This window comes from Vitreoscilla massiliensis, from assembly GCF_001457815.1.
GTDB classification, from domain to species: domain Bacteria; phylum Pseudomonadota; class Gammaproteobacteria; order Burkholderiales; family Neisseriaceae; genus Vitreoscilla; species Vitreoscilla massiliensis.
Genome location: NZ_LN898219.1, coordinates 115,344 through 228,406, shown reverse-complemented (window position 1 = coordinate 228,406; position 113,063 = coordinate 115,344). Strand labels below are relative to the sequence as shown.

Genomic DNA, 113,063 nt, shown 5'->3' with positions numbered 1-113,063 from the left:
ATCAGGTGATTGTGAGGCCTTGAGCAGAGGCATAATGTTCTGCACGAAAAGAAAGGTTCCAGTAATTGCAGCATTAACTACGTTCAGGACATCAGTTTCCGCGTAGGAGACATCGCTGCTTTCAAGCCACATTGCCCCATTGTTGATTAGAACATCCACATACTCCGTCATGTTAGCGATACTGTCTGCAGCAGCTCGTACACTTGCAACATCAGATAGATCAAGCTGAATAATCTTGGGTATCTTTCCGCCGTGATTGACTACACATTCAGATATCTGAGCTAGGTCTTCTTCACGACGTGCGCACAGGATCAGTTCACACCCCAAAGGCGCTAATGAAAGGGCAAATGCTGCACCGAGTCCACGACCAGCACCTGTCACAACAACAATTTTCTGATTCAGCATCATTCGTATTTCTCCACACTTGGCCTTAGTGTTACTTTAATTTTAAAAAATCATGATGATTCAATGCTCTCATTGGCTCGGAAGCAGTCGACCAATTTGACTGGTAGCGTGCCCATCTAATGTTAGTGGCCTGCCCATGAGCACTATAACAAGTAAACAGACAAGACTGGAATTCGCAGTTCAACTCAAACAGTAAAAAAATATGCAGATGACACATCCTGTGTCTAAACCCGCAGGAATTTCATCATGTCTCGTCGCTTTAATACCATCCTAGAAAATCGTTACAACCTTCATCCTAAACATCGCCAATCTCTCAAAGATCTAATTTACGAAGCAGCTGAAAACTATTCCAAAATACTCCCTATCAGAATTGATTTTCATCTTTCATCTTCTGTTGGCCTTGAAGTAGATAGACAAGACTTTGTAGACTATTGGCACGCCATGCAGAACAATATGCGTCGTAATCAAAGATTTGAACACTTAATAACCTATATCGCTAAATTGGAATACGGGTACAACCGTGGATGGCATATGCACATGCTTCTTTTATTTGATGGTCAAAAAATAAAAGATGACTATTCTTTATCATCAGATATAGGAGAGTATTGGAATCAGGTAGTGGAATCTAAAAAACTACATGAAGGAAGTTATTACGCATGTAATATGGCAAAAAAACGATATGATCAATGTGCACTGAAGATGATCAGCTCCAGTTATGCATTAAACCAAATAAAAAATAATACTAATGCCTATACCGACTTACATGCTCTAATTGATACCACTGAATACCTAACCAAGATAGATCAAAATACTGAAAACTATTTAGCTGAACAAGGCCTTAAGAGAAAACCACGCACTATTTTCTTTGGGCAGATAAAGCTTAAATCTAATGCTGGCAGACCGCGGTTGTTCTGACATTATTATTGAGTCAGCGCATCGTTATAAATCTTCTGCACATTCCATGAGTAGTTGATTTTCTCGCACATCACCCTCCGATATCAATTCTTAATTGATAAGCAGTCATTGTTGCCATTTAACCTCTTACATTTCGCTTAATTTCAAGACAAGTATTTGGATTTTGAGTTTGAAATGTCCTCAGCATATTGACAAAAACCACTTAAAAGGTTGTAATTAGATTTAATAAGTTGTTTATTTAACTGACTGACAAGGAGGAAATAATGGGATTTTGGGATACAGCAGGGAAAGTGGCACAAGGGGCATTGAATGCGATTGAAGAAAAGGGAGCTGAAATTCAGTCCATCAAAATGCGATATGAAGATAAAAGCAGTGGGGAACTACGGGATATTGTCAAAGGAAACGGCTTTTTTTCAGCATCCAATTTGGAAAAGCAAGTTGCATTAAAAATCCTTCGAGAACGGGGCGATGAATAATCCATCCCTAGCCTATTACTTTAACTAATAAATCAACCAGCTACATCCCAATGTAGTTGGTTGATTCTTTAGATACTTATCTATTGAATGTACAAATATGAATCTCAAAAAAACTATTCTATGTTGCCTTGCAATGCCACTTTTTTTAGCTTCTTGCTCTAAAGAAACCTTAGACATCAGAAATGTACAAATTTCTTATAATAAAATTTATTCTCAAGGTAGCAATACCCCGTTCACTGGTGTAGTAACCAATTTCCCATTTACTAAGTTACCTATTGATCCAATTTTTAATTTAGTCAATAAACACCATAAATTTCTCAAAGACAATGGGCTTCGCGGGCGTCCAGAGTTAGCATCAACAGGCCAAATACTTTTATGTGATGTTGAGGTTGTTGATGGTCTATTAGATGGTAATACCCATTGCCGATTGATGAGTGAACAAACTACCTATTTAGATTTTAAATATAAAGAAGGGGCTTTAGATGGTAAGTTAACTGTTAACTACACAAAACCGCAAGATTCAGCATCTTCTGTTCAAGTAATCTCTGCTAATTTTAAAGGTGGCCAATTGAATGGTCGAACTGAAATGTTTACTCGAGCAGGCCAAACTATTTATGATACTGAATTTGAAAACAATCGTCCTGTTGACTCTGAGAAATTTTTAAACGGTGATGGTAAAGTCATCATCGAAAATTTCTACGGTGCCAAAAATATTGAACAGGTTAAATACTACCATCCTAAAACTGGTGATTTGATAGGTGAATCCACAGGAAGACATCGATCTAGTACTGCTGACCCTATGAATTTTACTGGCGTAGAAGCACTCTATCGTTTTGATCGGGATGAAGAAGGTAAAGTACATTTTTGGCTATTTAAAACACACACTTTTGAAGGAGGCTGGGAAACAGGCCCAGCAGTTGAATACGATGCAGATGGTAATATTATTGCTGAAGCTATCCTCGAAAAAGGTAACCCACGAAACGGAAAGTGGAGAACACCTAGCGCTGCAGGAGATGGCGAAATTTTAGAGTTTCACAACGGTCTAAGTTCATGGCAAATTCAACAGAATAAAGAATCCAAACAACGGGATTGCATCTATAACAAGGAAAAAACGTATCTAACCAGTACAAGAGAAAAGTTAGAAACTGAACTTGCTTCTACTTCAGATGAGGAATCACAACAAGCACTTAAGGCTGCATTATCTGATTTAAAGGCTTCGCCAGAACTAATGACTCAATTTGAGCAGGAATGTACTACCAATTAAGATTGAAGCACATTTCAAGATGATAAAAAGCTATTTATCCCCTTTTTAACTAATACCTATGGGATAAGTAGCTATTGATTAAAAATGTGAATGTGAACCGCCCCGGGTTTCTCGGAGACCTAACTTTCTGAGAGAATATCCGAATGAAAAATACTTACTCACATGAAATCCGTCAACGAGCGGTTCGTCTTTATCAAGAGCAGCGCAGGGAATATCCGACTCAGTGGGCCGCAATTGTGTCCATTGCCAGCAAGTTTGACTGCACACCAGAAACACTGCGCACTTGGATCAGGATATATTAAACAGGTACTTACACAAAATTCGGGACAGGCTCTATCCATTTAATTCTATTCATTAATTAACCCTAAAACTTATAGCTACTTACCCTCCTTTTTATACCGATGATAAGTAGCTACTATTTATTAAAAATGTTTAAACTGCAACCGAAGCTTGTGATAATTCACTTAATTGCTTGATTACGTCATTCAAATTTCGCTCAGGATCTAACCACCAGTCAACTGTCCATACCGAAATAATTTCCCAACCTAATCCAGTCAAAACTGATTGCCGTAACTGATCACGATCACTTGCAGTAGCGGTATTAGCATAATTCTCACCATCAATTAATATACCCACAACAAAGGTATCTGGATTCAATTTATCATACACGGCAATATCCACACAATTTTCACCATGGCCTATTTCGACATCAGTTTTCCAGCCATATCCTTGTAATTTATTCCGTAAATACTGAACCAGCTCTTTTTTAGTTGGCGCTTTATTTAAGGATGAGGGTGCTAAATGCAGTTGCCTATTTCTGGCAAATAACAAAAAATCTTTTAAATCTTTAACACCTTCACTGTTCGTTCTGGAAAGATTGATATCCTCAGGAGAGAGTGAAGAAAAAACATGTAATCCCTGTCGCGCACGAGTGATTGCTACGTTCAATCTACGTTGTCCTCCAACGCGATTTAGAGCACCAAAATTCATCGACAACTTACCAAACTGATCTTTTGCATACGTAATAGAAAAGACAATGATATCCCTTTCATCCCCTTGTACATTTTCAAGATTTTTTATAAATAAAGGTTCTATTCCTGACTTACTTATAGACTCCAACTCCGGATGATTTACCATTTCATTATCAAGTAAATCCTCAATGAGTTTTTGTTGAGTAACATTAAAAGTAACCACACCTAGAGTTAATGGCACTTCTACAGTTAACTGGCTCTGCAAATGTTGAAGTATAAAGGCTACTATTGCTTTTGCTTCAGCCAAATTAGTTCGCGTATCACCCTTATCATAAACCCCATCAATTTTATGTAATGTAATCGCAGTATCATCAGCGACAGGGGCAGGAAACGTCATCAACTCACCCTTGTAATACTTCTGATTACTAAACTGTATTAGGCTTTCATACCTACTTCGATAATGCCAACTCAATGCTAGCTCAGGTAACTGTGCGGCAAGGCATTCATCTAAAATACTCTCGAGATCCTCAGTTACTTCTTCATCGACTTCCTCATCAGAATCACCTTTACCAAAAAAACTAGTTGGAGGCATCTGTTTATTATCACCCACAACGATGGATTGCTTTCCTCTAGCTAAAGCTCCAATAGCATCCCAAACAGGTATTTGAGATGCCTCATCAAAAATAACCACATCAAATTTTGCTTCAGTATCTAAATATTGTGCCACTGACAATGGGCTCATTAACAGACAAGGTTTTAAGCCCACTAGCACATCAGGAATTTGACGCATTAATTCTCGCACCGGAATATGCCTACGTTTTTTACCAAGTTCTTTATTTAACAATGTCCATTGAGATTTGTATTCATCTGGATTTTTATAAATTTTATTCCAACGATAAATGATTTCTTGGCTTGCCTCTTGTTGATGTTCTTTATCTTGCTGTTTAAATTGTTCAATTTTCTTCTCATGCAACTGTGAATTAAATTGATTTAATTCAGGATACTGATTAAATTGATTAGTAATCCATTGCCTAGCCAAATTGATTTCTAATTGCTGAACAGCCTCATCTAATTCTAATGGCTTTTCTGAAAGACCATCAGCCAAAGGTTTTAGTCCTTCTACAATCAACTTTTCTTTGGCATTCTGCCAGTTAATCCAATTCCTCCACGCACCACTATGCTGCTGTAACAGCTTTTGTCGATGAATCAAACTCTCAAACCTAACATCAAGGTAAGTTTGTGCTTCTGACCCATCTAGTAACGTCGTATCTCTTATTAGATGCTGTAATGTCGCTTCACTTAAATTAAGCGAAGTCTTTAAATCTTCGATATTATTCTTTTGACAATATGCCAAAGAAGTAAACACTGCTTTTATATCTGAATGATTTAAGTCCTTAACTTGAAGAATCTGCTGCCATTTATGGTACGCATTTTCAAACTCTTTCCAGGGGCTCACTTCACCAAGCCAATATGTATTTAATTTATCAGCCAACTGCCCTTCATTCTTACTAAATGCAAGCTGCTGGTTTTGAATATGTTGCAATCTTTGCAGTTCACTAAACATATCCTGAGAAGTGAGTTTAGTATCATTAGTTTGATAAGTTTTAATCAATTTCTTGATTTTGTTTTTTGCAAACCATGAGAGTGGAAAGATTGATGATTCAGCCTCTCTCCAGTCCTTAACTACCTGACTTAATTCAGCTTGATAAATACTATCTTGATACTGACCAATTAGCTGTGACCGTTGTTGTTTCAAATCAGTAGCCAGCATTTGTGATTCAGTAATTAAATTTAGACTTACGTCTTTAATGTTAAACAAAAGTTTTAAATCTACATCTTGTATTAATTCGTACACAGAATGAAACAAACCAAAATCTTGCTTCATTTGATTAAATTTATCTTTAGCACTTTGCCCAAAAACCTGCTGCCAAGGTGACATTGCTTTATTGAGATTCTTTATCTGTATTTCTAAATCATCTTGTAGTTTTTGATATTGATCTTGCCAACTTAAACTCCAAATATTGTCTGAAATACCTTCTGCAAATCCTTCTAAATCTTTCTTTGTTTCAACACTCACAAGCTGGCGCAAGGTAACTGCTTGAGTCACCAACTCTTTTAAATATTTACGCTTCTCGCTAGTAAGCGCCGAAATATCAATACTGGAGAATCTCAGATTAGGCGTAGCTCGATAGCAAAGCTCATCTGACATTGCACCGTATAAACTCCAGCCAATTGGGTGAGAAGTATGTAGACTTTTAACGTAATGATTTAACTCATCTCTTGTCTGAACCAATTGATTTGATAAACTTTGCCACTTACTTTTTTTATTGATTGTTTCTGATAAATAAGGATCATTGGTTTTTAGAGCCCGTTCACGCAGTTGGTCTAAAACTGCCATCTTTTGAGCTTTTGAAGAATGCAGCTGTAAGCAAAGCTCACTTAAGCCTATTTGAGTCAATCTACGATAAACAACTTCCAATGCCGCCATTTTTTCAGAAACAAAGAGAACTGATTTCCCATCTGCCAAACACTGGGCAATCATGTTAGTAATTGTTTGGGACTTACCTGTGCCTGGTGGGCCTGATAATACAAATGTACGCCCTAATGCAGCGGACATTACTGCCGCAAGCTGTGAAGAATCTGATGATAGCGGAGTGAATAACTGTTGTGGTTTATAATCCTGATCCAACCGCACCGGTTTTGGAAAATCATCCTGCTTTAAATATGGATCACGTGGTGATTCTATTAAATGGTTTACCACTGATTGGTTTTTTAATTGATCCATTCTCGTAGAAAGATCAAGCCACATTAAATACTTAGAAAATGAAAACTGACCAATTGCGGCTTCAGTTTTTACTTCCCAACCAGGTATCGAAACAACGGCTTTACGAATGATGTGTAATACTTGATTTACATCTACACCTGCATCATCTGTAGGGAGTGGATTTAAACCCAAAATATCTAAATCAAAATCTTGTCTCAATAGCTGCAATAAGGTTGAGTTGAACCTAGGCTCATCATCATACATAAACAGCTTATAGCCTGTTTTAGCAGTCTCCCTTGTGATTTGTACTGGAATCAATAAAAGCGGGGCTTTAAATGTTCGCTTTGATCTCTCTGACTCTTTCCATTCTAAAAAACCAACAGCAAGAAACAATGTATTTGCACCACCTTCCTCTAAGGCAGTCTTAGAAGCTCGGTATACTTCAACCAAACGCTTCTCTAATACTGATGACTCAAGTGGACTAAACAGTAACTTCCGTGCAAGACACTCATCTACATAATAATCAATATAGTGTTTTTCATTTTCTCGTTGCACATCTTTAAGTGCAATGCTATCAATGCTTTTAAATAAAAAACCTTCTTGGTTTGCTAAGGCATCTTCTAATTTACTTAGGATTACCTCAGAGCTTTGCAATGGGATACTTAATCTATTATCTTTGAAATTCAATAGTTTATTTCTTAGACTTAAATCCAGAAGTCGTCTTAACCAACGATCTACCCGCGTAGTTTTACTTTCAATATGATTTTCAGAGTTATAAATTGGTACTGAGGCTGGTGCCCATTCATTTTCTGTTTCATCTAAAACTGCAATCTTGTCTTGCTTTAATGAGATTGGTTTTACACCACGTAAACGTGCTTGTCTCACATCCAAAGCCAGATAAAATTTCTCTTGTCTTAATTCATCCTTGATATAGGACTGTGCCGTTTCAAGTGCTTGGCTAAATTTGGCTTTCTTTGTGAGCAGTGTTGTTTCTACAAATATCAACTCATCCAAGTCATACCGTTTTCTTAATGACTGAATATCATCAATAATTAAATCTGCACTAGGGGTTTCATTTAACCAAACACCTAAATAAGCATGGCCCTCTTCCAAGATTAATAACGTGTCTAAGCCAATTTGTTCAGCCAGCGAACTCAACAAAAGAGTTAAATCCAAACAACATCCAAGTTTTTCATCTAAAATTTGCTTCGCCAAACGAATCCGCTGACCGGATTTTATAAAACTTGCAGGATTAACTATGTAGTGTATCTCTTGGGACAGCAGTGCCTCCCACAAAGCATTTACTTGTGTACGTACAGATATCCTATCTCTCTCTAAATATCCGCTAAGAGATCCAAGTTGCTTGCTATTCAACCATTCACTGGCCGCCACTAAAATTGGATTCAAAGAAGGGGCATTGGGTTGTGAAAAACTTGCCAGTAGCTCAATTGGCTGCTTTTCTCCCCCCCAAGTATCTATAGTGAGAAGATCAATTTCTATATTTTCAAATGCAAGAATTTCACCATCCTTACTCAACCAACTAACTTCTATATTTCCTTTTAAGTTTTCAGGTAATTCACGCAAAAAAGTTACGTCAAATGAAAGCTTTGGAGCATCCAACGATAATATTTGTTCGGCCTCTAGGTGGCTTAAGAAAATCGTATGCTCTTTAAACAATTCAGGATTTGATTTGAATACTATTTTTGAATCTATAATCGCATTTGGTGAGGATATTAAGATTTGTTTAATTAATGGCACAGAGTTTTGTTGCAACACAAAATTTAATGCTGATGCACACTCTACCTGTAATAAATACTTACTACTTTGCTGATTATTATTTTCTTGTTCTAGCATTACCACACTCCCCTTAATTGTGTATTTTACTTATTATCTAAAAGTAACTAGACTAAAATTTAATGCTACCAAGAACCTTAGTCTTCGTATATATCAATCAATTAAAATCCCCATTTTTACCCAATTATCATTTATACAAAATTAATTTTAAAAATATTTCAACCATATATCACTGTCATGTAACCAACCGCTTTAAAGGAGTATTTACATGCAGTGTCCTTATTGTCATTCCCATCATATCAAGTCATGCAGCTATGGTCGCAATACCGGAGCCGCTATAGGCACAGTTGCAGGAACAGTAACTGGTGCCAGCGGAGCTTTAGGTGGTGCTCAAGTCGGAGCCTCATTAGGTGCTATTGGAGGGCCAATAGGATCTTTTGCTGGTGCTTTAATTGGAGGATTAATCGGAGCAACCGCTGGTGGAATAGCTGGTTCTGAAATTGGTGAACAATTTGACCACAAAGTTTTAAGTATCTACGAATGCTTAGAATGTGGTGAAACATTTCAAGTTAAACGGGGAGAGTAAGCATGTCACATTTAGTTGAAACCATGGCCTATACTGGCCTTACTCCTTGGCATGGCTTGGGCAGTCAATTGCCAGAGAAGCAACCATTGGAAATATGGGCGCAAGCCGCAGGCATGGACTGGCAGATCAAAGAATCGCCAGTCCATTTTTCTATCGACAATGTTCACAATGCATCGATGTTTGGCTCATTCGATGAACAAAAAGTTTTGTACCGCAGCGATACCAACACCGCTTTATCTGTGGTTTCTAACCGCTACCAAGTGGTACAACCGATGGAGGTATTGGAGTTTTACCGTGATTTGACCGAGTACGCAGGCTTTGAGCTGGATACCGCTGGCGTGCTCAAAGGTGGCCGTAAATTTTGGGCATTGGCTCGCACGGGTAAATCCACCGCTTTGAAAGGCAATGATGTGGTCAATGGCTATGTGTTATTGGCTACTTCTTGTGATGGTAGTCTGGCCACTGTGGCCATGCCCACCACGGTGCGGGTGGTTTGCAACAACACTTTGTCGATTGCGGTGAATGGTGCCGAACAAGCAGTTAAGGTTTCGCACCGTTCCAACTTCGATGCCGATGCGGTCAAGCAACGTTTGGGCATAGCAGTGTCACAATGGGATCAGTTTATGTACGAGATGAAAGTCTTGTCTGAGCGCAAGGTCAATGTCAAAGAGGCCAATCGCTATTTTGAAGCTTTATTATCCAGCGGTCCAGCAGACGCAGCGCCTGTCATTGGGAGCAAGTCACATTTGAAACTGCTGAGTGCACAATCTGAAAGTGTGATGCCGAATGAGCGGGCCTATAAGAAGTTACAGGCCATGTACGGCGGCCAAGGCCGTGGGGCAGAATTGACCGCCGCCAAAGACACCGCATGGGGTTTGCTGTGTGCGGTGACTGAGTTTGTCGACCATGAACGCCAAGCCCGCTCCAATGAAAATCGCCTAGATTCGGCTTGGTTTGGCAATGGCGGTCAAATGAAACAAAAAGCCTTGGAGCAAGCCTTGCAATTGGTGGCTTAATCCTTATTTGTAGTATTGCATTATTCCCTTATTTTGAATGACTTGTTCCCCTGATGGCTACGGCCATCGGGGGATTTTTTATGTCTGAAAGGAATGTCATGAATTTACCTATATCTATAGGAAACGCTGTTACCTCTACTGAACATATCGTACCAAATGCAGTGCAGTCAGCCTGTGACACACCTTCTATACCCAAACCCAAAACCGCACTGCGTTTACTTAGAACCAAAGGTTTAAGCCATGAAGAATGGTTACAGGCCAGACGTTCAGGCTTGGGCAGCTCAGACGCCGCTACCGCATTGGGCTTGAATCCCTATCAATCTCGTTTGGCCTTATGGATAGAGAAGACGCGGCCTGAACAATCTTTCAACGACATCGACCCAGACGACGATACCCATCCCACTTATTGGGGCACGGTATTGGAACCCATCGTTGCCACCCACTACAGCAAACGCACAGGCAATAAAGTCAGACGCGTCAACGCCATTCTACAACATCCCGAACATCCGTTTATGTTGGCCAACCTAGACCGTGAGGTAGTCGGTCAAATCGATGTGCAAATTCTGGAATGCAAAACAGCAGGTGCTTACGGTGCCAAAGCTTGGAAAGAAGGTGTGCCTGAGTATGTATTGATACAGGTAATGCACCAATTGGCGGTAACGGGGAAACAGGCTGTCGATGTGGCAGTACTGATTGCGGGCCAAGATTTGCAAATCCACCGAGTGCACCGGGATGAGGAGCTGATTGCCAAGTTGATTGAGTTGGAAGCACAGTTTTGGTGGCATGTGGAAAACAACATTCCACCACCCGCCGATGGCAGTGACTCAGCTGCTCAAGCCTTACAAACCTTGTTCCAACAAGACAATGGCCAAATTCTGGATTTAACCTTTGATGCCGATATGAATGCTGTGTTTGAGGAATTGGTTAAAGTGCGTGCGCATTTGGATGAATACAAAGCCAAGGAAGGTCAACTTAAACAGCGTATTCAACAAACCATGGAGCATCACAGTCATGCTCAATTTCTCCATGGTTCTGTGTCGTGGAAGAAAACTGCCGATGTTCAAGTCTTGGACAGCAAACGTTTAAGTCAAGAACATCCTGACTTGGTGGCGCAATACTTCACTACCCGTACAGGCAGCAGACGGTTTACGGTACTGGCTTAATCAATCAACATTATCTTGTGCCAGCAAACCAAAATAACACAATTTATTGTGTTTTAAATGCACCAATACGGCAGTATTTTTCAACTCACTGCGATGCTTAGTCTACCACTACCCTTATCTTCCCCTACAACCACAACATACACAAACAGCCACCCAACGGTGGCTGTTTGCTTGTGTGCTGATTTAACCAAAGGAAAACACCATGCCCAATTCAAACAAACCATCACCAGTTGATGTGAACACTCCAATCCCAGACGATGAAGCCATACCCATCCACAAAATTCATTGCTCCATTGACCAACGCATGGGCTTCTTGCCGCAATATTTGGGCAATGCTCACATTCAGTTCCAAAACCGCATTTATTTCTTTGCCCAACATTTCATCGTGGACTATGACGGCGGTTACTGGGAGTTTTACCACCTAAGCAATGGCGGCTTGATGATGGAATGGGATAACAGTGACAATATCACCGTAAACAGTCCCAATGGCAGCAGCGCCGAAGTTGATGCTGAAACCGCTTCCATCATCATTAATTTGATTGCCTTATCGGATCTTTCATTCGCTTTACAGGCCGATAGCAATTCATTGAGCCAAGTGGTAAATGGCTTCCATGCCTTACGTGAGTTTGCTTTGCAGCACCCACATAGCACGACTATCTTAAAGTTGATTGATTGACCCAATGCAATCAGCTCTTCTATTTCAGTGGCCTGTAGTCAGTGCCATGCAAACTCTATCCAAATACCCAAACCGCACAGCCCCACTTTCCAGTGGGGCTGTTTGTCATTGCACATAACGTATCAAAGGAGCACTACCATGATTAAAGGACTAGCCATCACCCCACCCGTATTGGGGCGTATTTCCATCGGCAAAGTCGTTGAGAAAAACGGCAAACGTCTGCCTGAAAAAGATGATGAATTCACCATCACCACCCAAGTGCAAAGCAAAGGCCAGTGGATCAAACACCCGTTAGATGAAGAATTGCGCCAAGGTGATGCCAGTAACAAACTGCGCATCATTCCTATACGCATATTGTTCAATGATCCTGATCTGAACTTTCGCGCCAACTACTCTATGTTCGACCACAAGACAGGCCGGCCTGTTTGTGTTGGTAATGGCGAAACCTGTAAGCGCATGACTGCCCAAGGCATGACCACCTTGCCATGCCCAAGTCCGATGGTGTGTGAATATGGACAAGCCGGTTATTGCAAAGCCTATGGGCGTTTGAATGTAGTGATAGGCGATGAGGATGAGCTGGGCACGTTTGTGTTTCGCACCACGGGCTACAACAGTATCCGAACCTTGCTCAGCCGCTTGTATTACTTCAGTGCCGTTTCCAACAACCAGTTAGCCAGTTTGCCATTGGCACTGAGAATACGCGGCAAATCCACCACGCAATCCTTTAGACAGGCCATTTTCTACGTAGACATCACCACACGGCCTGAACACAGTCTTGCACAAGCCATTGCAATTGCCACTGAGACCAACTTACAACGGCAGCAAAGCGGTTTCGATCAGCAAGCCTTAGACCATGCCGCTATGCTGGGCTTTGCCAATGGTGAATTTGAGGATACCGAAGATGAAGGCTTAGAAGTGGTAGAAGAGTTTTATCCTATCGCTGAAGAAACCGATGGCATTGCGGTGCAAGCCACCAGTGGTCTGAAGCAGAAATTACAGGTCAAAGATGTAGGGGTTACACCATGAAACACCATTGCAATAATACCTTATGGTTAATAGGTAAAACTGAAACAGTCCAAGCCGCCAAGCAATCATTGTTACAACGAAACGCATCCAACTTGCTTGTATTGGATTTTGGTGGTTTGCTTCCGCCTCCTCTATCTCTGCAACTTGTAAAACGCAATAAGGCATTTGTACAAGCCTTAAAACGTTGGCGGGTCCAACATTGGAGCACCGAGAGCAATGGCATGCTCAATCACATAGTAGAATCTGAAACGGCGTTGCAATGGCACTTTACGACGCTGTGGTCACCGCCCGTCAAGGTGTATCAGGCCTTGTCAAAGCATTGGCCAGACTTGAACTGTGTGTACCACTATCACAATCCCCAAGCCTACTTGTGGGGCTTGGCTTGGTATCAGGATGAACTGTGGTCAGTACATGAAACCATGTATGGATAACAAACAAAAAAGCCACCCGTGTTGGGATGGCTTTTTTTATTTTCAGTGGAATTTAGATCTAATAGAAATTTTTTTTGAATGAGCCAATTCCCTCCAACACCACAATAAGCTATAACTACTATTTGTAACGCTGTAATTGCGCAATCAACTGCAAACTTTGCTGATGGACAAAACCTTGTTCTTGAATATCTAAAGTTTCCATTTGCTGCGCCAAATCCAAAATACGATCATTCAGAATCGGCGTGGCCTCACCTAACAGCTCTTGAACATTACATTCCAGTATTTGTGCTAATTCAAATATACGAGTCACTGAAGGCTCAACAATACCACGTTCAATTCTTGATAAAGCCTCATTGCCTATACCCAGCCTTTCAGCCACATATTCTTGAGTAAGGCTTTTGGTGTTACGGACTTTTGCTATAGATCTACCTAACTTCTGTTTTATATCACTTTTATCCATGTCATATATCCATGTGTACCAACCTTAATAGTTGCGTATAAACCTATTAACATGAACATCCTAAAAAGTTGAAAATATTAATAATAAGTTGAATTTGTTATTTTAATAACTAGGGCTTGTTAACACTACAAGCGATAATTTCTTTATCATAACCATATGCAAATCACATCCGAACAATTTGACACCATCAAACATGCCTTTCCCGTGCAAAGAGGCAACGTCAGCATCGATAATTTACAATTGCTCAATGCTCTGTTATATGTCGCTGAGCACGGCTGCAAATGGCGTGGCTTGCCAAAGGAATTTGGCAATTGGCATACCGTCTATACCCGCATGATGCGTTGGAACAAAGCAGGCGTATTGAGCAATGTTTTTATGGAATTGCAAAGGCAACAGATTTTAAATTTAGAAATCAACGTATTGTCGGTCGACTCAACCATCATTAAAGTCCATCCTGATGGATGTGGTGCTCGAAAAAAATGGCAGGCAAGCTATCGGTCGCTCTAAGGATGGATGGAGCACCAAAATTCATTTGGTTGCTGTAAGCCCGAATAGCGATTGATTTTAAGCTATCAGAGGGTCAAGTACATGATGCACAGCAAGGTCAGACCTTGTTGAAAGGTTTGCCATCTTGCTTTCGAGGTGCTCATGTACTGATGGATCGGGCTTATGAGGGTAATGAAACCCGGCAATTCGCCGTGGATTTGGGTTTTAATCCTATGGTTCCGCCCAAACGCAACCGTGTCCATCCTTGGTCATATGACCGAGAGCTTTATAAACACCGCAATGAAGTTGAGCGTTTATTTAGAAGACTCAAAGGCTTCAAGCGCATTTTTAGCCGATTTGAAAAATTGGATTCGATGTTTGTGGGCTTTATCACTTTTGCATTAATTTCTGATGCACTTCGACGTGGTGTTAACAGGCCCTAAAAATCGATCAATCACCTTTACGTCATTCATAGTACGTCTCTCCTTCTAAGGGCATCGCGACCTAGTCACTGATGGGTATGTCGAAGTTTGGCGAAATCGGCAACAGATCGGCCAGCGTGCGGAAATCGTCTAGCCCTGTTTCACCCGCGAAGAAGCGCCTCTGAAAAGCATTGGCTGCGGCCAGGTCTTGGTTCAGCTGCAGGCGGTCAGTTACCCTTGACAGCTTCAAGCAATCAAATATAGACTGAAGGCTTGAAATATAAGCATATTGCATATGTAAAAATGACTTAACTTGGGCTCACTACATTAAAACTAAAGTTAGGCCTCTCAAAACTCACATCCCTAATATTCATAATGACAAAACATGTTCCGTCGTCCATTCCGATCCCCCTGCCCTCAGCACCGTCAGTAGGATTAACTGTGGATGTCGTAACGTCGGGACCATCAATCCATCCCGAGGACCGCATCAAACTGTTCAGTGATACACAATGGGAGCAATTTATCCAAGAGTGGGTAGACTCGCTGCGCGACGAGTACGAATTAGTCGAACGCTGCGGTGGGGCTGGTGACATGGGCCGTGACATCATTGCGATAGTGAAGGATGGGAATGGTATGTGGGACAACTACCAGTGCAAGCACTATAGTAATTCACTGACACCCAGCGACATATGGGTCGAGTTAGGTAAACTCGCGTATTACACGAAGCGTGGCGACTACGAATACCCGCGCCGTTATTACTTCATCGCTCCGAAGGGCGCTGGTACGAAGCTATCGAATCTTCTGAGGAAGCCGAAAGACCTCAAGAGCGAGCTACTGAAGCACTGGAACACTCACTGCCGAGAGGGCATCACCACCACCGAGAAAGTCGAATGCGATTCAGCGATGATTGCTCACATCGAGGGCCTAGACTTTTCGATCTTCCAGGCGACGCCTGTTCTTCACATCATCGAAGGACATACCAAGACACGCTGGCACGTGGCACGGTTTGGGGGAGGACTTCCCCTGCGCCCAAACCCAGTGACTCCGCCTAATCTTCCCGCCGACAACGAGGCAGTTTTCGTCAGTGAACTTCGGTGTGCGTATGCGCAATACCTCAAACAAGACTTGAAGGATCTCGATGCAGGGCTCGCGGCTCACGGAGAACTCCGTGAGCACTTCCATGATGCCCGAGTGGAGTTCTACAGCGCAGAAGGACTGCGTGCCTTCTCGCGCGATACACTGCCCCCAGGCGAGTTTGAGAAATTACAAGACGAGGTTCACTCTGGCATCAAGGACGACGTGCGCGGTGAATACAATGATGGCTATCGTCGCGTTCTCGCAGTGGTGAAGACGGCTCGAGCCCTACAGCTCACGAGCAACTCACTCACCACTCGCATTCACACACGTGACCGGGGCGGTATATGCCACCAGCTCGCGAACGACGGAAAGTTTCGGTGGGTCAAGTGACAACTAATATACCTCTCCATTTAATTTCGCCATTCAACGGACCAGTCGAGATTGGCCTTCGTGCTCTCTGTTTGCTGAGCACCGCCTTCCCCACTGCATATGCACTGCAGCGGTTGGTCATCTTCGATTATTTCCTCGTGCATTCCGACGACATCGGCGGTCCAGAGGGGATGCACCCAAAAACCCCACATCGTGGCAGTGAAATTCTTGTTCGGCGCGGCGTGATTCAAGATGGTCTCACACTCTACGAGAGCCGTGGCCTCATTGAGCGAGTCTACAAGGATGGAGGTATCTTCTTTGCGGCGACTGATAAGTCTGCTGATTTCCTCAACACACTTAGCACCGAGTACTTGACCGGCCTCCGGGAGCGCGCCGACTGGGTTGTTGAGAGCTTCGATGCCCTCAGCGACATGGCTCTCGACACGATGGTTCGTGAGCGCATCGGTACGTGGGGTGCCGAACTCTCGATGGAGTCCATTCTTTGGACCGAGGAAGCGCCATGAAATTTGGCTTTACCCTTCGGCGTCTCTCGCTCATTGGACAGGGAAAGGTACCCGCTGAGGTTACGTTTGAGCGCGGTCTAAACGTTATCGCTGGTCCCTCAGATTCTGGTAAGAGCTTCATCGCGCATTGCCTAGACTACGCGCTTGGTGGTCGCGACACACCGAAGGATATCCCTCAAGCGAATGGCTATAGCTCCGTTGTCATCGACATCGAGGCCAACAGCGACAGACGCATCTACACACTGGAGAGAAGTCTTCATGGCGGCAACGTGCTCTGTAAGACCAATGGACAACCAGATCGTGTACTGGCGGCAAAACACCAACCGGACAAAAAGGACACCATCTCACAGTTCCTTCTGGATCTGTCGGGACTGGGGATGAAGAAGGTTCGCACAAACGAACAGGGCAAAACACGCCCACTAAGTTTCCGAGATATTGCTCGACTCGTGATCATCGATGAAGAAACAATCATCCAAGAGAACTCTCCGACACTTAGTGGACAGTACACGTCGAAAACAGTTGAGGGCAGTGTGTTCCGTCTCTTGCTTACGGGCACTGATGACTCATCTATCATCGCAAAGGAAGATTTGAAAATTGCAAAGGGACGTCAGACGGGCAAGGTCGAGTTACTCGACGACCTGCTGAAAGCAACACGTGCCCGACTCACCGAACTTGGCGAGTCGAGAACGCTCGTTGAGGAGCGCGACCGCCTGACCCGAATCGAAGCTTCGATTCAAACTGCTCTCGACGAACGAAACGCAGCACAGACAAGTGTAGTACCGCTCCAAACGAAGCGCAACACCGCATGGACGGCGTTGAAAGCGGTCGAGTCCAAGCTCGCAGTCCTGTCGGAGTTACAGACACGGTTTGATTTGCTGGGACAGCAATATAAATCAGACCTGCGACGGCTAGAAGCAATTGCTGAGGCTGGTGCTTGGCTCGATCAGCTCAAGGAAGAGCGGTGCCCAATGTGCGGCGCGCTCGCCGAGTACCAACATCACGAGCACCCGAAGGCGAATCCCACACCGGCAGATGTGTCTCTGGCGTGCAAGGCGGAGGCTACCAAGACCATGCAGCTGTTTATGGATCTTCAGACAACGCGAGCCACCAACGCCGCCAAGGTCGAACAGCTTCAAGTAGATCGAGATACTCGCCGGACCGAGTTAGATGTGATCGCGTCGGAGCTAAAAGATCTGATGGAACAGCATGTCGATGTCGCTTCCAAGAAGGTTGATGAATTTCGTGTTCACGCGGAGACATGCCGCAAGATGATTGAATATCTTGAACGGATTCAGGAGCTCGAAGAGCTGCTGGAAAATGTCAACAAGCCGAAAAAGAAGCAGAAGAGCGATATGGCAGGCGCAGCTGTGAGCACAGCGCAAGCAGATCTATTCTGCAGAGAGGTCGAGGTACTCTTAAGGGAGTGGCACTTTCCCGGCCTCGACCATGTTTCGTTCAGCGAGAGCGACCAAGATGTCGTAATCTCCGGTCACGCCCGTAAAAGCCACGGCAAGGGTATACGAGCAATCACGCGAGCGGCTTTCAACCTCGCTCTCCTTCGCCTCTGCATCGCGAACGAGCGTCCGTTCCCGAACTTCATCCTAATCGACTCCCCACTGCTCGTTTACGAGGAGCCAGACGCCGGTGATTTAGCGTTCCCACACGACGTCAAGAAGCACTTTTGGGAGAGCGTGAAATCGTCCTTTATCGATGCGCAAGTCATCATTATCGAGAATAGCAACCAGCTTCCAGACGACGGGACGCTTGACGGGGTTAAGGTCGAACTGTTCACCGGAAATGAACAAGGTCGTATGGGCTTTATCCCTACGTAGAGGGAATTCCAGTGCGTTGTTGAACACTGTCTTCTTTTAAACGTATCTAGTATGGGCGATACGTGAACAGGACGAAGAGCGAGAATGATACTTAGTGTCGAATCAAAACGTCATTAATGTCTGTTGAGCACTTACAATTTCAACCAAATCAAGCCAAAACAGATCCATTACAATAAATTAATATTGATGAGAATTTATCTTCTGAGGAAATCTCATCACCTTAAGCTTTTTAGATTCAATTATTGAAAAAAATTAGTCCTGCCCCTTGGCTAATCGTGCTAAATTAGCACGATTAGCCCCATATGGTTACTGTAAAAACTCAATTTTTAATAAACTCTTTCACCCAACCGCTATACCATTCCATCATTTCATGCCTCTGTGGAAGATACTCTGCTCGGTGGTAAGCAGCTCTGATTTTATTGCTTTCAATATGCGCTAACTGCCGCTCAATAACATCTGCTTTAAAATCATGTTCATTCAAAATATCAGTAGCCAATGATCTAAAACCATGTGGGACTGCTTTGCCTTTATATCCCATTCTGGCCATAACATAGCTCAAAGCATTCTCACTCATTGGTTTACTGAAGTCACGATAATTGGGAAACAAATATGGGCTTGAGCCTGTAATTTCACGCAACTGCCCTAACAGCTCCAGTGCCCAACTCGATAATGGAACCACATGCGGCCGTTGCATTTTCATCTTTTCAGCTGGAATATGCCATTCACGCTTCTCAAAGTTAAATTCACTCCACTCCGCGTTACGCAGCTCACCTGGTCTCACAAACCAAATAATCTGAAATATCATCGCTAAACGTATGTATTCCTTCATTGGAGATTTATAGAGGTTATCAAAAAAGGAGGTCAATTCGGTTTGCTTTAAAGCATGATGGTGGATTTCTTTTCTTTTTATAATAACCCCGGTTAATGCCAAAGCCGGATTGTACTCAATCAAACCTGTTTGAATGCCAAAGTTAAACACCGCCTTAATACGCTGAAGAGCCCTTAATGCCGTGTCATTTACTCCACGTGCTTCAATTTGTCTTAATACATCCAACACCATAGGTGTTTTAATATCAGCTAAGGATAGAGTTCCTAGCACAGGAAAGAGATCCATTTCCATTGCACGCAATATCCTGAGCGAATGCGACTCCTTCCAACGAGGTAACTGCGCATTCCACCAGTCTCGAGCAACCGATTCAAACAGTAAGCTCACTTCCTTCTTTACAGCATCCTCTGCAGCTTTGCTTAGGGTCGTTGGGTCTATACCCTCAGTCACAAGTAATTTTGCCTGTATGTGCTTCTTACGGGCCTCTGCAAGTGAAACTACCGGATAGACACCTATCGATAATGTTTTCTGCTTATTCTCAAATCGGAAGTTGTAACGCCAGTATTTATTCCCTTTAGGGTTAATAAAAAGCACCAACCCACCACCATCGCTTATTTTTTGAATTTTATTTGTGGGGGCTAACGATTTTATTTTCAATTCGGTCAAAGCCATTGGTACACCTGAGTTTCAGTCGTAGTTGTTGGTACATTTATGCTACCAACTCTCATGTACCAACAAAAGTACCAGCAATAGGCGTTGATTCTAGTTAATCTAACTTAACCATTATTAGACGATAAAAACATGGGTTAAAATACAACACATTGATTTATATATAAAAATTAGACTTTATTGGACTTTTATAGACGAAAAAAAACCGCTAAAAGCGGTTAATTCAATCTTGATGGTGCCCGGGGCCGGAATCGAACCGGCACGGCCGTATTAGGGCCGACGGATTTTAAGTCCTAACCAAAATTTAAGCAAAACAAAACCTTAATACATTTTTTGTTCTACCATTTATCATTTGTAAAGGCACGAGAAGTCTTTAAACTCAAGGCTTTGTTTTTTGAATGTAGAACAAAAAGCAGTGTCAAAAATACTGCCGCATAATGTTGCATCAATCTGCAAGTTTTAGCCGAAAATTGCATAAATATTTGAATCAAAAAATCGTCGCGAACCCCGTGCAATATATGGTTTTAATCAGTGCTGCCATCTGCATAAATTTTTTATATTTCTTGAAATGCCGAATGGCGGGAGGGGAGTTCCCGCCAGCGGGGTCAAGGGTCATTTGGAATTTTTTGGGCAAAAAAAAACGCCGCCAAGATTTTTGGCGGCGGTGACGGTCTGTTTGTGGTCTTATGTTGGTGTGTCCAACTGATAGTCCTTGAACTTGAACACCTCGATGCCAAGCTGCTCATTGATAGACTTGAACGACTCTTGTATCGGTGCGATTTCATGCTCATAAAACACCTTGGCCGCCTTGATTGGGTCACCCAAGCCGCCAGCATTTTGCGGCACAATGCCCATCAATATCGCGGGCACCCGATGCGCGGCAAGCATATCCTCAGCCGATACCGACTTGATGTTCAGGAATTCATCCTTAGCCGCCACTTCGGAGATAGGAATCAACTTGATACCATCCTTGCCGCCAGGTGAGCGCAGCATCACATTTTTAAAGTTGCCACGGCCACGGCTTTGACGCATGTTGCTTTTAAGTACATTCCAGTCGTCTTCATTAATCTTCTCATCGGTACAGTAAAGAATAAAACCAGCATGACTGCCATTGTCGTAATAGCGACGGCGGAATCGGGTCGCACTGTTATTGAGCATGATGCTGTGCATGGCGGGCAAATACTCAGGCACACCATAGATTTGCTGGCGCAAATCGTGTTGCTTCACATTCACCACATCCGCGATCTTGATGGTGTCGTACTGCAAACCATTTAAGCCAAAGCGGTTGCGAATGTACAAATAGTGTTTCATGTCGCTGGCCATACGCGTGTACATCGTCAGCAAGCTGGTCAACTTCAACACTCCGCCCAGGCGATTGCGCGTGATTTGCAAATAGCCATCGCCCAAGGTCAAGTAATTCATCACAAACAACTCAAAGTCTTTGCGGCTCAAGTATTGCGACGGTTCAAAAGTCTTTTTCAAAATATTGGCTTTGGCCTGCAACGCACTGGCATGATGCACGCCAGTGGTGGTCAACTGCATCAGTGATTCATAACTGACCAAGGGTTCAAAGTAAATGCCATTGTCGGCACATTGCAGATAGTCCAACACATTGGCGGGTGCATCATCCATGATATTGAACACCTCAAAATCAACAGTAGGCGCAGGCGCGACCATATTTTGTTTAGCGCGTTTCATGTTTAGAAAACCTCAATAGAAGAATTAGAAGAAAGAGAACCGTCCAAAGGTTCTTCGGCAAACAGCATCATCAATGCCCACGCCAAATCGCCATGACTGGCCACCGCATTGCGGCCAGAGCCATAGGTCAAACCTTTACCGGAGTTGGTTTTTTGGATGCGTATGGTCATAAAAGCGGCCTGTAAATCCATGGCCATTGAGCCAGCATCCCATTGCACACGTTTGGCACGAAACAATGATTGTGCTTTTTGCACCCAAGAGGATTTCAATTCCTGTGTAAACTTGTGGCCAATCACAGCTGGATAAAACTTCTGCACCAACTGATAAACCGCAGCACCCAAGCCACCGGCATCAATCACAAGTTTGGTCACGTTGTAACGGGTGCATACTTCGCGTATCACTTCGGCCTGTGATTCAAAGTCATTGCCATGCAAAAGCTGGCGCTCCACCACTCGAAATGGGTCGCCCTTTCTTTGTGGTGGCATCACCACCACCAAGCCAGCAGCATCACCATCATCGGTCGGGTCATAAGACACCCACACAGGATGAGCACCACAAGGCCGCGTCGGTGAAGTCCATGGTTTGTAATCAGGCCAAACATCCATTGCATCGACAGCCGCCGCCCGCAGCCAGCCGTATTCAAAAACGCTGTCGCCAGGCTTCACAAATTGGCACTTGAACAATTGGTCATACACAGACGGGGCATAGCGTTTGCGCAAATAGTCTTTGTCAAACAGTGTGCAGCCGCCCGCCTCGGCATCATCCAAGGTCACAATTTGGCGGTATTGCGCATCAGGGTCTAAGCGGCCAGCGGCCAGCGCGGCATGGCTCACATCCAGTTTGATGTGCTCATTTTCAGGCCGACCATCGTTGAATTCGGTGCCCGTCCAAAAGCCATACGCGGGGTGCAATTCATCGCTTGGTGTGGAAAAGAAAGTGGTGCGAAATCGTGCTTGCGAGGCCATCGGTTCGGCCAATTCTCGCAAGCGTTTAAAGTCCTGAATCCAGAAATACTCGTCCACATACAAGTCACCATTGCGACCTTGAGCGGTGCGGCTGTTGGTGCCCAAAAAATAAAACTTGGCCCCATTGGCCAATTCAGGCACATCGCCTTTGAATTCAATCCCAACCATGGCCAAAAAGTCGGCAATGTACTGTTTGAACTGAAAAGCCTGGGCACGACTGGCCGACAGAAAAATCTGATTGTTGCCGGTTTTCACCGCCCGCAAGAATGCTTCGCGTGCCATGAAAAACGTCGCCCCGATTTGGCGCGACTTGAGCAAATTGCGAAAACGGTTCACCAAACCTGAGCGGTACCAGGCTTTTTGATACTCAAACGACTGCTCTGTGAATATCTCAGACAATCGCTCCGTTTGTTCATCATCCAATATGATTAACTTGGATGGCTTGCGATTGCTGGGGGCTTTTTCGCGTTTTTCTTTGGGTTCACGCATTTCACGCGGTGGATTATCAATTGTTGACTGTGTATGCGGCCTGTAATCAGGCATGGCCTTATCGCCGATAACAGCCACAGGTTCAGGTGACTTATGCAAAGCGGCCTGTACAGTGGTCAACATCTTGGCCAGCTTATCCATTTCTTTGTAATCACCATCGGTTTTTTTTGGCAGATTTACAAGCTGAATCAGGCGTGCTTCGGTCGATGCCGCCACCCGTTGGTGTGGGCTACCACCATCCCAATTTTCACGCCGTGCCCAAGAGTGGACCGTGGCCGGCTTCAAACCCAAGTATCTAGCGATAGAGCTGACCCGCCAGCCTTGCCAGTGTAAATTGCGGGCTTGGATGCGCGGGTCTAAGCGTGAATCAATTATGGTTTCAGACATTTCAAGCAACTGTTAATGTAATGCCTAAGTGTCAACGCCTCACACTTATATTGCATTCCCCATCACATCTACATCACGCCCCCACACATCAATCACATTGCCCTCATGCGAGATAGTCGCGAAACTAGACACATCACCACAAACCATATTGATGCGTCATGCCACAACCACAAAACACACCCATCAAATTCAGCAAAGGCCAATGGTTTTGCATCGGCACCAGCGGTAAAACCGTGGACGGCCGCGACATCAAGCCTGAATGGCTAGAACAGTGTGCCGAAGATTACGACCCTGAGTTGTATGGTGCGCGCATCAATGTTGAACACTTGCGCAGCGCATGGCCCGGTAGCGAATTTGCCGGCTATGGCGATGTGACGGCATTGAAAACCGAAAGCGCAAACGGCATCACCAAGCTGTTTGCCCAAATCGACCCAACCGACAAGCTGGTCGCTCTCAATCAAAAGCGCGAAAAAATCTACACATCCATGGAATTGCACACCAACTTCCAAGAAAAGCAGCGCGCCTACTTGGTCGGCTTGGCCATCACCGACAGCCCATCCAGCGTCGGCACATCAGCCTTGCAATTCAACACCGATGCCAACAGCCCCTATTCCATCAAACCCGAGTTTTATATCAGTGAGCCTACAGCCATGACCCAAAACACCCAAGCCCAACAAGACAACGCCGCCACTGTCGAAAAAGAAGACCAAGCACCCAGCTGGTTCACCAAGTTTTTCAGCAAATCCGCTCCCGCTAGCGAAGCCAAAGTGGACGCGGCCGACTTGCAAAAATACCGCACCGAAACAGAAGCGGGCTTCGCAGCTGCAGGCCAAGCCATTCAGGATTTGGAAGCCAAGCAAAACCAACAATTCACAGCCGTAATGGATGAATTAAAAAATTTGCGCCAAGAATTGAGCCAACAGCCTGCGCCACAAGAAGACACCAAATTGCACACTGGTGCCGATGCCAGCGTGAAATACACCGCGCCCAACTACTGATCATCACACTTCAATTCAAACGGGAATAACACAATGAACGAAGCACTCACCCTTTTATTCAGCATGATTGGTAGCGCCAACGGTGTTGAAAATGTCCAAAACTGGTTTGCAGTAGACCCAGCCGTTGCCCAGCGCATGCACGCTGCCACGCGTGAATCCAGTGCCTTTTTGCAACGCGTCAATGTCTTTTCAGTGATGGAAAAAGCAGGCCAAAAAATTGGCATTGGTGGTGGCTTGACCGCAGGTCGCACCAACACCGACAACAACAACCGCCGCCACCCACATGCCAAACACAACGCTGTGGCCATTGACTATGTGTGCCGCCAAGTCGATTTTGACCATGCCATTTCCTACAATGAATTGGATGCCTGGGCACACCAAAAAGACTTTGCCAACCTGGTCAATCAAAACAATGAACTGTCCAAAGCCTTGTCGTTGATTTGCATGGGTTTCAATGGCAAAACCTTTGCCGCGCAAACCGACATTGTGGCCAACCCATTGTTGCAAGATGTGGCCCGTGGCTGGTTGCAGCGCATCCGTGAAGACGCGCCGACCCAAGTGGTAGGCTGGGAGCCTGGTCAAATTGGCACCACAGCCAAGCCAGTCAAATTTGGTGATGCCCAAGCCTTTAAGAATTTGGATGCCGTGGTCGTGGCCCATCACAATGAATTCATCGGTGATGAATTTGCCTTGCGCCCCGATATGGTGGTGCTGTGCAACCGCAAAACCCTAGGCGACAAATACTTCGGCTATGTGAATGAAGCTGGCACCAAAGCAACAGAAGCCAAAGCGGCCAATGATTTGTTGATTGCCAACAAACAACTGGGCGGTTTGGATGCGATTGCGGTGCCATTCTTCCCCGAAGACACCTTGCTTATCACCCCTTTGGCCAACCTGTCTATCTACATGCAAACCGCAGGCAAGCGCCGCAAAGTCGCCGATGAACCCCAATACAACCGCATTGCCAACTACGAATCTGAAAACTTGGATTATGTGGTCGAAGAATTTGATGCCTGCGCGTTGATTGAAAACTTGGAATTCGTGGCATAAGCAAGCGGGCTTATGCCCGCTTTACTTCAAAAAGGTAAAGCAAATGAGCAGCAGACAATCCAACCCCGCCCGCCAAAGACGCCTCGAGGCCATGGCTTTTTATGCCCAAGCCAGTGGCGAAGCCCCTGCACTTGAGCAAGACAACACTTACATCAAACTCAAGCAACAATTGATGCACCACCGTGTGCAATTACACGCGGTTCAATCCATCACCGACAAGGCCAAACTCAAAGCCGAGTTTCTGCCTGAATACGATGGCTATATTGACGGTGTGTTGGCCGCCGGTGCCATTCCCGTTGGTGACGATGTGTACACCACATTGTTGGTGTGGACGATTGACGCCGGTGATTTGAATCGGGCAGTCGAAATGGCCGCATTGGTCTTCAATGCCGCCGATACCATGCTCAGTGTGGGTGGCTTTGAGCGCACCGCCAAAGTCGCCGTGTTTGAAGAAATTGCCGACCAATTGGCCAAAGGTGCCGCCATTGATGTGGATGTGTTGCAAAGCCTGGTCGAATTGGCCCAACAAAAAAACGGCGAATTGCACGCCTTAGACATGCCGGACAAAGTCCGCGCCAAGTTTTTCAAGGCCGCTGGTGAATATTTTGAAACCCAAAAAAACAAAGCCGCCGCCATTCGTTTGTATGAAACCGCCTTGCAATACGACGACAAAATCGGCGTAAAGCAAAAGCTGGCCGCTTTGAACAAACCTGACTAGCTCCCTCGGCCGTGATGCGTGGTGGATTCTGTCTTGTCTTTGCCCTGCAATGCCTTGCCTGAATCCACCCGCCGCATCACCCAACTAGGTGCCCATCCATGAACAAACTCAACTTTCCCGCAGCGGCCAGCCCCACTACTCAAGACGACACCATCACCCCCAATGCGTTTTGGCCAAGCATCAGCATTGCCGAGTACCGCGCCACCATGAATGTCGATGATTCCGTGCCAGCGGTACGCGTTAAAACCGCATTAATTGCCGCTATCACCACGGTCAGCAAAGAATTGCGCGCATTCAGACTGGCCGCCATTGAAAACGGCATTACCACATTAGCGGCCTGTGATGCCGATGAAGTCATCAACGGTGAATCGGTGCATGTTCACAGCTTCAAACAAGCCGTGTACAGCTTTGCCAATGTCGAAATTTTGGAAAAATACGCCACGTTTGCCGCCACTGGCAACACCGCAGAACGTGCGGAGGCCAAACAAGAACAGGCAAATGACTTTCGCTGTATGGGCCACAACGCCGTGGCCGACATTTTGGGTCGCAATCGCTGTGACAGCGAATTGATATGAGCAAAGCCAATACCGTCATCGCCGTGCAAGACGAAACCATCAGCCACATTTGCTGGCGCCTGTACGGTGATTCTATTGGCATGGTGGAAAAAGTCATGGCCGCCAATCCCAACCTGTGCGACCTGCCGCCCAATTTGCCAGCCGGCACCATCGTGACATTGCCGGAAGCATCCAGCAGCAAGAACAAAACCAACAAAGTGATACCAACAGTCAATTTATGGGATTAAGGGATATGCAAACCACTCAAGAATCAACCGTCATCAGCCAAGTCATCATCACCATTGGCATTGTGCATTTTTCGCTGGGCTTGGCCATGGGCGCATTGGTCGGCGCCAGCCTGTTTATTTTGACCAGTCAAAAACGAGCGCCATTGTTGAATGTGGTGTATTTCACCTTGGCTTTCATCATCGGCCTGTTTGGCGGCCAAAGCCTGGGCGCAGGCTTGAGCAAATTGCTGCGCTTTTTACCCGACACCCAATTCATTGATGAATTCAGTGGCGCAGTGTTATCAGCCGCGCTGTTTATTGTTGTCATCGAGTTGGTGATCAAACGACTGCAAACCCAACCCAACACCGGAGGTGCCAAGCCATGACCACCTTATTGTTTTTCATCCAAGCCATTGCCTTGATGGGAGCCTTGACCATTTTGGCATTCGACAACCGCCACAGCAGCCATTGCAAAACCGCCAGTGCCTTGGCCTATGTGTTGTTTGTGCTGTTTGGTTCCCTCTTTTTGGCAGCCTTGGCCAAGTCTTGGCCATTTGTCACCGCCTTACTGACTGCCATCGTGGCCGTGAATGTCATCAATTTGGTGCTGGCGCGTGGCAATGTCAAAGACATCAGCGCCACCATCAAGCCTTTGCCACCAAGCAAACCACACAGCCGCCGCCACCATAAATTCAAACACAGGAAACAGCAAAATGTCTGAAATCACCCAAACATTGGCCGACATTGGCATCGACATCGGTGAGGCCATCCAAGCACAAATACAGGCCGATTGTTGCGAAGCCCCAAAGCGCGACCCACAAACCCAAGACACCCGCCAGTTTTTAAAACGCGGCAGCCAAACCGAAGCCGTGGCCATTTTACAAAGCCTGCTCAATCAGCATGGTGCCAAGCCAATTTTGGAAATTGACCACGACTTTGGCAAAGACACTGAAAGCGCAGTGCGTGAATTTCAGCGCAGCCGTGGGCTGTATGTGGACGGCAAAGTCGGCGATGCCACCTGGTCGGCTTTGTACAATAAAGACACCATGGGCAAATTTCTGACCGAGCAAGACTTCAAAAACGCCGCTGCCTTTTTGGGTGTGGAAGTGGCTGCCATCAAAGCAGTGGCCGAAGTGGAAAGTTATGGCGGCGGCTTTCTGGCCGATGGTCGCACCAAGATTTTGTTTGAGCGCCACAAGTTTTACAAATACTACGGCGCGACCATGGGCAAAACCGCAGCGGCCAAACTGATGCAAGTCAATCCCAACATTTGCAACAGCAAAGCTGGTGGCTACAAAGGCAACGAAGCGGAATACCCGCGCTTCAAAGCGGCTATATCCTACGATGAAACCGCCGCCATGTTGTCCGCTTCTTACGGCCGCTTCCAAATAATGGGATTCAATTACCGTGCCTGCGGTTTTGATTCCGTCCAAGCCTATGTGGCCGCGCAAGCTACCACCGAGGGCGCGCATTTAATGGCCTTTTGCAATTTCATCAAAGCCAATGAGGCCATATACAAAGCACTGAAAGCCAAACGCTGGGCAGCCTTTGCGGCGGGATACAACGGAGCAGACTACAAAATCAACAACTACGATACCAAGATGGCGCAGGCATACGCGCGCCATGCGGTTTAGGTGGGCAACATGATTGCAAAATATTTGAGCGCCATCATTGCCACCTTAATTTCCTTATTGCTGGTTTGCATCGCAGCCATTGGTTTCATGCTGTGGCGTGGCCATGTCATGCAAAGCCAGCAAGAGCGCATCACCGCAGATTTGGCAGCCGCTAAAGAAGCCATGGCACAACAAAAGACGGCTTTTGAAAACTACCGTAAACAAGCCGATGACATGCGCAACAAATTGGATGCGGCCGCCAAACAGGCGGCTACCGACCAACAACACTTACAGGCCACTTTAAACCATGAAAACAATCAAACTTGGGGCAATGCTCGCTTGCCTGATGCTGTTGCCAGCGTGCTCAATCAAAAATAAACCACAAGCAAATGTGTTGCACTGTCCAACGGTGCCGCCTTGTGTATGGCCAGCGGCCACCATTATGACCAATGCCGACTTGGCCACCGATTTACTCAATGGCCGCGCCGCATTTGCCTCTTGCAAAATCGCTAGGGATACCCTGCAAACCTGTATTGAAAGCCAACATGAACAACACCATTGACCGAGCCTGCGCCCTTGAACAAATGATGCGTGACCATGCCTTGGCCAAACAATTGGATAAGTCAGATGCCCAAGCACCCAGCGCATTTGAATGTGAAAGTTGTGGTGAACCCATTCCAGAAGCGCGGCGCATCGCTGCCATGGGCTGCCGCTATTGCATAGACTGCCAACAGGAATACGAGAGCCATGGACAAACCCGATTCGCTTAGAGCAAAACTGACCGACACGTTTCCAGTATTGAAAGACCACCCCGACAAACTGATCATTTACATCATCGCTGGCAGCATCAATGGCCAAAAGTACAGCCTCAGTCACACTGAAAAGTACACCATGCGAGTGTTGTTGACCGATTGGGCCGCACCCATGCAGCAAGTGACCGCCACCATATTGAGTTGGATGCAGGTGCATCAGCCGCAAAAACTGTTGCAAGGCAATATTGGCAATGAATCCATGCGCTATGAAGCCGAAATCTTAGACAACAACTTGGCCGATTTGCTGTATGAATTGGACATCACTGAAAAAGTGGTGGTAAAAGTGGCGGCCAATGGGGATGTGGAAATACTTGCCCAAACCGAGCCACAACCGGACGACTACTGATGGACGACTTGGCCGTGTTTCTTGACCGTGTGGATGCCTTGGTCGCCAAACTGGAACCCGCACAGCAGCGTGAACTGGCGCGCAAAATCGGCACTGAAATTCGCCGCCGCAATGCCGAGCGCATCAAATCCAATACGGAACCCGATGGCAGCGGCATGGCAGCAAGGCGCGGTAAAAACTTGCGCCGCCTGCGCGCAAATGGCAGTTTGCGCGCGGGTCAGCCGTTTTATTATTACGGCCGCCTGGTATCGCTCACTTGGGTTAAAGACTATGGTGAGCGCTTCATCGGTGGCTTTGCCGCCGGTGACAACAGCAAGGTCGGTGTCTATCTGCGCAGCCATGTCAAACTGGCCAGCAAAGCCAATAAAAGAATGTTTCGCCGTTTGCCCATGGCCAAATGGCTCAAAGCCAAAACCGAGGTGGGCAGTGCCACTGTTGGTTTTTGGACGGGCAGCGCTGCCCGTGTGGCAGCCGAGCACCAAAGTGGCAGTCGCAAAAATTTACCGCCACGCACTGTCTTAGGATTCAGCCCTGACGATATCGAATGGATAGAACAATCTGTCATTGAATACTTGGCCGAAGCCTTGTAATCACATCTACATCACGCCGCCACACATGGCGGCGCTTGTCCATACGCGCGCGCATCGAAACAATATAGGCATGAACAATTTAAGCCTTGCCGAATTGAATCGGAAAATTGAAAACATGGTGCGCCATGGCGTGGTTGAAGACGTTAAGCCCAGCCTGTGCACTGTGCGGCTGTCTGAAACCCTGGTCACCGACTGGCTGCAATACCAAGTGCCAGCGGCTGGCGGCGTGTCTGTGCACCGCATGCCCAGCCGTGGCGAAGCCTGCACCGTATTGTCGCCAAGCGGCAATCTTGAGGCTGGCCGTGTGGTGTTTGGCTTCGCCAGTTTGCCATTTCCTGAACCTAGCCAAGCCGCAAACGAAACCGTGGTGTTATTTCCCGATGGTGCCCGCATCGTCTATGACCATGCTGCCAGCCATTTGGACATCAGCGGCATTGCCACTGCCAATGTCACTGCCAGCAGCAGCACCCTCATCAAATGCCCTGACAACACTGTCGATGGCAATCTCAATGTCACAGGTTTGACCACTTGTTCAGGTGGATTGGCCGTGTCAGGTGGTCAAGGCTCCACCGCTGTCATCACTGGCAATATTGAGCACAAAGGCACATTCAAAAACACAGGCCGCATGGAAAGCAATGGCATTGTTGCAGACACTCACACCCATGGCGGTGTGATGGCAGGCGGTGCTACTACAGGTAAGCCATCATGATGAATGCCCAAACCGGCCGCAGCATGGATTTAATCGCGCATGTGCGCCAAAGCATTGCCGACATTCTGTTCACCCGCATCGGCAGCCGTGTGCAGCGTGAACCATATGGCAGCATCATCCCTGAATTAATCGACAGCCCCATGCGGGGTGAAGTCCTGTCCATGATTATTACCGCAGGGGTATATATGGCCTTGGCAACTTATGAGCCACGCATCAATGTGACCAATGTGTCTGTGAATTTAAACGCAGTGGCCAACGCCCGTTTGAATCTCACCATTGAATACGAAATCAATGGCCAAAAAGTGGCCGAACAAATCACATTAGGGGGCACAACATGAGCATAGATTTAACCCAATTACCGCCACCCGATGTGCTGGATTATCCCAATTTTGAAGCATTGTTATCTGAGCGCAAGGCCGCACTGATTGCCGCTTGCCCCGAAGCCATACGCGCCACCATCGCCGCCACTTTAGAATTGGAATCCGAACCATTGACGATAGACCTTGAGCAAAGCGTTTACCGTGAATACATCTTGCGTGAACGCATCAACACCGCCGTCAAGGCCACATTTTTGGCCACAGCCACAGGTGCCGACCTTGACCAATTTGCCGCTGGTCGCAACATCGCGCGCAAAATCATTCAAGCCGCCGACCCCGATGCCACGCCGCCAGTCGAGGCCATCTTGGAAAGCGATGCCGCCTTGCGCCTACGCTGCCAATTGTTTCCCGAAAAACTGGCCGCTGCTGGCCCACGCAACACTTATTACGCCCACGCGCTGGATGCCGATACCGATGTGGCCGATGCCCAAGTGGTCAATGCCGATTCAGGTTTAGTGCCTGCGGGCACAGTGCGGGTCTACATCAAATCACACACAGCCGCCGTGGCCAATGGGCATTTAGTCACGACCGTTTATGACTACTTGTCAGCCGACACAAGACGCCCACTGTGCGACACGGTAGAAGTCAGAGCCGCCAGTGCGTGGGCAGTGGTCATTGAATGGGCAAATGAATACGAAACTGGCCCGGATAAGGCCGTGGTGTTTGCCAACCAAAAGGCCGCCATCACCGCACTGATTGGAAAGAATGCCAACATCGGTGCCGAAGTGTCTTTGTCAAAAATCATCGGGGCGCTGGACGTTGAGGGCGTGAAAAAAGTCACACTCACCAAGCCAACTGCAGACGTGGTGTCAGGATTCGGCCGCTATCCTGTTTACACACTGAAAGCGCCGGCCCTATGACAGACATCAGCTTATTGCCATCATCGGCCACAGATTTACAACATGCACTGGCATTGACCACCGCCAAAGCCACTGACCTGAATCACAACGTCATCCGTGACAGCCGCGACCCTTTGATTTGTGATGTGGATTTGTTGCCTTGGTTGGCATGGGAAAACAGCATTGATGATGCCGAGGGTTGGGTATTCGCCGAGGGCGAAACCGAAAAACGCGCATTAATTGCCAACTATATCCGCAAGCATGAATTTAAAGGCACGCCCGCAAGCATCCGCCAATTGTTCCGTGACTTAGGTTTAGGCGAAATCGACATCATCGAAGACGTTGGCAAAATCCGCTATGACGGCAAAGTGATTCATGACGGAACCTACTTGCACGGCAGCACAGGCAGCACATGGGCAACTTACAACATCATTGTCAAAGAGCAGCCCATCACCAATGACCAAGCCGATTTTCTCAAAACGATATTAAAAGGCATCGCCCCCGCGCGCTGCGAACTCAGACAGATTATTTACACCCGTGTCGCCATACGTCACAACAATGTTGCAATGTATGACGGTACTTACAATTACGGAGCAGTAGATGGCTAACTTAATTGAATCCCCAGTTTGGGAACCAGGCGTACGCCAAATTGAAACCAGCGACCCTGTCATGGGTGGAGCCAATGGCGTTACCAATACCACGCCGCGACAATTGGCAAACAGAACGGTCTACTTAAAAGTACAAACAGACAGCTTAAGTGCCGATAAAGCCAACAAAACCACCAAAGTCACCGCAGGCACAGGCTTAACAGGCGGCGGTACATTGGCATCAGACCGAACATTTTATGTGGATTTCGCCAGTGCCGACGAAGCCAAAACAGGCAATATGTCGAACAAGGCAATACACCCAACCGCATTGGCATTGAGCGCTTATTTTTTGGCAAACACACGCTATGACGGCAGCCCCACGGAAGGCGATGCCAATGATTTTGAAATCGGTACACGCTATGCCTGTTCTGCAGCCATCCTTAACACCCCAATTGCAAACGTGTGGTGGGAAGGTTCCTACGCATTCATTGAAACACGGTACATCCACACAGGTGGTCAAAAAATACAAATTGCATGGGGATACGACAGAGTCAATTTAGCAATGCGCACCTATATCGCCAACACATGGTCAAGCTGGCGCACGATGATGGGAGCAGATTGGGCTGCAACAGGAAACAACGGCATCCGCAACAAGCCCACCACTGCCGCAGGTTATGGCTTAACCGATGTTTTCACAAAATCCGAAATCAATGATGCTTTGGCCTTAAAAGCCAGCAAAGGTACAACGCTGGCCTCTTACGGCATTAAAGATTGGGTCTTAACCAGTACCAGCTCAGGTTCAGGCACGGCCATCGCTACCGCATCTGGCCAAGGCATACACTCATTTGGTGTTGATTCACCCGATGCCCCAACTTGGAGCAATGGCGAAAATGTCGGTGCCAGTAAGGTATTTCAAGTTGGCCCTGCAAATTGGGACAGCCAATTCTTTTTTATGGCATACGGTGATCCTGTATTCATCCGTTCTCGTTTGGTTTTGAGTGGCGCATACCAATCTTGGAAGCGTGTCGATGGCGCCGACTGGAATGCAACCGAGCGGATGGCTGGGTACATTTACAATAAGCCCACCACATTGGCCGGCTATGGCATCACCGATGCCGCATTGAATACCAACAGCATCATCGCAGGCACAGGGATGACGGGTGGCGGCACTTACGGGGCTAGTCGCACACTGAATATCGACAAAGCCACTGCTGCCAACATCACTGCAGGCACGGCAAACAAAGTTGTTTGTGCTGACATACTCAAGCCTTTGCTTGATGCTGCTACCAAGGTTCGCTTGGGAGCTGAAACCAGCGTGAATACTGATGCGGATGGAAGCTATAAAGCAGCATCTGGAAACGTCCTGACAGGCTATGATTTAGCCACCACGTCAGGTTCTAGGAATGTCACCAAATACCATACCCGACCGATGCAAGCCCAAATCAATGGCGTTTGGGTAACGGTTGCAGCACTGTAAAGGAAACGACATGGCAACATTTACCACCGCCACCACCATCATTGAAAACGGCATTGTGTTTTTTGAAGACGAAAACGGCAACGATTTCTATGCCTGTCAGGCTGAATTTTCTGCTGATACCATGAAAATGGTTTTAGACCAAAAGTGTATTGTGGCTTACAGCACTGATGTATCTACCTTTGCTCCGCAAATTGGGCAAAGTGTGATTGAATTGCCCGCCGACGTTTGCCAAGACATTGCCACGGGTCAGTACGTTTTTAATGGTGTGTTGGCTGGATTCCAGCCCGATGCCTATCACATTTGGAATGCGGCCACGAAAACATGGGAAACCGATGCCGATTTACAGGCCGCTAAACTGGCAGACTGGCGCAACAATGTGGCCGAAATCACCCCAAAACAATTGCGCATGGTCTTACTTGAAAATGGGGTCAATTCCAAAGCAGTGGAAACCGCCATTGCGGCCATTGAAGACGAAACTATCCGTGAAGTGGCCATGATTGAGTGGCAATATGCCACTGGCTACCAACGCAACAATGCCAATTTAATCATGATAGCGACCGAATTATTGGGCTTTGATGATTTGAAAATCGACGCGATGTGGCAATCCGCTCTGCTCAAGTAAGCCAGCCACATCTACATCACGCCGCCACATATGGCGGCGCTTGTCCATTCCCTCGCGTGTCTGCAAACTGACCTTATTACTAAACTCCATTAACGAATTCAAAGGGTCAAACATGACAACCGACCGCCACCATGGTGTCACCTCCATTGAAACCGTCAAAGGCATTCGCCCCATCAGCGCAATGGCCACCAATGTCATTGGTGCCATTGTCACCGGCGATGATGCTGACGTTGCTGCGCTGCCACTTGATACACCGGTGTTCAGCACCAGTGCCCGCGCACTGGCCAAATACGCTGGCAAAACGGGCACCATCGCTGCTGTTTTAGATGGCATCACCGACCAAGCCGATGCACCAATTGTATTAGTGCGTGTGGCCGAAGCCCCTACCGAGCCCGAACAATCGGCTTTGGTCATTGGTTCAGACACAGCAGGCAAACTCACCGGCCTGAAAGCATTGGCCGCCGCCAAAACCTTGTTGGGTGTAGAGCCAAAAATCATTGGCTGCCCAGGCTTGGACACACAAGGCGTGACGGCTGAATTGGTGGTGGTAGCACAAGCATTGAATGCCTTTGCCTATGCCAAAGCCATTGGTGCAACACTGACTGAAGTGGCCGCTTATCGTGAAAACTACAGTCAACGCGAATTGGAATTGATTGATGGCGAATTTACCCGCATCAGCCCCATCACAGGCGAAGTCGAACGCGCCATGACCATTGCCATTGCCATGGGCTTGCGCGCCAAAATTGACAGCCAAACCGGCTGGCACAAAACCTTATCAAACGTGGGCGTGAATGGTGTGGTCGGCATTGAAACACCACGATCATTCAGTCTGATTAATAAAGACACCGATGCCAACTTCTTAAACAATGCCGACATCACCACTTTGGTGCGCGAAGATGGCTTCCGCTTTTGGGGCAACCGTACCTGTTCAGATGAACCGATGTTCGCGTTTGAATCATCTACCCGTGGCGCCCAAATCATTCGCCAGCGCATTGCCTCCGCCATGATGTGGGCCATCGACAAGCCCATGACCCCAACTTTGATTGAAGACATTCTGTTAAGCGTCAACAGCGATTTGGCCAAAGATGTGCGTGATGGCAAGTTGTATGGTGCGCGTGTGTTTGTGCGTGCCGAAGAAAACACCAAAAGCGAAATTTTGTTGGGCAAATTCCGCGTGGGTTATGAATTCACGATTGTGATGCCACTGGAAAACTTGGTGCTTGAGCAAGTGGTCAGCGACACATTCATTGTCAATTTGGTAGACCGTGTGGTGGCCATTGCCAACGACATTCTGCCAACCACCGTATAAGGGATAAAACGTGAAATTACCATTAATCTTAAAAGGCCAAAACATTTTCATCGACGGTGAAAGTTTGCATGGCTTGGTCGGTGACATCGAGCGCCCGAAAATCACCCAAAAAATGGAAGAGTACCGAGCCGGCGGCATGATTGCCCCTGTGTCCATCTTTCATGGTATTGAAAAACTCAGCATGTCTGTGACCATCGGTGGTATTGGTGCCGATGTTCTCAAAATGATGGGGGGCAAAATCGACAGCAAGCCCATTCGCTTTTCAGGCAACGCCGAGCGCGATGACGAGGTGGGCTTTGTGCGTGTGGTCGGTGAAGCGTCTGGCCGCATCACCGAAGTTGACCAGGGCACCGACACCCAAGGCGAAAATGGCGAGACCAAACTCAACATTGAATTGGTACGCTACAAAGAAACCGTTGGCGGTGTGGTCGTGATTGACATTGATGTGCTGCAAAACAAATACATTGTGGACGGTGTCGATATGTACAAAGACTTTAACAAAGGCTTGGGCCTGTAAACCCCTGCCACCTTAATCATCATTCAACAAGCGCCACAGCCGTGGCGCTGCTTAGGAAACCAACATGCAAAACAAAGCCGGCATCAAAATCATTGATAACGAAACCATCGAAGTGACCTTAAGCAACGGGGCTACCCACATCATGCACGAACCGCAAGGCCATGCTATGCGTGGGCTGTCTTTAGACATGGTTCGTGCCAAAGTTACCGACCAAGTTCAGCCACTTTATGCGCGCATTTGTGAGCCCATTGTCAGTCGCAAACAATTTGAAACCATGGGCCTGTCTGACATTTCATTATTGAATGCGGCATTGGATTTTTTTTATGCCGACGCTGTGGGCAAGAAAGAGATTCGGGAAATCTATCAGAGCCTTTACGAGACGGATTCGACCGCTACCACGGCTGGCGAATCAGAGGTGACATCTGCAGAGAGCTTGCCAGCGAACAGCCCAGCATCTTTGACGGACGAAAGCACTACAACGACCCCAGCGACTGCATAGCCGTGTGCGCGATGGAATTCCCGTCCGCCATGGTATGGGTGGAGCTGACACTGTCAGAAACACTGGATTGGACACATCGCGCCATTAGTTTGGTAGATGCAAAAGTAAAGGCGAATCAAAAAAATGGCTGATTTAAAACTGCAGATTGTACTCAATGCCATGGGCAATGCCCGCCAACGGTTTGAAGAAGTGACCAATGCAGGCAGCCATTTGACACGTCAACTTAGAGAAACCCAAGCCGAAAGCAAAAAGCTTGCGACCGCACAAAAAAACTTTGATAAGTTTGCTGAAAGCCGTCGCAAGCTGCAGCAGCTTGGCAGCGAATTGGGCGACACCCAAAATGCCATCCGTCAATTGACACAAGAGATATCCCGCAGTGGCGTGCCCACGCGTGAGCAGGCGCAACGACTGCAAGAGCTGCAGCGCCGTGGCCGTGAACTCAGTCAACAGCAACAACAAACCCGCCAAAGCAGTGAGAGCTTGCGCCGCTCATTAACCGAGGCTGGCATCGGCACCCGCAACCTTGGTCAAGCGCAATCCGAGCTACGCCGCCGCCAAGAGCAAGCCAATCAAACCATTGAAGAGCAGCGCCGCAGACTTGAGCGCTTGAACCAAGCACAATCCCGTTACAGCAGAGCACAAAGTCGTGCATCCAGTTTAAGCAGTGCCGCTGGCAGCGCTGCCATCAAGGGCACCGTGACCATGGCCGCCATGTCTGTGCCTGTGCGCGCCTATGCCGAAAGCGAAACCGCCAGCACCGACTTGCGCGTGGCAATGATGAACAGCAGCGGCAAAGTGCCGCCCGAATACAAGCAACTTGACCAACTGGCCACCAAATTGGGTGACCGTTTGCCTGGTACCACTGCCGACTTCAAAAACCTGATGACCATGCTGATGCGGCAAGGTCTGTCTGCCCAAGCGGTTTTGGGTGGCACAGGTGAGGCCGCCGCCTTGCTGGCGGTGCAACTCAAACAAACCCCCGAAGCCGCTGCCGAGATGGCCGCCAAGCTGCAAGACGCAACCCGAGGCACCGAAGCCGAAATGTTGAGCATCATGGATTCAGTCCAGCGCATGTTCTATTCCGGTGTGGACGTTGAAAACATAGTGCCTGCCTTTGGCAAACTGGCCCCTGCCCTTGATATTTTGAAAGTCAAAGGCGATGCGGCCATGAAGCAATTCAGCCCATTGCTGGCCATGCTCGACCAAGCGGGCTTATCAGGTGAAAGCGCGGGCAATGCACTGCGCAAAGTGTTTCAGTCATCCATGGACACTGACAAGATAGCCAAAGCCACCAAAGGCTCAGGCATAGACCTCAATTTCACCGATGGCAAAGGCGAATTCGCTGGCATGGAAAACATGTACAAAGAATTGGCCAAGATGAAAAACCTGACCACAGAAGCAAGGTTGTCCATCTTAAAAGACATTTGGGGCGATGATGCCGAAACCTTGCAAGCCTTAAACACCATGATTGAAAAAGGCCAAGCGGGTTATGATGAATTTGCCCAAAAAATGGCAGCACAAGCCTCACTCAATCAGCGTGTGAATGAGCAGCTGGGCACACTCACAAACCTATTGGATGCGGCCACAGGTTCATTCACCAACCTGATGGCCAGCATGGGCGAATCCATTGCGCCCGAATTGAAGTCCATCACCGAATGGATAAGCAACATCAACAGCCACATGAGCAATTGGGCGGCCAATAATCCACAGCTTGCCGCTGCCATTATGAAAACCATTGCCGCCATCGGTGTGCTGTTCTTGGCCTTTGCGGGCATCGCCGCCGTGGTGGCCACAGTATTGGGGCCGTTTGCTTTCTTGCGTTTGGCTTTGGTGCAAGTGGGGCCATTGTTCGCCGGTGCTGGCGGTGCCATTGCCAAGCTACTGCCATTGCTCAATTGGTTAAAAATGGGGCTGTTAATGGTGGGCCGATTCTTTATGGCCAATCCAATTGTATTGGGCATCATGTTGGTGGTAGGTGCGCTATATCTGCTGTGGAAACACTGGGATACCGTCAAAGCAGCCATCGTCAGTGGTTGGCAGTGGATAGAGTCAGTATTTTCAAAGAATCCCATTTTAAACGCCCTATTCCCTATCATCGGTATTGCCCGCCTGATTATCAACAATTGGGATGCCATCAAATCAGCCGTGGTCAATGGCTGGAATGACATGCCTGGTCTTTTATCCAGCGCATGGGAGGGCATCAAAAATGGGTTTAATGCGGCGCTCGATGGCATCGCCAATGCCATCGCAGGGGCATGGGCTTGGATACAACAGACTTTTGCCAACAATCCTATTTTAAATTTCATCTTTCCCATCATTGGTATTGCGCGTTTGATTATCAACAATTGGGGGGTGATTGCACCATTCTTCCAAGAACTGTGGGCCAAAGTCGTCAACTATGCGGTATCGCGTATTTTAATGTTTGCCAACTTCATCAATACTCACTGGACACTGATTAAGAATTTCACCATGGCAGCATGGAGCGCAATCAAGAATACAGTGCAAAACCATGTCACCGCTGTATTGGCTGTCGTACTCAGAATTTGGAACGCCATTTACACCGCCACCATGGCTATTTGGAATCCCATCAAAGCATGGTTACTCAACGCGTGGAGCAGCATTAAAACCGCAGTGATTACATTCGCCACGGCAATACTGATGTTCATCATCAACACATGGGCAAAAATTTACGGCACCACCGTGGCAATGTGGGCCAACATTAAAGCGGCCGTTATTGCCGCATGGAATGCCTTAATCAATTGGGTGCGCTCAACATCGGCCTATCAGGCAATTGTTAATCAGTGGAACAACATCACTACATATTTGGGCGGCCTGAAAGACACCTTGTTTAACTTGGGCGCGCGCATCATCGGCGGCTTGATTGATGGTATCGCCAGTAAATTCGCGGCATTGAAATCCAAGTGGAACACTGTGGCTTCGATATTCAATGGTTCATACAAAGGCACGGCCAGTGCCAATGCGGCTGCATCCGTTGGTGCATCCTTGCCAGGCTTTTCAACAGGCGGCTACACCGGCAATGGTGGCCGCAATGCTATCGCGGGCATCGTTCACCGTGGTGAGGGTGTGTTTAACCAATCTGAAATCCGTGCCATCGGTGGTGAATCAGGCTTCAACAGATTACGCGGCCTGATCCGTACTTGGGGCAGCCGTGGCATTGAAATGTTGGCCAGTGGTGGTTTGGGTCAAGTCAAAACAGGCGGCCTGATTAATCGCAGCCTTGCCTTGCTAGACAATGGCCAAAAGCAAGAGCGGCCAAAATTCCGCGATGCCATCAGTGTCAATGCGGCCATGGCCACAGCAGGCAACGTCACCCCTGCAGCGGCAAGTGCTGGCGACTTCAACATCAGCATCACCATCAATGGTGGCAGCGACAATGCCGAAACCATCGCTGCTACCATCGAGCGCAAATTCAGGGAAATCAAAGCCGGCTTTGACCGCCAAAACAAAACTTCATTATGGGACAGAGATTGATGGCCATGATTATGATGGGCGTATTGGGTTACTTTCCATTCATCCGCTCAACCATTGCGTTTCACGAACTGAATGAAACCAAGACTTACAACCACCCTACCCACGCCACAGTGGGCAGCCTGGTCAGACCCGCGCAATTCACTGGCGGCGAAACCACCATCACCATCAATGCCGAACTGCGACCTGAAATCACTGGCGGTCGCATGTCCATCATGCTGCTGGAAAAAATGGCCGACACTGGCCAAGCATGGCCACTGATATTGGGTTCAGGCAGTTTGATGGGCAGTTACGTCATCACCAAAATCAGCAAGAACCAAAGCGAACTCATGCACGATGGCTATCCACGCAGCATTCAGTTTTCAATGGACTTGCTCAAGGTTGCCGACCAGCCCTTGGGTTTAAAAGGTGAGGCTTTGGGCTTGGGCATCGGCTTGGTGCGCACACTGACAGGAATTTAACATGCTGGAAAAAATTGCCAACACCGCCACGCGTCTGTTTGAAAAACTCACCAATGCCGGGGGCAATCACATGACCCCTGCCGTGGTGTTGAGCATAGACGGCCAAGCCTTTGGCACCCAAACCATGAGCCGCATCATTGATGTGACCCTGGACGACAAACGCGGCTTTGAAGCCGATGAACTTACCATCACACTCAGCGACTACGATGGCGCGCTGGCTATTCCATCCACTGACAGCATGGTCAAGGTGTGGCTGGGCTATGTCGAAACAGGCGTGGTGTACAAAGGCGAATACAAAATCACCGGCTTTGAGCACAGCGGCGCACCCGACCAATTGCGCATATCAGCCGTGGCCGCTGATATGGCTGCCGGCCTCACCGAGCAACAGGAAAAAACGTGGAGCAAAACCACTCTGGGCGCAATCGTAGAAACCATTGCCAAAAAATACAGCTACACCCCAAAAGTCCACAAAGACTTGGCCAAAATCAGCATTGACCACATGACCCAAACCAATGAATCAGATGCCAGCTTCTTGATGCGATTGGCCGACCAAAACGATGCCATCGCCACCATCAAACAACAGCACATGCTTTTCATGCCCGCAGGCCAAGGCCAAACCCTCAGCGGCGAAGCCATCCCAACAGTGAACATCACCAGGCTAACTGGCGACCAACACCGCTTCACCTACAACACGGCCGACAATTTCAATGCGGTCAAAGCCTATTATCAGCCCGACAAGAAAGGCAGCGCCAGGCAGCATGTCATCATCAATGCTGACAATTTGGAACCCAAAAAGCAAGACAAGAAAAAAACCAAAGACAAGGCCAAGGCAGAAAAAACAGAAACTCCCATCAACAGCGATGGCGAAAAAACCAAAACCCTGCGCCACCTGTATGCCAGCAAAGCCACTGCCGAACGTGGTGCCCGCGCCGCATACAAGAAACTCAAACGCGGCCGTGCCGTGTTCAGCATTTCACTGGCAGTTGGCCGCCCTGACTTGGCTCCCGAAACCCCCATCGAAGTGACTGGATTCAAACCCGAAATTGATGCAGAAACATGGATAGTGGCCAAAGTCAGTCACAGCGTTTCAGACGGTGGCTATGTGAGCGGCTTGGAATTGGAAGCCTTGCTGAAATTAGAATAAACCCACATAAAACAACAAGCGGCCTGTAAATTACAGGCCGCTTTCACTTGGTCAGCAGTCTAGCCAAACAAACCCATGCGCCAAGCGAAGTGTGCGCCTGTGGCGATAATACCAACAACGAAAGTAATAAACATGGCGTCTTTCGCTTCGCTTTTGGCATCGGCTTTGCGGTGATACTCTTCCGAGTAATTCACACACCAATGGTAGCGGGCATAATAAACGCACACCATCAACGCCAGCAAAAAAACAAAATCAATGGCCACACCCTTAAATAAATTGGCAATCGAATTGGCAATATCAACTGTTGGCATTTCATTCCCCAATGAAAAAGCGGCCTGTAAAACCTACAGGCCGCATTGTTTGTTTATTTGGCTGCAATGTCTTTGTAAATCAAATACGACTTCACAGGGTCTTTACGCAGCGTCAAAAATGTTTTGGATTGCAGTGTGCCCTTTTCGCCCAGTTCGCCAGTGAAGTCCACCAGCTCGTCAAACGATTGCACGCCCGCGTGCTTTTGCAATGCTGCCAAGGCTTCGGCGCGTGTGGTTTTGATGTGGATGTTGAAGTCTTTTAAGCGTTTCATATCATCACTGATGGTAGTGGCATTCTTAGCAATTTGTGGAGCAATTGTTACATCTAAGCTATCAATTGGCAGATGGGCAAAGACACGGAAAACACCTTCCCACATTGCTCGATTCACGTCATTCTGAATAGAATCACCATTTGAACTTGAAAAAATTACAGGCTTAATTGTGTATTTATTTTTGGAGGCATCATCAATAACAAAATATCCATCAGACATTTCGCCATTTTCAACACGGTAACCGCCAGTACGCTCAAAAAATGCAGTGATATTTTGGTCTTGTTTTGCTTTTGGCGTATCAGTAGTGTTGGCTTCGGTCACAGGCTCGGGCTTGGTAACTGGTTCAGAGCTGACAATAGTAGAGGCCGTTTGTGATTGCAGGGCTTGGGCTTTTTTGTCTTGTTCAGCCTTGGCGTTTGTCGCCTCCATCAATTCGGGCGAAGCCAGTGTGCCTACGATGGCACACAGCCACCACACCACAAACGACCCTGCGAAGCCTGCCAAGTGGCGAGAAAGGCCGCTGTAACTTTTCTGTTTTAATTTGCGCGCAATCAACACCCACGCCAAAATAGACAACGGAAACCCGAGCAAGATAATTGCTATCCCCATTTACATCCCCTTAGAAAAACAAAAAAAGCGACCTGTAAACACAGGCCGCAAGAAATTACAGCAGATTGCCAAATTTAGAATGGGCATGGCCCAAAACTTGAAACGCTTCGCCCATGTTTTCAGGGTCTATGGTTTCGGGCTGGTAAATTGGATTGTCTGAAATCAAAGTCACACGGCCATCGTACAGCCATTGCAAGCGCTTCAAGCGCAAAGCCGCGCCAACCCGCACCAAAAACACCCCATCATCATCAATGACCGCACGGTTAATCAATACTTTGTCCTTAGGCATAATCAGGCTAGGCGGGTGCGCCATGCTATCGCCCAATACTTCAACACAGAACAGGTCTTTGACATACAAGCCTTGTTGGTGCACCCATTCGGGGGACAGCCACAGCTCATCAATGATTACTTCAAATTCATTATGGTAGCCGTTGCCTGCTGATGCTTGAATATCGTACACAGGGATTTTGATGAAGTCGCTTGATGTAAAAGTAGATGTGCCGTCTGGTGCAATGCCTTTGCCCAGTATCAGCCAGTTTAGGTCTACGCCAGTTTTGTCGGCGATTTTAATGCACTGCTCAAGTGGAACAGATTCACGCTTTTTATAACCACCAATAACAGTCGCATGTACACCTAAAGCCTGCGCCATCGCAAGGTCAGTGGTTACACCTAAAGCTTTTTTGGCTCTATCGACTGCATTCATGAAAATAAATAACCTTAATAAACAATACGATAGCCCATAAAGCTACATCAATAGCTTTATGGGCATTGCAAACAGGCTATAAGGCTATTAATATTCACTCACCACAAGTAGAACACGAATGACCCACAGCCAGAAAGGTTATTATATTATGAATCCGCAGCCAGTCAATGAAACCGCTAAAAAATCGAGCGGTTCCCCAACTCTTAAATTCCGTGTTACCGACGATTATCACCAATTAATCAAGCGCGCCGCCGACATCGCGGCTGCGGGTAACGTCAGTGCTTTTATCAAGCAATCAGCCATCAAAGAAGCCCGCCAAGTGATTCAGTCACACGGTGTTGCAACCACGCTTGCATCTTAAGCCAGCGTCATCAATTTGAAAACCATACGGCAGCGGGGGCAATTATGACAAGCAAGCCAATCAAGCGTGAGCGTGAGCCACTTACCATCAAATCAGCACACCTGAACATGATAGAAGCGTTCCCAAATGGCTTAAAAGGCATGGCCATGGCTTTGGGCGACGACACCGAAGTGCGCTTGAAGAACCAAGCATATGAGCAAAAAGGCATGCATGTGCCGACTGAGCGCAGTTTACTGATGCAAGAGTTCACAGGCCGCACCGATTTTGCGGAAGCCGTCGCTCACCAATCGGGCGGCGTGTTTGTACAAATGCCAACCGATGATTTAGTCGATGGCGACATCCAAGAATTGTTCATGGAGTGCACCAAGGAATTGGGCAAATTGGTGGCCGAATTTCAGGCGGCTACTGATGACGGTGTTGTCGATGCTTTGGAGTTGAAGCGCTTGGAAGCGATCAAAACACGCCTTTGCACCAAGGCCGCAAGCATCATTCAAATGACAGAAAAAGTGTTTTGTGACCAAACCGCAGGTGAGAGCCATGGCTAACCAACACGCAAAGTCACAAGTGATTAAGCGCGGCGGCTTGGCCATGCGGGCGCAAAACTACTGCCCCAATTGCGGTGCGGTGTGTTTTGTTTCCAACAGCTACCAAATCAGCAAAGTTACCCGCGAAACATGGTTGCGCTGCTCTGATGAACGCTGCGGCTGGAGCGGCGTGCAAACGTCTGAAATCACCCGCACCGTGACTTTGCCACATCCAGCCAACGTGCAAAACGATAATTTGCCGCCACCACTGGAAAAAGAAAAGCTGTTGTCACCGCGCCAAACCAACGAATCCACCGAATTGTTTTAAACCCCGCTCGCCACCAAAACGCGCAAGCGTGGTTTTTTGCACCCTACTGAAACGAAAGGGATTTAAAAAATGCAAACAAATCAATTACAAACCAAACCGCAGCACCCAATGGTCAACACCATTTTGGCGAACATTGAAGCGCATAAAAAACAAGAGTTGGTGAGCGAGCCATTGCGCAGCATAGACAAGGTTTTGCAGCACGAAGCCCAACAAGCGGCCGCAAAAGTAATTGCCGACACCAAGTTGTACACGCCTGCCCAAAATGAGGCATTAACGCTGATACAGGCCGCACTGTATGAGATAGCCAAACTCACAGACATGATTAACACAGAAAACGCAGTATGGAATTTAGGATTATCAACACTCAATGCTTATGCCGCAGGCGACATGCTGGGCGAAGTGCAAGACCGCATCCGCATCCTGCACCAAATCGCCCACGCGCGCGGCGTGCAGGCCGTCATCGACAACAAAGGCGGCGCTAGCCAATACAAAGAAATGCAGAACCATCGCCAGCATTTGGAAAACAGCCAAGAAAAAACCAACGCTTACTACCAATCGAAACAGATTCAAAAACAGAAAGAGGCCGCTTAAATGGAAATCCTAAGCACAGAAAACAAACTGCAAGCCTTACAAACCTTCCACCGCTTGCAAGGCAAGGCCATCGCTGAACTGGCCGAGCGTTCTTATTTTTACAACCGACATGCTGAATTGATTGCGGCTTTGAATGTGTTTGCACACGAAAACCATGCCCAAATCGCCATTGAGCCGCTCATGAACTGGCCAGCCCCATGGCTGCATTTGATTGTGGACATCGAGGACATGGCCACGGTGGGCAGAAAGTTAAAACGCTTCTTTGATGAATTGCCTTTGGGCATCACGTCAACAAGCCAAAGCTTGTCACATTTTGTTTACCAAGGTTCATTGCACACGCCTGAGAAGCCTTTGCAATTGACTGTTCAAATCGACGGGAGATAACCATGCGTACAGCAACCATTAACAAGCGGCCTGTAAATTCATTTGCCATAGTGTTGGCGGCTTTGATTGGCTTGGCCTTGCACTTTTTAGCGCCGCTTGCGGCATTGGCTCAAGGCATCAAACGCGCTCAAGCCAAAGGCCGTATTTCTTACAGCAGCAACCGCATTGTGGCGTTACAAGCCCGTTTAAACAGCATCGACTTGGCAGTAAAAGAAACCCGTGCCAATGGCAACGATGCAGCCGAAATCACCCGCCTGGCAAGAATGAAAGCCGCAGCGTGTGAAGAAATTGCCGAAGAACAAGTGGCATTGGCGGCCGCGCAAGCGGAGCTGACGGCATGAGTGTGAACAAAGTTATTTTGGTCGGCCGCTTGGGGCGCGACCCCGAAGTGCGCTACTTGCCCAACGGCGAAGCTGTGGCCAATTTCGGTATCGCCACCAGTGAACAATGGAAAGACCGCAACGGTGAGCGCCAAGAGCGCACCGAGTGGCACAACGTCACCCTGTACCGCCGCTTGGCTGAAATCGCAGGCCAGTACCTGAAAAAAGGCAGCCAAGTGTACATCGAGGGCCGCATCCAATCGCGCAAGTACACAGGCAAAGACGGCATCGAGCGCACTGCATACGAAATCATCGGCAATGAATTGAAAATGCTGGGCAGTAAGCAAGAGGCCACGCAAGCCGATGCCAGCGCCACCAAGCCTGCCCCGCCCGCCAAGCCCGCCGCCAATCAGTACGCGCAAGCCAAAGGCACAGGCCGCGCACCATCAACCAAAGTTGTAGGCGATTTAGAAGACGACATTCCATTTTAAAGAAACCAAAACATGCAAACCTACGCCAGAGAAATCACCGACACTAGCCTACTGGCTGACGACATGCTTGCCGTGTTGCCTGCCAGTTTGGCGGGCTTGGCGCGCAATACATGGTTGAAGTTAGCAAATAAGGCGGACGATTGGTATCACGATGCCCGCAATCAATTAAAGCATCCTGTTGCTGACAAATGGTTGAAAGACATTTCACAGTCATTTGCCAACAGCACTTTGCCGTTTGACATTTCTGCCAGCGATGGCGACATCATTGAATATGGCCGTGCCTTGGCTTTGAAATTCAATCGTTTTTACAGTGAGCACGTCCAATTTTGGACAAAACTGAATCAGTCTGATTTTGCTGTGCTATTTACTGTGGCGAATCAATACATTGATGTGTTGCACGCTTTCATCAAAAAAAAGTACCACCACCACGGTGTTGAGGAGCTGGCTGCACTGCTGGCTCAAATGCCATCTGATTTGCCCAACAAATATTTTAAAAACCGTTTGCACACGCCTGATAGCATTGTTGCTCGTCTGTTATCGGGTGCATTTTGGGTGAGAAAAATGCGCTGCATGGCAGCGCGTGAGCTGGAAACCATCATCCGCAACCATTTGGGCTTTGTTCATCGCAACAATCAATTGTATGTGAGCAATGAGCAAGTGCGCCGTCGTATCGAGCAAAAAGCCCGCAACCAAGCCATGTTAGCCATGAAAACCATCGTTAATGAATTGGGTGAAGAATTCCAATTGGATGAAGTGGTAGCAGGCTCGATTGCCAATCCTGCGGTGCGCCGCGCGGAATTGATGGTGCGCCTTGCGGGTTTTGAACACATGGCGCAAGAGTTGGGCCATGTGTGCGAATTCATTACCTTGACTTGCCCTAGCCGCTTTCATGTTCACAGCGCAGCCCGTGGCCGCAAAAATGGCAAGTTTGACGGGTCTACCCCTACAGAGGCGCAGGCATATTTAAATGAAGTTTGGGGTCGCATCGGTTCTCACTTAGGGCGTGAGCACATCAAGATATATGGCTTTCGAGTGACGGAGCCACACCATGATGGGTGTCCGCATTGGCATGGCCTGTTTTTCATGCCCAAAGAGCACCGCGCTCGCTTTCGACAAATCATGGCCTTACATGGCTGCCGTGAAGACCGCCGTGAATTGAAACTGTTTTACCAAGAAACCCGCAAAGAGGCCAAAGCCAAGGCGCGCGTGCAATGGGAGTTTCATTGCCAGCAAGCCAAAGCCAATGGCGACAAAAAGCCCACTTTACAGTCGTTTGTTGACCGCCAAAAAGTTGAGGCTGATGTGTGGAAGAATGCCGATTACAAGCTGTTTCATCAGGTTCGTGCGCGGGTTCTATTCAAAGAATTGGATTTGGATGCAGGCTCCGCAGTGGGTTACATCGCCAAATACATTTCTAAAAACATTGATGGCAAGAACAATGCGGGTGATTCCATTGGTGGCGATTATGAATCGGCTGACTACATGAGCGCGGTGGATGCGGCCGTGCGTGTTGATGCTTGGGCATCGGCTTGGGGCATACGTCAGTTTCAACAGTTTGGAGGTGCGCCAGTGAGCGTATGGCGTGAATTGCGCCGCCTGCGCATCAGTGGCTATGAAGAGGGTGACATCATTGAACGTGCGGCCGCTGCTGCGGATAAGGGCGACTGGGGCAAATTCACCATGTTGATGGGCGGCATTTCCCTATCGAACAAAGACCGCCCGATTAAGCTGTACAAAGAAGACATGGACGGCACCAATGCCTATGGAGAGCCTCGCGCCAAAGAAACCCAAGGCGTGTATGCCGTGGCCACGGGTGAGTTGCTTTACAGCCGCCATCACGTTTGGACGATGGTCGGCCAGAAGCAAGCGCCAATCAGCGCGGAGGTTTTGGGTTTTGAGGGGGGCGTTAGCCCCGCTTGGACTCGTGTCAATAACTCTACGAATCACAGAAACAACCAAAAACATTTCACTGACCAGCTTGCTGCGGCGATCGTGACCGAAAACAAGGAAAACCGCCGCCATTTCAACAAAGACCAAATCAGTGAATTGGTTGAATGGGTGATGAAAAACAGCCAAGTGATTGATTATGAAAATATAAACAATGCCGCTGCTGTTTTGATGTATGCCGATGCAATGGTAGAAATGGGCGAAACCGCACTTTTGAATAAGTATGAATCGTTTGAACACTTCAAAAATGCAGCCAAACAAGAAGTGCGCATATTCAAAGAATCACTGAAACCTGTGGACATTCACATTGCTGAATTTGATATGGCCCGCACTCAAGTGGAAATTGACCGCCTGAAAAACGAAATTGCCGACATTGAAGCACAGGCATACGCCGATGCAGTAGACCCAATCGCCCGCATGATGCGCCGCGCGGGCCGCAACATTGACCTGAGCCGCCAAGGCATTGCAGCAATCAATGCCAAACAAGAAGAAACCACACCAACTGTGGCCGAATTACAGGCCGAATACACCCAAGCGCAGGCCGAAAAACGCCGCCGCACCAAGAGCCACACGCTGGCCGACCAGTTACAAGAAACCCGCAACCTAATCGCGCGCATGCAATCGCGCCAAATGCAGTGAGGTGAAAATATGAGCAGCTCATTTATTACAGAAGAAAACGTATTAATCAGCTTTAGCGGCGGGCGCACTAGCGGCCTTATGTTGAAAATGTTTATTGATGCCAACGGTGGCACGCTACCTACCAATTACAAAGTGGTATTTGCAAACACGGGGAAAGAACATCCCAACACACTGAAGTTTGTGAACGATTGTGCAGTGAATTGGGGGATTGAAATTGTCTGGTTAGAATTTAAATGCGACGAAGGTGATAAACCAAAACAGCGCTGGAAACAAGTGTCATATGAAACGGCATCAAGAGACGGACAACCATTTGCCGATCTGATTAAGATGCGCAGTTACCTGCCAAATCCAGTAACACGCTTTTGCACTATAGACATGAAAATTCGACCCATTCAATTTTATTGTGAACAAATCTTAAGCTGGACGGAATGGAATGTTGCAATTGGGTTTCGCGCGGACGAAATGTCAAGGGTAAAAAAACTGGCAAACAACAAAGAGAAGTTTGAACGCTTTGCGCCGCTGGCACAGTTATCAATCACTAAAAGAGAGGTAAGTGAATTTTGGCAATCACAAGCTTTTGATTTGGAGTTGCCAAACAATAATGGCGTTACCGATCATGGCAATTGTGACTTATGCTTTTTAAAAGGTGAATACAAGCGAATTAGATTGATGGCGGAACATCCTGAAATTGCCAACTGGTGGATTGAGCAGGAGCAAAGCATTGGGGCTACTTTCAGAAAAGATGCTCCTAATTATCAGCAGTTAAAACAATTTGCAATCAAGCAAGTGGATTTTTTCGGATATGAGCGCGAAGACCTTGCCGACTGTTTTTGTGCTGATTAAAAGGAGGTGAAAGCAATGGAAACCATAGAGCCATTATTTTTGACCGCTGACGAGGTGGAAACATTGACCGGATACAAGCGCCACAAAAATCAAGCAATACGCTTGGCAGAAATAGGCATCCCTTTTACACCGAATGCCGCAGGCCGCCCGATTGTGGCCCGTGCCATATTCATCGGAACCATGACAGCTAGTACAGCAGGTAAAAAACCGCGCACGGCGTGGAAATCAAATGTGATTAAGTGACCATAATCCTATATAGGGGTTATGGTTGTAGAACAAATCCAGCATCATTATTTTAAAGCATCCAATACCATCAGATTGCCCCCAATGACAAAGCCAACTTTATTGCCACGCATGCGCAGCAAAACCACATTAAAAGGCAATGTGTACTTTTATTATGACACTTGCACCAAACCGCGCAAATGGCTGGCTTTGGGCGGCAATTATTTGGAAGCTTTAAAAAAATATGCTGAGTATGAACGTGAGTACAACCAAGACAGCTTGGAAAAAAGCATCAGTGATGCCACGACTTTCAAAGTGGTGGCCGACCGGTATTTAAAAGAGGTTATCCCGATCAAAGCACCCCGCACTCAAAAAGACAATATTTCCGAATTGGGCTGGCTGTTGAAATTCTTTGATAATCCCCCTGCCCCAATTGATTCAATCAAGCCCGTTCATATTCGTGAATACTTGGACTGGCGGGGCAAGACTGCACAGACAAGGGCCAACCGCGAGCGCGCTTTGTTCTCTCACATTTTCAACAAGGCACGAGAATGGGATTACACAACCAATGAAAACCCATGTAAGGGTATCAGAGGCTTTAAAGAACAGGGCCGCGATGTGTATGTAACCGATGATTTGTTTTGGAAGCTGTTTGATGCTGCGGATGAACACATCAAAGATGTGATGCTAGTGGCTTATTTTATCGGCCAGCGTGTGGCAGACGTTTTGAAAATCAAGGTTTCAGACTTGCAAGATGGTGCGTTGTGGATTCAACAAAACAAAGTTAAAACCAAAGTACGCATTGCTTTGACTGGCGACTTAAAAGCCTTGGTCGAAACCTTACTGGTTGAACGTGGCAATGTTACCCATGATTATTTATTTGTAAACAAAGGTCGGAAACGTGAGGCTGGTCGGCCGTTAACTTATGACATGCTTAGTGGTGGTATGAATCGAGCGCGTGAAAAAGCAGGCATACCGAAAGACAGTTTTCAGTTTAGAGATTTACGCGCAAAAGCTGCAACCGATGCCGACGAAAATGCAGGAATTGAAGCCGCAAGAAACCTACTTGGCCACAGTAATCAACTGATGACAGGTGAGTATATTCGCCACCGTTTGGGCAAATTGGTGACACCAAATTCACTACAAAACAAGGCTTAATACAGGGGAAATGTAGAACAAGAAGCAAAATGTAGAACAAAACAAAGAAGAAAAGCAAACAAAAAGCCGCTTACTTAAGCGGCTTAAACTATTGATATTGCTATGTTTTGATGGTGCCCGGGGCCGGAATCGAACCGGCACGGCCGTATTAGGGCCGACGGATTTTAAGTCCGTTGTGTCTACCTATTTCACCACCCGGGCAACACTTTAAAACTGGAGGCGGGGGCGCGGATTTAAACCGGCCTGCACAGCTTTGCAAACTGTGGCATAGTCCCTCTCCCCCCCCGCCATAAATATGGTTTCAAGAACTGAAACCAGTTTGCTAACTGGAGGCGGGAGTCGGAATCGAACCGGCGTCCACGGCTTTGCAGGCCGCTGCATAACCACTCTGCCATCCCGCCTTACTGCATCTTAATAGATGTGGTTTTATCTATCAGATTTACAACTTGGAGCGGGAAACGAGTCTCGAACTCGCGACCTCAACCTTGGCAAGGTTGCGCTCTACCAACTGAGCTATTCCCGCGTAAAACTTGGTATTGCCGTGCGTATTCAGATTCAGTGGAGCGGGAAACGAGTCTCGAACTCGCGACCTCAACCTTGGCAAGGTTGCGCTCTACCAACTGAGCTATTCCCGCATGACTAAACTGCATACTGCTAAAATCTTTGGAGCGGGAAACGAGTCTCGAACTCGCGACCTCAACCTTGGCAAGGTTGCGCTCTACCAACTGAGCTATTCCCGCACTTCACACAACTGATTAACATTTAACCCACCTCGCTGAATCTTACGATGGAGCGGGAAACGAGTCTCGAACTCGCGACCTCAACCTTGGCAAGGTTGCGCTCTACCAACTGAGCTATTCCCGCTTAGGCTTTCGTTAATCACTGCTGCCTGAAAGAGATGCGTATTATAAAGCTTATAATCCTGACGTCAAGCGTTTTTCATAAAAAAAACTACTCTTTAAAATCGGCAAAAGCGACCTTCAAATAGTAACACATTGACCACACAGTCAAAATCACCGCAATGCCCATTAAAATATTACCGATTAAAATAAAATTCAAACCGTGAAAATTCTCAGAACCTATGAGCAGCAATACAATCGCGGCCATTTGCGCGGCGGTTTTGAACTTGCCAATTTGGGCTACAGCGACATTGTTGCGCCGTCCCAATTGCGCCATCCATTCGCGTAAAGCCGAAATGGTGATTTCACGACCAATAATAATCATCGCGCAAAATGCATAAGTACGACCCAAGCTCACCAACAAGATTAAGGCCACCGCCACCATCAATTTGTCCGCCACTGGGTCTAGGAAAGCGCCGAAGCTGGAGGTTTGGTTCCATTTGCGCGCCAAATAGCCATCGAACCAATCGGTCACCGCGGCGATGGCAAAAATCATGGCCCCCAACCAATTGACGGTATGGTAATCAATCCAATCGCTGGGCAGATAAAACAAGATGGTGAACACGGGGATGAGCCACACGCGCAACCAAGTTAACAATATGGGTATGTTCCACTTCATGATGATGTCTCAATTAAGATGTGTGTAAGGCGTCGTATATTTTCTGCGCCAAACTGTTACTGATGCCCTCAACCTGAGCAATATCGTCTTTACTGGCCGCCATGATACCGCGTAAACCACCGAAGCGGGTGAGCAAATTCTTGCGACGCGTGGCGCCCACACCCGGTATTTCCAATAAACTCGACTGCACTCTTGCCTTAGCGCGCTTCTTGCGGTGGCCGGTAATGGCAAAGCGGTGCGACTCATCGCGCACGGTTTGCAACAAATGCAATGCCGGATGGTTATCGGGCAAACGGAATACCTCGCCCGTTTGCGGCAAAATCAATTCTTCCAAACCGGCTTTGCGCTCTGGCCCTTTGGCGATGCCCAAAATGGTGATGTTCAGACCCAAGTCTTCCCACACCTGCATCGCCATGCTCACCTGCCCTTTGCCGCCATCGATTAACACCACGTCGGGCCACAACACCGTCTCTCCATTCGCAGCCGCTTCTTTCAGGCCGCCATAACGGCGCGTTAACACCTCGCGCATGGCGGCATAATCATCGCCTGCCTTGGCGGTTTGAATGTTAAAGCGGCGGTATTGGGATGGCTGCATCGCCCCCTCGTCATACACCACACACGAGGCCACAGTCGCTTCGCCTTGGGTATGGCTGATGTCGAAGCATTCCAAACGATTCAAATCGTGCAGGTTCAACACTTCGGCCAAAGCATCCAAACGCAGCATTTGCGAGCTGTGCTGTTGTTGCTTTTGAGTAATGGCGATGACGGCATTTTGTCTGGCCATCTCCAACCACACTTTGCGCTGCCCTGTGGTTTGGTTGATGTAAGCCAGTTTGTGCCCTTCTTGATTCAATGCGGCCTGTAAACTCTCAGGGATGACAAAATCACTGATGATGATTTGCGGTTTGTCGCGGCCCAAATAATGCTGTGCCACAAAGCTTTCCGCCGATTGCTGCAAGGTTTGCCACGAGTCATCAAATTGCTCAGGAAAGTAATTCTTGTCGCCGATTAAGCGACCACCGCGGATGCTGCTCCAATGAATGCACACCATGCCTTGTTCAGCCACTGCCGCCAACACATCAATGTCTTGCACCTTATTGCCGGCCTGTACGTCCACATATTGCTGCGATTGCAAAGCGCCCAGTGCCACGATTTGATCGCGCAACATGCCTGCTTGCTCAAATTCCAATTGCTCGGCTGCTTGCTGCATTTGCGTTTGCAAACGCGCCATCAATTCATCGGTACGGCCTTGTAAGAACCACGTCGCTTGCTGCACGGTGTCGGCATAATCGTCAGCGCTGATGGCCGCGATACACGGCGCGCTGCAGCGTTTGATTTGGTGCAATAAACACGCACGGTCACGGTGTGCAAACACCGTGTCTTCACAGGTGCGCAGCTGAAACACTTTTTGCAGCACTTCCATGCTTTGACGCACCGCATAACCGTTTGGAAACGGTCCAAAAAACTGCTTAATCCCATGTAAACTGCCACGGTGATAGGCCATTTGCGGGTAAGCGTGTTCGCTGAAAATCAAATAAGGATAAGACTTGTCATCGCGAAACAGAATGTTGTACTTGGGACTTAAGGCCTTAATCAGGTTGTTTTCCAAGATTAAGGCTTCCGCCTCAGAACGGGTGACGGTGATTTCGATGCTGGCAACTTGCTTCACCATCAACACGATGCGCGGTGACAAGTCGGTTTTTTGAAAATAACTGCTGACACGGCGTTTTAAATTCACCGCTTTGCCCACATAAAGCACTTGCCCGGCCGTATCCAACATGCGATACACACCGGGCAACTGAGGTAAGCTTTGTAAAAACGTCGCAAGATCAAACGACATTCAGCCTCCTAAATTATTTACAATAGCGATCAATGTCTTGTTGGTAACTGGCCGATAATTTTTCACGGTCATTCACTCGGCCCGCGGTTTCAACATTGTTTTTATTAATTTTAGCTCGAGTACAATTTTCTTCATTCATTTTATTGTTTTGTTCTGCAATTTTTTTATTTTCTTCTTCTAATTTTTTATTTTCAGCGGCAACTTTAGCATTCAGTGCAGCTTGTTGGTCAGCGGTACTTTTCTCTTTGCCATCGCCTTCCACGCCAATTTGACCACCTTGTATGGTGTCTGATTTGGCCTGAGTTTCGATTTTGGTCACCGTGTGCGAGCGGATGTTCATGGTGCTGACATTATTGGTGCTCAAATTGCGCGGGGTATCTGAATACACTTGGTTACCGCTTTTCCCTTTCCAAGTAAACACACCGTTGGCTGAAGCCATGCCGACCATACTGATTAAAGCCAGACTCAGCACTGTTTTTGTGGATTTCATCATGTCAAATATTCCCTATGGTTATCATTATGTTCAACAGCTTCCCATTTTAACTATAAACCACACCCATGTGCCATGTTAAACGTCTTACTTTGGCAAAATGCTTAACTCAAACCAACAAATTTGATACAATTCGGCATTGTTGACCAAGAAAGAAGTTCGAAATGCGCATTGTCGAAAAAGCCTACACTTTCGACGACGTTTTGCTGGTACCGGCTCATTCTACCGTTTTGCCGCGCGACGTCTCTCTCAAAACCCCACTCACTCGCAACATTTCTCTCAATATCCCTCTTGTGTCTGCCGCCATGGACACGGTTACCGAAGCCAAGTTAGCCATTGCCATCGCCCAAGAAGGCGGTATCGGCATCATGCACAAAAACATGAGCATTGAGCGCCAAGCCAAGGCCATCGCCAAAGTCAAACGCCATGAAAGCGGCGTGGTGAAAGAGCCTGTGACCATTGCACCCAATATGTTGGTGCGTGATTTGATTGATTTGACCCGCAAACACAAGGTATCAGGTTTGCCTGTGATTGAAGACGGCAAAGTGGTGGGCATCGTGACCAACCGCGACTTGCGTTTTGAAAAACGCTTGGATCAAACCGTCGCGTCTATCATGACACCAAAAGAACGTTTGGTGACTGTCATGGAAGGCAGCAGCATTGATGCCGCTCGCGATGTGATGCACGACCATAAAGTGGAACGCGTCTTGGTCATCAACGAAAATTGGGAATTAAAAGGCCTGATTACGGTTAAAGACATTTTGAAAACCTCGACCTTCCCCAATGCCAACAAAGATGCCAATGGCAGTTTGCGCGTGGGCGCGGCCGTGGGTGTGGGCGCAGAAACCGACGAACGCGTCGCGGCTTTGGTTGCTGCTGGCGTAGACGTGATAGTGGTAGACACCGCTCACGGCCACAGCCAAGGCGTGATAGACCGTGTGCGTTGGGTGAAAGAACATTACCCACAAGTCGACGTAATCGGCGGCAACATCGCCACGGCACAAGCAGCGCGTGACTTGGTGGCAGCTGGTGCAGACGGCGTGAAAGTCGGCATAGGCCCAGGCTCTATTTGTACCACCCGCATCGTCGCTGGTGTTGGCGTACCGCAATTAACAGCCATCCACAATGTGTCTGAAGCCTTAAAAGGCACCGGTGTGCCTTTGATTGCCGACGGCGGCATCCGCTTCTCAGGCGACGTGTCTAAAGCCTTGGCAGCCGGCGCATCTGCGGTGATGTTGGGCGGCATGTTTGCCGGTACCGATGAAGCCCCTGGCGAAATCGAATTGTACCAAGGCCGTTCTTACAAATCGTATCGCGGCATGGGTTCTTTGGGCGCGATGAGCCAAGGCTCTTCTGACCGTTACTTCCAAGACAATGTGTCCAGCACCGACAAATACGTACCAGAAGGCATCGAAGGTCGTGTGCCTTACAAAGGCCCTATCACCAACATCATCCACCAATTGGTGGGCGGTTTGCGTTCAAGCATGGGCTATTTGGGTTGCGAAACCATCGCGGCCATGCACGAGCGTGCTGAGTTTGTGGAAATCACCGCAGCCGGCATGAACGAATCGCATGTACACGATGTGCAAATCACCAAAGAAGCACCTAACTACCACGCACGTTAAACCGTGATGAGTTGATGCAATAGATAAAGCGGCCTGTAAACATTTACAGGCCGCTTTTTTGTATTTGCACACAAGAGAATGCTGTTACTCAGTAGATGTACTCATCGCATTTTGCACCAATGATAAAGACCACAACATTAGATGTCTGGCCTTAAAATCACGGGTAGCTTTCAGCAACCATCACCTTGATACTCTGCTGCTCACCTGTATGTTGCATCTGTTGTAGCCGAACTTGGCTTAGCTAGCCCACAGATGGCTTACAGGCCGCATTATACCTCATCCTGTACGCTCCATGACTTACCCTATAGTGCTTTAAGCACCTGCTGATGCAGTGATAACCCATCACAAATAAGCGGCCTGTAAAAATACCAACAGCCTCCGATATAAGTATTCATGTGCTGCTCATCAATACATTGCATCTGTTATAGCGGAATATGACCATCACCCCAAAGGGATTACAGGCCGCATCATGCCTCTCTCAGCAAGCCGCTCGCCTTACTCTATGGTGCTTTAAGCCTCTGTTGATGCAGTGATAACCTATCACAAATAAGCGGCCTGTAAGTGCTTTTATAGCCCCATCAAACCCAATTCGACATGCACTCTCACCTTAGACGATATCACTTCAGATATGCGCTTGAACAATGTGTACACCGCATACAAAAGCGGCCTGTAAATAATTACAGGCCGCTTTTTAAAGAACATAAACGCTTAATTTGATTCTGCTATCTTGGTTTTTTGGCGTTTGTTCCACCAGCGGTAAGCCACATACAGCAACACCACACCCAAGAACACAAACAAGACCATTTGGAATTGGTGCACTTTGTGCCACAGCCACTCGCTGTTTTCGGCACCAAAATCACCCAAATACACCCACACCGGTACGGAAATCAAGGCAGCAAAACCATCCATCAGCAAAAAGCGCAAATACGAAACCTTGCCACTGATGCCGGCGGAGATAAAGATGGGTGTGCGCAAACCGGGAAGGAAACGCGCGATAAACAACACCCAATTGCCGTATTTTTCAAACTTTTCCTGCACTTGCGCATAACGCTTCGGTGTCATCACCCGCGCCACCAAACGAAAGCGCAAGATGCGGTGACCAAAAATGCGGCCAGCGGCAAACATCATGCCATCGCCGACCAACACCCCTGCGATGCCCACCAACACCATCACATGCACATTGGCGTGGCCCAAGCCAGACATGATACCGCCCACCACCAAAGTCACGTCTTCAGGGATGGGAATACCAAAACCGCAGGCCACCAACACGGTAAACACCGCGATGTAACCATACTCAGTAAAAAATGCTTCTAATAAGGCAATCAAACTCATGGCGATTCAGGCTTTATCAATGGATGGAGGCTTCGATGGCCGCGGCGATACGTTCGGCACTGGTTTTGGCAACAGATGCGTCTTTGGCCTCTACCATCACCCGCACCACCGGTTCCGTACCTGAAGCACGTAAGACCACACGGCCTTGCTGCCCCAATTCTTGTTCTACTTGTTTCAATACTGGCTCGGCAGCCGCTTGCCACGGATGGCCTTTGCTGATGCGCACATTGATCATGGTTTGCGGATAGGCTTGCCAATCCGACAACACGCTGTGCAAATCCACACCCAATTCGCCCAAGGCCGCAAACACTTGCAAAGCAGAAATAATGCCATCACCAGTATTGTGTTTGTCCATGCACAACACATGGCCAGAGGCTTCACCACCGACTTGCCAACCGCGTTGGTACAATTGTTCCAACACATAACGGTCGCCGACTTTGGCGCGTACAAATTCGATACCACGCTCTTTTAAGGCCAATTCCATAGCCAAATTGGTCATCACCGTACCAACGACACCGCCTTGTAATTTGCCGGCTTGGGCACGCGCTTTGGCAATCACATAAATCAAGCTATCACCATCAAACACGCGGCCTGTACGGTCTACCATCATCAAACGATCGCCATCACCGTCCAAGGCCACACCATAATCGGCTTTGTTCGCCAATACCGCTTGTTGCAAGGTTTCGGTATGGGTGGCACCGACGTTTTTATTGATGTTGTAACCATTCGGTTCACAACCGATGCTGATGACTTGAGCACCCAATTCGTGAAACACTTTGGGCGCGACATGGTAACCCGCACCATGAGCGCAATCGACCACAATTTTCAAGCCATGCAAATCTTGGTCACTTGGGAACGTCGATTTGCAAAATTCGATATAGCGGTCGTCGGCACCAGAAATGCGTTTGCTGCGACCCAAATCGTCCGATGGCATGGTTTGCATCGGCTGGTCGATTAAGGCTTCAATCGCCAATTCCATCTCATCATTGAGCTTCACCCCACCTTGGGCAAAAAACTTAATGCCATTATCGTGATACGCATTGTGCGAAGCGGAAATCATCACCCCAGCAGACGCGCGCATGGCGCGGGTCAAATAGGCAATACCAGGAGTCGGCAGCGGGCCAGTTAAGTGGACATCCACACCAGCGGCGGTAAAACCGGCCTGTAACGCGGCTTCCAACATATAGCCAGAAATGCGGGTGTCTTTGCCTATCAATACCATGGGACGGTGGCCTTGTTCTCGTGCCACCAGTGCTTTGCCTGCAGCAAACGCCAACTTCAACACAAACTCAGGCGTAATCGGATCTTGCCCTACCAAACCACGCACACCATCGGTACCAAAATACTTTCTAGCCATCTACTTCTAATCCTGAATATTTTAATTAAGAAACAATTGTAAATCGACTGACTCACTATTAACAGCAAAAATTCGAGGGTTTAAGCCCAAACGCCCAGTTCCTGCCAAACTTTTACGGCTTGCACCGTTTCTTTAACATCGTGCACGCGCACAATGTGCGCGCCGCGGGCAATAGACGCAACCGCCGCCATCACCGAGGCCACCATGCGCTGCTCAGGAACGTCTATGCCAGTGATTTGACCCAACATGGTTTTGCGCGACACCCCTATCAATACCGGATAGTCACTGTCCTCTATCCACGGCTTTAAATCACGCATTAAATCAACATTGTGTTGCAAAGTCTTGCCAAAACCAAAACCCGGATCGAGTAGCAAGCATTCAGGCTTAATGCCGGCCTGTAAACACGCCGCTACCCGACTTTGCAGGTATTGCACCACTTCTGCCGTCACATCTGAGTATTGCGGATTGTGCTGCATGGATTCAGGTATGCCTTGCATGTGCATCAAACACACACCGATGTTGGGGTATTGCGCCAAAGTCTCAACTGCCCCTTCATCGCTCAACGCTGCCACATCATTGATGGCATCAACCCAACCGTGCTGTAAAGCCTGTTGCATCACATAAGTGCGGCGTGTGTCCAAGGTCAGCGGCACTTGCCATTGGTACAAAGCCTCAATCACCGGCGCCACCCGTTGCCACTCCTCTTCTGGCGACACATAATCACTGCCAGGACGGGTAGACTCGCCGCCCACATCCAAAATGTCCGCCCCCTCATCCAATAATTGCTGCGCATGGGCAAGCACACTGGCCAAGTTTTGAGAGTAAACGCCGCCATCTGAAAACGAATCTGGGGTGACATTGACGATGCCCATCACCTTAGGGCTGTCCAAATTCAAATCAAAGCGACCGCACTGCCAACGCATGTTGTTTCCTTTTTTTCTCGACAAATAAAAACGGCAGCACAGGCTGCCGTTGTATCTTAATGTTGCTTATTGTTTCGGTGCATGCTGATCTTTGTCTTTGTCACCAACTATGGCGTCTGCAGCCAAATCCGCACTCGGTTTTTCTGCATCAGCAACAGCATTTTCAGACTTCAACACTTCAGAAGCTGGTCGATTGTCTACCGCCACTGTTTGCTCAGGCTCAGCCGCACTGCTTTGCGCTGCTGCAACTTCGGCATCAGAGCGCACATTATGGCTGTAATCCTTAGGAGGACTAGGCTCTTTACCGGCCATGATCTCTTTAACTTGATCGGCATCTATGGTTTCCCATTGCATCAAAGCATTGGTCATGGTTTCCATTTTGGCGCGATTTTCATCAATCAGCTTGTAGGCCAACGCATATTGTTCATCCAAAATGCGGCGCACTTCGGCATCAACTTGCTGCTGCGTGTCTTCAGAAATGTTTTTGGTATTGGTTACCGAACGGCCTAAGAACACTTCGCCTTCGTTTTCGGCATACACCATCACGCCCATTTTGTCCGACATGCCATAACGGGTCACCATGTCGCGAGCAATGCTGGTCGCACGTTCAAAGTCATTCGATGCACCAGTAGACACACGGCCTAAGAAAATGTCTTCGGCGATGCGACCACCAAACAATACCGCAATATTGTTGAGCATTTGGTCTTTGTACAAGCTGATGCGATCGCGCTCAGGCAATTGCCATGTCACACCCAAGGCACGGCCACGCGGTACGATGGTCACTTTGTGCACTGGATCGGTATTCGGTAACAAGCTGGCAACCACGGCGTGACCAGACTCATGGTAAGCGGTAGCACGCTTCTCATCTTCATGCATCACCATAGAGCGGCGCTCAGGGCCCATGTAAATTTTGTCTTTCGCATCTTCAAAATCGCTTTGATCGACTTTGGTTTTGTTGCGACGACCGGCAAACAAAGCCGCTTCATTGACCAAGTTGGCCAAGTCTGCACCTGAGAAGCCTGGGGTACCACGCGCCAAATCGGCCAATTGCACCGAGCTGTCCAACGGTACTTTTTTCGCGTGTACTTTCAAGATTTGTTCACGACCACGAATGTCTGGCAACGGCACCACCACTTGGCGGTCAAAACGGCCTGGACGTTGCAACGCTGGGTCTAATACATCAGGACGGTTGGTAGCGGCAATCACAATCACGGTTTGATTGCTTTCAAAGCCATCCATTTCCACCAACAATTGGTTCAAGGTTTGTTCGCGTTCATCGTTACCACCGCCCAAACCTGCGCCACGTTGGCGACCTACCGCATCAATCTCGTCAATGAAAATGATGCTAGGAGAATTTTTCTTCGCTTGCTCGAACATGTCACGCACACGAGAGGCGCCGACACCGACGAACATTTCCACAAAGTCAGAACCTGAAATGCTGTAGAAAGGCACTTTGGCTTCACCGGCGATGGCTTTGGCCAACAAGGTTTTACCGGTACCTGGTGAACCTGCCAACAAGATACCGCGCGGCACACGACCACCCAAGCTTTGGTAGCGCGAAGGCGATTTCAAATAATCAACGATTTCTTGCACTTCTTCTTTGGCCTCGTCACAACCTGCCACATCGGCAAACGTGATGCTGTTGGTGTCTTTGTCCAACAATTTGGCACGTGATTTACCGAAGGAGAAAGCGCCACCTTTGCCACCGCCACCACCTTGCATTTGGCGCATGAAGTAAAACCACACACCGATTAACAACAAGATAGGAAGCAAGCTTAAGAAGATGCTGCCCAACATGCTTGGTTTCTCTTCAGGCGTCACTTTGACGCGCACATTGTTTTGCAACAATGATGGCACCAATTGATCGTCTAAAGGCGCATTGGTACTGAAGTTGGTTTTGTCTTTGCGCACACCTTGGATTTCATAGCCGCGGGCCACAGAACCTTCAATATTCACTTGATCGACTTTACCGGCCTTCACATCTTGCATGAAGAGAGAATACTCAATTTGTTGCTTGGTCTCTTTCGTACCTTGCAACGCATTGAACGCAAGTATCAGCACCATCGCCAACACCAGCCAAACCAAAAGATTTTTTACCGTATTACCCACTAAACGAGGCTCCCATCAAAATACAAGAGAATAGAAGAAACTGCATTGTAAAACACTGCGGCATCTGTGTCAGTGCAATTTTCTTGCCAATAAATAAATTTCATTAGACCTATCGCGAGAAGCTTTCGGTTTGCGCACCACCACTTCGGCAAACGACTCACGCAAAAGCTTCACATATTCTTGATAACCTGCACCTTGAAACACCTTAATCAAAAACTGACCACCAGGCTTCAAGTGAGATATTGCAAAGTCATAAGCCAATTCGCATAAATAGAAACTGCGCGCTTGGTCTGTGACTGTGTTTCCACTCATATTGGGGGCAATGTCTGAAATCACAAGGTCTAATTTTTGACCATTTAACAAATCAACCAACTGTTGTAAAACTTCCTCTTCGCGAAAGTCGCCTTGGATGAACTCCACCCCAGCCACAGGCTCCATCGGCAAGATGTCCAAGGCAAACACGCGGCCGCGTGGGCCGATCAGTTCGGTCGCCACTTGCGACCAGCTGCCAGGTGCACTGCCCAAGTCTGCCAACACGGTATCGGCTTGGATCAGTTTGTCTTTTTCATTGATTTCTAACAGTTTAAACGCGGCGCGCGCACGGTATCCTTGTTTTTGTGCGAGTTTAACGTACGGATCATGTACGTGCTCATTGAGCCACGCACCTGATGATTTTGTTCGTTTGGGCATTGGTTTAATCCATTACATTTGATGAGTTTTTTTCAATTTGTACTGCAAATCCAGTACAATATGCGTTTTACAGGAAAGCTTCAGATGTCTAAATCTTTATCGAGTGCCGAAAAAGCGGAACTCAAACAACAAGCCCACACTTTGCAACCTGTGGTGATGATCGGTCAAAACGGTTTAACCGAGGCCGTGGTGAAAGAAACCAATGCCAATTTAACCGCGCATGAATTGATTAAAGTGCGTATTTTGGGCGATGATCGCGACGAACGCAAATTGTGGTCAGCACAATTGTGTGAACAAACTGGCGCCGAATTGGTGCAACACATCGGCAAAATCTTGGTTTTGTATCGCAAAAACGAAGATTGATTGCAAAATCTGTTAAAAAGCGGCCTGTAAGCTTACAGGCCGCTTTTATATTGCTTAACGGCGGTGGCTGTTGATTTGCAAACGTTTACCTGTCCAAAGCAACAATAAGATGGTCATCAGCAAATACACACTGGATGACACACCGTGCCACATGCCAAAACTGCCGCCGACCAAGTCATGCAGCCATTGTGATTGCTGTTGCTTGATGGCGGCAATCACCGGGGTAATCACCCACTCACTCACCACCAATAACAGCAATAAGGCATTCAAAATGGGCGATGGTTGGCGCACACTGCGGCAAAACAACCACCACGCTACCGCGGTGAACAAGCCCAGATAAGACACCACATGAAACAACTCACCGGCCACATTGCCCGCGGTCATGCGGCTGAATTCACCTTGACTGGCAAAATGAAACAACAAAGGTGCCACCACATAACCCACAGTAATGTGTGCACCCAACCACAACGCTTGCAAAATAACCAGTATGGATTTCATCGCTTATTCCAGACTTCTTCGGTTTACAGGCCGCTTATTTGCTTTAAGCGGCCTGTAAACCATCACAACTTAAATGTATTGTACGCTGACAATCTCGTATTCGCGCACACCACCAGGGGCTTGTACTTCGGCCACATCGCCTTCGTACTTGCCGATTAAAGCACGGGCAATCGGAGACGACACCGATACCTTGCCTTGTTTGATGTCAGCTTCATCATCACCAACGATTTGGTAAGTGACATTTTCTTCGCTGTCACAGTCTTCCAAAGTCACGGTCGCGGCAAAGACGATTTTGCCATCGGCATCCAATTCTTTTGGATTCACGATGTGGGCGTAAGACAATTTGCTTTCTAGCTCGGCAATGCGGCCTTCAACAAAGCCTTGCTTTTCTTTAGCGGCATCGTATTCGGCGTTTTCAGACAAGTCACCATGCGAACGTGCTTCAGCAATCGCCTCAATTACGGCTGGGCGCTCCACTGATTTCAAGTGTTGCAACTCATCTTTTAACAATTGGGCACCACGAACGGTCAATGGTACTTTTTGCATGACTCTCTCCTACGTTTCGCGTCATTCAGGCAATAAAAATACAAGCCGCCGGAGTAATCGGCGGCTTGTTTCGAATAAAGTAGAGCCTATTGTAACAAACCAGTCAGAAATAGCAACCAGCAGTTGGCCTTAAAACACTGCCGTCTAATCTGCATCAATAAATTCGGTGTTTGCACTGGTCAAGACAGCACCAAGCCCTGCAATGCGGCCTGTAAACAACCTCTATCACAGTCTATTCTACGCAATTTTGCCCACTCTTGTTTTTATGCACATGTTGTATATTCACCCACCACAACAAAACACCTCAACGCAAGCAATTGCGCTGAGGTGTTCATACATGGCTTAAGCCACTGCGTTTACAGGCCGAGCTTAAAATGGAATATCGTCATCCAAATCATCGACTACTGGTGCAGGCTTGTTCACTTCGCGGCGCGGCGCTGCTGGCGGTACTGAGCTGGCAGCGGCCACTGGAGCGGCACTGGCCGAAGAGCTGGCAGCATAATCGCCACCATCAAAATCACTGCTGCTGCCACCCATGTCACGGCCACCAATCATCTTCATTTCATTGGCGATGATTTCATAAGCCGTGCGCTCTACGCCGTCTTTGCCGGTGTATTTGCGCGATTGGATGCGGCCTTCAATGTACACTTGGCTGCCTTTTTTCAAATATTGGCCGGCAATTTCGGCCAAACGGCGGTACATGGTGATGTTGTGCCATTCGGTGCGCTCTTGGCGCTCACCATTGCGGTCTTTCCATTGTTCACTGGTAGCGACGCCGAAATTGGCCACTGCTTCGCCATTGGGCAAGTAACGCACCTCTGGGTCACGCCCCAAACGACCGACCAATATCACTTTATTTACTGACATAACGTCCTCCACAACACTTCATTCATTAATTTACTGCGACAGTATAAAGTCACAACGCCCTCGCGTCACGCCTCGCGCGGTTTCGGTGCCGCACCGGTGGCCGCAATCGCCCACCAAACCAGCATCAACACTGTGGCAAAAACAAACACACCTTCAAAACCGAATTTGCTGAACAAACCACCGCCGGCCACACCCCCGACAAACAGACCAATCGATTGCGCCGTACTGTAAAAACCCATGGCCGCACCGCGTTGCTCGGCCGGTGCAAATTTCGCCACCATAGACGGCAAGATGGCTTCAAGCACATTGAACGCAATCGCATAAATCACCAAAGCCACGGTCATAGCCAACACCACATCGTGTTGCAAGGCCAAAATCGACTGCGCCACCACCATCATGCCTATGGCAAACAACAGCGTTTGCTTCAACTTTTGTTTTTTCTCACCAAAAATAATCACTGGCACCATCAACACCATGCCAAACAACACCATCGGTGCGTACACTTTCCACTGCATGTCTTGGGCGATGCCCATTTGCAAAAACAAAAATGGCAAAGAAACAAACAAGGCCATTTGCGCCGCGTGCAAGGCGAAAATGCCGTAATTCAAGCGCCACAATTGTGGTTGCAAGGCAATTTTTAAGGCGGGAATGCGATTGGTGCTGGTGTTTTTCTCAGGATCGGGCACGTATTTGTACACCGCAAACATCGCCAGCAACATAGCCACACCCGTCAACACAAACAAACCCGACATGCCGATGAAGCTCACCAACAATGGTGCTGCCACCAAACTCAAGGCAAAAGTCAAACCGATGCTCATGCCGACCATGGACATGGCACGCGTGCGCACCGAATCGCGGATTAAATCCGACATCAGAGCAGTAATCACCGCACTGATGGCGCCCGCGCCTTGCAAAGCGCGCGCAAACACCAACCATTCAATCGAAGGCGCGACCGCGGCTATGAAACTGCCGACGATAAACATCGTCATGCCGATGTAAATGGTTTTTTTGCGTCCCCACTTATCGGAAACCATGCCAAACGGCAATTGCAAACAGGCTTGGGTCAAACCATACGCACCCATTGCCCAGCCTATCCACATCGATTGTTTCGAGCCTGCCAATTCAGCCGCATACAAAGACAACACCGGCAAGACCAAAAACAAGCCCAACATGCGCAGTGCGTACACGCCCGATAAGATGCCACTGATGCGCCATTCGTCTTTGCTCAACTGATTGGCCACAGGTTTTTCCAAGGTTTTGTCCAAATTATACGGCTCCGTTATAAATCCAATTGCGGCGCATCGCTGCGTATATCTTATTGGGATAGGTTAAGCGCCCCAAACTGCCGTTGTAACGCGCCAACGCCCGCGTGACATCGCCGCGTTCGCGGTCGATGTAATAACGCAAAATGGTGCAGCCATAGCGCAAATTGGTGCGTATCTCAAACAAATTGTGACCCGTCGTACCAATGTGGCGCACCCAAAACGGCATCACTTGCATCAAGCCGCGCGCACCGACGCCGCTGATGGCATAGCGGCGGAACATCGATTCCACTTCAATCAAGCCCAATATCAATTGCACATCCAAGCCCGCGCGTTTGGCCTCGTATTGCACATTAACGAGTATGGTTTCGCGCTCGCGCGCATCGGGTATGAAGCGACTCAAACGCGCCGACATTTCATACAACCACTGCCGCCCTGCTTGCGGGGTGGAAAACACCAAGCGCGCTGGGCTGACATTGTTGACCGAACGGCGCATGGTTGAGGCGACATTGTCGGCCAAGGTTTCTTCGCGTTGCGATGCCCATACCATGCTCGGCGCCAAAGCACTAGCAATGGCCAAACTTAAATAACGACGGCGGGCTTGATTGGTGCGCATATCAGTTGGCAAAACCCGCAAACGTCCACGCCAGTGTCTCGCCAGCACGCATCGGGATTAAGCGGCCTGTAACATAGTCCACATACTCAGGCACGGCTTGTTCACGTTTTTCTAACACGATTTTGCGGCTGTTTTCTGGCAAACCATAAAAACGTGCGCCATTTTGTGAAGCAAACGCTTCGAGCTTGTCCAAGGCATGCACCGATTCAAATGCTTCGGCATACAATTCCATTGCGGTCAAAGCGCTGAACACGCCGGCACAGCCACACGCACATTCTTTGGTGCCTTGTTCATGTGGCGCACTGTCGGTGCCCAAGAAGAATTTGTGCGCTTGCGCGCCGCTGACCGCCGCCAACAAAGCTTCTTGGTGGGTGCGGCGTTTCAAAATCGGCAAGCAATACAGATGCGGACGCACACCACCGACCAACATGTCGTTGCGGTTGTGCAATAAGTGTTGTGGCGTTACCGTCGCCACCAAGTTTTCACCCGACTCTTGCACCAATTTGGCCGCTTCGCTGGTGGTGATGTGTTCAAACACGATTTTCAAACTCGGCACCTTGGCCATGATCGGCAACAACACCTCATCAATAAACACCGCTTCACGGTCGAATATGTCAATGTGCGAGTGTGTCACTTCGCCGTGCACCAACAACAACAAGCCGTGTTCGGCCATGGCTTCCAATACGGGCAGCAATTTGAACAAATCGGTCACGCCCGAATCGGAATTGGTGGTGGCGCCTGCTGGATACAATTTAAACGCGACGATGCCAGCAGTTTTAGCTGCCGCCACAGTGGCGACATCGGTATTGTCGGTTAAGTACAAACTCATCAAAGGGGTAAACGCCACGCCTTGCGGTACTGCTGCCAAAATCTCATCACGGTAAGCCAAGGCTTGGGCCACTTGTGTCACCGGCGGTTTCAAATTGGGCATTACCAAAGCGCGCGCCATTTGCTTGGCAGTGTGTGGCACCACCGCTTGCAGCGCTGCGCCGCTGCGAAAGTGAACGTGAAAATCATCTGGCTGTATCAGGGTCAGACGTTCGGTCATTGCATTTCCTTTTTTAATGAGTGTGTAGCGCTGTGCGCTTTACAGGCCGCTTATATCCACACCCAATGTGTGACATGCGGCCTGTAAACCTATTTGTGACGCAAAATCAAAGTGAAACTGCCGTCTTCATTCGCCGAAGATTGCAGCAACACATGGCCGGTGTGGCGACAAAAAGCAGCAAAGTCTTCTTGCACCCCTGGGTCGGTGGCATAAACGGTTAATTCATCGCCGCTGTCCAAGGTTGCCAACGCTTTTTTAGCGCGCAACATCGGCATCGGGCATTTTAAGCCTTTGACATCCAAACTTGCTTGTTGAGCCATATCGATTCTTTCAAACGCAAAACGGACAAATTATAGCATTGTTAATGAGCCACACACAGCCGCGCATGACAAGGTAAGTTGCGTTACAATATTGGCTACTTACTCCGCACAGGAACTTGTGATGTCTCATCATTTTGCCCGCTTATGGGCTTTGGCCTTATTGGGCACCAGTTTGACTGCTGCGGCAGCCGACCCCAAAGAATTCACCCAAAACATCAAAGAAGCCGATTTTTCTTTCCAAGACAAATCGCTGACTTTACCCGACTATCCCGCTGCCAATGCGAAGTGGGTGGATTTGTATGTCCATCCAACGTTTGCAGGCAAACCCAAAATCATGGTTGGCAGCATCCACATCCAAGACAACAACTCTGTCAGCTACATCTTAAACAACCAATCGGGCAATGGCATAGACAACATCAGCTTTGAAAACCTGCGCTGTTCGGTGCAATCGTTCCGCTCCGAATACAACAATGGTTTCCGCCAAATCGCGTTTGCCGATACCTATAACAAACGCTGGTTGGAAAGCAAAAACGCCCCATGGCGCGATGTCGGCAGCAATCTCAGCACCACCACGCCAGTGCAAGAAATGCTCAGCCGCGTCTTCTGTGACGACGGCATGCCGCGCAATGATGCCGACTTAAACCAACGCCTCATCGACCGCGGCACGTTTAACCCGACCCAAAACCGTGGCACTGCAGGTTCTAGCAAGTAAGTTTTCGCATGAGTGATTTGATGTTGATGTGTGTGCTCGCGTTTTTGGCGGGCATGATGAACGCGGCGGTGGGTGGCGGCGGCTTGTTGCAAATTCCGTCTTTGTTCAGCCTGATGCCGGCGCACACGCCCATTGCCACGGTGATGGGCACGAATAAATTTGCTTCGGTCTGCGGCACTTTAACCTCGGGTTGGCAATACGTGCGCAAAATCCCCGTGCCGTGGAAAATGCTGTTACCGGCCGCCGTTTTGGCGGCATTGACCTCGTTTGGCGGCTCAATGTTGGTCACCCACATACCAGTGCAATGGTTTAAACCGTTTATCTTGTTGGTGTTGGTGGTCATGGCTGTGTACACGTTTTGCAAAAAAGACTTTGGCCAAAGCCAGCGCACCAGCGCTTTGAGCAAAAACGAGTTGTATGTGGGCTTGGCTTGTGGCGCCTTAATCGGTTTTTACGATGGCGTGATTGGCCCAGGTACCGGCAGCTTCCTCACCTTTATGTTCATCCGCTTGTTTGCGTTTGATTTTCTCACCGCCGTAGCCTCATCGAAAATCATCAACATCACCACCAATTTGGCGGCCTTGAGTTTCTTTGTGCCGCATGGCTACATCTTATGGGCATGGGCCATTCCCTTGGCGGCAGCGAATTTGTGCGGCGGTTTTGCTGGCACGCGCATCGCCTTAAAAGGCGGTACACGCTTCTTGCGCTATGGCTTTATGGTGTTGCTGGTGATATTGATTGGCAAATTTGCTTGGGACTTACTGCCCTTATTGCAAGCGGCCTGAACGCTGTTAAACACCCCTATTTACCTTCTGTATGTGGTAAAAAGTGCGACTTGAAGTCGCATTTTTTGTTGCCATGGTTTTTATCATGGTCAAAACTGGCGCATCACCCCTAGGCTGCCAAGCATCTCTTTTTCAGGCAACTCCCATGCGCAGACGCTGCTCTTATTTATGGTTGGCCTTGGGTTTAAGCAGCCTTCATCCCGTCTGTGCCGCCACAGACGATGCCACTGCTGCCGTGCCCGTTAGCACCGATGCAAGCCATCCTAACCAGACAGCGGCCCATGCTGATGTTCTGTCCGAACACATCCACTATTTAAGCTCGCTGTCGCGCCACCACCAACATCCACAAGGCTTGGACCAAGCCGCGGCTTACATCAAAACGCAGATAGAGCAATACGGCCTGCCCTGTGCCTACCAAAACTACGAAGTCGCGGGACAAACTTACCGCAACGTGGTGTGCAGCCTCAGCGCAGCTCAAGCCGACAACACCGATACCGTCATCGTCGGCGCGCATTACGACAGCTATGCCGATTTGCCCGGCGCCGATGACAATGCCTCGGGCACGGCCGGTCTCATAGAATTGGCGCGGCTGCTCAAGCAACAGCAAGCTCAGCTGCCACAAAACATTGAATTGGTCGCTTACACCTTGGAAGAACCGCCGTATTTTCGTTCCGAACACATGGGCAGTGCCGTGCATGCTCAGTCTTTAAGCAAGCGGCCTATAAACGTCAAAGCAGTGGTGATTTTGGAAATGATAGGCTATTACCGCACCGAGGCGGTGCAAGACTATCCGCTGAACATCATGCGCGCGGTCTATCCCAAACACGGCAATTTCATCGCCGCGGTGGGCAATTGGCAATCGAGAAAACTCACGCAGCAATATTGCCGGCACATGCGCGCCTTACAGCAATTGCCGTGCGAACGCTTGACCGCGCCCAGCAGCTTGACCGGCGTCGATTTTTCCGACCATTTGAATTATTGGGCGCACAAAATACCCGCCATCATGCTCACTGACACCTCGTTTTACCGCAATAAAAACTACCACACGGCAGGCGACACCTTAGACACTTTGGACACGCACAAAGCAGCGGCAGTAATCGATGGTGTGGCAACTTGGTTACAACACGGCACAGACTGATACTACACGCACATGCGGCCTGTAAGAGGCAGGACTGGAGCAATTCATCGCATCGTTTGTGCATGAACACAATCCAGCTATGTTAGAGTTCTTTTCCAGCGCACATCGCAAACGAGGACAACATGGTGCAACAAACAGTGCAATTCGCCAGCGGCAATGGCCAGCCACTTGCTGGCATCTTGTTTCATGCCGACAACATCGCCCACAATACTGCCGTGCTCATCTGTGGCGGCACCGGTTTCTTGCAAAAATACTACGCGCCGTTGGCCACATGGCTGGCCGACAAAGGCTATACCGTGCTCACCTTCGATTACCAAGGCATAGGCGCCTCGCGCCACACGCCCTTAAAACAATGCCATGCGCGCTTGCAAGACTGGGGCACGGACGACATTCCGGCAGCGGTGGACTTTCTGCTTGGCTATACGGGTTTAAGCCAAGTGGTGTTGGTCGGTCACAGTGCCGGTGGACAAATGTTGGGGGTAATGCACAACCATGCCAAGGTCGCCAAAGTCGTGGCCATTGCCGGTTCAACTGGGCATGTGGTCAATATGCGGCCTGAATTTGCGCGCCAAGCCAAGTTCATGTTTAACGTGTACATGCCCATCAACAACCTGCTGTTTGGCTATACCAAACTCAAGCGCATCAAATGGGGCGAAGACTTGCCGCGCCATGTGGCCCGCCAATGGGCACAGTGGTGTACGGCAGGTCATTACGTCAAAACCGCCATAGACCGCGGCGACATCGCCGTCGATTACCATGCCGACATCACCCAGCCCATTACCGTCATCCATGCCGACGATGACGACATTGCCAACGATGCCAATGTGGCGGAATTCCTAAGCCTGTACCCACATGCGCAGAAAAATGTCTATACCCTCAACCCCAAAGAACAAGGCTTTAACAGCATAGGCCACAACCTCATCTTCCGCCCCAGCCACCAAGCGCTGTGGGATTTGGTGTTGCGCGAAATTCAATTGCTGTAAACATAAGCGGCCTGTAAACCGCTATGAGCGTACGCATCGTTCTGTGCTAACTGATTGAACGAGCACCGTCCTTGCCTAGCAAACGATTGTGGACAATGGAACGACGACACTGGCAGACTGCGCACCGATTAAATTCAGCCCAATCCACAACAGCGCACACAATTTGCTTGGCATAGGCTTGGGCTTAGCGTGGGTATCTGCTCCATATCGCTGTTTGTGTGTTTACAGGCCGCTGTGATTGGGCGGTATGATGTCAAACATGCGCACAGAGACTTTATATAACAAGCACTTGTTATTACCACTTGGTTGCCTATCGCCCTAGTAAACGCCCTCTCTCCACTTAATAAGGACACACCATGTCGGCACACACTGTTTGGCTCAGCCTGTTATTTCTGCTGCATTTGCTGGTCATCGCGCGCGTGTTGTTGCTGGAAACGCGCAATCCGTATTCGCGCGCGGCGTGGGTGATGTTATTGCTGTTATTGCCGGGCGTGGGGGTGGTCTTGTATGTGTTTTTTGGCGAGCCATGGGTGGCCAAAAACACGCGCAGCGAGGCACGGCATGATTTTCAGCAATTGCAGCAAGAGCTCGACCCCACAGCTTCGGCCTTAAACACCATTCCCGCGCGCTACCAAAATGCGTTCAGGACTTGCAGCAGCATCAATGGTTTCCCCGTGCTCGCTGGCAACCAAGCCAGCCTCACTGCCGACTCCAATGCCAGCATAGATGCGATGGTCAGCGACTTTGCCGCCGCTAAGTCCAGCATCCACATCTCGTTTTACATCTGGCTTACCGACCACAATGGCAGCAAAATCGTCAATGCCGTCGCCGAGGCAGCGCGGCGCGGCGTGACCTGCCGCATCGTTGTCGACGCCATAGGTTCACGCACCTTAATCGCCTCGCCACAATGGCAAACCATGCAGCAAGCCGGCGTCAAACTGGCGGTATCAATGCGGCACAAATTCGGTGGTAATCCGCTGCATTCCAGCCGCATTGATTTGCGCAATCACCGCAAAATCGTCATCGTCGACGACAGCATCACTTATTGCGGCAGCCAAAACTGCGCCGACCCGGAATTTTTGGTCAAGGCCAAATTCGCGCCGTGGGTAGACATCATGCTGCGCTTTACCGGCCCGGTGGCCACGCAAAACCAAATGCTGTTTGCCGATGATTGGATGGTGGAAAGCGGTGAAAACCTGCCCTTACATCCTATTAGCCCCAACACTGCGGGCGATGACGGCAGTTTTCCTGCGGTGGTGTTTGGTACGGGGCCGATGTCGGTACAAGGCGGCATGTCCTCGGCGTTCAGCAGCGTCATTGCCTGTGCCCAAACCGAATTGGTGATCTCCACACCGTATTTCGTGCCCGACCATCCCTTACAGGCCGCTTTGATTGCCTGCAGCCGCCGCGGCGTGGCCGTGACTTTAATCGTGCCGGCGCGCAACGACTCGTGGTTTGTCGGCACCATGAGCCGCGCCTATTACGCGCCGCTCATCGCCGCCGGCGTTAACATCCAAGAATTTCACGGCGGTTTGTTGCATGCCAAAACCATGGTCATCGATGGCGAAGTGGCTTTAATCGGTTCGGCCAATATGGACAGACGCAGTTTGGAATTGAATTTTGAGAACAACATCTTGCTGTATGCGCCACCCACCGCCGCCCTTATCCGCGCACGCCAAGACAGTTACTTGGCCAAAGCCACTGCCGTCAGCGCGTTGGATTTACAGCGCCGTCCCAAATGGCGCATCATCTTGCAAAACTTCCTCACCATCTTTGAGCCAATTTTTTAGTCACGCAGTCTATAAGCGGCCTGTAAATCGTTTACAGGCCGCTTATAACAACTTCTCAATGCTATGATGGCGCACTGTATCCATCCTACTCGCGCAGCAATACCTCTTCAGAAATACTTTACTTAATGATAGACGACGTCCGCTACTTACTGGTGTTTGCCAAAATCGTGGCCACCGGCTCCATTTCCGCCGCTGCCGAAGCCTTGCACTTGAGCGCGGCCACGGTCAGCTCGCATTTGCACAAATTGGAGCGCAGCGTCGGCACCGCCTTGCTCTACCGCAACACGCGCAAGCTCAGCCTCACGCCCGATGGCGCCAAGCTGTATGCCACCGCGCAAACATGGCGCAGTTGTATGCCGATGAGGTGTTGTCGTTCAAACATGGGCAACAGCAACACAGCCAACAACTGCGCATCGGCCTACCCAGTGTGTTGATACACCATGCCGATTTCAATCGCTGTTTGGCCGCCTTCATCCACGCCCACCCACATGCCCATCTCGACTTGTGTTACAGCGATGCGCGCAGCGACTTATTGGGTGAGGGTTTGGATGTGGTGTTGCGCATTGGTGAATTGCCCGACAGCAGCTTCAAGGCCAAACATGTGTTCAGCTTGGAACGGGTATTGATTGCGCAAACGCAATGGCTGCAGCAACAAACCGCGCCGAGCACACCGCAAGATTTGGCGGCTTACGCGTGGTTAGGCTTGCAAATGTTGCCGCAACAGCGCGCGTTTCAGCATGTGCACAGCCACGACAGCGTGACGGTCAGCTACAGCGCAGCGGTCACGGCTGACAATGTCGCCGCGGTCTACCAATTGGCGCGCGCTGGTGTCGGTCTGTACACGCCACCGCGCTTTATGTGTGCGGCAGACTTACAGGCCGGGGTGGTGTCTGAGGTATTGCCGCTGTGGCGTTTGCGCGCAATAAAAGTGTATGCCTTGTGGCCTAATAATGTCGCCGCTGGCAGTTTGGCACAGCGTTTTGTTCACAGCTTACAAGACTTACAGGCCGCTTAAACCAGCCAATTGTTGCCACAGCATCACCGCTGCCGTCAGCCACATCATCGCCGCCATCATCACATTGAACACACGCATGCGCCGCGGCAGTTGCAAATACGCCGCCAATTGCTGCCCTGCCCAAGCCCACAGCGCCAAAGAGGCGTAACACACGACAAAATAAATCGCCACAAACGTGGTCAAGGCATGCGCGACTGGCGCTGAGGCAAACATGGCTGTGCCTGCCGCACAGGCGATCCATGCCTTGGGATTCAAACATTGCAATAACACGCCATGCCAAAACCCCGGCGCGGCTGGCAAGGCTGGCGCTGTATCTGCCGCATCTGTATCCGTCATATTTGCTTCTACTGCATTTGCATCTGCCGAATCAACCTGCAATGGTGCCGTGGGCGCACGCCACAGACACCACCCCACCCACAACATAAAAACCGCGCCCAAGATGCCCAATACGTGTAACACCAACGGATATTGCTGCAATAACCCGTTCAAACCCATGCCCACCAAGGCCAGCAATGCGGTAAAGCCTAGGGTCGCGCCCGACACCAAAGCCCAAGTGCGGGCAAAACCTTGTTGCGCTGCTGTGGCAATGATGAGCATGTTTACCGGCCCTGGTGAAATCGACATGCTCAAGGCAAAGCCGAACATCGCCAACCAAATACTGTGCTGCATGGTGTTTCCTGTAGAGTGTGGACATGCCGACACTGTAATGCCTTATTCCATCGCAATACAGCCACTTTGGTCTAAAACAGTTTTCAGTATTTTGACACCGCCATGTCAAACACAGCGGCCTGTAAACACTGGTCTTGTGTCATATCGCTTATAATGGCTGTATCTTGTTTGGAAACCCACTCACATGCCTTATACCGTCTGGGGCTTGGCCTTGGCTCAAGCTTTGCTCACCACTGGCAATATTTTGCTGGTGGCCGTGTCCGCCTTAATTGGCAAACAATTGGCCAGCCATCCGGCTTTGGTCACCGCTCCTGTGGCCTCGCAATTCTTGGGCTTGATTTTGGCAACGCTGCCGGCCGCGTTTTTAATGCAAAAATTGGGGCGCAAAAAAGTATTCATCATCGGTAATGTGTTTGGCATCATCGGCGCCGCCGTGGCGATACAAGCCTTGCTCATCAGCAGTTTGCTGTTGTTCACCCTCGGCATTTTCCTCACCGGCATCGCCATCGGCATCGCGCAGCAATACCGTTTTGCCGCTTTGGACGAGTGCGCCAAAGACGTGCACCCGAAAGCCATCAGCGTGGTGATGAGCGGTGGCGTGTTGGCGGCGTTCATAGGCCCGAATTTGGCGATTTGGTCGCAGCAATGGTTTGCGCAAAACGTGTATGTGGGTGCGTTTGTCGGTTTGGCCGGCCTGTATGTGTTGGCCTTAATCCTCATCATCGTCTTGCCACTCAAATCCAACACCGTGAACGCGGCTGCGGCGCAAACCGATGTCCGCAGCTATGGCGCGCTGTTCCAACAACCTTTATTGGTAGCGGCGACGGTGTCAGGCGCAATCGGTTATGGGGTAATGGTGTTTTTGATGACGGCCACGCCGCTGGCGATGCACCACCACGATTACGCCTTTCCCGACATTGCGGTGGTGATTCAATGGCATGTGCTCGGCATGTTTGTGCCGTCGTTTTTTACCGGCCATTTGATCAAGCGCCATGGCTTAAAGCCCATCATCTTGCTCGGCTGCGCCTTGCTCATCATCAGCGCCATCATCAATTTGTTTGGCCAAAGCTATTACCATTTCTTTACTGCGTTATTACTGCTCGGTGTGGGCTGGAATTTCACTTTTATCGGCGCGACCCAATTGGTCAGCCTCGCCTATCGCCCACAGGAAAAAGGCAAGGTACAAGGCATGAACGACTTTTTGGTGTTCAGCACCGCGGCAGTGGCGAGTTTGTTTGCCGGCCAAACGGTGGAAACCATAGGCTGGATGTGGGTTAACCTCATCAGTTTGCCCTTGGTCGCCATGGCGATGCTGCTCATTGCCAAATCGCGCACGCAAGCGTAAGCCAGCGGCCTGTAAGCACATCACCCGTTTACAGGCCGCATTAGAGCGGTGCATATGTGGCTTTCCTGCCACCCTTAAAGCATTTACTTGAGTTTATGCACCATCCTGATTACCATGATTACAACCTTACGCCTTTACCTTTCAGAGCCCATCATGCATTCCGTTTTTCTTGCAACTTCTTTGCGGTACCACCGCTTGTCTGGCCTGATGTTGGCGAGTTTGCTGCTCTTATTGGCCTGCACCGAACAACCGCCTGCCGCCGTCAGCGCCAGCACGCCTGCGGCCAGTCAAAGCCAAGAAGCGGCCCTGCCTGCGACCGCATCGCCCATCGTCAGACCGTCCAAGCGCCAATTAAGCCCAGCGCAATTGCAGATGGCACAGACCGTGGTCGATGCGATGAAAACCAAGCATTATGACGAATTTGAAAGCCACATCGACCCCAGCTTCGCCGCCGAGCTCAAAGACAATCCGCAATTGATGGCAGAAATGGCCAGTTTCGTGCCGCAAGAAGCCAGCATCAAACCACCGAAATTGTTTGCGCTGGAAGACGTGTATTACGAAGGCTATGGCCACATGTTGATGGCGACGTTTGATTACCCATATGCGCAGCAAAACATGTTGTTCTTAATCGCCTTCGATGCCGCCGAAGGCAGTACCGACATCAAAAGCTTGGCCGTGAACACCTTCCCCGGCTCCGGCGATTACATCAATATCGACGAAGCTGACCCCAGTGCTGTGGAAACAGAAACAGAAATAGATACCGCCTCGGCCAGCGAGGATGAGCCCAAAGAATAGTGGCAAGACTTGCACCTGCCATCAATAAAAGCGGCCTGTAAACCCTTGCGAGAGTTTACAGGCCGCTTGATTACCCTATTTGTTTTCAATACTCGGTGTCAAAATACACATCGCCATCGAGTTCACACTGCAAAGACGCCAATAAGTCCAATTCTGCCGCACTGAAATCCAAACGGTAGTGTCGCGGCACAAACCCTGTCAGCCACACTTGATAAGAGGCCTGTGTCGCTTGTTGCCATGTTTGCAAGGCCTCGCGATGTCGGTACAAGTCTTGCCACAGCAAGCGCCAAACAGCAGTGACATCGGTATCGGTTTGGCGTCGCCCTATTTCTACATACAATGTGTTCTGAAAAATGCTGACATCGTGCACAGGCAAAGGCAGCTTCGCCACCCGCTCATCGGCATGACTCACCGCCTCCACCCCATCCACTTCAATGCGCAAGGCACACACATGGCTGTGTATCTGACTGAGTTGAGACGCATACGCGGTTTCCAGCAGTCTGTCATCGCTGTAAGGAAAATCGTGACCATCATCAAAACAATGGCCGCTGACTTGCACTCCCGCACCCAAGCCGCGCAATGCCTGTAGGCACGGCCCTGCCAAATAAAAATCCGCATCTTGAAAATTCCAACCATGGATGACGATGTGCAATATGATGTTGAATTCTGGCGCCCGCAACTCGGCCTGTAAGTGTTGTTGCAACAACTGTAGCCAAATGTGCAAAGCATCGTCTTCACTGTGGATGTGGCGACCAAAATTGAACATTAAATAGTCTTGTGAGGCATGCGGCCCACTGTCGCCGTGTACCGCGGCTCCTGCGGTACGCGTTTCAAACAGGTGTTGAAAGCCCTTGTGCTGTTGCAAGATGGGATGCTCAGCGATGGCCTGTTCCAACTGGGCGCAAGTCGCTGGGCTCAGCCATGAATTGGCTACACCAGTGCCGGTTACCGTTAAATACGCATAGTCGTAACTGAGTTGATTAAAAGACATCGCACCCCTCCGATAGCCATAATAAAGCGGCCTGTAAATCACTTGCAAGTCGCTTGTATCTTACTGAATTATTTACCCTATTGCAGCAAATCGTTTTCCAATAGTTTTTGACTTTTCACCACTGCACTCAGTTGTTTCATCGAGCTGAGCAAGGCTTTCATGTATTCCATATACTCCCACCCAGCCATATGCCCATCAAAAGATGGACTGATTATCTGCAGAGGCTGATAAGCAGCATTCAAACACATACATGTCCACCAATTGCTGCCCCTGTTCCACAATCGGCTGTGGATAATGCTCAATGAAAAAACGCTCACGAATGCCCACTCTTACAAAACCATGGCGCTGATAAAACCGCTGTTGTGCCACACCGACATCGGCAGTGCCCACCAACATGCTGTCGTGGCTGTGTTGGTACTGGCGCTTTAAGAACGACACCATCAAACTGCCCACGCCTTGTCCTTGATACGCTTCTGCCACCGCCAAATTTTTCAACTCAACTTGCTGTGAGTCGATGGGTTGCACACAAGCCACGGCCACCACTTGTTGTGCATCAGTGGCCACATACACGCACAGTCGTGCACATAAGCCTCAATGGCAGCCTCGGTCTCATCGGCCAATAACAACAAATCCCAGGGCAAGGTGTGTGGTGGCGTCAGCAACTGGATGTTGATGCGTGTGTGTAACGGAATTTCCATGTGTCTTTCCCATATCAAAGCGGCCTGTAAATGATTTACAGGCCGCTTTGATTCTATTGCATCATTTACCGTATTGCAGCAAATCGTTTTCCAATAGTTTTTGGCTTTTCACCACTGCATCGAGTTGTTTCATCGAGCTGAGCAAGGCTTTCATGTATTCCATCGGTACTGCGTTCGGGCCATCTGATTTGGCTTCGCATGGGTTCGGATGGGTTTCCATAAACACACCGGCCACACCCGCCGCAATCGCAGCGCGCGCGAGCACTGGGACAAACTCACGGCGACCGCCAGAAGCATTGCCCAAACCACCGGGCATTTGCACCGAATGGGTAGCATCGAATACCACTGGACAATCGGTATCGCGCATGATCATCAGGCTGCGCATGTCGGATACCAAATTGTGGTAACCGAAGCTGGCGCCGCGTTCGCACACCATAAAGTCAGCTGGCAAGCCTTTTTCGGCTGCGGCAGCGCGGGCTTTGTCGATGACGTTGCCCATGTCTTCGGGCGCCATAAACTGGCCTTTTTTGATGTTCACCGGTTTGCCTGATTGGGCCACGGCGCGAATAAAGTCGGTTTGGCGCGCCAAGAAGGCGGGCGTTTGCAACACACCCCCCGCCGCCGCCACTTCAGGCACTTCGGCTTCGGTGTGCACATCGGTCAACACCGGCACGCCGATTTGGCGCTTCACTTCGTCCAAAATGCGCAAGCCTTCGGCCATGCCCAAACCACGGAATGAGGTACCGCTGGAGCGGTTGGCTTTGTCAAAACTGGATTTGTAAATGAACGGGATTCCCAACTCGGTGGTGACTTCTTTCAAGTAACCGGCGGTATCCAGCGCCATTTGTTCGCTTTCTATCACGCATGGGCCGGCAATCAAGAAGAAGGGTTGGTCCAAACCCACATCAAAACCACATAATTTCATGTCTTTTTCCTTTCAGGCATCCTGAAAAACAAACTGCCAACAGCGTGTAACCATTGGCAGTGAGTGTAACAGCTTATGTCTTATTTATCACCGTTGGCGACTTTGCTTTTCAATGCTGCTTTCACAAACGCGGTAAAGAGCGGATGGCCTTTGCGTGGCGTTGAGGTGAACTCAGGATGGAATTGCGAAGCGAAGAACCATGGGTGTTCGGTTTGTGGCAATTCGATGGTTTCCACCAAATGCTCGTGACCGCTGGAATAACCAGCGATGACCAAACCTGCCTCTTCCAATTTCGGAATGTATTGGCCGTTCACTTCATAGCGGTGACGGTGGCGTTCTTTGATTTCGGTGGCGCCGTAAATGCGTGCCGCCAACGAGCCTTCGTTCAATTCGCACGTTTGTGCGCCCAAACGCATGGTGCCGCCCAAGTCGGTGTTTTCATCGCGTTTTTCGATTTGACCGTCTTCGTTCACCCACTCTTCTACCAAAGCCACCACTGGGAATTTGGTTTTCAAGTCAAACTCGGTTGAGTTCGCGCCTTCCATGCCCGCTTCGTGACGTGCGTATTCAATCAAGGCGATTTGCATGCCCAAGCATATGCCCAAGTACGGCACTTTGTTGGTACGCGCGTATTCCACCGCTTTGATTTTGCCTTCGACACCGCGCACACCGAAACCACCGGGAACCAATACCGCGTCCATGGTTTTCAAGGCATCGGTGCCTTCTTTGTCGATTTGCTCACTGTCAAAATAGGTGATTTGCACATCGGTTTCGGTATGGATACCGGCGTGTTTCAAGGCTTCAGACAAGGATTTGTAAGACTCGGTCAAGTCCACATATTTGCCGACCATACCGATTTTCACAGTGTGTTTCGGATTGTCGATGGCGTGAACAATTTTTTTCCATTGGGTCAAATCGGCTTCGGCCACATTCAATTGCAATTGTTCACAAATGATTTTGTCTATGCCTTGGTTGTGCAGCAATTGTGGGATTTTGTAAATGCTGTTTTCATCAGGACAACTGATGACGGCACGTTCTTCCACGTTACAGAACAAGGCAATTTTGCGTTTTTCATCTTCTGGCAACATGTGTTCCATGCGGCACACCAAGATGTCAGGTTGCAAACCAATCGAGCGCATTTCTTTGACCGAATGCTGTGTTGGTTTGGTTTTGATTTCGCCTGCTGTAGCGATGTAAGGCACGTAAGACAAGTGCACAAACAAGGTATTGGCGCGGCCCAATTGGCTGCGCATTTGGCGGATGGATTCCAAGAATGGCAAAGACTCAATATCACCTACCGTACCACCGATTTCCACGATGGCCACTTGGTTGTCGGCCGCACCCACATGCACTTTGCGTTTGATTTCGTCGGTGATGTGTGGAATCACTTGCACAGTGCCACCCAAATAATCACCGCGACGCTCTTTCGCCAACACTTCTTCGTACACTTGACCGGTGGTGAAGTTGTTAGACTTGTGCATGGTGGAGTTGATGAAACGCTCGTAATGGCCCAAGTCCAAGTCGGTTTCGGCACCGTCTTCGGTTACAAACACTTCGCCGTGTTGGAACGGGCTCATCGTGCCTGGGTCTACGTTAATGTAAGGGTCTAGTTTGAGCATGGTGACTTTTAAGCCACGTGCTTCGAGAATGGCAGCGATGGAAGCTGCGGCAATGCCTTTACCTAAAGAAGAAACGACACCGCCCGTAACAAAGATAAACTTGGTCATGACAGAATACACTGAATGGAATTACAAATTATAGCATGACTGACATCGGACTTAAACCCAGATTGACGAATTGTTACCCTAGCCAACCTTGCATGCTCGCCAAAGCCAATAAGTTGTTTGCCATGTGCAAAACCACGCACTGCCACAGCTGTTTGCTGCGCACAAACACCCATGAAAACGCCGCTCCCAAACCGCCATACATCAACCAACTGATAGCATCTTCCGGCAGGTGTATGGCCGCAAACAACAGCGTACTCACCGCCGCGCCCCACCACAAATGCTTGGCAAACAATTGTCCTATCAACGCGCCGCGAAAAATGATTTCCTCGCAAATCGGCGCCACGATGCAGATGAAAATAAACATCAACCACAATGGAAACATCTGCATCAATTCCATGATGGCTTTGTCATTGTCGGTGTATTCCGGTTTGAACTGACTAAAGGCCGCGACCCAAACCTGCATCAGCACAAACACCAACACCAATTTCAAACCGTCTTTGAGACTGAATTTGGTGGTCGCTTTGGGGAAGAAGTTTAAAAAATGCGCCCAATACAGCAAAGCCACCGTGGCGATGATCATGCCCAACAACGGCGCCAAATCGCGGAACCACACAAACACCTCGCCCACATGTTTGCTGGCAATCAGCAAAGACACGCCCATCACAATGGATGGCACAAAATACAGCAACAACATGCCAACGACGATGGCAGTATTGATAAACACTTTTTTCATGTTGAGGTTCCCATGTCCGCAAAAAACGGCAGATAATTGAATTGACACATGAGCACATGGCCAGAGTGTCTGTACCAAGGCAAGAATACGGACAAGTGCAGCAATACTCAAGCCAAGTCACACCACCAGCACCCATACAAGCGGCCTGTAAATATCACCATCGGCTCACCAATAGCTGCTTTAACCATCACTCAGCCACTCACACCACAAACACGCCACAGCCGCTTTAAACAAACCCACACCAAAGCACTGCTATCCAAACTATAAGCCGCTGTTTTTACTGAACGTAAAAACGACATGACGACACTTTGTGCTCAATTTGAGATGAATCAAAGCTCAGTCTAAAATTAAGCCCAAACCAAGCAACACAAACCCCAATGCCCTCGCTACAATGGTGACACACCTCACCTTAAAAAACACTGATCAAAGTTGACCTCCCATGTTTCGCACTCAAACCCGCGCCGAATTGATGCTGTCCCTCGCCACCTTAGGTTGGGGTATGAATTACCCCTTGATGAAAATGGCCTTGCAACACGAATTGGGCATTTGGACTTTGGCCGTGCGCTTCAGTCTCAGTTTCCTCATCATGTTGCCACTGCTGTGGATGCAGCGCCAACACCTGTCTTGGGGCAGTGCCAAAATCGGCATGTTATTGGGCTTGATTCTGTTGCCGTCGGTGGAATTGATGAATTTGGGGCTGCATTACACCAGCTCAGCCAATGCCGGCTTTATTTTTGCCTTGTGCATTATTTGGGTGCCAATTTTGAATGCGTATTTGAACAAGACCCGCATCAGCCCACAAATCAAATTCAGCATGACTTTGGGCTTGATAGGTTTGGCCATCATCGCCAATTTGCACCAATTGAAATTCAATTACGGTGACTTTTTGATTTTGCTGTGCTCTTTCTTATACGCCGCCTATATTTTGGTGTTAGACCGCTATGGCAAGACTTATTCAGGCATCGTGATGACGGTGATGCAGCTTATGGTATTGGGCATAGGCTGTACCATCGTCTATGCCATCGCCAAACCGCCTGTGCACAACATCAATTGGTCATGGCAATTGGTGGCCATCATTTTGGCATCGAGCTTGGTCTCTTCCACGTTTGCCACTTGGATACAAACGCGTTACCAAGCCGATACCACGCCCGACCGCGCCGCCTTGATTTTCAATCTGGAGCCAGTATTTGCCACCATTTTTGCCACTTGGTGGCTGCATGAAGCCGTGGGTTTGAACATCATTGTTGGTGGCAGTTTTATTTTAGCCGCCATCATCGTGCCGACCTTGGCCAAGCGCTGGTTCGACAACCGACTGCGAAGCACCGACCCAAAACAATGCAATCACAAATAAAACCAGTGACTAAGCGCCGCCCATTTGGCGGCGTTTTTTGCACAGCCACACGCGATAGCCCAGCCAGATTTGGCAATATTTGCTATCATGGCAGCGAAATATGGCGTGAATTTTACCCAAATTAAGTATTTGAAATCGCATCAATATGATTTTGATTGACAGCGAAATCGCCAATTTCACCCCAATACACGGGGCGAATTACAACGACTTGTTAATTAAATGGGTAAAATCCACAAATGAACTTGAATTATCAGCCGTTTTCGTGATATAAATCTCGTTTTTACTAATTCGGTAATTTGGAGTCTAACCATGGCACGAGTATGTGTAGTGACCGGTAAACGCCCTATGACGGGCAACAACGTGTCACATGCCAACAACAAAACCAAACGCCGCTTTTTACCTAACTTGCAATCACGTCGTTTTTGGGTTGAAAGCGAAAACCGTTGGGTACGCATCCGCGTTTCTAACGCTGCTTTGCGCACTATTGATAAATTAGGCATTGACGCTGTATTGGCTGATTTGCGTGCACGCGGCGAAGCGTAATAAGGAACAAGCGAAATGCGCGATAAAATCAAATTAGAATCATCTGCTGGTACTGGTCACTTCTACACCACTACCAAAAACAAACGTACTATGCCTGGCAAAATGGAAATCAAAAAATTTGATCCCGTTGCTCGCAAACACGTTATCTACAAAGAAACCAAATTGAAATAATTCGATTTGCTTCTCATAAAAATGCCTTCTTTATGAAGGCTTTTTTATTGCTTAAAAAAGCGGCCTGTAAATATTTACAGGCCGCTTTTATGGCTTAAATTACTTCTTGCCCATTTTGATGCCGCGGATTTTGTAATACACAATCAACAACACAACGGCAACGATGGTAGACACCACCCAACCAGCCGCTTGACCGGGTTGATACCAACCAGCAGCTTGGCCTATCCAGCCACCGACAAACGAACCTGCAATGCCCAATAAGATGGTCCAAATCCAGCCGATATTGTCATCGCCCGGGTGCAGAGCACGCGCCAACAAACCCACGATAAAGCCTACGATGATGGTTCCTATCATGCCATTCTCCTCGTCAATTCACAAAACACGAGCCAACAGATTCACGCCCGCTCTTTTAGTTCCCACATCCAATCATTTAATGCCATGCAAATACACTTAAGCATAAAAGACTTTATGCGCGTCAGGCAATAAAAAAGCGGCCTGTAAATGTTTACAGGCCGCTTTTAAGACACAAATCAATCTTGGTAAACAAAGCGCGCACGCTTCACATTGCACAAGATTTCATAGCTGATGGTGCCTGCCACTGCCGCCACAGCGTTGGCGCTGACGTTTTCACCCCACAATTCCACATCACTGCCTATGCCTTGGGCGGCATCGTTCAATTCCACCATGGTCATGTCCATAGAAACGCGGCCTATGATGCGTGAAGGTTTGCCATCTATGCTGACAGGACTGTCATTAGAGGCCAAACGCGGGTAACCATCAGCATAACCAACGGCAATCAAACCAATGCGGGTTGGCTTTTCGGTTTTAAAGATGGAACCATAACCAATGACTTCGCCTGCTGCCAATTCACGCACACCAAACACCTTGGTTTTGAAGGTCATCACCGGTTTTAAGTTGGCATCGGCTTCCGGCATTGGTGACAAACCATACAAAGCCAAACCAGCACGGCCCCAATCACGGTGCGCGGCTGGAAAATCCAAAATACCGGCTGAATTAGACATAGACGCTTCGCCCTCGCAACCTTCGCAACCGGCATCGAATGCGGCAATTTGCATTTCCGTCATGCCCACAGATGGCTCATCGGCACGGGCAAAGTGGGTCATTTTCACGATTTTCGCCACTTGTGGTGCGGCCTGTAAACGGTGGAAAGCATCCGCATAGTCTTGTGGGAAGAAACCGGCGCGGTGCATGCCACTGTCCATTTTCAACCAGACAGTTAACGGTTTTTGAATATTACAAGCCAACAAGCCTTGCAATTGCGCTTCGTTTTGCACCACAGGCCACAAATCATGTTGCTCAATCAACGCGTATTCGTCATTTTCAAACACACCTTCCAACAAGACGATGGGCAAAGTCACACCGGCTTCGCGCAAGGTCAAAGCCTCTTCAATACACGCCACGGCAAAACCATCGGCCAAATCAGCCAAAGCGTGCGCACACTGTACTGAACCGTGTCCATAGGCATTGGCCTTGATCACCGCCAAGGTTTTGTTGCCGTGTTTGCTTTTTAAATATTGAAAATTGTGGCGCAAATTGGCCAAATTAATGTGTGCTTCTAATGGACGCATGGGTATCACCTTTGATTCATAATAATTCAGGCCGTCTTTGTACGCTTCAAGACGACCTGATACAAGCATGAACTGCTCTAAGTATTACAATTGAATGGGCTTGGCCAGAACTTTGCCGCCTTTGGCATAACGCTGCATGGACAAGTCATGCGCATCAATTTCAGGACGCTTACCAGTGAGCAAATCCGACATGACTTTGCCCGAACCCAAACTCATGGTCCAACCCAAAGTACCGTGACCACAGTTAAAGGCCAAATTGCGGTAAGTGGAGCCACCAATAATCGGCGTACTGTCTGGCGTCACTGGGCGCAGACCTGACCAGAACGAAGCGCGCGATACATCACCGCCATCTGGGAACAAGTCGGTTACTGACAATTCTAGGGTTTCGCGGCGTTTGTCATTCAATTTCACGTAATAACCAGACAATTCCGCCATACCGCCGACACGAATGCGGTCGTCAAAACGGGTAATGGCAATTTTGTAAGTCTCATCCATGACCGTAGACACCGGTGCCGCTTCTTTATCGGTAATCGGAATGGTCAATGAATAGCCTTTGACTGGGTAAATCGGCAAATCAATGCCCAAGTTCAAGAACAAGTCACGGCTGTAAGTGCCCAAACAGCACACATAATAGTCACCAGTAAATGCCGTACCGTTGGCCCATACCGCTTTCACTTCTTGGCCATCGTTTTCAACACGGTCGATGCGGTGGTCGTAGAAGAATTCCACACCCGCGTCTTTACACATTTGTGCCAAGCGGTTGGTAAACATATAGCAATCGCCGGTTTCATCTTCAGGCAAGCGCAAACCACCGGTTAATTTGTGTTGCACCCGCGCCAATGCAGGCTCTGCTGCCGCACAGCCTTCAGGCGTGAGTTTTTCAAATGGAATGCCACATTCGGCCAACACCTTCATGTCGTTTTCCACCACTTCCAATTGGTGCTCGGTACGGAAGACTTGCAACGTACCTTGCTGACGGCCTTCGTATTCAATGCCCGTCGCGGCGCGCAAGGCGGCAAATTGTTCACGGCTGTAATCGGCAATGCGCAACATGCGCTCTTTGTTGATTTCGTAAACTTTTTCGCCACAGTTTTGCAACATCATCATCATCCATTTCAACTGGTATAATGAGGCATCAGGACGCATCAACAAAGGAGAGTGTTCTTTGAACATCCACTTCAAGGCTTTTTGTGGGATACCCGGCGCAGCCCAAGGCGTGGAATAACCGAAAGAGATTTGACCTGCATTGGCAAAACTGGTGTCGCAAGCCGCATGACCATGGCGCTCTATCACTTGTACTTGGTGGCCTTCCTGACTTAAATACCATGCCGTCGTTACACCAATCACACCGGCGCCTAAAATCACAATTTTCATAACCATTCCTCTGTATAGACTGTGCCGCAATGTTGCAAAGCAACAATTTCGCAGCTTATTTATATAGTTTATCGGATAATGTCTGGTGATTTTCACTAAAAAAATGTGATTTATACTGTTTTTCTTCTTTTTTTTAACTTTTAAAATTTGAATTCACCATGAGCACAGACTTGCCCTCACTCGATAAAATCGACATGAAAATCATCCAACTGTTGCAGCAGAATGCGCGCATGAGCGTGGCCGAGCTGGCCGACAAAGTTGGCCTCTCCGCCACACCCATCAAAGAGCGCATGCGCCGCTTGCAAGACCAAGGTGTCATCACTGGTTACCATGCCAAAATCAACCCACATTTGGTGGGGCAAGGGCTGTTGGTATTTGTGGAAATCAAATTGAAAGACAAATCGGCCAGTTTGTTTGCCGAATTCAAGCGCGATGTGTTGCGCATCGCTCCTATTATGGAATGCCATTTGGTTTCGGGTGAATACGATTACCTGATTAAAGTGCGCATGACCGACATCGCCGCCTACCGTCAAATGCTGGGCGACATCTTATTGCAATTGCCGGCCATTTTAGAAAGCCGCTCGTACATTGTGATGGAAGAAGTCAAAGAAACCCATTTGTTGCCTATGGGCAATATTTGAGTACAGCTCTAGTAACTTACTGACAAATAGGCAAAAAAATGCGCACATTCAATCAAAATGTGCGCCAAGTCTACAAAGGAGAAATAGAGGAGAAACTGTTGAACCAGCTATGCACTGATTCAACAGTCGCTATTATCCTGTCCGCTCAAATGAAAGTCAACTTTCAAAAAGTAAATTTTTGATAGTATTTGATAAAAATCATATCAATTTTAATGAAGTTTTTTCATTTCCGAATCACATCATTGATTTATAAGACTATTTTTTTAATTCACTGCTGTTCAAAAGATTTGATTTGTGTTGTTTTTAAATATTAATGAACATACATTCACAATAAAGACTTGTGTTAATTGTTGCAAAGCAAAAAAAATGCGCACATTTGTTTAAATGTGCGCCAAGTCTACAAAGGAGAAATAGAAGAGAAACTATTAAGTAGGTCATTGCAACCACTCAATGACGTCATTATGAACACTTATGAAAAAACTGTCAAACATTATTTTCACTTTATTTGTTTAAATATATGTAAAGCGAACATAAAAGCAACAATACGGCCACAAATATTCAAAATTGTTCGATTAAATACAAAAATCAACAAACACACCCACAATTGTGGGTATTTGTTTCCAACACGAACATTCAAACCAATAAGTGTGCCAATTAGACGCCGCACATACCGAAAAACAACGTTTCATCAAGCAATCGGCGACACACTTAAGTACAAATGAATATTAGGATACAAAGTCAGAATACAAGTGCCCACAAGCATTCAACTGCAAATAAACTGTTCAGTTGCTGCAAACGCACATAAAGATATGCCACACCAAGCCAGACACACGTTGTGGCGCAAATAACAACATTCATCCACTAACCATACAAAAGCGGCCTGTAACGAGTTACAGGCCGCTTCTCATGTCTCTATATAAAGAATGATGCTTAAGCTTGCGAACCGCCGATGATCAAACCTTCGTCTATGCGCAAAGTAGGCTGACCCACACCCACAGGTACGCTCTGCCCTTCTTTGCCACACACGCCCACGCCACTGTCCAAAGCCATGTCATTGCCTATCATGGAGATGTGTTGCATCACATCGGGGCCGTTGCCGATGATGGTGGCACCTTTAACCGGATATTGCAGCTTGCCGTTTTCCACCCACCACGCTTCCGAAGCGGAAAACACGAATTTGCCGCTGGTGATGTCGACTTGCCCGCCACCAAAGTTCACCGCATATATGCCTTTGTCTACCGACGCCAAGATTTCTTCAGGGTCGTGGCTGCCATTGGCCATAAAGGTATTGGTCATGCGCGGCATCACGGTGGACGCATAGCTTTCGCGACGGCCATTGCCAGTCACTGCCATGCCCATCAAGCGCGCATTGGTTTCATCTTGCAAGTAATTGCGCAAAATACCGTCTTCAATCAACACCGTCGCACCGGTGGCATTACCCTCGTCATCCAAACTCAAAGAGCCGCGGCGTTTTTCAATATTGCCTTGGTCGATAACGGTCACGCCTTTGGCTGCCACTTGCTGACCGATTTTATTTGAAAATGCACTGGTTTCTTTGCGATTGAAATCGCCTTCCAAACCATGGCCTACCGCCTCGTGTAGCAACACGCCAGGCCAACCATTGCCCAGCACCACTTTCATGGCACCAGCAGGCGCTGGACGGGCTTCTAAATTCACCAAAGCTTGATCAACCGCTTTGTCCACATAGTGTTGCACCATGGCGGCATCAAAATAGGCGAAATCAAAACGACCACCGCCGCCGCTAGAGCCTTGCTCACGGCGACCGTTTTGTTCAACGATGACCGTCACCGACAAGCGCACCAAGGGGCGCACATCGGCAGCATGGCGGCCATCCAAGCGCGCAATATAAATGATGTCGTGTTCACATGCCAAAGTCGCCATCACTTGTACTACCCGCGGGTCTTTGGCGCGCGCCAAAGCCTCGACTTGCTCGAGCAAAGCCACTTTCTGAGTCGCATCCAAAGACAACATCGGATTGACCATAGGGTATTGCACCGCCACTTGGGTAGGCACTTGAGCGCCGCGCATGGCATTGCTTTGACCTTGTCTGGCAATGGCGCGCACTGTCGATGCCGCTTGCTTTAAGCTGTCTGGCAAGATGGAATCGGCATAAGCAAACGCGGTTTTGTCGCCGACGATGGCACGAATGCCAAAGCCTTCGTCTATGTTAAAGCTGCCGCTTTTGACGATGCCTTCTTCCAATTGCCAACTCTCAAACGCCGAGTGTTGACAATAAATGTCGGCAAAATCCACTTGATGCTGCCCAACGTCTGCCAAGATGTGGTCTAAAACCGTTGCAGAAATGCCATTGCGTGCCAATAAATGCTGGCTGGCATGTTGAAAAACGTCTGATGTGCTCATTATCAAAACCAAAGCCTATAAATATGTGCGCTATTGTAGCGGATTTCATTCGCTGCCGACGCAAGCGGCGCACAATAAACTTTATGCGCGTCATTATTGTTCACTATCTGCCCGTTGGCTGTGCTGATTATCTTGATAGCCTTGCCAAGTGTTTGTTGATGTCCAACTGATTTACAGGCCGCTTAATCAGGGATTGTTGCGATACAGATCAGCAGTACCATCAAATGTACTTCTAGCCATCAATGGACAAACTGCTGCATGGAATGAGAATATGCATTTGCTGTGCAGCATCTGTTTGGAGCAAGCCGCTTTGTGGGTTTGCCCATCTGTACCAAACACTGCCCATATTTCTTGTCCAACAACATACCCATCCCTCAGCTAGCGACAGACAACAAACAGATATATTCACATTCAAATAAATATCCGCACATCGCCAATCATCATGCTCAGCAACACACCGCACAGCCTGCAGCCATACATCTGGCTCAAAATTCAACATGGTGGTCATACTGATTACAGCCTTACAGCGATTGCAATACCACCACAAACAAGCTGGATGCACCTTTTACCATAAGCCTTAACCTGCATAACGAGCTGTGTGCAACAGGCAAAAAATCGGCCGCTGTATCTGCTTTAGATACAGCGGCCTGTAAACATCATATTAGCGATTATTGGGCGCAAGCGCTGCGTTGCAAGCGTCCGTAGCGACCCAAAACCTCGTTGATTTTTTGGGCATCTTGGTTGGTGATGTTGCGGAAAGACACCGTGTATTGGGCGCTGGTCAACGCGGTTTGCGCCGAACCGCGTTCAGACACAATCACACCGCCCACACCGGCTGCCACCGCACGTTCGCGCACAGAGTTGGCCTTACCTGCATCGGGATAGACCCCCAAACTGATACTGCCGCCTTGCGGACTGGCGCTGATGCCGGCACTGCGCAATTGTTGTAAGGCTTCGTCGCTGCTACCGGCCACCAACACTTGGTATTGCACGCCTTGTGCTTTGCCACTGTGTTTGTTTTCTACCACATTGCGCGTGGCCGCATTGTTCCAGCCATTAATGAAATTCTTCAAACGGTGGTAAGCGTCTTCTGGCAAGGTGATTTGCGCGCTGCAATTGGGTGCATTTTTGGGCAGTGCAGTGGTATCAATCACATTGTTACCACCACCTCCGCCACTCGATTGACGGCTGGCAACAGGTGCCACGATGCGTGAACCTGAAGTCGTACCCGCACTTGGGGCTGGAACCGGATTGCCATTGGCATCGGTGCCGCCGCTTATGGGTACAGCCACCACCGCTGGGTTTTGCTTGGGACGATTGCCATTCATTTTTTGCGTCACCACATTGGCGAACACAATCAGATTTAAAACCACTAAAACCGCAAACAACCACTTCAATAATTGCATGTGTGCTCTACCCAGTTTTGCAAGCCAAATAACACCAAATTATCCACAATTTTCACTTGGCTGTCTAAAATTAAAGCTTGTGGCAGATGTTGCTCGATTTTCGAGGCCCCACCGCCGGTTAAGATGATGTCGACTGTTTGTCCTTGTTGGCGTTCTTTCAAGCGTTGGTACATCAAAATCACCGCACCACTGGCAGCATCGTGCATGCCGCTGGCCAAGGCATTGGGCGTGGACGTGGCGAACGGATACGCCTTGCCTATCGGTTGGTTCAAGTTGGCGGTTTTCGCTGCCATCGCTTCTTTCATCAAATTGAAGCCCGGCATGATACTGCCACCCAAATAATGGTTGTCATGCGTGATGGCGTCCACGGTAATCGCTGTGCCACACGACACCACCACACAGGAGTTCTGACTGTACATGCGGCTGCCCAAGACATTGAACCAACGGTCGGAGCCATGCTGCTGCACTTTATAATAATGGTTGGTCACACCCAATGCATGGCGCATAGACGGCAGCCAACGCACGCCGCGCGCGGCCGCTTCTTCCACCAAGGCCATTTTTTTGGCACCACACACGGCGCAACCAATAATCGGCAACTCAGGCGCATGTTTGGTCATGAAGTCGGCAAAGGCTTGCAAATTGGCATACGGCGCACGGCCACCAAAATGCAATTGACGCTCGCCATCAACCCAAGCCCATTTCAATTGGCTGTTGCCGCCATCCAATAAAATATAGCGCACACTTTGGTTTGTGGCAGGTTTGTGAGTGCCAGTGTGAGTATTCGCATAGTCGCTATTGGTACGGGTTTGCGCTGATACCGGTGCAACAGGTGTTTGTTGTTCGGCTAATGTGTCTGCACCTGCATTATTTGCAGATATCGGGTCTGACTTTGCTGACTCTGGTGCAATAGCAGACTCAGACCCAGCTTGTGGCACATCTGGCGCTTGTTCAGGCCGCATGCTGATTTCGCCATTCAAATACACCTGCTCTTGCCCTGCCTCATCCAACACCCGCAAACCACCGAGCTCGTTCACGCCCACCACTTGACCGTGGCCGATGATGGCACCGCGTTCAAACAAATTCACGTTTTGATCCAAGTCGCGCATTTGCGCGGTATAAGCGGCCTGAAACGCGCCAAAACCTTGCGCCAAAAACAGCTGCAAGGCTTGATCCAGTTGCGGTAACAATTGTTGCAAAAAACTGGCCGAGCTGAAATCAGCGGTTTGGGCATTGCAAGCGGTGGCGATGTCGCGCAACTGCTCTTGGCGTGGCTGCATCACGTTCACACCGATGCCGATGACCACATGCCAACGCTCGCCGCGCTGTTTGCTCTCGACCAAGATGCCGCACAATTTGCGTGCACCGACAACGATGTCGTTCGGCCATTTCAATTGCGCATGCACTTGTTGTTCGGCCAATACTTGCTGCACCACCAAGCCCACAATCAAAGGCAAGGCCGCCAAACCGGCTTGACCATGCTCAATTTGATAGGCCAAGCTGAACATCAGTGTTTGCCCGACCACGTTTTGCCACGGACGCTGCAAACGGCCACGGCCTTGGCTTTGTTCCAAGGCACACACCGCTTGTTTGTGTATCTCTGCGCCCTCTTGCCAGCGCTGCCACAACACATCGTTGGTCGATGTGGTTTCGGGCAAGACTTGCAATTGAAAACCGGTATTGTCACTGATGAAGGCGGCCTGTAACGGCGACACCACCGCCATTGCCTGCTTTAATTGCCACCAACCATCGTGTTGGCGCAATTGCTTTTGGATGTCGACCGGCAGTTGTTTCCAATGTCCATATAAGGCATAGGCATCACAGCCCAATAATTGCGCCAAATCGCGCACATGTTGGCGCTTGCCATCGGCGAGCGCGCCCCACAGCGTCCATGCATTCGTTGCCAACAATTTCACGCTTGCGCCTCACGAATTTTGGCCAAGGTCTGAGTCGTCGACGTTGGGTGGTCAAACGCAATCGACACCACTTTGCCGCCACGCGCTTGCGTTTCTTTGGCGCCAACGATGTTTTCTACTGCCCAATCGCCACCTTTGACCAATACTTGCGGCTGCACCAATTCAATCAAATTCGCCGGTGTGTCTTCATCAAACCACGTCACCACATCCACGCTTTGCAAAGCGGCAATCACCGCCAAGCGATTTTCCAAACAGTTAATCGGTCTGTCATCGCCCTTGCCTTGGCGCTTGACCGAGGCATCGGTATTCAAGGCCAATACCAAGCTGCCACCCAAAGCCCGTGCTTGCGCCAAATACGTCACATGGCCGCGGTGCAAGATGTCGAAACAGCCGTTGGTAAACACCACTGGTTGCGGCAACTTGGCAATGCGCGCAGGCAAATCGGCTGGGGCACAGATTTTGTGCTCAAAATCGGGGATGGGAAAATGCTGCATGGGTATCTCTTTCTGTCGGTTTAAGCGGCCTGTAACGCGGTTTCAGGCCGCTTCAAATGCGGTACTGGCGTATTGTGCACCATTATCCATCACAATGGTACGCTCAGGCCAACGCAAAGCCGCCAGATGGAATTTGGATTGCGCTGGGGCAATGTTTTGCTGGCGGTCGCGCCAACGGGCGCCCACTGAAAAATCAATGCAAAACACATTGTTTTTGGCACCAAACCACGCACTGCCGTCTTCCGGCATCAAGCCCGCATGGCGGTGTTTGGCTTCGCTGTGGCTTTTCCACAAGCGCCAATAATGCCCCATCACCACCGGCACATCGTCGTGATACTGTTCCCACCACGCGGCGCGGCCAGTAAAACGCCAACGCGCACCTGCATAAAACGGCGTGCTCACGGGTTCTTCGCTGCCAGAAACCAAGGCACGCACCGGATTTTGGCGCCAACGGTTGAGTTCAAATTCGGTATGGCCAGCCAACATCGGCGGATTCAAATCGGCATTGCCTAGCAGCGCATCGTATTGTTTGAATTCTTGTTGGTATTGCGGATACCACGGTTTGTCGTGTACCAAATCATGCACGTGTTTGTCGAAATAATTGTACCACTGCGCAATATCACGCTCGGGATCGAGAGCATGTATCGTGTTGATGGCCTCGGGCAACCACGCCGCATGCACCAAGCGCAAATCATCGCGTTGCAATACCAACGGCCAAGTTTGCAAATCGTGCAAGACTTCGCTTCTGTCATCGGCATCCAAACGCTGATACGGCAGGTATTGCGTGTCTTGCGGAATGCGGCTGTCAAAAAACCATGCCGAACCGTCTTTGGGGTCGCCGGCCAAGATGTTCACTTCATGATTGCCCAAGACGCTGAGCACACCATGTTGTTCACGCGCGCGCAAGACCCACGCCAATGCCGCCGGCGAATCGGGGCCGCGGTCGACGATGTCGCCAATAAAAACCAAACGCCGCCCTTGCGGGTGTTCGCCGCGTTCGTCATAACCCAAATGCTGTAATAATTGCTGCAACACCGCCCATTCACCGTGCACATCGCCGACGATGTCGAGTGCACCACTGGGAAGGTTTTGAATGAAATGATTGTGCTTCATGGTATTCCGTATCGTGTTTACAGGCCGCATGAGCCTGTCTTATTTGAATTCCATACTAGCACGATTCTGCAATGCAAAAAAAAGAACCGCATAAGTGTCCTTATGCGGCCTCTGAAACATCAGAGTGGAGAGAGGTTCTTTTATTCGATGCGCTCACCGTGGGAGGTAATGTCCAAACCTTGGCGCTCATCGTCTGCGGCCACACGCAAGCCTATGGTTTTGTCGATGATTTTCAACAAAATCAAGCTGACGATGCCACTGTACAAGACGGTAATCACGATGCCTTCAATTTGCGCTACCCAGTTCACACTGGCACCGCTGATGGTGGTCGATACAAACACACCGGTTAACACCGCACCGACGATGCCGCCTATGCCGTGGATGCCGAAGGCGTCCATAGAGTCATCGTATTTCAACATGATTTTCAATTTGGTCACGGCGAAGAAACACACCACTGCCGTCAATAAGCCTATGATCAGAGCCGGAACCGGGGCCACAAAACCTGCGGCTGGGGTAATGCCGACCAAGCCAGACAAAGCACCCGAAGCCAAACCCAAAGCCGACGCTTTGTGACCAAACACTTTTTCACACAACATCCATGCCAAAGCACCGCCAGCCGTTGCCACTTGTGTGGTCACCATCGCCATACCGGCACGGCCATCCGCAGCACCGGCAGAGCCCGCGTTAAAGCCAAACCAACCCACCCACAACATGCCCACACCGATTAAGGTCAAGGTCAAATTGTGTGGCGCCATTTGTTCTTTGCCATAGCCCAAGCGTTTGCCCACCAACACACAGCCTACCAAACCCGCAATACCGGCATTGATGTGCACCACCGTACCACCGGCATAGTCCAACACGCCGTCTTTGGCCAACCAGCCATCGCTGCCCCACACCCAATGCGCCGTCGGTGCGTATACCATCAATACCCACAAGGCGATGAACACCATGATGGCGGAGAATTTCATCCGTTCAGCAAACGCACCGGTAATGATGGCCGAGCTGATGATGGCAAACGTCATTTGGAAGAAGAAGAACACGCTTTCAGGAATGGTTTTCAAGCCTGGATAAATGGTCAACTTGCCGTCTTCAGCCATAAACGTCATGCCATTTAAAAACACGCGGTCAAAGCCGCCCAAAAAACCATTGTTAGGCGTAAACGCAATGCTGTAGCCTATCGCCATCCACAACACGCTCACCAAAGCCGCCACGGCGAAGCTTTGCACCATCATCGACAACACATTTTTCTTGCGCGCCATACCGCCGTAAAACAAGGCCAAGCCCGGCAGCGTCATAAACAACACCAAAGCGGCAGAAATCATCATCCACGCGCTGTCACCGGCATTGAGGTTTTCAACAGGTTGCAACCAATCGGCAGTGCCATCGGCCATAGCCACCACGGGTAACATCAGTGCAGACGCGGCTGCAATTTTGGGGATACAAACAGACATGAGGACTTCCTTTCTTACAATGCGTCGGTGCCAGTTTCCGAGGTTCGGATGCGGATGGCTTGGTCTAAATCAAACACAAACACTTTGCCATCACCGGTTTTACCAGTGTATGCAGCAGTGACAATGGCTTCGCATACTTGTTCCACCAATTCGGCTTTAACCGCGGTTTCGATTTTGATTTTGGGCAGGAAGTCAACCGCGTATTCCGCGCCACGGTAAATTTCCGTATGGCCTTTTTGGCGACCAAATCCTTTGACTTCGGTTACGGTCATGCCACTGATGCCCAACTCGGTCAGTGCTTCGCGCACTTCATCGAGCTTAAACGGTTTGATTACGGCACTAATGAGTTTCATGTGTCACCTCTCAAGCGAGCAATATGGGTTCCAAACCAACGCCATGTGTGTCGTGGTAAGGGCTTGTGTAGTAAGTGTTAAGGCTTCATTTGGTGCGCTGCAGCGTTAAAACAAACATACGCAGGATTATTTTGCACTGCAATAATTTTCTTTTGTGTCACACGCAATTCACAATAATCTGCCCTCAGCTTGGCCGATATGCCCGCTAACACGTTTTAACAAACTCAAAACCGTTTTAAATTTGATATTAAATTGCTTTTTAATCGTTTTATGTAAATTTTATACCGAGAAAGCTTTTAAAATGAAATAAACCGCTATATTATGAACACATGATTAAAAAACAGGCTGAATAAAAAGCCAGCCACCATATTCGTTTTTCACGACTATTCCACTGCTGATTCCAGCACTATTTACCCCGATTCGCATACATAATACTCAAGGTGAATATTAAATCTCACCACACTGCTTGCAACATCTCAAAACAAGTAAAGCTGAAGCCCCAATAAGCGCTTATTGACCCAATTGCATCTCAACAGATAGGCTCAGTATCCAATGCCTTCGCTGTTAAAAACCGTGTACATACAACAAAGCGGCCTGTAAACCCTTGTAAGAGGTTTACAGGCCGCATTAACCATCATCATTTGAGTTAAAATTCAGTTTGTATCATTCAAGCAAAGGCAATCACATGCTGTCATTCTTAACCTTGGGCGCAGCCAAAAAATCTTTGACCACCTATGCATCTCAACTGCCTTACTTACTGTTGGCAAGCATGCTCTCATTGACGATGACTGCACATGCAGAGTCTGTGCCCAACTCAGAACTTCCCATTGCTCTTACTCAAACCAAAGATGCTGCAACCTAATACGCTCGCGGTCTGAGTTACCTCCAGCCTGAGTCATTTGATGCAGACGAGGCTTTCAAATCAATTTCCTTAGCTGCCCAGCAACAGCACACTGATGCGATGCATTTGCTAGGCATCATGTATTTCAACGGTACGGGAACCCAGTTTGACCTCAACCAAGCCATTTATTGGATGGAAAAAGCCGCTTCTCAACAAGACACCAAATCCATACAGCGTTTAGCGATGTTTCAAGAATTGCAAAACCATGTGCCAGCAGCAATCCTCACTCAATGGGACATTGTGGTGCGCAATACCATAGGAGAGATCATGTTAAAAGCCATACAAGGAGATGCCAATGCTCAAGCACAATTAGACAGTATGTATTATTCAGGGTATCTTGCCTTCAGTACGGAGCCATTTCCCGTCGACAAAGCTCAAAGTGCCTATTGGAGAAGAAAAGCGGCAAACCAAGGCAATATTGAGAGTTTATTAGGTGAAGGTGAAATCCATTACAAACAGTATCTTGAACACAAAAACATTCAGGATTTAAAACAAGCGATTAAATGGACTCGGGCGGCGGTGGCTGTTACACTCCCTGCAAATATGTCCTCTGAATCACTACCATTCATTTCGCACCAACGAGCAGTACAGCTTCTCCCTCAATTTGAGCAAGAATTGAAACAAGCACAACAAAAATAAGTGGAATAAATCCGACAACAAAGCGGCCTGTAAATCCACAATGAAGATTTACAGGCCGCTTGATTTAACAGGTGAGCAATTCACCCAATATGTATGATTGCTTATGACTTAGCTGCGGTACTCAGCATTGATTTTCACATACTCATATGAGAAATCGCAGGTGTACATAAAGGTTTGCGCATCGCCGCGCGCCAAGTCCACGGTGATGGTGATATCGCTTTGCTTCATCACCGCCGCACCAGCAGATTCGACATAGCTGGCGGCGCGGCCGCCTTTTTCTGCCACCAACACATTGCCCAGCCACACGCGCACTTGTTGCACGTCCAAGTCAACCACGCCGGCATAACCGATGGCGCACAAGATGCGGCCCAAATTGGGGTCGCTGGCAAAGAACGCGGTTTTCACCAAGGGCGAGCGTGCAATCGCATCGGCGACTTGGCGTGCTTCTTCGGCGGTGGCGGCGTGTTGTACGTCAACCGTGATGAATTTGGTGGCGCCTTCGCCATCGCGCACGATCGCTTGTGCCAATTCCAAAGCCAAGTCGATTAATACGGCTTTGATGGCTTCATAAGTGGCGCCTTCGGCGGCGGTAATCGGTGCCAATTTGGCTTTGCCGGTAGACACAATCACGAAGCTGTCATTGGTCGAGGTATCGCCATCAACGCTGATGCAGTTAAAGGTTTTGTCGGCCACTTCTTTCACCAACACTTGCAATACCTCGGTGGCAATGTTGGCATCGAGCGCGATAAAACCGAGCATGGTTGCCATGTTCGGATGAATCATGCCCGAACCTTTGGAAATGCCGGTAAAGCGCACGTGTTCGCCATCCACCACCAATTCGCGGCTGCCCGATTTGGCCACGGTGTCGGTGGTCATGATGGCTTTGGCGGCGATGTCCCAATGCACAGGCTTCATTTTCTTAATCGCGGCTTGGATTTTCTCGTGTGGCAAGGGTTCCAAAATCACCCCTGTCGAAAATGGCAACACTTGGTTGGCCTCACACTTGATTTGCTCGGCCACCGCCGCACACACGGCGCGCGCGCGTTTCAAACCATCGTCGCCTGTACCGGCGTTGGCATTGCCAGTGTTGACCACCAAAGCACGGATGTTACTGCTGGGCAACAATTCTTGGCACACACGCACCGGCGCGGCGCAAAAACGGTTTTGGGTAAACACCCCCGCCACGCGTGAATTCGGGCTTAACACCATCAAAGTCACATCGTTGTAATCGGGCTTTTTAATCCCCGCTTGGCCCACAAACAATTGCACCCCATCAATGGTGAGCAATTCTTGGGCATTTTTAGGCTTCAAGTGCACGGCCATAACAGCATCATCCTTTTATCAGTGTTCGGTTTCTTCACAAACTGCGTTTATACCACTTTTTGCCCTGCGCACCATAGCCTCCTGCGCATCTGTGTGAGCATTTCGCTTGCCGCCGCCCTGCCGCTGATGCAGTATGTGGTACATATTTGTTTGCCATCAGAAAGTTGAGCCATGAGCATCATCGCCATAGACGTAGACCCACAGCGCACCTTCAGCCCTTTGTGCCCGAATGAATTGCCCGTGTTGGAGGGCGACCAAATTGTGGCCGAATTGAATTTACAGGCCGCATTGGCCGACAAGCGTGTGCTCACCAAAGACGCGCACAATCCGCATGCGGCATGGGTGGTGCCCACGCACGAACAAATCGGCACGCCCATTGGCTTGCCCAACAGCGATATCGGCTGGGTGCGCCATGCCGAAGTCGGCACCGACGGCTTCAAAGCCTTGCCCGGCTTGCCCGAGCCTGAGCAATACGATTTTCTGGTCTACAAAGGCGTGGAAAACAACATGCACCCGTATGGCGCTTGCTACCATGATTTGGGCAACACCATCAGCACTGGTTTATTGGAATGGCTGACGGTCAATAGCGCGAAACATGTGTTGGTAGGCGGTTTGGCTACCGACTATTGTGTTAAAAACACGGTATTGCAATTGTGCGCTTACAATCCAAACTGGACAGTATGGCTGAATCTGGCCGCTTGTCGCGGCATCGCCGCTGAAACGGTGGCCAGTGCCATAGATGAAATGCAGGCGGCAGGCGCGAAGATGGTCGACAACACAGAGGCCTTGCGCATGCAATTGGCACAAGACTAAGCCATGCAGCTACACCACCCTATTACCGCTTTCTGTGCCGATGAAGATGGTCAAATGGCGCCTTTATTGCTGCTCAACACAGCGGAATTGCCAGCAACTCTGACCGCACTCTTAGGCCATGCCTATGAAGGTGAAGACGCATTTTACCTGCTTGCCGACGATGGCTATTGGCTGCGACAACAGCAGTGTTTGCATTGCGTGGCAGCGGAGCAAACGCTGCTCACATGTGAAATAGCCGATGCAGCTTGGTTACAGGCCGCCTCAGAAGCAGGGTATTGTGTGTGCTTATTGGTAGACAGTGCCCACTCCGAACACGATTTGGCCAACATCGCCACTTGGGACTTTGCCCGCATCAAGCAGGCGTTTCAGCACGAAACATGGTTGGACGTGGTGGTGGTGTGTGTGCAAACCGATATGGATAATGCATAATGAGCAGCAGAACTTAGCCGGTATTGTACTGATGATAAGTGGTTTTCTTACACAGATTTTTTGTAAGCGATATCTAGCACTGGCCGTATTTTGACGGATGCAAGTCTTGTACGTTGGCAAAGCAAGCTTGCCTCTTTTTCTGTGTTGAACTGGAGTATTCTATGAGCAAAAAAATCCTGATGTTGGTCGGCGATTATGCCGAAGATTACGAAACCATGGTGCCGTTTCAGTTTTTATTGGGCGTGGGCTACCATGTTGATGCGGTGTGTCCGGACAAAAAAGCCGGCGACAGCATCAAAACCGCGATACACGATTTTGAAGGCGCGCAGACGTACAGCGAAAAACCCGGCCACAATTTCGCCCTCAATGCCGATTTTGCCAAGGTCAATACTGCCGATTATGTCGGCTTAATCATCCCTGGAGGCCGAGCGCCTGAATATTTGCGCGTGAACCCACGCGTCTTAGACATCGTACGTGAATTCAATCAGGTGCAAAAACCGATTGCGGCGGTGTGCCACGGTGCGCAAATCTTGGCCGCGGCCGAAATCATCGAGGGCAAAACCGTGTCTGCCTACCCCGCCTGCGCGCCGGAAGTGCGCTTGGCCGGCGGCGTGTATGCCGACATCGCCATAGACGATGCCGTCACCGATGGCCATTTGGTCACCGCCCCAGCTTGGCCGGCCCACCCACAATGGTTGTCGCAATTCCTCACTGCCTTGGGTGCCAAAGTCGATTTGGGCTAAACAGACTCACTTGATGCATATAAAAGCGGCCTGTAAATCGTTTACAGGCCGCTTTTACTCACACACACTCTTGTGCTTATTGCGCGCTCAATACCGCATCGGTTTTGGCGGCGCAAATAAAATCATTCTTGTGCAAGCCACCTATGGCGTGCGTCCACCAAGTGATGGTGAGCTTGCCCCACTCTAATAACAGCGCTGGATGGTGGCCTTCTTGTTCGGCCAATTCTGCCACTTTGTTGCTCGCCGCCCATGCTTGTTTGAAATTGCGGAAAGTGTACACGCGTTGCAATTGCATCACGCCATCGACCACTATCGGTTGCCAATCGGGAATTTGGCGCAACAATTCCGGTAATTCTTCATCGCTCACTTGCGGCGCACCGGCGCGGCAAGCCTCGCATTGCAGTTGGTTTAATTCAGCACTCATCGGATTCTCCATCATCAATTGTTTTTTTTGAGGCGCAGCCTCAGCCATTGCCATGATTACCTAAGCAAGTCATGTTTTTCTAAACACCACACCCCGCACTTGCTGCATTTTATTGTCACGGGCCAGTTGTTCAAACAGCGCCAACACACCACCATCAAGCTGTTCAACCCAGCGGCTTAAACACTGAAACGCCTTGCTGCTGGCCAAAAACTGCGCAAAGAAATACGCATCCACTGTGGCCACACAGTCTTGGTCGCCCAAGGCCACTTCCAATTTTTGCCCCGTCACCAAGTTGTGAAACAAACAATGCTCCCCATGCACATCAAACCACCATCCACCTGACAGTGTTTCCCCTCCAGCATACACATCGGCATTTTGGATTTCATCAAAATGCCCGGTTGCGATGAGGGCTTTTTCAGGCTGGTCGGTTTCGGTAATGAGTTTGTGCATCAGCTCATGCGCCAGTGCAATGTGGGCATCAATGGCTTGCAACAACACCGCCTCCATCTCAACATCCAATATGGTCATCGCGATTTTGTCCTCCATGATGTTCATTACCCAACATGCAGTTTATGGGCTTGGGGCATGGTTCGGAGCATTAATGTGCAATGGATTCGGGCAGCGGAAACAAGCCTAATTCGCGCGCTTTGGCCACTTCGGCCATGATGTCGGTATTCGCCAAGTCATACAAATCGTTGACGCTGCGCAATTGGTAGTAAATCGGTTGCAACACATCAATGCGGTAACGTGTGCGCAACACATCGCTGATGTTAAACGCGCGCCGCTCTGGCACAGTCGATGCGTAAGCGTATTCGGTTTCTTGTGGCGACGACAAAACGCCACCGCCGTAAATTTTCAAGCCTTGCGAGGTATTGAGCAGGCCAAACTCGACCGTAAACCAATACAAACGCGCCAAATATGCCCGCTCTTGCTTGCTCGCGGCCACACCCAGTTTGCCATAATGGGCAGTGAAATCGGCGAAAGCCGGATGGGTAAGCATGGCGCAATGGCCAAAGATTTCATGAAAAATATCGGGCTCTTGCAAATAATCCATGTCTTCGGGGCGACGGATAAACGTCGCCACTGGAAATTTTCGTTCAGACAAAAGCTTAAAGAAGCGGTCGAAACTGATTAAGGCCGGCACTTCGGCGCATTGCCAACCGGTGGCCTCGTACAACACGCGGCTGACGTCTTTTAAGGCCGGAATGTGGTCTTGCGGCAGATTCAAGCGCTCCAAGCCCAGCAAATACTCATCACAAGCCTTGCCCTGCAAATTGCCCAATTGCCGCGTCATCAACTGTTGCCAAGTGTGGTCTTCCGTTTCAGACCAATCGATGTGTCCATGTGCATCGCTTTGGCGGGCGGTGTAGACTAACTGTTCAGCCATCTCACGCTCCTCGCTTTATATTCATTTCAATAATAATTAATTATTTAGATTTATTATCTATTATTTTTATTATTTATGAATTTATACAGCAAAGATTTTATTAAATCAACAAGATTACACCCTAAAAACCATCAACATCAGCCACAACACACTGCCCACAGGCTTTACAGGCCGCCTATATTGCAACATGGCAGACAACCGCGACCCAAAGTTGCTAACACAAGACCAGATACTCCCTACATTACCACCCACAAGCATTGTGTATCAGACCTGATTTTTGGCAATTTTGTGCCCAATTGATGCGTGTTGCGCAGACAAATGCGGCCTGTAAACTGTTACAGGCCGCATACATCATGCATTAGAAATGACTAATCAATACTCACTAAGACGATAGACTTACACCTGCACCACATACGTCTTCGCCAATAAGTCTTGCAAGGTTTGGCGGTTACGGCTTTCGAGGAACAGCATCACCAAGCACACGATGGTTGGAATATAACTGATGAATTCCACCATGCCATTCACCGCCATCGTCGCCATCACATTGTCGCTGGTACCGAATACCAGCTCTGCCAAAAAACCTATGCCCAACATGATAACCATGCAAATCGCACCATAGGCCAATTCGCGCAACAACACATTGCGCACAAAACCGGCTTTATCACCGTCTTCCGTCACCACCCGTATTTTCATGATGCGTTTGCCTATCGATTGACCGTATTTGCTCATCAAATACACTTGCACGCCCGAATACACCAGATACAACAACCCCACCAAACCCAAGCTGCCCATCATCGAAGTCATGAGTAAATCAGCGTCCTTACTGCCCTGCGCTTGCCACAACAACGCAACAATCACCCCAATTACCGGTATCAACATCGCAATTTCAATCACCCGATTGATGATCCATGCCACAATGCGCTGCACTGCAGAAGCCAGCTCCAACTCATCGCCATCGTCTTCGGTTGCCGCCATTGCCACTTGTGTTGAATGGTAAACTGAATTCAAATCATCCATCTCGTTTTCCCTTTATGTATGCCCACCATAACTACACCATATACTGCCAGTAGGCTGATTCTGTTGCGCCATGCCATCCCCTCAACGGCACACCGCTCTCAGATTTTATGTTCAAACAACTTAAATACCCTATGACTATGCAAAAGCGGCCTGTAAACAGTTTACAGGCCGCTTTTATCTCATTTGCAACTTATTCAGCATCCACAACATAAGTCTTGGCGATCATGTCTTGCAAGGTTTGGCGATCGCGATCTACCAAGAACAACATCACCAAACATGCCACCCAAAAGCCAATTTGTGCAATCGGTCCCAAGAATGGAATCATGCCTACAAATGCCAATACCAAATTAGGCACTACTTCACGCATCAACACCACTTTGACAAAGCCCGGATTGTCGCCATCTTCATCCACCACTTTGATTTTCATGATGCGCTTGCCCATGGATTGACCATTTTTGCTCATCAAAACTGCTTGCACAATGTAATAAGCCAACACCAATAGCGAACCCAAACCAATCATGCCCATAGAAGCGCCGCTGAAATCGGGTGCACTCGCTCCTGCTTGGGCAGAAATGACATACGATTTGTACATTTGGTAAAAACCAATGATTAACGGCACGGCCGCAACCAAGCTAATGAGATAGTTAATCAAATAAGCCGCAATGCGTTTACCTGGCGTAGCCAATTCCATTTCTTCGCCACCGTCATCCTCATAATCTACCTGTGTGGATTGGTATACATTGTTCAAATCGTTCATCTGTTCACTCCTGAATTGAGGGATAAAAAATGTTTATGGTTTGATGTGCGGCAGAAATTAAAATTTATACTCGATTTTTTACACCATTCTAAGTTAATTCATGTTAAATAGCAAAATTACATAAAACCCTGACGGCCATACTTGCCAATTCGATAATTTGTAAACTTTTTTCGCAAATAGACTGATACAGTGTCTGATTTTAGGTTATAGTTTTCACTTCTATTGATTTTTAGTCGTTTCCGCAAAAGGAGCTCGTTGTGAAAGTAGGTTTTGTTGGTTGGCGCGGCATGGTTGGTTCGGTTTTGATGCAACGCATGCAAGAAGAGCAAGATTTCAAACACATTCCTGAAAGTGTGTTTTTTACCACCTCGAATATTGGTGGCACTGCACCTGACTTCGGTCAAACCGAAAAGACATTGCTCGATGCCAACAATATTACCGAATTGGCCAAGATGGACATCATCGTCACCTGCCAAGGTGGCGATTACACCAAAGCGGTGTTTGAGCCTTTGCGCGCGAGCGGTTGGAATGGCTATTGGATAGACGCGGCTTCAAGTTTGCGCATGAAAGACGACGCCATCATTATTTTGGACCCAGTTAACCGCGATGTGATTGATGCGGGCTTGCAAAACGGTGTGAAAAACTTCATCGGCGGCAATTGCACCGTGTCGTTGATGTTGATGGCTTTGGGCGGCTTGTTCCAAAACGATTTGGTCGAATGGGCTTCGAGCATGACTTACCAAGCGGCTTCTGGCGCGGGTGCGAAAAACATGCGCGAATTGATTGCCGGCATGGGCGCGATTGAAAGCGAAGTGGCGGCGGAATTGGCCGATCCAGCCAGCGCGATTTTGGACATAGACCGCAAAGTGTCTGATTTCTTGCGCTCTGATGCCTATCCAAAAGAAAACTTCGGCGTGCCTTTGGCAGGCAGCTTGATTCCTTGGATTGATGCCGATTTGGGCAACGGTCAATCAAAAGAAGAATGGAAAGGCGGCGTGGAGACCAATAAGATTTTGGGACGTACTGCCAACCCTACCGTGATTGACGGTTTGTGTGTGCGCGTGGGCGCCATGCGTTGCCACAGCCAAGCCATCACCTTGAAATTGAAAAAAGACTTGTCAGTGGCCGAAATCGAAGCCTTGTTGGCCAGTGCGAATGACTGGGTTAAAGTCGTTCCTAACGAAAAACAAGCGTCTATCGAAGAATTGACCCCTGCCAAAGTGACTGGCACTTTGTCTGTACCCGTTGGCCGCATCCGCAAAATGGGCATGGGCGGCGAATACATCACCGCGTTTACCGTCGGCGACCAATTGTTGTGGGGCGCGGCTGAGCCGTTGCGTCGCATGTTGCGCATCATCTTGGGCAACCTCGACCAATAAGCATCCACACAGATATAAACAGCAGCCTGAGTCTTGCAGATTCAGGCTGTTTTTATGGTACGGGCCCTAATTGAGCTGTGTACTGTGTTGACTGCCATCAAGCCATACCTGCGCAACTTCACTCACACAAGCGGCCTGTAAACCTTGTGTCACTCCTTGAAGAAAACCAACATCTATCCCACAGATTCTGCGCATTTACACTCTGTTCTGAGCCATACACCGCTGTTCACCGCCATACCACCTCATTGGTTTACTTAATTTGACTTACAGGCCGCTTGAATTATGTCCACCTTGCTTATATGTTTAACAGACACTTAAATACTTGAAAACAGGAACACGCATGCGTTACCTTGGTTGGTTGTTTCCGGCCTTCTTCATAGCAGAAATCATTTCTATCGTCCTCATGAGCCAATGGCTCGGTGGCTGGACTTTGGTATTAATGGCTGTGCAATTCTTCCTCGGCGTGTTCTTACTGCGCAACGTCGGTTTTTCCAAAGTATTGATGGCAGGCGAAACCTTGCGCCATAACAAACAAGGCCTGTCTTTATACCAATTGATGTGGCCAATCCGCTTTATCTTGGCCGGTTTGATGTTATTAAGCCCCGGCTTTGTGTCTACCGTGTTTGCCGCCGGTTTGATGTTGCCCTTAAAAGGCGGCCCAAAAACCGGCATTACCGCTGCGTATACCCAACAGGCTTACCAACAACGCCGTCAGCAGCAAGACCAAGAGGGTGACATCATCGAAGGCGATTTCAATGAGGTACAGCCCGAGCTCAAACGGGTGGAAAAAATCGATAACTAAGACCTTGCCAATCACCGCTGCGCTGCAGCGGTTTTTTATGCGCCATCATCCCTGCAAATACAGTCAGACTGTACAAAATCAGCGATAATGCGCTTTTCTTTGCAAGGATGCACCCATGCGTGCCACGTTGTTAATCCTCGGTTGCTGCCTGATGTTGCAAGGCTGTGTGTACAAATTGGTGACGGTGCCAGTCAAAGCGGTGTATACCGTGGGCAAATACACGGTCAAAGGCACGGCAGCGGTTGTGGGCGCGGTCATACCCGATGGCGATGACAAAAAAGACCACGACAAACACGCGGCCGAATCGAAAGCAGACTCAAGCGCAGACGAATAAGCCCAATTCAGAGCGACAGATATTTACAGGCCGCTTTCGCATTTGCAGAAAGCGGCCTGTAAGTGTATTTAAATAACACTCAAGCGGTTTTAAAGCGGCGCAATTGCTTGCTGGCAAAATAGCCTATCCAAGCGTACATCACCAGCGGCAATACCTGCATGCCCATGAAATACGTGTCCAATTCAGGCTTGGTTTGGATGTCGTACACGCTCAAGCCTAAAGTCGACAACAACAACACCACACCCGCCAACAAACACACGCCTTGCACCTTAGGCATGCGCTGATTGGCCGTAATCAAAGTCAAAATGCACAGACCTATGCCCAAAATACACAATAAAAACCACAAAATATACACACCCATGACCATTCCTCTTGCTGCCAAAACTAATGCCGCAGCGCTTGCTCCATCGCCGCGACAAACAATAAACACATGAATAAACTCGGATACAAAACCAACACACCAGGCATAGCCACCACATACACCCATTTTTTGGCTTTGCGCAAATAATAAAAATACACCATGCGGTGCGCATAGCAAAACAAGGCCATCGTCCACAAAGTCAGTCCGTATAACGGCCATTTGTCCAACAGCGGCAATTGCAAAGCAGTAAACACCAAAGTCGCCACCGTCGCGATAATCAACAATATCAACGGCCACAACGGCGCTGGCTTTAACGGTGTACGCACTTCCTCAATCGTGTCATTGGGCAATAATTTGGACATTTACAGGCCGCTTTCTTCAAGAACGCTGACAACCAGCTTGTTGCTTGGCCTGCGGCTTGAACAATTGTTTCAACATCCACCACCAGTCTTTGCGACCGAGTTCAGGCCGCTGTGTGAACACGTCATAGCCCACCTCATCCAATTTTTGCAAGATGCGCTGTCCGCCCAACACGATTAAGCGCAATTCCCAGGCCAAACGACCCGGTAATTGGTGCACCAGCCCCGAGCCAGCCTGCAGCATTTTAAACGCTTTTTCACATTCATAGGCCATCAAGCGCTTGAATTCAGGTGTTAAACGCTGCGTTGCAATGTCCATTTCACTGACACCAAACTTGGCCATGTCTTGCAAAGGCAGATAAACACGGTCTTTGCGCCAATCCACCGCCACATCTTGCCAAAAATTAATCAATTGTAAAGCCGTGCAAATGCCATCGCTTTGCGCCAAAGACTTGGCATCGTTCACGCCATACAAACACAAGAGCAAACGCCCAACCGGATTGGCAGAACGACGCGAATAGTCAACCAAGCCAGCAAATTCTTGATAGCGTTTTTGCACCACATCTTGGCGAAACGCCGACAACAAGTCCTCAAACAATTGTGTCGGCAAGGCAAACGGCGCAATCGCCTCGTCTTGCAAACGCTGCATCAACAGCGTTACAGGCCGCTTGCCTTGTTCAATCAAACCCAACTCATCCGATAAAGCCTGCAATTGTGCCAAACGCTGCTCATTGTCGGCATCGCCTTCATCGGCATAATCATCGGCAGTGCGGGCAAAGGCATAAATCGCGTGTATCGGTTTGCGCAAACGGCGCGGCACCAATACCGAACCCACTGGAAAATTTTCGTAATGGTCTACCGCCACTGCCCCACTCCTTTGCTGCTTTCAAATAATAAGGGCGTCCTGTAAATTACAGGACGCCTTAGTCTTGCTGCGTATCAATGTGCGCGCAATTGGCTTAAGAATTGTTTGGCACGGTCGTGTTTCGGATTGGTAAAGAACTCTTCTGGCTTCGCTGCCTCAATGATTTCACCTTGGTCGACAAACACCACACGGTCGGCCACTTCGCGTGCAAAACCCATTTCATGGGTCACACACATCATGGTCATGCCGGTCATGGCCAAATCTTTCATCACTTTCAACACTTCACCCACCATTTCAGGGTCGAGTGCCGAAGTCGGTTCGTCAAACAACATCACTTTGGGCTGCATCGCCAAACCGCGGGCAATCGCCACACGTTGCTGCTGACCACCTGACAATTGGCTAGGATACGATTCGGCTTTGTGCGCCAAGCCAACTTTCTCCAACAAGCTCATGCCCAAGGTTTTGGCTTCGGCTGAGCTCATATTTTTCACTTTCATCGGAGACAACATGATGTTTTCGATGGCGGTTAAGTGTGGGTACAAATTGAAGCTTTGGAACACAAAACCCACTTCAGCACGCAATTTGTTCAAATTGGTTTTGTGGTCGTTCACGCACACGCCATCCACGTAAATATTGCCTTCTTGGATGGACTCCAATTGGTTAACCGTGCGTATCAGCGTTGATTTGCCTGAACCGGAGGGGCCACACACCACCACCACTTCGCCTTTGGCGATGTCCAGATTCACACCATTGATGACGTGTAAATCTTTAAACCATTTGTGTACATTTTCAAAACGGATCATTTCATTGGCCATGGCTCATCCTGTCATCAATCTATTGCCACGCCTTGGCGCAGCAAGTGGTTACTTAATTGTACGTATTGTTCTGGGGCAACGTGTTCGGCACGCAAGGTAGGTTCTATGCCCACCGCAGCAAAATCCTCATCACTGACCCATTGTTTTAAATTATTGCGTAAGGTTTTGCGGCGCTGTTGAAACGCATGTTGCAACAAGCGGCTCAACTGCGCAAAATCGTCTGCCACACCGATGCGGCCTGAATTCGGTATCATGCGGATGACGGCAGAATCCACTTTGGGCGCAGGATCAAACGATTCTGGTGGCACATCGAGGATTTTTTCCATCTCGAAATAATACTGCAACACCACGCTCAAGCGACCGTAATCATTGGTTTTAGGCTCGGCCACCATGCGCTCTACCACTTCTTTTTGCAGCATGAAATGCATGTCGACCACTTCGTCGGCCACTTCCACCAATTCAAACAACAACGGTGTCGAAATATTGTAAGGCAAATTACCGACAATTTTCTTCATGCCGGGGATGCTGCGAAAATCCAATTGCAACACATCGCCCTCGTGTATCACCAATTTGCCCGCAAACGGCAAACGCTTTAAGCGCGCAATAATATCACGGTCGATTTCCACCACGTGCAATTGTTTTAAGTTGCGTGCCAATGGTTCGGTAATCGCGGCCAAACCGGGGCCAATCTCTATCACCACATCATCGGGCTCAGGGCGAACCGCGTCGACAATGTCGTTAATAATGCGTGTGTCTTGTAAAAAATTCTGCCCAAAACGCTTGCGGGCTTTGTGTTCTGCCATAACTTCCTTCTGGGCGGCGCGTAAGGTTTACAGGCCGCATTTCATGCAATAATTTGCAGTGTACCAAAAATGAGCACGCCGTAACGCGC

Annotated in this window: 124 protein-coding genes, 7 tRNA genes and 1 pseudogene (2 of these 132 cut by a window edge); 73 read left to right on the top strand and 59 right to left on the bottom strand. The window is 48.7% G+C overall.

What is annotated here, in order from left to right; all coding sequences use genetic code 11:
• A protein-coding gene (locus BN3003_RS06685) for an SDR family NAD(P)-dependent oxidoreductase (RefSeq protein ID WP_082625584.1) crosses the window boundary here: on the bottom strand, window positions 1-408 show its 5' portion. It extends 261 nt beyond the left edge of the window; the window shows 408 of its 669 coding nt (coding positions 1-408); its start codon is at window positions 406-408; the stop codon falls past the left edge of the window.
• Between the two features lie 243 nt (window positions 409-651).
• Here BN3003_RS06685 and BN3003_RS06680 point away from each other — a divergent pair, with 243 nt between their 5' ends.
• The 3 genes from BN3003_RS06680 (at window position 652) to BN3003_RS06670 (ending at window position 3,060) form a co-directional block, all read left to right on the top strand.
• Window positions 652-1,320: a YagK/YfjJ domain-containing protein gene (locus tag BN3003_RS06680; RefSeq protein ID WP_058355872.1), complete on the top strand. Its 669-nt coding sequence runs from the start codon at window positions 652-654 to the stop codon at window positions 1,318-1,320.
• A 263-nt stretch (window positions 1,321-1,583) separates the two neighbouring features.
• Window positions 1,584-1,796, top strand: a complete 213-nt coding sequence (locus tag BN3003_RS06675) for a hypothetical protein (RefSeq protein WP_058355871.1) — start codon at window positions 1,584-1,586, stop codon at window positions 1,794-1,796.
• A gap of 97 nt (window positions 1,797-1,893) precedes the next feature.
• On the top strand, window positions 1,894-3,060 hold the full coding sequence (locus BN3003_RS06670; RefSeq protein ID WP_058355870.1) for a toxin-antitoxin system YwqK family antitoxin: 1,167 nt from the start codon (window positions 1,894-1,896) through the stop codon (window positions 3,058-3,060).
• Between the two features lie 432 nt (window positions 3,061-3,492).
• Here the strand turns inward: BN3003_RS06670 and BN3003_RS06665 are convergent, their stop codons facing one another.
• Window positions 3,493-8,649, bottom strand: coding sequence for a DUF4011 domain-containing protein (locus BN3003_RS06665; protein ID WP_058355869.1), 5,157 nt, complete (start codon window positions 8,647-8,649; stop codon window positions 3,493-3,495).
• A 208-nt stretch (window positions 8,650-8,857) separates the two neighbouring features.
• Here BN3003_RS06665 and BN3003_RS06660 point away from each other — a divergent pair, with 208 nt between their 5' ends.
• The 6 genes from BN3003_RS06660 (at window position 8,858) to BN3003_RS06635 (ending at window position 13,487) form a co-directional block, all read left to right on the top strand.
• On the top strand, window positions 8,858-9,175 hold the full coding sequence (locus BN3003_RS06660; RefSeq protein ID WP_199822558.1) for a hypothetical protein: 318 nt from the start codon (window positions 8,858-8,860) through the stop codon (window positions 9,173-9,175).
• A 2-nt stretch (window positions 9,176-9,177) separates the two neighbouring features.
• On the top strand, window positions 9,178-10,191 hold the full coding sequence (locus tag BN3003_RS06655) for a DUF932 domain-containing protein (protein WP_058355867.1): 1,014 nt from the start codon (window positions 9,178-9,180) through the stop codon (window positions 10,189-10,191).
• Between the two features lie 98 nt (window positions 10,192-10,289).
• On the top strand, window positions 10,290-11,354 hold the full coding sequence (locus tag BN3003_RS06650) for a YqaJ viral recombinase family nuclease (RefSeq protein ID WP_082625583.1): 1,065 nt from the start codon (window positions 10,290-10,292) through the stop codon (window positions 11,352-11,354).
• Window positions 11,355-11,556: 202 nt separating this feature from the next.
• A complete protein-coding gene (locus BN3003_RS06645; protein ID WP_058355865.1) occupies window positions 11,557-12,030 on the top strand; it encodes an antirestriction protein in 474 nt (157 codons plus the stop codon).
• A 138-nt stretch (window positions 12,031-12,168) separates the two neighbouring features.
• On the top strand, window positions 12,169-13,056 hold the full coding sequence (locus BN3003_RS06640; protein ID WP_058355864.1) for a recombination directionality factor: 888 nt from the start codon (window positions 12,169-12,171) through the stop codon (window positions 13,054-13,056).
• Complete coding sequence (locus tag BN3003_RS06635) at window positions 13,053-13,487, top strand: DUF1281 family ferredoxin-like fold protein (protein ID WP_058355863.1); 435 nt, start codon at window positions 13,053-13,055, stop codon at window positions 13,485-13,487. Before BN3003_RS06640 ends, BN3003_RS06635 begins: the two co-directional genes overlap by 4 nt.
• A 118-nt stretch (window positions 13,488-13,605) precedes the next feature.
• On the opposite strand, the gene BN3003_RS06630 is transcribed toward BN3003_RS06635, so the two are convergent.
• Window positions 13,606-13,947 carry a helix-turn-helix domain-containing protein gene (locus BN3003_RS06630; protein WP_058355862.1) on the bottom strand — a complete coding sequence of 114 codons (342 nt, stop codon included), beginning with the start codon at window positions 13,945-13,947 and terminating at the stop codon, window positions 13,606-13,608.
• 156 nt (window positions 13,948-14,103) lie between these two features.
• On the opposite strand from BN3003_RS06630, the pseudogene BN3003_RS18650 reads away from it, so the two are divergent.
• The 4 genes and pseudogenes from BN3003_RS18650 (at window position 14,104) to BN3003_RS06605 (ending at window position 18,657) form a co-directional block, all read left to right on the top strand.
• Window positions 14,104-14,876, top strand: a pseudogene (locus tag BN3003_RS18650) (IS5 family transposase).
• Window positions 14,877-15,296: 420 nt separating this feature from the next.
• The gene (locus BN3003_RS06615; RefSeq protein ID WP_058355860.1) at window positions 15,297-16,322 is read left to right on the top strand and encodes an ABC-three component system protein; all 1,026 of its coding nucleotides are present in this window, start codon (window positions 15,297-15,299) and stop codon (window positions 16,320-16,322) included.
• Window positions 16,310-16,825 (top strand): ABC-three component system middle component 2, encoded by a 516-nt coding sequence (locus tag BN3003_RS06610; RefSeq protein WP_058355859.1) that lies wholly within the window; start codon window positions 16,310-16,312, stop codon window positions 16,823-16,825. The genes BN3003_RS06615 and BN3003_RS06610 overlap by 13 nt, the downstream gene beginning before the upstream one ends.
• Window positions 16,822-18,657, top strand: a complete 1,836-nt coding sequence (locus BN3003_RS06605; RefSeq protein ID WP_058355858.1) for an AAA family ATPase — start codon at window positions 16,822-16,824, stop codon at window positions 18,655-18,657. Before BN3003_RS06610 ends, BN3003_RS06605 begins: the two co-directional genes overlap by 4 nt.
• Before the next feature lie 319 nt (window positions 18,658-18,976).
• Here BN3003_RS06605 and BN3003_RS06600 read toward each other — a convergent pair whose 3' ends face one another.
• The 3 genes from BN3003_RS06600 to BN3003_RS06590 form a co-directional block, all read right to left on the bottom strand.
• On the bottom strand, window positions 18,977-20,155 hold the full coding sequence (locus BN3003_RS06600) for a tyrosine-type recombinase/integrase (protein ID WP_082625581.1): 1,179 nt from the start codon (window positions 20,153-20,155) through the stop codon (window positions 18,977-18,979).
• Between the two features lie 681 nt (window positions 20,156-20,836).
• Window positions 20,837-21,850: a phage portal protein gene (locus tag BN3003_RS06595; RefSeq protein WP_058355857.1), complete on the bottom strand. Its 1,014-nt coding sequence runs from the start codon at window positions 21,848-21,850 to the stop codon at window positions 20,837-20,839.
• A gap of 2 nt (window positions 21,851-21,852) precedes the next feature.
• Complete coding sequence (locus BN3003_RS06590) at window positions 21,853-23,691, bottom strand: terminase large subunit domain-containing protein (protein ID WP_058355856.1); 1,839 nt, start codon at window positions 23,689-23,691, stop codon at window positions 21,853-21,855.
• Window positions 23,692-23,849: 158 nt separating this feature from the next.
• Here BN3003_RS06590 and BN3003_RS06585 point away from each other — a divergent pair, with 158 nt between their 5' ends.
• From BN3003_RS06585 to BN3003_RS06465, 25 genes are all read left to right on the top strand, one after another.
• Entirely contained in the window at window positions 23,850-24,689 is an 840-nt protein-coding gene (locus BN3003_RS06585; RefSeq protein ID WP_058355855.1) for a GPO family capsid scaffolding protein, read from the top strand.
• A gap of 33 nt (window positions 24,690-24,722) precedes the next feature.
• On the top strand, window positions 24,723-25,739 hold the full coding sequence (locus BN3003_RS06580) for a P2 family phage major capsid protein (RefSeq protein WP_082625580.1): 1,017 nt from the start codon (window positions 24,723-24,725) through the stop codon (window positions 25,737-25,739).
• A 43-nt stretch (window positions 25,740-25,782) separates the two neighbouring features.
• The gene (gene gpM, locus BN3003_RS06575; RefSeq protein WP_058355853.1) at window positions 25,783-26,457 is read left to right on the top strand and encodes a phage terminase small subunit; all 675 of its coding nucleotides are present in this window, start codon (window positions 25,783-25,785) and stop codon (window positions 26,455-26,457) included.
• 98 nt (window positions 26,458-26,555) lie between these two features.
• Complete coding sequence (locus tag BN3003_RS06570) at window positions 26,556-27,032, top strand: head completion/stabilization protein (protein ID WP_058355852.1); 477 nt, start codon at window positions 26,556-26,558, stop codon at window positions 27,030-27,032.
• Window positions 27,029-27,259 (top strand): tail protein X, encoded by a 231-nt coding sequence (locus BN3003_RS06565; RefSeq protein ID WP_058355851.1) that lies wholly within the window; start codon window positions 27,029-27,031, stop codon window positions 27,257-27,259. Before BN3003_RS06570 ends, BN3003_RS06565 begins: the two co-directional genes overlap by 4 nt.
• Window positions 27,260-27,264: 5 nt before the next feature.
• Window positions 27,265-27,624, top strand: coding sequence for a putative holin (locus BN3003_RS06560; protein ID WP_058355850.1), 360 nt, complete (start codon window positions 27,265-27,267; stop codon window positions 27,622-27,624).
• Window positions 27,621-27,959: a phage holin family protein gene (locus tag BN3003_RS18645; RefSeq protein ID WP_058355849.1), complete on the top strand. Its 339-nt coding sequence runs from the start codon at window positions 27,621-27,623 to the stop codon at window positions 27,957-27,959. The genes BN3003_RS06560 and BN3003_RS18645 overlap by 4 nt, the downstream gene beginning before the upstream one ends.
• Complete coding sequence (locus BN3003_RS06550) at window positions 27,952-28,872, top strand: N-acetylmuramidase domain-containing protein (RefSeq protein ID WP_159061411.1); 921 nt, start codon at window positions 27,952-27,954, stop codon at window positions 28,870-28,872. The genes BN3003_RS18645 and BN3003_RS06550 overlap by 8 nt, the downstream gene beginning before the upstream one ends.
• Window positions 28,873-28,881: 9 nt before the next feature.
• Window positions 28,882-29,229 (top strand): hypothetical protein, encoded by a 348-nt coding sequence (locus tag BN3003_RS06545; protein WP_147645368.1) that lies wholly within the window; start codon window positions 28,882-28,884, stop codon window positions 29,227-29,229.
• On the top strand, window positions 29,159-29,413 hold the full coding sequence (gene lysC, locus BN3003_RS19080; protein WP_324609299.1) for an Rz1-like lysis system protein LysC: 255 nt from the start codon (window positions 29,159-29,161) through the stop codon (window positions 29,411-29,413). The genes BN3003_RS06545 and lysC overlap by 71 nt, the downstream gene beginning before the upstream one ends.
• Window positions 29,397-29,621: a TraR/DksA C4-type zinc finger protein gene (locus BN3003_RS06535; protein WP_058355846.1), complete on the top strand. Its 225-nt coding sequence runs from the start codon at window positions 29,397-29,399 to the stop codon at window positions 29,619-29,621. The genes lysC and BN3003_RS06535 overlap by 17 nt, the downstream gene beginning before the upstream one ends.
• Window positions 29,599-30,009 (top strand): phage tail protein, encoded by a 411-nt coding sequence (locus tag BN3003_RS06530; RefSeq protein WP_058355845.1) that lies wholly within the window; start codon window positions 29,599-29,601, stop codon window positions 30,007-30,009. Before BN3003_RS06535 ends, BN3003_RS06530 begins: the two co-directional genes overlap by 23 nt.
• On the top strand, window positions 30,009-30,599 hold the full coding sequence (locus tag BN3003_RS06525) for a phage virion morphogenesis family protein (RefSeq protein ID WP_058355844.1): 591 nt from the start codon (window positions 30,009-30,011) through the stop codon (window positions 30,597-30,599). The genes BN3003_RS06530 and BN3003_RS06525 overlap by 1 nt, the downstream gene beginning before the upstream one ends.
• Before the next feature lie 70 nt (window positions 30,600-30,669).
• Window positions 30,670-31,308 carry a phage baseplate assembly protein V gene (locus BN3003_RS06520; protein ID WP_058355843.1) on the top strand — a complete coding sequence of 213 codons (639 nt, stop codon included), beginning with the start codon at window positions 30,670-30,672 and terminating at the stop codon, window positions 31,306-31,308.
• The gene (locus tag BN3003_RS06515; protein ID WP_082625577.1) at window positions 31,305-31,646 is read left to right on the top strand and encodes a GPW/gp25 family protein; all 342 of its coding nucleotides are present in this window, start codon (window positions 31,305-31,307) and stop codon (window positions 31,644-31,646) included. The genes BN3003_RS06520 and BN3003_RS06515 overlap by 4 nt, the downstream gene beginning before the upstream one ends.
• The gene (locus tag BN3003_RS06510) at window positions 31,643-32,545 is read left to right on the top strand and encodes a baseplate assembly protein (protein WP_058355841.1); all 903 of its coding nucleotides are present in this window, start codon (window positions 31,643-31,645) and stop codon (window positions 32,543-32,545) included. Before BN3003_RS06515 ends, BN3003_RS06510 begins: the two co-directional genes overlap by 4 nt.
• Complete coding sequence (locus BN3003_RS06505; protein ID WP_058355840.1) at window positions 32,542-33,132, top strand: phage tail protein I; 591 nt, start codon at window positions 32,542-32,544, stop codon at window positions 33,130-33,132. The genes BN3003_RS06510 and BN3003_RS06505 overlap by 4 nt, the downstream gene beginning before the upstream one ends.
• The gene (locus BN3003_RS06500; RefSeq protein WP_058355839.1) at window positions 33,125-34,588 is read left to right on the top strand and encodes a hypothetical protein; all 1,464 of its coding nucleotides are present in this window, start codon (window positions 33,125-33,127) and stop codon (window positions 34,586-34,588) included. Before BN3003_RS06505 ends, BN3003_RS06500 begins: the two co-directional genes overlap by 8 nt.
• 10 nt (window positions 34,589-34,598) lie before the next feature.
• Complete coding sequence (locus tag BN3003_RS06495) at window positions 34,599-35,210, top strand: hypothetical protein (RefSeq protein WP_058355838.1); 612 nt, start codon at window positions 34,599-34,601, stop codon at window positions 35,208-35,210.
• A 112-nt stretch (window positions 35,211-35,322) separates the two neighbouring features.
• Window positions 35,323-36,519 (top strand): phage tail sheath subtilisin-like domain-containing protein, encoded by a 1,197-nt coding sequence (locus tag BN3003_RS06490; RefSeq protein ID WP_058355837.1) that lies wholly within the window; start codon window positions 35,323-35,325, stop codon window positions 36,517-36,519.
• Between the two features lie 10 nt (window positions 36,520-36,529).
• A complete protein-coding gene (locus BN3003_RS06485) occupies window positions 36,530-37,036 on the top strand; it encodes a phage major tail tube protein (RefSeq protein ID WP_058355836.1) in 507 nt (168 codons plus the stop codon).
• Between the two features lie 64 nt (window positions 37,037-37,100).
• Window positions 37,101-37,535, top strand: coding sequence for a phage tail assembly protein (locus tag BN3003_RS06480; protein WP_058355835.1), 435 nt, complete (start codon window positions 37,101-37,103; stop codon window positions 37,533-37,535).
• Between the two features lie 123 nt (window positions 37,536-37,658).
• Window positions 37,659-41,027, top strand: a complete 3,369-nt coding sequence (locus tag BN3003_RS06475; protein ID WP_058355834.1) for a phage tail tape measure protein — start codon at window positions 37,659-37,661, stop codon at window positions 41,025-41,027.
• Window positions 41,027-41,485 carry a phage tail protein gene (locus tag BN3003_RS06470; RefSeq protein WP_234333035.1) on the top strand — a complete coding sequence of 153 codons (459 nt, stop codon included), beginning with the start codon at window positions 41,027-41,029 and terminating at the stop codon, window positions 41,483-41,485. Before BN3003_RS06475 ends, BN3003_RS06470 begins: the two co-directional genes overlap by 1 nt.
• A gap of 1 nt (window position 41,486) precedes the next feature.
• A complete protein-coding gene (locus BN3003_RS06465; RefSeq protein ID WP_058355833.1) occupies window positions 41,487-42,629 on the top strand; it encodes a contractile injection system protein, VgrG/Pvc8 family in 1,143 nt (380 codons plus the stop codon).
• Between the two features lie 59 nt (window positions 42,630-42,688).
• Here BN3003_RS06465 and BN3003_RS06460 read toward each other — a convergent pair whose 3' ends face one another.
• From BN3003_RS06460 to BN3003_RS06450, 3 genes are read right to left on the bottom strand one after another with little or no spacing between them, the layout of a single operon-like run.
• A complete protein-coding gene (locus BN3003_RS06460; protein ID WP_058355832.1) occupies window positions 42,689-42,940 on the bottom strand; it encodes a hypothetical protein in 252 nt (83 codons plus the stop codon).
• Between the two features lie 53 nt (window positions 42,941-42,993).
• Window positions 42,994-43,821, bottom strand: a complete 828-nt coding sequence (locus BN3003_RS06455; protein ID WP_058355831.1) for a hypothetical protein — start codon at window positions 43,819-43,821, stop codon at window positions 42,994-42,996.
• 55 nt (window positions 43,822-43,876) lie between these two features.
• The gene (locus BN3003_RS06450; protein WP_058355830.1) at window positions 43,877-44,524 is read right to left on the bottom strand and encodes a LexA family transcriptional regulator; all 648 of its coding nucleotides are present in this window, start codon (window positions 44,522-44,524) and stop codon (window positions 43,877-43,879) included.
• Between the two features lie 118 nt (window positions 44,525-44,642).
• On the opposite strand from BN3003_RS06450, the gene BN3003_RS06445 reads away from it, so the two are divergent.
• The 11 genes from BN3003_RS06445 to BN3003_RS06395 all read left to right on the top strand — a co-directional run bounded on the left by BN3003_RS06445 (window position 44,643) and on the right by BN3003_RS06395 (window position 52,332).
• Window positions 44,643-44,885 carry a type II toxin -antitoxin system TacA 1-like antitoxin gene (locus tag BN3003_RS06445; protein WP_058355829.1) on the top strand — a complete coding sequence of 81 codons (243 nt, stop codon included), beginning with the start codon at window positions 44,643-44,645 and terminating at the stop codon, window positions 44,883-44,885.
• A gap of 44 nt (window positions 44,886-44,929) precedes the next feature.
• Window positions 44,930-45,430 carry a YmfL family putative regulatory protein gene (locus BN3003_RS06440; RefSeq protein ID WP_058355828.1) on the top strand — a complete coding sequence of 167 codons (501 nt, stop codon included), beginning with the start codon at window positions 44,930-44,932 and terminating at the stop codon, window positions 45,428-45,430.
• On the top strand, window positions 45,423-45,737 hold the full coding sequence (locus BN3003_RS06435) for an ogr/Delta-like zinc finger family protein (protein WP_058355827.1): 315 nt from the start codon (window positions 45,423-45,425) through the stop codon (window positions 45,735-45,737). The genes BN3003_RS06440 and BN3003_RS06435 overlap by 8 nt, the downstream gene beginning before the upstream one ends.
• A 69-nt stretch (window positions 45,738-45,806) precedes the next feature.
• Window positions 45,807-46,328: a hypothetical protein gene (locus tag BN3003_RS06430; protein WP_058355826.1), complete on the top strand. Its 522-nt coding sequence runs from the start codon at window positions 45,807-45,809 to the stop codon at window positions 46,326-46,328.
• Window positions 46,329-46,712 carry a hypothetical protein gene (locus BN3003_RS06425; protein ID WP_058355825.1) on the top strand — a complete coding sequence of 128 codons (384 nt, stop codon included), beginning with the start codon at window positions 46,329-46,331 and terminating at the stop codon, window positions 46,710-46,712.
• A 2-nt stretch (window positions 46,713-46,714) separates the two neighbouring features.
• Window positions 46,715-47,053 (top strand): hypothetical protein, encoded by a 339-nt coding sequence (locus BN3003_RS06420; protein WP_058355824.1) that lies wholly within the window; start codon window positions 46,715-46,717, stop codon window positions 47,051-47,053.
• Window positions 47,050-47,523, top strand: a complete 474-nt coding sequence (locus BN3003_RS06415; RefSeq protein ID WP_058355823.1) for a single-stranded DNA-binding protein — start codon at window positions 47,050-47,052, stop codon at window positions 47,521-47,523. Before BN3003_RS06420 ends, BN3003_RS06415 begins: the two co-directional genes overlap by 4 nt.
• Window positions 47,524-47,535: 12 nt before the next feature.
• Complete coding sequence (locus tag BN3003_RS18810; RefSeq protein WP_058355822.1) at window positions 47,536-50,109, top strand: replication endonuclease; 2,574 nt, start codon at window positions 47,536-47,538, stop codon at window positions 50,107-50,109.
• Between the two features lie 9 nt (window positions 50,110-50,118).
• Window positions 50,119-50,952, top strand: a complete 834-nt coding sequence (locus tag BN3003_RS06405) for a phosphoadenosine phosphosulfate reductase domain-containing protein (protein WP_058355821.1) — start codon at window positions 50,119-50,121, stop codon at window positions 50,950-50,952.
• A gap of 15 nt (window positions 50,953-50,967) precedes the next feature.
• A complete protein-coding gene (locus BN3003_RS06400; protein ID WP_058355820.1) occupies window positions 50,968-51,195 on the top strand; it encodes a DUF4224 domain-containing protein in 228 nt (75 codons plus the stop codon).
• A 21-nt stretch (window positions 51,196-51,216) separates the two neighbouring features.
• Window positions 51,217-52,332, top strand: coding sequence for a tyrosine-type recombinase/integrase (locus BN3003_RS06395; RefSeq protein WP_234333034.1), 1,116 nt, complete (start codon window positions 51,217-51,219; stop codon window positions 52,330-52,332).
• A 111-nt stretch (window positions 52,333-52,443) separates the two neighbouring features.
• On the opposite strand, the gene BN3003_RS06390 is transcribed toward BN3003_RS06395, so the two are convergent.
• The 10 genes from BN3003_RS06390 to BN3003_RS06350 all read right to left on the bottom strand — a co-directional run bounded on the left by BN3003_RS06390 (window position 52,444) and on the right by BN3003_RS06350 (window position 56,129).
• A tRNA-Leu gene (locus BN3003_RS06390) sits at window positions 52,444-52,533 on the bottom strand.
• 13 nt (window positions 52,534-52,546) lie between these two features.
• Window positions 52,547-52,621: transfer RNA gene (locus BN3003_RS18805), tRNA-Cys, on the bottom strand.
• Window positions 52,622-52,659: 38 nt separating this feature from the next.
• Window positions 52,660-52,733, bottom strand: a tRNA-Cys gene (locus BN3003_RS06385).
• Between the two features lie 46 nt (window positions 52,734-52,779).
• Window positions 52,780-52,855 (bottom strand) — tRNA-Gly (locus BN3003_RS06380).
• Window positions 52,856-52,891: 36 nt separating this feature from the next.
• Window positions 52,892-52,967, bottom strand: a tRNA-Gly gene (locus BN3003_RS06375).
• A gap of 29 nt (window positions 52,968-52,996) precedes the next feature.
• Window positions 52,997-53,072 (bottom strand) — tRNA-Gly (locus tag BN3003_RS06370).
• 48 nt (window positions 53,073-53,120) lie between these two features.
• Window positions 53,121-53,196, bottom strand: a tRNA-Gly gene (locus BN3003_RS06365).
• An 87-nt stretch (window positions 53,197-53,283) separates the two neighbouring features.
• Window positions 53,284-53,850, bottom strand: coding sequence for a CDP-diacylglycerol--glycerol-3-phosphate 3-phosphatidyltransferase (gene pgsA, locus BN3003_RS06360; RefSeq protein WP_058355818.1), 567 nt, complete (start codon window positions 53,848-53,850; stop codon window positions 53,284-53,286).
• Between the two features lie 13 nt (window positions 53,851-53,863).
• Complete coding sequence (uvrC, locus tag BN3003_RS06355; protein ID WP_058355817.1) at window positions 53,864-55,690, bottom strand: excinuclease ABC subunit UvrC; 1,827 nt, start codon at window positions 55,688-55,690, stop codon at window positions 53,864-53,866.
• A gap of 13 nt (window positions 55,691-55,703) precedes the next feature.
• Window positions 55,704-56,129 carry a DUF4124 domain-containing protein gene (locus BN3003_RS06350; RefSeq protein WP_407701098.1) on the bottom strand — a complete coding sequence of 142 codons (426 nt, stop codon included), beginning with the start codon at window positions 56,127-56,129 and terminating at the stop codon, window positions 55,704-55,706.
• On the opposite strand from BN3003_RS06350, the gene BN3003_RS19075 reads away from it, so the two are divergent.
• Both BN3003_RS19075 and guaB read left to right on the top strand, forming a co-directional pair.
• Window positions 56,029-56,262, top strand: coding sequence for a hypothetical protein (locus BN3003_RS19075; protein ID WP_222704885.1), 234 nt, complete (start codon window positions 56,029-56,031; stop codon window positions 56,260-56,262). The genes BN3003_RS06350 and BN3003_RS19075 overlap by 101 nt on opposite strands.
• Before the next feature lie 82 nt (window positions 56,263-56,344).
• A complete protein-coding gene (guaB, locus tag BN3003_RS06345; protein WP_058355815.1) occupies window positions 56,345-57,805 on the top strand; it encodes an IMP dehydrogenase in 1,461 nt (486 codons plus the stop codon).
• A 708-nt stretch (window positions 57,806-58,513) separates the two neighbouring features.
• Here guaB and BN3003_RS06340 read toward each other — a convergent pair.
• The 5 genes from BN3003_RS06340 to BN3003_RS06320 form a co-directional block, all read right to left on the bottom strand.
• Window positions 58,514-59,131 (bottom strand): DedA family protein, encoded by a 618-nt coding sequence (locus BN3003_RS06340; RefSeq protein ID WP_058356264.1) that lies wholly within the window; start codon window positions 59,129-59,131, stop codon window positions 58,514-58,516.
• Between the two features lie 22 nt (window positions 59,132-59,153).
• A complete protein-coding gene (gene glmM, locus BN3003_RS06335) occupies window positions 59,154-60,494 on the bottom strand; it encodes a phosphoglucosamine mutase (protein WP_058355814.1) in 1,341 nt (446 codons plus the stop codon).
• Between the two features lie 80 nt (window positions 60,495-60,574).
• Window positions 60,575-61,417 (bottom strand): dihydropteroate synthase, encoded by an 843-nt coding sequence (gene folP, locus BN3003_RS06330; RefSeq protein WP_058355813.1) that lies wholly within the window; start codon window positions 61,415-61,417, stop codon window positions 60,575-60,577.
• 66 nt (window positions 61,418-61,483) lie between these two features.
• Window positions 61,484-63,526 (bottom strand): ATP-dependent zinc metalloprotease FtsH, encoded by a 2,043-nt coding sequence (ftsH, locus tag BN3003_RS06325; RefSeq protein ID WP_082625576.1) that lies wholly within the window; start codon window positions 63,524-63,526, stop codon window positions 61,484-61,486.
• Between the two features lie 69 nt (window positions 63,527-63,595).
• Complete coding sequence (locus BN3003_RS06320) at window positions 63,596-64,216, bottom strand: RlmE family RNA methyltransferase (protein WP_058355812.1); 621 nt, start codon at window positions 64,214-64,216, stop codon at window positions 63,596-63,598.
• 84 nt (window positions 64,217-64,300) lie between these two features.
• On the opposite strand from BN3003_RS06320, the gene yhbY reads away from it, so the two are divergent.
• Window positions 64,301-64,579, top strand: a complete 279-nt coding sequence (yhbY, locus tag BN3003_RS06315) for a ribosome assembly RNA-binding protein YhbY (protein WP_058355811.1) — start codon at window positions 64,301-64,303, stop codon at window positions 64,577-64,579.
• 54 nt (window positions 64,580-64,633) lie between these two features.
• Here yhbY and BN3003_RS06310 read toward each other — a convergent pair whose 3' ends face one another.
• The 7 genes from BN3003_RS06310 to BN3003_RS06280 all read right to left on the bottom strand — a co-directional run bounded on the left by BN3003_RS06310 (window position 64,634) and on the right by BN3003_RS06280 (window position 69,736).
• Window positions 64,634-65,077 carry a DUF4149 domain-containing protein gene (locus BN3003_RS06310; protein ID WP_058355810.1) on the bottom strand — a complete coding sequence of 148 codons (444 nt, stop codon included), beginning with the start codon at window positions 65,075-65,077 and terminating at the stop codon, window positions 64,634-64,636.
• 69 nt (window positions 65,078-65,146) lie between these two features.
• Entirely contained in the window at window positions 65,147-65,623 is a 477-nt protein-coding gene (greA, locus tag BN3003_RS06305) for a transcription elongation factor GreA (protein ID WP_058355809.1), read from the bottom strand.
• A 369-nt stretch (window positions 65,624-65,992) separates the two neighbouring features.
• Entirely contained in the window at window positions 65,993-66,490 is a 498-nt protein-coding gene (locus BN3003_RS06300; RefSeq protein WP_058355808.1) for a single-stranded DNA-binding protein, read from the bottom strand.
• A gap of 65 nt (window positions 66,491-66,555) precedes the next feature.
• The gene (locus BN3003_RS06295) at window positions 66,556-67,755 is read right to left on the bottom strand and encodes an MFS transporter (protein WP_234333032.1); all 1,200 of its coding nucleotides are present in this window, start codon (window positions 67,753-67,755) and stop codon (window positions 66,556-66,558) included.
• 1 nt (window position 67,756) lies between these two features.
• Complete coding sequence (locus BN3003_RS06290) at window positions 67,757-68,368, bottom strand: lytic transglycosylase domain-containing protein (protein WP_058355807.1); 612 nt, start codon at window positions 68,366-68,368, stop codon at window positions 67,757-67,759.
• Between the two features lies 1 nt (window position 68,369).
• Window positions 68,370-69,416, bottom strand: a complete 1,047-nt coding sequence (gene pyrC / locus BN3003_RS06285; RefSeq protein WP_058355806.1) for a dihydroorotase — start codon at window positions 69,414-69,416, stop codon at window positions 68,370-68,372.
• 89 nt (window positions 69,417-69,505) lie between these two features.
• Window positions 69,506-69,736, bottom strand: coding sequence for a sulfurtransferase TusA family protein (locus tag BN3003_RS06280; RefSeq protein ID WP_058355805.1), 231 nt, complete (start codon window positions 69,734-69,736; stop codon window positions 69,506-69,508).
• Window positions 69,737-69,857: 121 nt separating this feature from the next.
• Here BN3003_RS06280 and BN3003_RS06275 point away from each other — a divergent pair, with 121 nt between their 5' ends.
• The 7 genes from BN3003_RS06275 (at window position 69,858) to BN3003_RS06250 (ending at window position 76,159) form a co-directional block, all read left to right on the top strand.
• On the top strand, window positions 69,858-70,448 hold the full coding sequence (locus BN3003_RS06275; RefSeq protein ID WP_058355804.1) for a CNP1-like family protein: 591 nt from the start codon (window positions 69,858-69,860) through the stop codon (window positions 70,446-70,448).
• A gap of 8 nt (window positions 70,449-70,456) precedes the next feature.
• On the top strand, window positions 70,457-71,233 hold the full coding sequence (locus BN3003_RS06270; protein ID WP_058355803.1) for a sulfite exporter TauE/SafE family protein: 777 nt from the start codon (window positions 70,457-70,459) through the stop codon (window positions 71,231-71,233).
• A gap of 145 nt (window positions 71,234-71,378) precedes the next feature.
• Entirely contained in the window at window positions 71,379-72,371 is a 993-nt protein-coding gene (locus BN3003_RS06265) for a M28 family peptidase (RefSeq protein ID WP_058355802.1), read from the top strand.
• Window positions 72,372-72,493: 122 nt separating this feature from the next.
• Complete coding sequence (locus BN3003_RS06260) at window positions 72,494-73,354, top strand: alpha/beta hydrolase family protein (RefSeq protein WP_082625574.1); 861 nt, start codon at window positions 72,494-72,496, stop codon at window positions 73,352-73,354.
• A gap of 356 nt (window positions 73,355-73,710) precedes the next feature.
• Entirely contained in the window at window positions 73,711-75,144 is a 1,434-nt protein-coding gene (gene cls, locus BN3003_RS06255; protein ID WP_058355801.1) for a cardiolipin synthase, read from the top strand.
• Window positions 75,145-75,269: 125 nt separating this feature from the next.
• Window positions 75,270-75,578, top strand: coding sequence for a LysR family transcriptional regulator (locus tag BN3003_RS18380; protein ID WP_082625573.1), 309 nt, complete (start codon window positions 75,270-75,272; stop codon window positions 75,576-75,578).
• On the top strand, window positions 75,485-76,159 hold the full coding sequence (locus BN3003_RS06250; RefSeq protein WP_082625572.1) for a substrate binding domain-containing protein: 675 nt from the start codon (window positions 75,485-75,487) through the stop codon (window positions 76,157-76,159). Before BN3003_RS18380 ends, BN3003_RS06250 begins: the two co-directional genes overlap by 94 nt.
• Here BN3003_RS06250 and BN3003_RS06245 read toward each other — a convergent pair.
• On the bottom strand, window positions 76,145-76,828 hold the full coding sequence (locus BN3003_RS06245; RefSeq protein WP_058355800.1) for a LysE family translocator: 684 nt from the start codon (window positions 76,826-76,828) through the stop codon (window positions 76,145-76,147). The genes BN3003_RS06250 and BN3003_RS06245 overlap by 15 nt on opposite strands.
• A 184-nt stretch (window positions 76,829-77,012) precedes the next feature.
• On the opposite strand from BN3003_RS06245, the gene BN3003_RS06240 reads away from it, so the two are divergent.
• Together BN3003_RS06240 and BN3003_RS06235 are read left to right on the top strand one after the other, a co-directional pair.
• Window positions 77,013-78,173 (top strand): MFS transporter, encoded by a 1,161-nt coding sequence (locus BN3003_RS06240; RefSeq protein ID WP_058355799.1) that lies wholly within the window; start codon window positions 77,013-77,015, stop codon window positions 78,171-78,173.
• Between the two features lie 153 nt (window positions 78,174-78,326).
• Window positions 78,327-78,968: a hypothetical protein gene (locus tag BN3003_RS06235; protein ID WP_147645366.1), complete on the top strand. Its 642-nt coding sequence runs from the start codon at window positions 78,327-78,329 to the stop codon at window positions 78,966-78,968.
• Between the two features lie 85 nt (window positions 78,969-79,053).
• On the opposite strand, the gene BN3003_RS06230 is transcribed toward BN3003_RS06235, so the two are convergent.
• The 5 genes from BN3003_RS06230 to BN3003_RS06210 all read right to left on the bottom strand — a co-directional run bounded on the left by BN3003_RS06230 (window position 79,054) and on the right by BN3003_RS06210 (window position 84,042).
• Window positions 79,054-79,959 (bottom strand): hypothetical protein, encoded by a 906-nt coding sequence (locus BN3003_RS06230; RefSeq protein ID WP_058355797.1) that lies wholly within the window; start codon window positions 79,957-79,959, stop codon window positions 79,054-79,056.
• Window positions 79,960-80,154: 195 nt separating this feature from the next.
• Entirely contained in the window at window positions 80,155-80,529 is a 375-nt protein-coding gene (locus BN3003_RS06225; RefSeq protein WP_058355796.1) for a GNAT family N-acetyltransferase, read from the bottom strand.
• 189 nt (window positions 80,530-80,718) lie between these two features.
• Window positions 80,719-81,582, bottom strand: coding sequence for a 3-deoxy-8-phosphooctulonate synthase (kdsA, locus tag BN3003_RS06220; protein ID WP_058355795.1), 864 nt, complete (start codon window positions 81,580-81,582; stop codon window positions 80,719-80,721).
• A gap of 80 nt (window positions 81,583-81,662) precedes the next feature.
• Window positions 81,663-83,309, bottom strand: a complete 1,647-nt coding sequence (locus BN3003_RS06215) for a CTP synthase (protein ID WP_058355794.1) — start codon at window positions 83,307-83,309, stop codon at window positions 81,663-81,665.
• Window positions 83,310-83,382: 73 nt separating this feature from the next.
• The gene (locus BN3003_RS06210) at window positions 83,383-84,042 is read right to left on the bottom strand and encodes a type II CAAX endopeptidase family protein (protein ID WP_058355793.1); all 660 of its coding nucleotides are present in this window, start codon (window positions 84,040-84,042) and stop codon (window positions 83,383-83,385) included.
• 439 nt (window positions 84,043-84,481) lie between these two features.
• Here BN3003_RS06210 and BN3003_RS06205 point away from each other — a divergent pair, with 439 nt between their 5' ends.
• The 3 genes from BN3003_RS06205 to rpmG all read left to right on the top strand — a co-directional run bounded on the left by BN3003_RS06205 (window position 84,482) and on the right by rpmG (window position 86,107).
• Window positions 84,482-85,393 (top strand): DMT family transporter, encoded by a 912-nt coding sequence (locus BN3003_RS06205; protein ID WP_058355792.1) that lies wholly within the window; start codon window positions 84,482-84,484, stop codon window positions 85,391-85,393.
• A 309-nt stretch (window positions 85,394-85,702) separates the two neighbouring features.
• A complete protein-coding gene (gene rpmB / locus BN3003_RS06200) occupies window positions 85,703-85,936 on the top strand; it encodes a 50S ribosomal protein L28 (RefSeq protein WP_019958066.1) in 234 nt (77 codons plus the stop codon).
• A 15-nt stretch (window positions 85,937-85,951) separates the two neighbouring features.
• Window positions 85,952-86,107, top strand: a complete 156-nt coding sequence (gene rpmG / locus BN3003_RS06195) for a 50S ribosomal protein L33 (protein WP_002642891.1) — start codon at window positions 85,952-85,954, stop codon at window positions 86,105-86,107.
• 99 nt (window positions 86,108-86,206) lie between these two features.
• Here rpmG and BN3003_RS06190 read toward each other — a convergent pair whose 3' ends face one another.
• The 3 genes from BN3003_RS06190 to BN3003_RS06180 form a co-directional block, all read right to left on the bottom strand.
• Entirely contained in the window at window positions 86,207-86,461 is a 255-nt protein-coding gene (locus tag BN3003_RS06190; RefSeq protein WP_058355791.1) for a GlsB/YeaQ/YmgE family stress response membrane protein, read from the bottom strand.
• A 176-nt stretch (window positions 86,462-86,637) separates the two neighbouring features.
• Entirely contained in the window at window positions 86,638-87,696 is a 1,059-nt protein-coding gene (alr, locus tag BN3003_RS06185) for an alanine racemase (protein ID WP_058355790.1), read from the bottom strand.
• An 84-nt stretch (window positions 87,697-87,780) separates the two neighbouring features.
• The gene (locus BN3003_RS06180; protein WP_058355789.1) at window positions 87,781-89,070 is read right to left on the bottom strand and encodes a D-amino acid dehydrogenase; all 1,290 of its coding nucleotides are present in this window, start codon (window positions 89,068-89,070) and stop codon (window positions 87,781-87,783) included.
• 170 nt (window positions 89,071-89,240) lie between these two features.
• Between BN3003_RS06180 and BN3003_RS06175 the strand changes: the two genes are divergently transcribed.
• Window positions 89,241-89,711, top strand: coding sequence for a winged helix-turn-helix transcriptional regulator (locus BN3003_RS06175; RefSeq protein WP_187119854.1), 471 nt, complete (start codon window positions 89,241-89,243; stop codon window positions 89,709-89,711).
• 930 nt (window positions 89,712-90,641) lie between these two features.
• Here the strand turns inward: BN3003_RS06175 and tldD are convergent.
• The 7 genes from tldD to BN3003_RS06140 all read right to left on the bottom strand — a co-directional run bounded on the left by tldD (window position 90,642) and on the right by BN3003_RS06140 (window position 98,823).
• Entirely contained in the window at window positions 90,642-92,093 is a 1,452-nt protein-coding gene (gene tldD, locus BN3003_RS06170; RefSeq protein WP_058355787.1) for a metalloprotease TldD, read from the bottom strand.
• Window positions 92,094-92,761: 668 nt separating this feature from the next.
• On the bottom strand, window positions 92,762-93,499 hold the full coding sequence (locus BN3003_RS06165) for a hypothetical protein (RefSeq protein ID WP_058355786.1): 738 nt from the start codon (window positions 93,497-93,499) through the stop codon (window positions 92,762-92,764).
• A complete protein-coding gene (locus BN3003_RS06160; RefSeq protein WP_058355785.1) occupies window positions 93,487-95,412 on the bottom strand; it encodes a biotin--[acetyl-CoA-carboxylase] ligase in 1,926 nt (641 codons plus the stop codon). Before BN3003_RS06160 ends, BN3003_RS06165 begins: the two co-directional genes overlap by 13 nt.
• On the bottom strand, window positions 95,409-95,906 hold the full coding sequence (gene rfaE2 / locus BN3003_RS06155) for a D-glycero-beta-D-manno-heptose 1-phosphate adenylyltransferase (RefSeq protein ID WP_058355784.1): 498 nt from the start codon (window positions 95,904-95,906) through the stop codon (window positions 95,409-95,411). The genes BN3003_RS06160 and rfaE2 overlap by 4 nt, the downstream gene beginning before the upstream one ends.
• A gap of 42 nt (window positions 95,907-95,948) precedes the next feature.
• Window positions 95,949-97,019, bottom strand: coding sequence for a metallophosphoesterase (locus BN3003_RS06150; RefSeq protein ID WP_058355783.1), 1,071 nt, complete (start codon window positions 97,017-97,019; stop codon window positions 95,949-95,951).
• Between the two features lie 140 nt (window positions 97,020-97,159).
• The gene (locus BN3003_RS06145) at window positions 97,160-98,470 is read right to left on the bottom strand and encodes an ammonium transporter (RefSeq protein WP_082625570.1); all 1,311 of its coding nucleotides are present in this window, start codon (window positions 98,468-98,470) and stop codon (window positions 97,160-97,162) included.
• Between the two features lie 14 nt (window positions 98,471-98,484).
• Window positions 98,485-98,823 (bottom strand): P-II family nitrogen regulator, encoded by a 339-nt coding sequence (locus BN3003_RS06140; RefSeq protein ID WP_058355782.1) that lies wholly within the window; start codon window positions 98,821-98,823, stop codon window positions 98,485-98,487.
• 685 nt (window positions 98,824-99,508) lie between these two features.
• Here BN3003_RS06140 and BN3003_RS18800 point away from each other — a divergent pair.
• Window positions 99,509-99,685, top strand: a complete 177-nt coding sequence (locus BN3003_RS18800) for a hypothetical protein (RefSeq protein ID WP_159061409.1) — start codon at window positions 99,509-99,511, stop codon at window positions 99,683-99,685.
• 99 nt (window positions 99,686-99,784) lie between these two features.
• On the top strand, window positions 99,785-100,363 hold the full coding sequence (locus tag BN3003_RS06135; protein WP_058355781.1) for a tetratricopeptide repeat protein: 579 nt from the start codon (window positions 99,785-99,787) through the stop codon (window positions 100,361-100,363).
• 108 nt (window positions 100,364-100,471) lie between these two features.
• Here BN3003_RS06135 and argJ read toward each other — a convergent pair whose 3' ends face one another.
• Window positions 100,472-101,686: a bifunctional glutamate N-acetyltransferase/amino-acid acetyltransferase ArgJ gene (gene argJ / locus BN3003_RS06130; RefSeq protein WP_058355780.1), complete on the bottom strand. Its 1,215-nt coding sequence runs from the start codon at window positions 101,684-101,686 to the stop codon at window positions 100,472-100,474.
• Between the two features lie 171 nt (window positions 101,687-101,857).
• Between argJ and BN3003_RS06125 the strand changes: the two genes are divergently transcribed.
• From BN3003_RS06125 to BN3003_RS06115, 3 genes are all read left to right on the top strand, one after another.
• Complete coding sequence (locus tag BN3003_RS06125; RefSeq protein WP_058355779.1) at window positions 101,858-102,499, top strand: isochorismatase family protein; 642 nt, start codon at window positions 101,858-101,860, stop codon at window positions 102,497-102,499.
• A 3-nt stretch (window positions 102,500-102,502) separates the two neighbouring features.
• A complete protein-coding gene (locus BN3003_RS06120) occupies window positions 102,503-102,928 on the top strand; it encodes a hypothetical protein (RefSeq protein ID WP_058355778.1) in 426 nt (141 codons plus the stop codon).
• 161 nt (window positions 102,929-103,089) lie between these two features.
• Complete coding sequence (locus tag BN3003_RS06115) at window positions 103,090-103,671, top strand: DJ-1/PfpI family protein (protein WP_058355777.1); 582 nt, start codon at window positions 103,090-103,092, stop codon at window positions 103,669-103,671.
• Between the two features lie 76 nt (window positions 103,672-103,747).
• Here BN3003_RS06115 and BN3003_RS06110 read toward each other — a convergent pair whose 3' ends face one another.
• The 5 genes from BN3003_RS06110 to BN3003_RS06090 all read right to left on the bottom strand — a co-directional run bounded on the left by BN3003_RS06110 (window position 103,748) and on the right by BN3003_RS06090 (window position 107,256).
• The gene (locus BN3003_RS06110; RefSeq protein WP_058356259.1) at window positions 103,748-104,095 is read right to left on the bottom strand and encodes a 4a-hydroxytetrahydrobiopterin dehydratase; all 348 of its coding nucleotides are present in this window, start codon (window positions 104,093-104,095) and stop codon (window positions 103,748-103,750) included.
• Window positions 104,096-104,164: 69 nt separating this feature from the next.
• A complete protein-coding gene (locus tag BN3003_RS06105) occupies window positions 104,165-104,641 on the bottom strand; it encodes a DUF6896 domain-containing protein (protein WP_058355776.1) in 477 nt (158 codons plus the stop codon).
• A 52-nt stretch (window positions 104,642-104,693) separates the two neighbouring features.
• The gene (gene phhA / locus BN3003_RS06100; RefSeq protein ID WP_058355775.1) at window positions 104,694-105,482 is read right to left on the bottom strand and encodes a phenylalanine 4-monooxygenase; all 789 of its coding nucleotides are present in this window, start codon (window positions 105,480-105,482) and stop codon (window positions 104,694-104,696) included.
• Between the two features lie 396 nt (window positions 105,483-105,878).
• Window positions 105,879-106,499, bottom strand: coding sequence for an RDD family protein (locus BN3003_RS06095; RefSeq protein ID WP_058355774.1), 621 nt, complete (start codon window positions 106,497-106,499; stop codon window positions 105,879-105,881).
• A gap of 190 nt (window positions 106,500-106,689) precedes the next feature.
• Window positions 106,690-107,256, bottom strand: coding sequence for an RDD family protein (locus tag BN3003_RS06090; RefSeq protein WP_058355773.1), 567 nt, complete (start codon window positions 107,254-107,256; stop codon window positions 106,690-106,692).
• Between the two features lie 257 nt (window positions 107,257-107,513).
• Here BN3003_RS06090 and asd point away from each other — a divergent pair, with 257 nt between their 5' ends.
• The 3 genes from asd (at window position 107,514) to BN3003_RS06075 (ending at window position 109,771) form a co-directional block, all read left to right on the top strand.
• Window positions 107,514-108,635 (top strand): aspartate-semialdehyde dehydrogenase, encoded by a 1,122-nt coding sequence (gene asd, locus BN3003_RS06085; protein WP_058355772.1) that lies wholly within the window; start codon window positions 107,514-107,516, stop codon window positions 108,633-108,635.
• Window positions 108,636-108,975: 340 nt separating this feature from the next.
• Complete coding sequence (locus BN3003_RS06080; RefSeq protein ID WP_058355771.1) at window positions 108,976-109,437, top strand: FxsA family protein; 462 nt, start codon at window positions 108,976-108,978, stop codon at window positions 109,435-109,437.
• Between the two features lie 115 nt (window positions 109,438-109,552).
• Window positions 109,553-109,771, top strand: a complete 219-nt coding sequence (locus BN3003_RS06075) for an NF038104 family lipoprotein (RefSeq protein WP_058355770.1) — start codon at window positions 109,553-109,555, stop codon at window positions 109,769-109,771.
• Window positions 109,772-109,850: 79 nt separating this feature from the next.
• On the opposite strand, the gene BN3003_RS06070 is transcribed toward BN3003_RS06075, so the two are convergent.
• From BN3003_RS06070 to BN3003_RS06045, 6 genes are all read right to left on the bottom strand, one after another.
• Window positions 109,851-110,132 carry a hypothetical protein gene (locus BN3003_RS06070; protein WP_147645364.1) on the bottom strand — a complete coding sequence of 94 codons (282 nt, stop codon included), beginning with the start codon at window positions 110,130-110,132 and terminating at the stop codon, window positions 109,851-109,853.
• Window positions 110,133-110,155: 23 nt separating this feature from the next.
• Complete coding sequence (locus tag BN3003_RS06065; RefSeq protein ID WP_058355768.1) at window positions 110,156-110,494, bottom strand: hypothetical protein; 339 nt, start codon at window positions 110,492-110,494, stop codon at window positions 110,156-110,158.
• A gap of 16 nt (window positions 110,495-110,510) precedes the next feature.
• Window positions 110,511-111,356, bottom strand: a complete 846-nt coding sequence (hpnC, locus tag BN3003_RS06060; RefSeq protein ID WP_058355767.1) for a squalene synthase HpnC — start codon at window positions 111,354-111,356, stop codon at window positions 110,511-110,513.
• A 74-nt stretch (window positions 111,357-111,430) separates the two neighbouring features.
• Window positions 111,431-112,159, bottom strand: coding sequence for an amino acid ABC transporter ATP-binding protein (locus BN3003_RS06055; RefSeq protein WP_058356258.1), 729 nt, complete (start codon window positions 112,157-112,159; stop codon window positions 111,431-111,433).
• 26 nt (window positions 112,160-112,185) lie between these two features.
• Complete coding sequence (gene rsmA / locus BN3003_RS06050; protein ID WP_058355766.1) at window positions 112,186-112,974, bottom strand: 16S rRNA (adenine(1518)-N(6)/adenine(1519)-N(6))-dimethyltransferase RsmA; 789 nt, start codon at window positions 112,972-112,974, stop codon at window positions 112,186-112,188.
• 41 nt (window positions 112,975-113,015) lie between these two features.
• A protein-coding gene (locus BN3003_RS06045; RefSeq protein ID WP_058355765.1) for a YqaA family protein crosses the window boundary here: on the bottom strand, window positions 113,016-113,063 show its final stretch. It continues 369 nt past the right edge of the window; the window shows 48 of its 417 coding nt (coding positions 370-417); its start codon lies beyond the right edge, outside the window — the gene reads right to left on this strand; its stop codon occupies window positions 113,016-113,018.

Bases quoted from the DNA above. Each gene is read 5' to 3' on its own strand.
- BN3003_RS18810 (WP_058355822.1), top strand. From the start codon at position 47,536: ATGCAAACCTACGCCAGAGAAATCACCGACACTAGCCTACTGGCTGAC.
- BN3003_RS06105 (WP_058355776.1), bottom strand. From the start codon at position 104,641: ATGGAGGACAAAATCGCGATGACCATATTGGATGTTGAGATGGAGGCG.
- BN3003_RS06585 (WP_058355855.1), top strand. From the start codon at position 23,850: ATGCCACAACCACAAAACACACCCATCAAATTCAGCAAAGGCCAATGG.
- tldD (WP_058355787.1), bottom strand. From the start codon at position 92,093: ATGAGCACATCAGACGTTTTTCAACATGCCAGCCAGCATTTATTGGCA.
- argJ (WP_058355780.1), bottom strand. From the start codon at position 101,686: ATGGCCGTGCACTTGAAGCCTAAAAATGCCCAAGAATTGCTCACCATT.
- BN3003_RS06660 (WP_199822558.1), top strand. From the start codon at position 8,858: ATGCAGTGTCCTTATTGTCATTCCCATCATATCAAGTCATGCAGCTAT.
- BN3003_RS06125 (WP_058355779.1), top strand. From the start codon at position 101,858: ATGAGCATCATCGCCATAGACGTAGACCCACAGCGCACCTTCAGCCCT.
- BN3003_RS06400 (WP_058355820.1), top strand. From the start codon at position 50,968: ATGGAAACCATAGAGCCATTATTTTTGACCGCTGACGAGGTGGAAACA.
- BN3003_RS06290 (WP_058355807.1), bottom strand. From the start codon at position 68,368: ATGCGCACCAATCAAGCCCGCCGTCGTTATTTAAGTTTGGCCATTGCT.
- BN3003_RS06065 (WP_058355768.1), bottom strand. From the start codon at position 110,494: ATGTCCAAATTATTGCCCAATGACACGATTGAGGAAGTGCGTACACCG.
- BN3003_RS06120 (WP_058355778.1), top strand. From the start codon at position 102,503: ATGCAGCTACACCACCCTATTACCGCTTTCTGTGCCGATGAAGATGGT.
- yhbY (WP_058355811.1), top strand. From the start codon at position 64,301: ATGTCTAAATCTTTATCGAGTGCCGAAAAAGCGGAACTCAAACAACAA.
- alr (WP_058355790.1), bottom strand. From the start codon at position 87,696: ATGCGTCCATTAGAAGCACACATTAATTTGGCCAATTTGCGCCACAAT.
- BN3003_RS06655 (WP_058355867.1), top strand. From the start codon at position 9,178: ATGTCACATTTAGTTGAAACCATGGCCTATACTGGCCTTACTCCTTGG.
- BN3003_RS06645 (WP_058355865.1), top strand. From the start codon at position 11,557: ATGCCCAATTCAAACAAACCATCACCAGTTGATGTGAACACTCCAATC.
- BN3003_RS06240 (WP_058355799.1), top strand. From the start codon at position 77,013: ATGCCTTATACCGTCTGGGGCTTGGCCTTGGCTCAAGCTTTGCTCACC.
- lysC (WP_324609299.1), top strand. From the start codon at position 29,159: ATGAAAACAATCAAACTTGGGGCAATGCTCGCTTGCCTGATGCTGTTG.
- BN3003_RS06455 (WP_058355831.1), bottom strand. From the start codon at position 43,821: ATGGGGATAGCAATTATCTTGCTCGGGTTTCCGTTGTCTATTTTGGCG.
- BN3003_RS06440 (WP_058355828.1), top strand. From the start codon at position 44,930: ATGACAAGCAAGCCAATCAAGCGTGAGCGTGAGCCACTTACCATCAAA.
- BN3003_RS06280 (WP_058355805.1), bottom strand. From the start codon at position 69,736: ATGGCTCAACAAGCAAGTTTGGATGTCAAAGGCTTAAAATGCCCGATG.
- BN3003_RS06595 (WP_058355857.1), bottom strand. From the start codon at position 21,850: ATGAAACGCGCTAAACAAAATATGGTCGCGCCTGCGCCTACTGTTGAT.
- BN3003_RS06260 (WP_082625574.1), top strand. From the start codon at position 72,494: ATGGTGCAACAAACAGTGCAATTCGCCAGCGGCAATGGCCAGCCACTT.
- BN3003_RS06475 (WP_058355834.1), top strand. From the start codon at position 37,659: ATGGCTGATTTAAAACTGCAGATTGTACTCAATGCCATGGGCAATGCC.
- rsmA (WP_058355766.1), bottom strand. From the start codon at position 112,974: ATGGCAGAACACAAAGCCCGCAAGCGTTTTGGGCAGAATTTTTTACAA.
- BN3003_RS06460 (WP_058355832.1), bottom strand. From the start codon at position 42,940: ATGCCAACAGTTGATATTGCCAATTCGATTGCCAATTTATTTAAGGGT.
- BN3003_RS06055 (WP_058356258.1), bottom strand. From the start codon at position 112,159: ATGATCCGTTTTGAAAATGTACACAAATGGTTTAAAGATTTACACGTC.
- BN3003_RS06560 (WP_058355850.1), top strand. From the start codon at position 27,265: ATGCAAACCACTCAAGAATCAACCGTCATCAGCCAAGTCATCATCACC.
- rpmG (WP_002642891.1), top strand. From the start codon at position 85,952: ATGCGCGATAAAATCAAATTAGAATCATCTGCTGGTACTGGTCACTTC.
- BN3003_RS06675 (WP_058355871.1), top strand. From the start codon at position 1,584: ATGGGATTTTGGGATACAGCAGGGAAAGTGGCACAAGGGGCATTGAAT.
- BN3003_RS06215 (WP_058355794.1), bottom strand. From the start codon at position 83,309: ATGACCAAGTTTATCTTTGTTACGGGCGGTGTCGTTTCTTCTTTAGGT.
- BN3003_RS06145 (WP_082625570.1), bottom strand. From the start codon at position 98,470: ATGTCTGTTTGTATCCCCAAAATTGCAGCCGCGTCTGCACTGATGTTA.
- BN3003_RS06110 (WP_058356259.1), bottom strand. From the start codon at position 104,095: ATGAGTGCTGAATTAAACCAACTGCAATGCGAGGCTTGCCGCGCCGGT.
- BN3003_RS06545 (WP_147645368.1), top strand. From the start codon at position 28,882: ATGATTGCAAAATATTTGAGCGCCATCATTGCCACCTTAATTTCCTTA.
- BN3003_RS06505 (WP_058355840.1), top strand. From the start codon at position 32,542: ATGACAGACATCAGCTTATTGCCATCATCGGCCACAGATTTACAACAT.
- BN3003_RS06310 (WP_058355810.1), bottom strand. From the start codon at position 65,077: ATGAAATCCATACTGGTTATTTTGCAAGCGTTGTGGTTGGGTGCACAC.
- BN3003_RS06535 (WP_058355846.1), top strand. From the start codon at position 29,397: ATGAACAACACCATTGACCGAGCCTGCGCCCTTGAACAAATGATGCGT.
- BN3003_RS06135 (WP_058355781.1), top strand. From the start codon at position 99,785: ATGCATTTGCTAGGCATCATGTATTTCAACGGTACGGGAACCCAGTTT.
- BN3003_RS06250 (WP_082625572.1), top strand. From the start codon at position 75,485: ATGGCGCAGTTGTATGCCGATGAGGTGTTGTCGTTCAAACATGGGCAA.
- BN3003_RS06210 (WP_058355793.1), bottom strand. From the start codon at position 84,042: ATGAAAAAAGTGTTTATCAATACTGCCATCGTCGTTGGCATGTTGTTG.
- BN3003_RS06530 (WP_058355845.1), top strand. From the start codon at position 29,599: ATGGACAAACCCGATTCGCTTAGAGCAAAACTGACCGACACGTTTCCA.
- BN3003_RS06405 (WP_058355821.1), top strand. From the start codon at position 50,119: ATGAGCAGCTCATTTATTACAGAAGAAAACGTATTAATCAGCTTTAGC.
- BN3003_RS06495 (WP_058355838.1), top strand. From the start codon at position 34,599: ATGGCAACATTTACCACCGCCACCACCATCATTGAAAACGGCATTGTG.
- BN3003_RS06500 (WP_058355839.1), top strand. From the start codon at position 33,125: ATGGCTAACTTAATTGAATCCCCAGTTTGGGAACCAGGCGTACGCCAA.
- BN3003_RS06515 (WP_082625577.1), top strand. From the start codon at position 31,305: ATGATGAATGCCCAAACCGGCCGCAGCATGGATTTAATCGCGCATGTG.
- BN3003_RS18645 (WP_058355849.1), top strand. From the start codon at position 27,621: ATGACCACCTTATTGTTTTTCATCCAAGCCATTGCCTTGATGGGAGCC.
- BN3003_RS06435 (WP_058355827.1), top strand. From the start codon at position 45,423: ATGGCTAACCAACACGCAAAGTCACAAGTGATTAAGCGCGGCGGCTTG.
- BN3003_RS06150 (WP_058355783.1), bottom strand. From the start codon at position 97,019: ATGAAGCACAATCATTTCATTCAAAACCTTCCCAGTGGTGCACTCGAC.
- BN3003_RS06590 (WP_058355856.1), bottom strand. From the start codon at position 23,691: ATGTCTGAAACCATAATTGATTCACGCTTAGACCCGCGCATCCAAGCC.
- BN3003_RS06425 (WP_058355825.1), top strand. From the start codon at position 46,329: ATGGAAATCCTAAGCACAGAAAACAAACTGCAAGCCTTACAAACCTTC.
- BN3003_RS06300 (WP_058355808.1), bottom strand. From the start codon at position 66,490: ATGTCAGTAAATAAAGTGATATTGGTCGGTCGTTTGGGGCGTGACCCA.
- BN3003_RS06450 (WP_058355830.1), bottom strand. From the start codon at position 44,524: ATGAATGCAGTCGATAGAGCCAAAAAAGCTTTAGGTGTAACCACTGAC.
- BN3003_RS06070 (WP_147645364.1), bottom strand. From the start codon at position 110,132: ATGGGTGTGTATATTTTGTGGTTTTTATTGTGTATTTTGGGCATAGGT.
- BN3003_RS18380 (WP_082625573.1), top strand. From the start codon at position 75,270: ATGATAGACGACGTCCGCTACTTACTGGTGTTTGCCAAAATCGTGGCC.
- BN3003_RS06465 (WP_058355833.1), top strand. From the start codon at position 41,487: ATGCTGGAAAAAATTGCCAACACCGCCACGCGTCTGTTTGAAAAACTC.
- BN3003_RS06180 (WP_058355789.1), bottom strand. From the start codon at position 89,070: ATGAAAATTGTGATTTTAGGCGCCGGTGTGATTGGTGTAACGACGGCA.
- BN3003_RS06525 (WP_058355844.1), top strand. From the start codon at position 30,009: ATGGACGACTTGGCCGTGTTTCTTGACCGTGTGGATGCCTTGGTCGCC.
- BN3003_RS06080 (WP_058355771.1), top strand. From the start codon at position 108,976: ATGCGTTACCTTGGTTGGTTGTTTCCGGCCTTCTTCATAGCAGAAATC.
- BN3003_RS06635 (WP_058355863.1), top strand. From the start codon at position 13,053: ATGAAACACCATTGCAATAATACCTTATGGTTAATAGGTAAAACTGAA.
- BN3003_RS18800 (WP_159061409.1), top strand. From the start codon at position 99,509: ATGCTGTCATTCTTAACCTTGGGCGCAGCCAAAAAATCTTTGACCACC.
- BN3003_RS06140 (WP_058355782.1), bottom strand. From the start codon at position 98,823: ATGAAACTCATTAGTGCCGTAATCAAACCGTTTAAGCTCGATGAAGTG.
- pyrC (WP_058355806.1), bottom strand. From the start codon at position 69,416: ATGACCGAACGTCTGACCCTGATACAGCCAGATGATTTTCACGTTCAC.
- greA (WP_058355809.1), bottom strand. From the start codon at position 65,623: ATGCAAAAAGTACCATTGACCGTTCGTGGTGCCCAATTGTTAAAAGAT.
- gpM (WP_058355853.1), top strand. From the start codon at position 25,783: ATGAGCAGCAGACAATCCAACCCCGCCCGCCAAAGACGCCTCGAGGCC.
- uvrC (WP_058355817.1), bottom strand. From the start codon at position 55,690: ATGTCGTTTGATCTTGCGACGTTTTTACAAAGCTTACCTCAGTTGCCC.
- pgsA (WP_058355818.1), bottom strand. From the start codon at position 53,850: ATGAAGTGGAACATACCCATATTGTTAACTTGGTTGCGCGTGTGGCTC.
- guaB (WP_058355815.1), top strand. From the start codon at position 56,345: ATGCGCATTGTCGAAAAAGCCTACACTTTCGACGACGTTTTGCTGGTA.
- BN3003_RS06650 (WP_082625583.1), top strand. From the start codon at position 10,290: ATGAATTTACCTATATCTATAGGAAACGCTGTTACCTCTACTGAACAT.
- BN3003_RS06395 (WP_234333034.1), top strand. From the start codon at position 51,217: ATGGTTGTAGAACAAATCCAGCATCATTATTTTAAAGCATCCAATACC.
- BN3003_RS06680 (WP_058355872.1), top strand. From the start codon at position 652: ATGTCTCGTCGCTTTAATACCATCCTAGAAAATCGTTACAACCTTCAT.
- BN3003_RS06205 (WP_058355792.1), top strand. From the start codon at position 84,482: ATGTTTCGCACTCAAACCCGCGCCGAATTGATGCTGTCCCTCGCCACC.
- BN3003_RS06490 (WP_058355837.1), top strand. From the start codon at position 35,323: ATGACAACCGACCGCCACCATGGTGTCACCTCCATTGAAACCGTCAAA.
- BN3003_RS06350 (WP_407701098.1), bottom strand. From the start codon at position 56,129: ATGGCTTCAGCCAACGGTGTGTTTACTTGGAAAGGGAAAAGCGGTAAC.
- BN3003_RS06565 (WP_058355851.1), top strand. From the start codon at position 27,029: ATGAGCAAAGCCAATACCGTCATCGCCGTGCAAGACGAAACCATCAGC.
- BN3003_RS06265 (WP_058355802.1), top strand. From the start codon at position 71,379: ATGCGCAGACGCTGCTCTTATTTATGGTTGGCCTTGGGTTTAAGCAGC.
- BN3003_RS06580 (WP_082625580.1), top strand. From the start codon at position 24,723: ATGAACGAAGCACTCACCCTTTTATTCAGCATGATTGGTAGCGCCAAC.
- BN3003_RS06665 (WP_058355869.1), bottom strand. From the start codon at position 8,649: ATGCTAGAACAAGAAAATAATAATCAGCAAAGTAGTAAGTATTTATTA.
- BN3003_RS06510 (WP_058355841.1), top strand. From the start codon at position 31,643: ATGAGCATAGATTTAACCCAATTACCGCCACCCGATGTGCTGGATTAT.
- BN3003_RS06570 (WP_058355852.1), top strand. From the start codon at position 26,556: ATGAACAAACTCAACTTTCCCGCAGCGGCCAGCCCCACTACTCAAGAC.
- BN3003_RS06630 (WP_058355862.1), bottom strand. From the start codon at position 13,947: ATGGATAAAAGTGATATAAAACAGAAGTTAGGTAGATCTATAGCAAAA.
- BN3003_RS06600 (WP_082625581.1), bottom strand. From the start codon at position 20,155: ATGGCTTTGACCGAATTGAAAATAAAATCGTTAGCCCCCACAAATAAA.
- BN3003_RS06445 (WP_058355829.1), top strand. From the start codon at position 44,643: ATGACCCACAGCCAGAAAGGTTATTATATTATGAATCCGCAGCCAGTC.
- BN3003_RS06075 (WP_058355770.1), top strand. From the start codon at position 109,553: ATGCGTGCCACGTTGTTAATCCTCGGTTGCTGCCTGATGTTGCAAGGC.
- folP (WP_058355813.1), bottom strand. From the start codon at position 61,417: ATGCGTTGGCAGTGCGGTCGCTTTGATTTGAATTTGGACAGCCCTAAG.
- BN3003_RS06270 (WP_058355803.1), top strand. From the start codon at position 70,457: ATGAGTGATTTGATGTTGATGTGTGTGCTCGCGTTTTTGGCGGGCATG.
- BN3003_RS06235 (WP_147645366.1), top strand. From the start codon at position 78,327: ATGCATTCCGTTTTTCTTGCAACTTCTTTGCGGTACCACCGCTTGTCT.
- BN3003_RS06095 (WP_058355774.1), bottom strand. From the start codon at position 106,499: ATGGATGATTTGAATTCAGTTTACCATTCAACACAAGTGGCAATGGCG.
- kdsA (WP_058355795.1), bottom strand. From the start codon at position 81,582: ATGAAATTATGTGGTTTTGATGTGGGTTTGGACCAACCCTTCTTCTTG.
- BN3003_RS06190 (WP_058355791.1), bottom strand. From the start codon at position 86,461: ATGATAGGAACCATCATCGTAGGCTTTATCGTGGGTTTGTTGGCGCGT.
- BN3003_RS06230 (WP_058355797.1), bottom strand. From the start codon at position 79,959: ATGTCTTTTAATCAACTCAGTTACGACTATGCGTATTTAACGGTAACC.
- BN3003_RS06415 (WP_058355823.1), top strand. From the start codon at position 47,050: ATGAGTGTGAACAAAGTTATTTTGGTCGGCCGCTTGGGGCGCGACCCC.
- rfaE2 (WP_058355784.1), bottom strand. From the start codon at position 95,906: ATGCAGCATTTTCCCATCCCCGATTTTGAGCACAAAATCTGTGCCCCA.
- BN3003_RS06420 (WP_058355824.1), top strand. From the start codon at position 46,715: ATGCGTACAGCAACCATTAACAAGCGGCCTGTAAATTCATTTGCCATA.
- BN3003_RS06275 (WP_058355804.1), top strand. From the start codon at position 69,858: ATGTCTCATCATTTTGCCCGCTTATGGGCTTTGGCCTTATTGGGCACC.
- BN3003_RS06245 (WP_058355800.1), bottom strand. From the start codon at position 76,828: ATGCAGCACAGTATTTGGTTGGCGATGTTCGGCTTTGCCTTGAGCATG.
- cls (WP_058355801.1), top strand. From the start codon at position 73,711: ATGTCGGCACACACTGTTTGGCTCAGCCTGTTATTTCTGCTGCATTTG.
- phhA (WP_058355775.1), bottom strand. From the start codon at position 105,482: ATGGCTGAACAGTTAGTCTACACCGCCCGCCAAAGCGATGCACATGGA.
- rpmB (WP_019958066.1), top strand. From the start codon at position 85,703: ATGGCACGAGTATGTGTAGTGACCGGTAAACGCCCTATGACGGGCAAC.
- BN3003_RS06605 (WP_058355858.1), top strand. From the start codon at position 16,822: ATGAAATTTGGCTTTACCCTTCGGCGTCTCTCGCTCATTGGACAGGGA.
- BN3003_RS06480 (WP_058355835.1), top strand. From the start codon at position 37,101: ATGCAAAACAAAGCCGGCATCAAAATCATTGATAACGAAACCATCGAA.
- glmM (WP_058355814.1), bottom strand. From the start codon at position 60,494: ATGGCTAGAAAGTATTTTGGTACCGATGGTGTGCGTGGTTTGGTAGGG.
- BN3003_RS06550 (WP_159061411.1), top strand. From the start codon at position 27,952: ATGTCTGAAATCACCCAAACATTGGCCGACATTGGCATCGACATCGGT.
- BN3003_RS06115 (WP_058355777.1), top strand. From the start codon at position 103,090: ATGAGCAAAAAAATCCTGATGTTGGTCGGCGATTATGCCGAAGATTAC.
- BN3003_RS06165 (WP_058355786.1), bottom strand. From the start codon at position 93,499: ATGCAATTATTGAAGTGGTTGTTTGCGGTTTTAGTGGTTTTAAATCTG.
- BN3003_RS06470 (WP_234333035.1), top strand. From the start codon at position 41,027: ATGGCCATGATTATGATGGGCGTATTGGGTTACTTTCCATTCATCCGC.
- BN3003_RS06640 (WP_058355864.1), top strand. From the start codon at position 12,169: ATGATTAAAGGACTAGCCATCACCCCACCCGTATTGGGGCGTATTTCC.
- BN3003_RS19075 (WP_222704885.1), top strand. From the start codon at position 56,029: ATGGTGCTGACATTATTGGTGCTCAAATTGCGCGGGGTATCTGAATAC.
- BN3003_RS06430 (WP_058355826.1), top strand. From the start codon at position 45,807: ATGCAAACAAATCAATTACAAACCAAACCGCAGCACCCAATGGTCAAC.
- BN3003_RS06320 (WP_058355812.1), bottom strand. From the start codon at position 64,216: ATGCCCAAACGAACAAAATCATCAGGTGCGTGGCTCAATGAGCACGTA.
- BN3003_RS06520 (WP_058355843.1), top strand. From the start codon at position 30,670: ATGAACAATTTAAGCCTTGCCGAATTGAATCGGAAAATTGAAAACATG.
- BN3003_RS06090 (WP_058355773.1), bottom strand. From the start codon at position 107,256: ATGAACGATTTGAACAATGTATACCAATCCACACAGGTAGATTATGAG.
- BN3003_RS06670 (WP_058355870.1), top strand. From the start codon at position 1,894: ATGAATCTCAAAAAAACTATTCTATGTTGCCTTGCAATGCCACTTTTT.